This window comes from Marinobacter sp. SS8-8 (assembly GCF_030540945.1).
GTDB lineage: Bacteria > Pseudomonadota > Gammaproteobacteria > Pseudomonadales > Oleiphilaceae > Marinobacter.
Map to the genome: position 1 here is coordinate 1 of NZ_JASSVN010000005.1, position 114566 is coordinate 114566.

The following is a 114566-nucleotide window of genomic DNA, read 5'->3' on the forward strand; positions in this document are numbered from 1 at the left end:
GGGGCGAGTCAGGCAGCCTGCCAGGGTGGCAGCTTTGCCGTGGAATCAGTGGCAGCTTTCGCGTGGAATGGGTGGCAGGCTTCGTCTGGAATCAGTGGCAACCTTGGTCTGGAATACGCAGTCGACACCGGAAGGGGGTTAACAGGGCCTTTTACGGGGAGGCAGCTGAATAGTTAGTTTCGCGTTTGGATTAAAAAATTTACCACGTTCGCCTTTTGAAAAATCATACTCTTCACGCATAGAGATCACCCTTGTTCGTACTGCCGAATCTCGTGTTTCGTGGCTGGCCGCGCTGAGATCAGACGGATGGTCACGGCATCTTCATTGGCGTTGCGGAAAGTCAGGGCTACCAGCCCCAGAAGCAGGGTAAGGACTACGCCATCAAGTGCCTCTTCCACGAGGACGACACGCCAAGCCTGATCATTACCCCGAAAAATAACTGTTTAACTGCTTTGGCTGTGGCGCGGCGGGCACGGTGATTGACTGGGTGATGAAAACCCAGGGTGTCAGCTTCCGTTTTGCCTGCGAGATTTTGCAGAAGGATGCGGGCCTGGTGGCTGAGGTGGGAACGCAAACGGTCAAACTTCGCTGTTGTTGACATCATCTGGCCACGAGCACTTCAACGGTTGCCTGGTGGTGCCGGTGATGGACAAAAATGGCACCCACCGGCTGATTTGATTTTTCAGTCAGTTTGCGACTCCGGCTTCGTTTTAGGTCTGCCCTGAATCGAAACGCCCGGCTATTTGCGCATTCGGGAAACTAGGTCGAGACAACTCGCTGCAAGGATCGCCTGTGCGCGATTTTGAACATTTAGTTTACGTAGGACAGCCGAAACATGAGCCTTAACGGTGGTTTCCGCCAAGTGCAAATTGTACGCGATCTGTTTGTTGGACTCACCAAGTGTCATTCTCTCTAGAACTGTTAGCTGTCGCTTCGTTAAAGATTGAAACTGGCTCGGATCAACCTCTGCTTCTGAGGCGGCCCGGACAGCACCACGGCCATTACCACTTTCGAATTCGTCAGAGCCTGCACAAACGCAAATCTTGCCATCCAAAACCTGTCGAATGGCGTGGACAATTTCATCTCTTGATGCAGTTTTCGCTACGACCCCCATGGCCCCCCGACCGATCACCTGAGACGTGATATACCTATTTACTCTAACCGACATAACTATGATGGGGAGGGAGGGTGCGATCTCATTTAAGCAACCGAGACCGCCAAGCCCCCTCATGTCCGGCATGTCGAAATCGAAGAAGATGAGACCAAGGCTGCCATGCTCATTCACGATTTCCATTGCCTCTTCCAAGCTGAATACCTCGAAGACATGTTTACAATCATGATTTCTTTGAACAATATCCCTTAATGAGTCGCGAAAAAGTGGCTGATAATCAGCAATCATAGCCTTGGATAATGGCGTTATTTCGACGTCTTCCTGCCCAATGTCAGGAACAGGGAGGGAGTGCAGCGTGGTTTGGCTCTTTGCCAAGCTTCTGAAGTTATTGGCTTCTTCTAGCATTTGTTATTCCTCGCCAAACTGTACATATATTGACTTGTGTGCCGCTCGCACTCCTCGCCGCATGGATACCTGACTATCTCGAGCGGCATCGCGCAAGGAGCCATACAGCAGTCCTGCGTCATTCTGTTGATCCCCATATCGATGCTTTGTGGCTCACCTGTGAGGAAGGGGGTATTCGACTCTCGGAAGTTGAATGGTTGACCAATCAATGCTAAACCCCGGCTTCTCAGAGCCGGGGTTTAGCATTCTTCTTAAAGTGCAATGACAACCGACTTTGTTTCAAGATATGAATCGAGCGACTGTTTACCCATATCACGTCCAACCCCTGAGAGTTTATAGCCACCGAATGGAATGTTGGCGTCAAGCATGTTGTGCCCGTTTACCCAAACAGTGCCTGCCTTTAATTTCGGGATTAAGCGTTGTACCTGAGAAAGATCGTTTGACCAGATACTGGCTGCCAGGCCATAGCGACTATCATTGGCCCGGTCTACGACATCCTCGATATCATCAAACGGGATGACCACCAGAACGGGACCAAAGATCTCGTCTTTGGCTATGACAATAGAATCGTCTTCGGTCGCAAATATGGTGGGCTTGACGTAATAACCTTTGCGGTCAGCACGTTCGCCGCCGGTGACCAGATGCGCACCTTCCTGACGGCCCGTTTCAATGTAGCGACAGACTCGGTCTAGCTGAACCCTGGACACGAGTGGTCCCATTTGCGCAGCTGGATCGAGGCCGGGCCCCAACGGGATTGCCTCTGCCAACTCGGCAAGCCGACCCAGGACCTCGTCATAAATGCTGCGGTGAACGTAAAGTCGCGAGCCTGCACTGCAGGTTTGTCCATGGTTGAAAAAAATCGCTGCCGCTGCTCCCTGGGCAGCCTTCTCGGGATCACAGTCAGCAAGGACAATCATTGGAGACTTGCCACCCAGCTCTAAAGTGACACGCGCCATAGTATCCATCGCCGCACGGCCTATGATCTGCCCCACCTCTGTGGATCCCGTGAAACTAATCTTGTTGATGTCGGGATGCGTTATCAGGGCAGATCCAGTACTCTGGCCCTCGCCAGTAATGATATTGACAACCCCGTCAGGAAACTTTGCCTCTCCGATCAGCTCGCCCAGATAAAGGGCAGAAAGGGAGGTTTGTTCCGCAGGCTTCAACACAACCGTGCAGCCCGCTGCAAGTGCCGGAGCCAGCTTCCAGCAGGCCATCAGAAAAGGAAAGTTCCACGGTATGATGGCGGCAACAACACCGACGGGTTCGCGTCGGGTGTATGCAGAAAAGTCAGAGTCAGCTGGGGCAAAGGGAATGGACACATCAAGAGTCGAGCCCTCGATTTTGGTTGCCCACCCTGCCATGTAGCGAAAGAATTCCAGTCCCAGGCTTACGTCAACAGCTTCGGCAACAGCAGCAGACTTGCCGTTGTCGATGGCTTCCAGCTCAGCAATGACTCTGGCGTCTCGCTCGATCAGATCTGCAAGTTTAAGAAGCATGTGCTGACGGGCGGAGGGTCTCATTCGCCCCCAGGCATCACTATTGAACACACTTTTTGCACAGTTAACCGCTTCGTTAACATCATCAGGGTGTGCAAAGGGTATGCTTCCTATAACCGTTTCTTCAGCCGGGTTTTCTACCTCGATGCGTTTGTTTTCCAGAGCATCAACCCATTGACCACCAATCAGCATGCGGTGATTTTGACGGGCCAGGAACGCTTGCGTTTTATTCTCTAAATCTTGCGGTTGTTTCGTGAACATATTCATTGGGTTCCCTCAAATCACTGGTTCTTAGGACGGATGGCATCAGCAGTGCCCTGAATAAACGCTTTTATTTTTTCGGCATCCGTCTCAGTGAGTGTTTTGCTAAAATCAGGCATCCCACTGGAAACGAATGGGCCGTGAAACAGGAAGGCGTCCAGGTTTTCAATGACTGATTTCTTTGAATAACCCAGGTTTGGAATATTACCGCCCTTGTCTACGCCGGGAACGCCATGACAGAACACGCAATTACTGACGTAGAGAGCCGTGCCTTCTCCAATAAAATCGGGATTGTATTCAACGCCCGAAACCAGAGAGTTCAACTGATACTTGGTGAACTCAGGCATCTCGGCATCACCGTTCAGGACAAACGTATAAACAGTGCCGGCGGTCTTGAGATCGGAGGCTCTCTGGGATTGTCCGAAAACACCGCCCCAGCCCGCTGCAATAGAGACATACTGAGTGCCGTCTACTTCATAGGTGATGGGCGCTGCAATGACGCCGGTACCCATTGGGGATTCCCATAGGGGGTCACCCGTTCGCGCGTTGAATGCCATAAAGCGAGCATCTGCGGTTCCCTGAAATACCAGATCGCCGGCCGTTGTCAGGGTTCCGCCGTTCCAGGGAGAGACATGTTCATAACGCCAGGCTTCCTGCTGCGTAACGGGATCCCAGGCTGTAAGTCGCCCGAACGGCTTGCTTGATGGTGGCGCCACATTGAATCGGAAAGCGGTGTTCCAGCCTACTCCACTCATAGGTTGTCCTGGCTCATTGCTTTCTATGTTTTCCCAGGAGGGATCTTCGACCATCGTGATCGGGACGTGCTGAGTGGGGAAGTAAGCTAGGCCGGTTTGGTGGTTAAACGACATTGAGTGCCAATTGTGTCCGCCGAAAGGCCCCGGGATAATATCGAAGGGTTCATCCATGGATCGTGCTTCAGGAACATCAATTGGACGGCCATTGCTGTCGTATCCCGTGGCCCAGTTAACATCGACATAATTTTCGGCGGATATGAATTCACCGTTTGTCCGGTCGAGAACAAAAAAGAAGCCGTTCTTGGGAGCCTGCATGATAACTTTGCGACGCTCTCCATCAATCATGAGCTCGCTGAGAATCATGTCCTGCGTTGAAGTATAGTCCCAGTTATCCCCGGGCGTGGCTTGGTAATGCCACACGTACTTACCAGTGTCGGCATTGAGAGCAACAATTGAGGAGAGATAGAGGTTATCCCCACCTTCCGGGCTACGCTTCTTGTGTGACCATGGAGAGCCGTTACCTGTGCCGATATATAAGAGATTCAGGTCCGGATCAAAAACGATGGAGTCCCATACAGTGCCGCCGCCACCGGCCTCCCAGTATTTTCCACTTGGGTCCCAGGTTTTTGCGGCGTGAGCCATGGCTTCGTTTTCAAACGGTTCGTTCGGATTTCCCGGTACGGTATACCAACGCCATTTCTGTGCTCCGGTTTTGGCGTCGTAAGCTGTTATGTAGCCCCTGACTCCAAATTCGGCCCCACCATTGCCTATGATCACGTTGCCGTTAACAATTCGAGGTGCGCCGGTAATCGTGTAGCTCATGTCGTCGTCGGGCAGAGTATTCGTTTCCCAGACTTTTTCGCCGGTTTTTGCATCAAGGGCGATCAATCGACCATCGTAGGATGCAACATAGACATTTCCGTAGTGCACTGCCACACCGCGGTTTACAACATCACAACAACCCCTTGAGCCCGCCTCACCAGGTACTTCAGGGTCGTAGGTCCAGAGTTTTTTGCCGGTTGTTGCATCAAGTGCATGTACAATGCTCCACGAAGCAGTGACGTACATTACGCCATCTACAACAAGAGGAGTAGCCTCGACACCTCGCTCAGACCCAAGGTTGTAGGACCATGCAAGCCCGAGTTTTTCGACATTATTGGCCGAAATTTGGGAGAGAGGACTAAAGCGCGTTTCTGCATAATCAAAGCCATGGGTTGGCCAGTCTTTGCCGGTTTTGGCATTTTCAATGATATAGTTTTGATTAACCTGATCGGCGGCACTAACTGTGCTTGCTCCGATTACCAAAAATGGAACTAGTGCACTACTTATTGCTTTTTTCGTGAAACGGTTTTTGTGGTAACTTTTGATCAGGTTCATGTTTATGTCCTTTCGTTTTTATTACTGTTTTATAGGATTTTAAAACGCTTTTAGAATACGAAAGTTGAGCCGATGTTGTTCTTTGAATCCATTTTCTACGGACAAGTCTCTTCCATAATTTGCGATTAGTTGCAGTCCCGGATTCGCGAACCATGCTGTACCGATTGTCATCTTTGTGGTCGCAAGGTCATTGTCCTGATTAACATCGTTTATCTGTGTTTCACCACCGAACGTATGAGAAATGCCGGTGCGAAGATCCCATTGAGGCGTTACGTTATATCGCAGGAAGCCCTGGAACTGATACAAGGGGTCCTGTTCCAAAGTGGCCTTGGAGGCACCGAGTTCGTCATTCTTGCCAAAAAAAGTTACATCACCAATGAGGTCTAATGAGATGTTAGAAGTGAGACCGGTTATGTAACCCGCCTGTAATGCATATTTCCAACGGTTTTCGCCAAGGTTTAATGTGTCATTTCGATCATAACTTCCTACTGGAACAAACAGGAAGGGAGTAATGCCGAAATAGGTGTTACTTTCGGGCTCGTTCACAAGCCAAACTGTCGCCGCAAGTATCAGGTCGCCGATGCCACTGGTGTCACCAAGGGAAGAGGTATCGTCTTTTCCTTCTACCTTGCCGAATGGGAGGAGGAATTGAGGGTCTACTGTATAACCGCCAATTTCAGTGAAATGCACCCCCCGCAGGATTCCTACCTGTGAGTCCAATCCAGCATTAATAGGCGCCTTGTCGCCATCCGAGTACAGGGAATCTGCAGTGGCGTATTGATAGTAGACCATTCCAAGGTTGGTTCCGGCGGGCAGTGCCGTGTAATCCCCGGCATCAACCTCAATAGCTACTGCATTTCCAGAAGCTAGCAACATGGTGCCCAGGCCAGCAGAAGCGACACAGAAATTCCCAATTCTGGAACGGAGTGAACTTTTGTGCGTATAGTTTGATACAGATGACATAGTGCAGCCTCTTATTAGTTTTGTTAGTATTGCACTCAATTTTTTGCAATCGATATGCCAGATCGGCAGGGTTTTTGAAAGTCCTTTTTAAACAGTGATCTAAGAGGTTTTCTTGGCTTCAATGTTTCAGGTTTCGGAAAAAAGTGGATCTTTTCAATACACTAAAAGTGTACGATTGAATAAAAACAATACAGAGCCGTGGGTATCGTTATGCATAAAAAGATCGTTGACATTAATGCTCAGGTTCAGCAAGCGCGTGTGTTGTTTGATGAAGGGCGTGTTGTACCGTCCCAGTTGGTGCGGGATGAGGTTTTGCGTTCCTGGCTAAGATGCAGGCAACATAAAGTGTCCCCCACGGATCAGGTGTTACTTGAGGCCGCGCGATTCGACCAGATCTCTCATGTCCGCAATCAGCACCAGCGGCTCCTGACATATGCAGAGCCTGAAATGCAACGGTTGTTCCGTTCAATGAGTTCTGCAGGTTGGGTCTTGGCGTGTGTGGAGAGAGAAGGTCATAGTATTAAATATTTCGGCAATGAAAGGCCCTGCTACGAAGTGCTCGGAGCCGCTTTGAATGCTGGTATGGACCTTTCAGAGGAGATAGCTGGAACCAATGCCCCCGGCTGCGCTTTGATAGAAGGCAGGCCTTCTGTTGTGTGTGGAAGTGAGCATTTCTTGCATTCTCTCCGCGATCTATCCTGCGTGGCAGTGCCCATTTTTGACCCTGCAGGGACGCTGGTCGGGGCTTTGAATGCCTCCAAACCTTATGATGGGCGACCGGTCGGGATTCTTGAGGCAGTTGCGCTCGCAACTCGGTCTGTTGAGAATCGAATGGTCGACGATTTGCGTGGCGCCTTGGTCCTCGCGCTTCACTATCGCCCGGAGCTTACACAGTCACCTATGCGTGGTTTGATACATTTCGGCGAGGATGGTGAAGTTTTAGGTGCAAACCATTCGGCCAGGCAGATGCTGGACATCGATTCTCTCGAGAAGACGAAGAGTCATGTCTGTTTCAAAGACTTATTCTCATGCCGCGCTGCTGAGATTGAGGGGTCACAACACAGCCCTGTAGAAGTTGAATGTCACAATGGAGTAAGGCTTTTTCTTAAGGTTGAAAATCTTCGCAAAGGGCCTTTCAGCGTCAACTCGATGCCACCGCAAAGACGGCCCGACATCGTTCAGTCGTTTTACGTGGGCGAGCCTACAAAACCACTTTTCGACAAGGCGCACCGGGCCTTTCAGTTTGGAGTTCCGGTTCTGGTGACTGGGGAAACCGGAACGGGCAAAGAGGTTTTAGCGCGTTCGTTACATGCCAAGGGGCCTTCTTCAAAAGGCGCATTTGTTGCCGTGAACTGCTCGGCTATCCCGGCCGGGTTGATTGAATCAGAGTTGTTCGGCTATGCAGACGGCGCATTCACTGGTGCCCGACGTGGGGGTGCCAAAGGGAAATTTGAGGAGGCTAGCGGCGGTGCGCTCTTCCTGGATGAAATAGGCGATATGCCAATTGAATTTCAAGCACGTTTGCTACGTGTTTTGCAGGAACGTACTGTCACCAGGCTTGGAGAAGAGAGGCCTCGGCCCGTCTCGTTTTCTCTGGTCTGTGCGACGCATCGGAATCTTGACGAGCTTATGGAAAGTGGAGACTTTCGCAGCGATCTTTATTACCGGATAAACGGCCTCAGGGTGCAGCTCCCTGCTCTGCGAGAGCGTGAAGACCTTGATGCTTTGATTGAGCACTTGCTGGCCTTAATGTCACAGGAAGGATCCCCGCCAATACTGACAGCTGAGGCCCGTAATCTTTTAAGGCACCATTCTTGGAAAGGTAATATCAGAGAGCTCCAACAGGCTCTGAATCTTGGCCAGGCGCTTTCTACTCAGGGAATTATTGATGTTGAACACTTACCCGACGACATTAGGGTCCAAGCTGGCGCTGCGGAGATGTCCGTTGGCGAGGGCGGCACACTCGCCGCTGCAGAGCGCGAGGCGGTGCGATGTGTGCTTGAAAAAAACAATCACAATGTCAGTGCCGCAGCTCGAGAATTAGGAATAACACGAGCCACTCTCTATCGGAAAATAAAACATTTTGGCCTCTGAGGTAATTCGTGGACTAGCCCGAATTTCTCATGAGAGGATAAAACGGGTTAATACGAGCAAAGGACAATCCAAATTCGCCTTTGTGGGAACTAACAGCCAAGGGCAAATAACAACTCTGCACACTAAGAGCGGGAAGGATTTTTGGAAAACCTTAAATGGTAATGCTCAAGATAAAACGATTTATCCGGTTCAATAAATGAATAGACATACTGCACTAGTACAAGCCATAGGGCATGACGTCGAAGAAGAGGTTGCTTTGAACTTGAATGGTCTTGAAGTAACTTGCTTTGCAGGTGTTTGCCCCTATGAGATTCGTGAGGGCGAAAAATATCCGGTTTCGTTTGAATTGATGATCTTTGACGATTACGAAGTTGAAGAATCGGAAGCTGAATCTGCGGGGCTGGAAAGAATCGGAAATGGTTTTTCATACTGGATTAAAGGACGGCTCGAGCGAGGAGTCATTGATTGTGGTATTCAATTTGAAGATGAAGTCTTGCTGTCAGATTACGGGTATTTGGACGGAAAATTTATTTGGTTGAAAGTTGACCGAATTGATGTAGAGTTTTTGGAAGCTTAAATAATCTCCCAAGGCTTTGGTTCCTGTCCGGCAATGTTGCGGCTGCCATGTACCACGGTGACGATCAGTACAAAGTCTTCCGGCTGGTTGACCTGGTACATGATCCGGTAGGCATGAAAAATCAGCTCGCGTATGTTCTCCGCGTCGTCCTCGGCTTCCGGCACCCGCCGCCCGATCTCGGGAAAATCCTTCAGTTTGTCGGTGGCTGACATCAGCTTGTCCATAAATTGGTCGGCGTAAAACGGGGCATCCTTAGCGATGTAATCGCGGATGCCTTCCAAGTCCTCAAAGGCGATCTCCGACCATTCAATCCTCACGGTTACCTCTTCTGTTCAATAAACGCCGTTTAACTTCGTCGTGGGGAATGGTGCGACCTTCTTTAGCAGCCTGCAATCCGGCGTGGATTTTTTGTTTGACGTAAAGTTCGTACATGATGTCATTCAATGTGGCCTGATCAGGTAAATGATCAATCAGGCGTTTGGCTTCTTCTTTAGCGCTCAGCGACATGGGGCGTTCCTCCAGTGTTGACGGCCAGGGACTGGAAGCGGTGTTTTAAAATCACCAAATCCAGAATCTCTTTGGCCAGGCTTTTCTCTTTCTCCGACAGGCTATCAACCGCTTCAAAACGGCGCAAAAGCTCACGATCCTGAATATGCCAGTCTTGCAGGAGGGCTTCACCAGTGGCCAGCGGTTGCCGAACCTGACTGGTGATCGCCATTAAAATCACATCAGGCCGATTCTGCTGATAGCTCTGGCTACTGATGATCACGGCGGGCCGCTTCTTGGTGGTTTGCAGATTGGTGAACGGAAAGCCCACCAACACCACATCGCCGAAGTTATAGGGTGTCGTAGATGGCATCGTCGTCGTTATCCCATACCTTGCTGAAAGTGTCTTCGGCTGCCTGCGCGTAATCCTGCCGCAAACGCTTGTCCTGATCCCGTTGGTTCAGAAAATCAATAAAATCCTCGACCTCGGCCAGCCGCTCCGGTGAGAGGTGTTCCAGTTTCTCCAGCATGTGTTCTGCCTGTGGTTGCATGTTGAGTCTTCCCTATCAGGCGGTCATTCGATAGGCTTGGCGGGCCTTGTCTCGGGGTTAATCTCGTACAAAATCCGGTAGGAGTAAAGTCCCAGCTCATGCACGGCATCTTCATTCAGTTCGGCCACCATACGCCCTTTGCAGGGTAGTTCATCAAGGCCAATGGTTTTTTGTACCAGTTCTTCACTGACACGCCTGGCTGATCTGGCTGTCCACTTCACAGCCAGATCAGCCAGGCGCGCTTCAATCTCTGCGGGTAGTTGAATAGCCAACATGACAACCTCCATTGCTATGCATGTATGACATGTATAGCAATGGAGGAGTTTAAGCACTTGAACCACCAATCGTTGTCTAGGAGTCTGCACGGTGGCAACTGGCAACTGGCAACTGGCAACTGGCAACTGGCAACTGGCAACTGGCAACTGGCAACTGGCAACTGGCAACTGGCAACTGGCAGCAGGCCTGGGCACTCCGTTCATTGATCCACTGAGGCATCCGGTTTTCTGTCATCCGGCGTAAGCCCCCGGATATGGAAGGCAAATGCCAAAATTTCGGCGATAACCCGGTACAGCGCCTCGGGGATTTCCTCGTTAAGAGACAGTCGGGCCAGGATACTTGCCAGTTCGGCATTCTCATACAGCGGAACCTTATGCTCCCGGGCAATGCGGATAATTTCTTCCGCCAGCTCGTGGGTGCCGGTGGCGCTGATGGTGGGGGCTTTGTCGCCATCGTATTTGAGTGCGACGGCGGCCCTGGTGTTTGTGTGCTGTGTTTCTGACGTCATGCCCGGGTGTCCACCAGTCTGTGTTCAAGCCGGGTGACGCTGCTATGGGGTGTTCCGCGGCGGCACTCCAGGTCCGTCACTTCCAGCCCGAAGTCTGCCAGACTCTGCCTCAGCACGGGAAGTTCCTGGTTCACCCGCCGCAGCGTCGTCTGTTTCTCCGCCCAGACCCGGGCGCTGACCGCTTGCTGCCGCAAAGCGACGTCAAAATGAAGCGGGCCAGCTTCGTCCAGATCCATCGCCAGTGCAAGCCGCCATTCGGTGGTGGCCGGCGCCGTGGATTTCCGTTCCGGCTCCTTCTTCTCCGGATATTGTTCAATTCGCAGTTGCGCCAGCCTGGGTTCGTTCTGGGAGGTCAGCCAGGGCAGGTCCAACAGCAGGGTAGAGGCGGGCGCTGCAGCATCACTGCCGCCCCGGGCCGTGAGCACCTGGCTGTGTAGCTGATTCACTGTGATGCGGTTGAGCATCCCTGCCAGCAGACGGAGCATCTGCCCGACACCGGGTGGTTCGCCGTTGCCGGACACCTGGGGCCGGGGCGGCGCCGGAGGTTGCGGAAATTGCAGGGGTGCCTGCATTAATTCCGGTGTTGATATGGGTGTCAAGCGGTTGAACTGTTCCGGAGTGCCGCCCTGCTGCGCCAGCAATGCGGTAATTACCCTGCCAAGAGCCAGTTTGAGATCCGGGAGCTGGGCCGCGGGTGTCTGGGCCAGGCGTGATTCGGCAAACAGGCCACTTTCGGAAAGCCACTGGCGGACCTGCTGCGGTGTTGTGGTCTGGCCGCCGGCGCCTGGTGTCAGGCTGCTCCCCGACGGCAACCTTGAAACCAGTTGTTCGATGGCCTGTCTGGCCGATTCCGGGAGGGGCTGGACCTGCCGGGGTGAAGGCAACTGGCCGGGCAGCGGTTCCTGTCTGAGACCCTGCGTCAGTGTGCCCATCAGTTTTGCCAGGCCGGCGTCCAGGGTTTGCTGCCACGGAAGCCGCTGGGCCAGGGCGCGTGCGATGCTGGCTTCCGGAGCCGGCGCCAGTTTGCCGATCAGTTGCAGTTCGTTTTCGGCCCGCATCACCTTTACCCAGTCACCGGGCGAGAGCTCGGTTTTACCGACAGCCGCCTGGACCAGAAGGGATTTGCCGCGAATATCCAGCAACACATCGGCACTGCTTCCGCTTTGCCGGTTTACGATCTCCGCAACCCGGGCCAGGGTGGTTTCCCGGTTTGCCAGTTGGGCCTGGTCCAGCAGTTGCCTGGCGGACGCGGCGACGGGCTCGCGGCTGACTTCTGCGGTGCCGGTTGGTCGGGCCGCCTGGGATGCCGGCTGGGCAGAAGGAGCAGGAGGCTGTTGTCCGCTGGGTAGTTTCATCGTCGCTGATTTGATGTTGGACAAGAGTAATCCGCAAGCGCTTTCGTTATAATGCGCCGTGCGGGACGGTCGTGCGCAAATAATGGCGCATCCGCCGTCGCTGTCAAGAATGCACCCGATGCCGCGCCTGCGCGCATCGTCCTGGTTACGGGGTCCTGATGTCTGAGCCGTTATTACAGGCTGTCGATCTACAGTGCGAACGGGACGAACGGACCCTTTTCCGTGACCTGTCGTTCTCAATACTGCCCGGTACGGTTACCCGTGTCGAGGGCCCCAATGGCTCCGGCAAGACCACCCTGCTGCGAATGCTGGCCGGCCTGAACGACGCCTGGTCCGGCGAGCTTCTATGGTGTGGCAAGCCAAGATCCGGCCAGCGGGAAGAATTCTCTAGAAATTCCCTGTACCTTGGCCACCGACCGGGCATCAAGCCGTTGCTGACGCCGGTGGAAAATCTTCGGGCACTGACGTCCGGGCGGCGCCCTGTGCCAGACCCTGTGCTGCGCCAGGCGCTCGAGGGCACCGGCCTGGCCGGATTTCAGGACCTGCCCTGCCGGAAGCTTTCAGCCGGCCAGCAGAGGCGGGTTGCCCTTGCCAGGCTGCTGATCGCCGATGAACCCCTTTGGCTCCTGGATGAGGTCTTTACGGCCATTGATGCCGGTGGTGTCAGCGCCATCGAAAATCTCCTGCGGCAGCGTGCCGCCGAAGGTGGTGCTGTGGTCGTGACAACCCACCACGATCTCCGGATGACGGGAATGCAGCGTATTGTTCTGGGGGGAGGGTCCTCTGATGAATGCTGATGTCCGCCCCATCCTGAAGCTGCGGGATGATACGGTAGGAGCCCTGGCGGCAATGCGGGCCGTCTTTGGCCGGGACCTGAAGGTGGCCTTCCGGCAACGACAGGATTTGCTGAATCCGTTGTTGTTCTTTGTCATGGTTGTCACTCTTTTCCCCCTCGGGGTTAGCCCGGAAGTGTCATTTTTGCGGGAGGCTGGTGCCGGTATCCTGTGGGTAGCTGCGCTGCTTTCGGTATTGCTTTCGCTGGATCATCTGTTCCGGCACGATTTTGATGACGGCACGCTGGAGCAACTGGTGCTCCAGCCTCAGCCCCTGTTTCTCCTGGTGTTGGCGAAAACCATGGCGCACTGGGTGTTAACGGGGCTGCCGCTGGTAGTGCTGGCGCCGGTACTTGGCGTAATGGTTCATCTTGACGGGAACTCCATCGGAGTTTTGTGTCTAACGCTGCTAATCGGAACGCCGGTGCTGAGTCTGATTGGTTCAATTGGTGCAGCCCTGACCCTGGGGTTACGTTCGGCAGGGGTGCTCTTGTCCCTGTTGATCATTCCGCTGTACATTCCTGTCCTGATTTTTGGTACCGGGACAGTGGCCGCCGCGGCGGAGGGTGCCCAGGTTGGTGCCTACGTGGCGCTGATGGGGGCATTTCTGGTGCTGGCGCTGACACTGGCGCCCTTTGCATCGGCTGCAGCGCTGCGTATCAGCCTGTCTAACGGCTAAAACAAGGTAACGGTAGGACGGTGAACATCTGATGTGGCAATTTTTTCACAAGCTGGGTTCTCCCAAATGGTTCTTCGGGATTGCAGACCGGCTGATGCCCTGGCTGCTGGCGGGCGGCATACTCCTGTTGATGGCGGGCATTGTCTGGGGGCTGGCATTCGCACCCAAGGATTACCTTCAGGGCAACAGCTACCGGATTATTTTTATCCATGTGCCGACTGCTTTTCTTGCCCAGTCCGTCTACGTCATGATGGCCGTTGCGGCAGTTGTGACCCTGGTCTGGCGCATGAAGCTGGCGGATGTTTTCATTAAGGCGGTGGCGCCGGTAGGACTGGTATTAACGTTCCTTGCGCTGTTTACCGGCGCTGTCTGGGGTAAGCCGACCTGGGGAACCTGGTGGATCTGGGATGCCCGGCTGACGTCCATGCTGATCCTGATGTTTCTTTATGGTGGTGTGATTGCTCTGGACCGGGCCATCAATGATGAAAAGTCGGCGGCCCGGGCGGTGGCGATTCTTGTGCTGGTCGGGGTCGTGAATATCCCTATTATCAAATACTCCGTGGAGTGGTGGAATACCCTGCACCAGCCGGCCACCTTCAAGCTGACTGAAAAGCCCTCAATGCCGGCGGACATGTGGGTTCCGTTGCTGCTTTCCGTTCTTGGCCTGTATCTGCTGTTTGGCTGGCTGGCCTGTTTACGGATGCAGACAGAGATTCTGTTCCGCGAGCAGAGAACCCGCTGGGTCAAAGATTATGTTATGGCCGGGAGGGGCTGAGGTATGGCGTTTGATTCCTTTTCGGCATTTCTGGTGATGGAGGGCCACGGGCCTTATGTCTGGGCCTGTTACGGTGTCTTCTTCATTCTGATGATCGCATTGATGGTCTGGTCTTTACTCCGCCGCAAGGCAGCGATTGAATCCTGCCGACGCGGTTATGAGCTTCAGGCCGGCAGGAGAGAACAACAGGCTGCCCGCGGCTCCGCGGCTTCCTTCACCCGCGTACACGTTCCCCAAGACTGAATGGCAGGTAGCTGATGCATCCGATCCGAAAGAAACGCCTGACTATTGTCCTGTTCCTGCTGGTGGGGCTGGGCGTCGCTGTGGCGTTGACAACCTATGCCCTGCGCCAGAACATCAACCTGTTCTATGACCCCAGCCAGATCTCCGCCGGTGAAGCGCCGGTGGATGTCAGAATCCGGGCGGGCGGAATGGTCGAGGAGGGATCGGTTGTAAGAGCTCCGGACAGCCTCACGGTCGAATTCCGGGTCACCGATTTCAGCGCTTCGGTACCGGTTGAATATACTGGTATCCTGCCGGATCTGTTTGCCGAAGGGCAGGGCGTGGTCGCCATGGGCAGGCTGGATACTAACGGTCGCTTTGTGGCCGATCAGGTTCTGGCCAAGCACGATGAGAATTACATGCCGCCGGAAGTCGCTGATGCGCTTGAGAAGGCATCAAAAGGCCAGAACAAGGCCAGTGCGAATACGAACACGGTATCCTATTAAACTAAATGCTTCACCTAACAGCCTGGTTTCTGGAGGGCTCTGATGTATCCCGAACTCGGACAGCTTGCACTGATACTCGCGCTGTTGCTGGCAGTGCTTCTTTCCGTGGTACCCCTGGCGGGGTCCCTGACTGACAGAGGCAACCTTCAGGCATTTGCCAGGCCTCTGGCGGCCGGAATGTTTGTCTTTATTGGCCTTGCCTTCGCTGTACTGACCCGCGCTTTTGTGACAGACGACTTCTCAGTGGCCTACGTTGCCAATAACAGCAACAGCATGCTGCCCTGGTACTTCAAGTTCAGTGCGGTCTGGGGTGGCCACGAGGGTTCGCTGCTGCTCTGGATACTCATGCTCGCAGGCTGGACGCTGGCCGTGGCAATCTTCAGTCGTCGACTGCCCTCGGTGATGATTTCCCAGGTGCTTTCAGTGCTGGGTATGATCAGCGTCGGATTCCTGCTGTTCATCATAATTACCTCGAATCCGTTTGATCGCCTGCTGCCCAACGTGCCCGCAGACGGGGCGGACCTTAATCCGTTGCTCCAGGATATGGGTCTGATCATTCACCCTCCCTTGCTATACATGGGGTACGTCGGTTTTGCCGTCGCCTTCGCCTTTGCGATTGCGGCGCTGATCAATGGCCGCCTTGATGCTGCCTGGGCACGCTGGTCACGACCCTGGACCACCGTCGCCTGGGCCTTCCTTTCCCTTGGCATCGCCCTGGGCAGTTGGTGGGCCTATTATGAGCTTGGCTGGGGCGGCTGGTGGTTCTGGGATCCGGTGGAAAATGCGTCGCTGTTGCCCTGGTTATCAGGCACCGCGTTGATGCATTCGCTGGCGGTCACTGAAAAACGGGGCGTATTCAAGAGCTGGACCGTGCTGTTGGCAATTGTCACGTTCGCCCTCAGTCTGCTGGGTACCTTCCTGGTCCGTTCCGGAGTGCTGACTTCCGTTCATGCCTTTGCCTCCGACCCTGAGCGGGGCACCTTCCTGCTCGCGCTGCTGGCGATAACCGTAATTGCCAGCCTGGCGCTCTATGCTTTCCGGGCGCCGGTGGTTCATGTTCGTTCCCGGTACGGGCCGCTGTCCCGGGAAATCTTCCTGCTGCTGAACAACGTGCTGCTGGTTTCAGCCACGCTGCTGGTGGCCGTTGGCACGCTTTACCCGTTGGTTCTCGATTTCCTGGAAATGGGGAAGCTGTCGATCGGTGAGCCATTCTTCAATCTTACCTTCAGCCCGCTGGCCGTGGCGACCGGTCTGTTGCTGGGTGCCGGAATATTCTCCCGGTGGAAGAAGACCGACGGTGGCTGGCTGGCACGCAAACTGCTGTGGCCCCTGGCGGTCAGCCTTATCGCCAGCACGGCCGTTGTGATTGGCTATGGTGGCTTCAAGCCCTGGGCATTTCTCGGGGTATTTACAGCAATGTGGGTGGTGGTTGCCACCTTCTGGGATCTCTGGGATAAATCCTCTTCGAGGAAAGGGCGAATCCATGGGCTCCGGCGCCAGTCCCGCAGCTATTACGGCATGGTGCTCGGCCATCTGGGCCTGGCAATTACCATGGCCGGCGCCACGGTGGTCTCGAATTATGGTATCGAGCGGGACGTGCGCATGGTGCCGGGCGATGTGGCGACCGTCGGTGATTATCAGTTTGTGTTCAAGGACATTGGCGAGCGTCGCGGAGCCAATTTCACCGCACAGTACGGCAGTTTTGACGTGATGCTGGACGGTGAGCCCGTCGCCGAGCTGCACCCTGAAAAGCGCCAGTACTCCGTTGGCATGAGCGTTATGACGGAGGCGGACATCGACGCCGGACTGTTCCGGGACATTTTTGTCGCCATTGGTGAACGCATTTCCGACGACGCCTGGGCTATCCGTCTTCAGTACAAGCCGCTGGTGCGCTGGCTCTGGTTGGGCGCGATATTCATGGCTGCCGGAGGTTTCCTGGCCATTTCTGATCGCCGTTACCGGATCCGGGAACGGGCAGAGGAAAAGGCCGGCATCGGCGCACCTGTTACAGACGCTGGGCCGGCACACTCCGCGGGAGCCGTATCATGAAGCGGTTCCTGCTCTTTCTCCCGTTACTCGTTGCCGTGGTGATTGGTGTAGTGCTGTTTGCCGGCATCGGCAAGGACCCCACCAAACTGGAGTCGGCACTGATCGGGAAACCAGTCCCTGAATTCGGCTTGCAGGAACTGCGTAACCCCGACACCATGCTGGATCAGAGCTTGTTTCGCGGTCGGGTTACCCTGTTGAATGTGTGGGGCACCTGGTGTCCGGCCTGCCGGGATGAGCACGATGATCTGATGTGGCTGGCGGAGGAAAAGGGTGTGCCCATCATCGGCCTCAACTACAAGGACAACCGTGAAGATGCCCTGGTCTGGCTCGACCGTCTCGGCGACCCATACCGGGAAATCATCTACGACCCGAGGGGAACACTCGGGTTTGACCTGGGTGTTTACGGTGCCCCCGAGACCTTCATCATTGATGCCGGGGGCGTTGTTCGCTACCGCCACGTTGGTGTGATCAATGAGACGGTCTGGGAACAGGCACTGCAACCGGTGATCAACGAATTGCAGGGGAAGGGCTGATGCCGAGGATTGTTTTTCTTGCCCTGGTGGTTCTGATCTCCGGGGTAGCAACCGGGGACGTGGCGGACGTCTATGATTTCGAGGACCGGGCGCAGGAACAGCGGTATCAGAATCTGATCGCCGAGCTGCGCTGCCCGAAATGCCAGAACCAGAATATCGCCGACTCCAACGCGCCGATCGCCAGGGATATGCGGGACGAGGTCTATCGAATGATGAAGGACGGTGCCGGCAATGAAGAGATTGTCGAGTCGCTGGTCGGACGTTTTGGTGAGTTCGTGCGCTATAAACCGGAATTCGACAGCCGTACGTTCCTGCTCTGGGCAACACCAGTGATCACCGTATTCGGCGGGTTGTTGGCCGTGGCGGTTGTGATTATCCGCTCCCGGCGGGCAGGAGCTGAAGGTTCCGTGCTCAGCGTTGAAGAGAAAGCCCGTGTAGACAGGATGCTGGCCGATAAGGAACAGGACAGAACTTCCTGAAATTTTTGCCTTCTGCCTTTCAAGCCGTTACCCGATTTAATTCTGAACCTGTGACTGGAATTCCATGACTCAAACTTTCTGGATTGCCGCAACAGTACTCATCATTATTGCCCTGGCGTTCGTGCTTTACCCGGTGCTTTCTCACCGGACCGGTGCCAGAAAACAGACGGATCTGAAAAACCAGAACCTGATGGCCTATCGCTCCAGAATGAAGGAGCTGGACCGGGAGTATGAGGCCGGCATCCTGGACAACGAAAACTATCGCCAGCTGAAGGAAGAACTGGCCGGTGCCATGCTGGATGACGTGCCGGAGGGCGAGCACACGGGACTGGTCAAAAGTGGCCGGGGAAGTGCCATGGCCGTCGCGCTTGTGTCTATCCTTCTGGTGCCGGCGGCAACGTTCTACCTGTATCAGCACTGGGGCGCGATGGACCAGGTTGAACAGTTCATCGCCATGCAGGAAATAGGTGCTCCCGACGGCGCGCGGCAGGCTCAGATGTCTGAGCTTTCCGAACAGCTGCGCGAGCGCCTTGAAGCCAGCCCGGATAACCCGGAGGGTTGGGCCATGCTGGGTCGCACCTATATGAGTCTGGAGCGGTACAACGATGCGGCCTGGGCATTCCGGCAACTGGCAGGGAGCGTCTCGGGTGATGACCGCTCCGAATCCGTCGCCTATGGCCTGGCGGCCCAGGCGTTGTTCTTTGACAGCGAGGGTGCCATGACAGAAGAAGTGACTGCCGCCATCGAACAGGCGCGCAAGCTGAACCCGGATGAGGTGAATGTCCTTGGCTTGCTGGGTATCAACGCGTTCAGCCAACAAAATTATCGCCAGGCCATCGAATACTGGGAGCGGATTGAGACCGTGGCTCCGGATCATCCCCAGATTGCTTCCATCCGTGAGGGAATACGTGAAGCCTACACCCGGTTGGGAGAGAAGCCACCCGAACCGGCTGCCGAACCCGAAGCGGCTGGCGCAGGGGTTACCGTGCGGGTAACACTGGTTGAGGCTTTCAGGGACCAGGTGCCTGCGGATACCACGCTGTTCCTGTTTGCACGCCAGGCTGGCGCCCAGCAAGGGCCGCCGCTGGCCGTGGCAAGACTGACGGCAGGTCAGTTGCCAGCAGAAATACGCCTGGACGACAGCTATTCCATGTCACCCCAAGCCAGAATTTCCGATGCTGAAGAAGTGGTGATTACTGCCCGGCTCAGCCGGTCCGGAAGTGTGGGCGCCCAGCCGGGAGACTGGCAGGGCAGCACGGATATGCCGGTCGCGGTGGGCGACGGCCAGGGCGAGCCGGTCGCCATTGTGATCGATCAGCAGCTGACCAACTGACCGGGTCACGCGGCTAGGCTAGGCCCCGGGGATAGAGCGGCGGCAGGTCAGCCCTGGCCTCCGGCTTTGCGGTCGCTTTTCTTATTTGCTCCAGTGCCCCGACCATGGCGCGTCCATCCCAGTCTTCCGTGCCGTGTCCCAGCGCGAAAAGGCGAGCCTGCAGTTTTCTGATCTCCGCGGTTAACGCCTCGTTCCGGAAATGGCTGGCAACGTCTGCCGCGGAATGAAAGCCGTGGCCGGGTGTGTGCAGGTTGGCCCATTCCACCAGCAGTTCCGGCGTTGTCGCGGAACCGTCCCGGGCGGCGATGATGAGTCGGTCAAAGGCGGCCCGATCATTTCCGGTTTCACCGGTAACCGGCAGGTTTGCCGGGTTCCTCCGTAATCGCCACCAAGCCAGCCAAGTGCCCCCCCATAGCACCGCCAACACCAGACTGAGCCATTGCCAGAGGCTGGTCCGGTCCGGAGCCTGATTATCCGGCGAATCGGGTGTCACGCTTTTTCTTTTTGCGGGTGTCTCCCCGCCGGTTTTGGCTGTTTTCCGCGGCGGTACTGCGCCAGCGGCAGTCGGGCCCGTTACCGTCAATGTTTTTTCCGGAATCTCAGCAACACGTTCGCGATCAGCTTCCGTGTCCCACCAGTGAATGCGGATGGCCGGCAGGGTCATTTGCCCGGCCTCAACCGGCACCAGGGCCACTGACTGCGTCAAGGATGAGGAAAGACCGTCGGGCGTTGTCTCGGTGGTTCGCTCGGGTTGCTCCGGATAACTCCTCAAACCCGGTGGCACAGCATCCGGCAGTGGCGGCAGCGTCTCCGAGGGCAGGTCGGCTGCTGTCAGGCGGATTTCCCGGGTGATGTTTTCACCCGTTTCGACTTCAAGAGTTGGCGGCAACCCGGCTTCTGTCAGGCTTAGGTTGCGTGCCGGCAACCAGGTTTTTCCGGTGAACTGCGATGGCACCTCCTTGACCGGTATTTCAAACAGCTCCTCGCTGTCCCTGAGGAATCTGAGCTTGCCCTGGGCGTCCCGGGACTGGCCTTCAAACCGGATTGGCGAGAGCCTGAAACTGCCCGGGCGCTGCGGAAACAGAGCATAGCGGCGTTCCACCACACGATAGCGCACACCGTCACGGTAGCGTGAGAATTCCTGTTGCCTGCCGAGCGGTTCGATAACAACATCGGGGTGCTGGGGTTCCGACAGTTCGCCCCGGATCAGGTTGCCGCGGAAGAACAGGCGAATGGTCAGAATCAACTGCTCCTGCACATAAACCTCGGCCTTATCGGCGGACAGTTCAATAAAGCTGTCACGGTCGGTGTCTGCCTGATCCGGTGGCGTGCCGTCCACAACTTCCACTGTGACAGGCTCGGAAACGGCGCCATTGAAAGTGAGGGCGGGAATGGTCAGTTTACCGGTGGTTGTCGGGGCAAGCTGGTAGGTCCAGGTGATCTCGCCGACCATCTGGCTGTTGATGGTATGGATGCTGTATTGCTGGTTCTGCGCGAGGATCTCGAAATCCGGCTGTACCTTTTCGATATCGGGCTTGGGCAGGCTGGATATGTCGAAATCGAACAGGTTGCCCAGGTTGATATCGATTTCCATACTGCCTTTAACCGTCAGGGTCATCACCTCACCGTCGTAAAGCCGGGTTCTGTCTGGCTCGACTATGAGCTCTTGCGCCTGGACCGGCAGCCAGATTGTTATCAGAAGAAAAAGACAGACAGCCGCTGTGATCAACCGTTTTACCATGGTGTATCGCCCTCATCGGATGGAGTCTGGCGTTGTTGATACTGTTGCAGGAACTTTCGCTGTAACAGGCCGCCCGGGTTGTCGGGAATCCGCCTGAGCGACTGCTCCTGGCTCTGTGTCAGGGGCGTTTCAGAAATCGGCGCAGGCGCCTGGGACTGGTTCGCCGATGACGCCTGTTCTGCCGATGCCTGTTCCGGCGTCTGTCCCTTCGGTTCATTCGCCTGCTTATCCGGCTTGCGATTCGGTTCCCCTGGTTCCTGGCTGTTCCCGGAGTTCTGCTGCTGCTCGTTGCCAGAGTCACCGGGATTTTTACTGTTTCCGGGTTGGCCCTGATTATCCTGCGGCTTGTGGCCATCGCTGCCCGGGGATTCTGATGGGTCTTTCTGATTGTTACTCTGACTGCCGTCTTTGTCCTGATTTTTCTGCTTCAGTAATTCTTCGACAATCTTCAGGTTGTGGCGGGCATCTTCCATATCCGGATTCGCTGCCAGGGCACTAGTATAAGCTGTGACGGCCTCTTCGAGTTTGCCAGCTCTGGCCAGTGCGTTGCCCTGGTTGTAACTGGCACGGGGCCCTTCGGCCCGGGAAAAGACCTGCGCGGCCGCATCAAACTGACCAGACCGATACAGTGCGGAGCCTTTCCATTCGGGATCATCCAGCCGGGCGGCTGCCTGCTTCGGATCGTTCCGGATCAGTTCGGGGGCTCTCTGATCCTGACGCTGCCAAAGGTCGGCCCAGGTCATGGCTGCTGCCGGCTGTGGAAACGCCGGTAAAAGCACCAGGGCCAGGGCGGTAAATGCGCCCCGGCGCCATCCCAGCAGAATCAGGGGGGCGGCCAGCCAGAGCAGCCAGTAACCGTCATCCTGCCAGCGGGTGACGGTCAGCCCTGCACTTGTATCCTGCCAGTCATCGGTGTCTTTCGGACTGAGTTCAAGGGATTCAATATCGGTGTTGTTGAGGGTCAGTTCGTGGCTCTGGCCCCCGGTGCTCCGGGCCAGTTCCGACAGGGCGCCGGGGGTGGCACGGCTGATCACAATTTCGCCGTTTTCACGAATGAATCCGCGGCGGGCCAGGGGAATGGGCCCACCTTCTTCGGTTCCCACAACCAGGGTGTTGAACGCATATCCGGTTTCGGACAGAGTCTCCCGTATTTCAGGCCAATAGTGTTCACCGATCTGGTCGGTGATCACCAGAATCCGGCCGTTACCCGGTGCACCCTGTTTCAGCAGATCGGCCGCCCTGACGATGGCAAGGTCAGCACGATTGCCGGTGGCTGGCATGATCACCGGATCCAGCACGTCCAGCATACCCTCAATGGTTCTGGTGTCATCGGTCAGCGGTGTGACCACATGGGCATCACCGGCGTACACGAGCAGCCCGGTCAGGCTGCCCTGCCGTACCGCGAGAATATCCCGGATTTTCCGTTTGGCCCGGGTCAGACGGTCTGGTTCTACGTCTGTTGCCAGCATGGAGAGTGAGAGATCAAGTGCAATCACAAGGCTGTCCCCCGGCTGTTTAAGCGGGGTGGGCGCCTCCCGCCAGGCCGGTCCGGCAAGGGCAGTGGCCAGGACGACCAGGGCCATGGCAGCTGGCACCATGGGGGATTTCGGGGGTCTGCCTGATGTGCCTTCGTGGCGTATGACAGGTGACAACAGGCGGGCCGGAATGAGCCGGGACCAACCGCTGTCCCCCAGATGTAACTGGCGGAACGCCAGGTACATCAATGGCAGCAGGAGAACCAACAGCAGCCAGAGCGGGCGCAGGAAGTGAAAATCAGCCAACATCCGGTTCCCTCTCACTTTGCCGGCGACGCGTGGCCATTATCTGGCCCATCCGCCGGTACAGAAACAGCATGCCCCACAGGGCCGCCGCAAGGCCGGCGGGCCAGGCGTAGAGTTCAGTGACAGGGCGGTAGTATTTGCCTTCCAGTTCGATGGGCTCCAACTGATCAATGCGTTCATAGATGAGTTCAAGCTCCGGCAGGCTACGGGCCCGGAAATACTCACCGCCGGTCTGCTGGGCCATCCGGGTCAGCAGGCTTTCATCCAGATCGCGGGACGGGTTGACGCGGCGCGACCCCAACAGGCCACGCTGCACGATGGACTCCGCGCCGATGCCGATGGTGTAAATCCGAATGCCGGCGGCAGTGGCAATCTCGGTGGCCTTGTCCGGTGTTATTTCGCCGGCGGTGTTGGCGCCATCCGTTAGTAGCACCATCACTCGCTGGTCTTTGGGTCTGTCCCGGAGCCGTTTGGTGGCAAGGCCAATGGCGTCACCAATGGCCGTGGCACGGCCGGCCATACCGAGGCCGGCTTCCCGCATCAGGGTTCTGACGGTTTCGAGGTCAAAGGTCAGGGGCGCCTGGACGTAGGGTTCGGTACCAAACAGGATCAATCCCAGCCGGTCGCCCTGGCGGCGGGAAATGAAGTCATCAAGGACCCGCTTTACTGCTTGCAGCCGGTTAATGCTCCGGCCCTGAAGCACCATGTCCTGCTCATCCATACTGGGAGAAATATCCACCACGAGCATCAGGTCACGGCCGGACACCGGCATCTGCGTTTGTTCGCCAACGTGCTGCGGCCGGGCCAGGGCAATGACCAGTAATACCCACATCAGGAGCAGCAGCAGTTTCTGCCACAGCGGCACAGCGTTGCCCCGGCGGCTGACGCCGGGCAGGTCTGACAGCCAGTGGCCAACCGGCAGAACCGGCGCATCCACCGACTGTCCCTGAGGTTTGCGCCACTGAAGGAGCAGGGGAATGATGACCAGAGTCAGCACCCAGGGCCAGGCAAGGTTCAGCATTTCTGACCTCCCAGCCACAGCCTGGCAAATGCCAGGGCCTGGGCAGGCTCGGTTGAAACCGAAGGTCGCCAGGCGCTTTCTACCAGGGCTTCAGCCACCGGTCTTGAGGCAATCCGGTGTTCGGGGGCTGTGGCTAACAGGAATTCCACCCAGGCATCACCGGTCAGGGCTTCCGGGTGCGATTGTGGGTATCGCTTGCGGGCGGCCTGTTTCAGGAGCCTGTTCAGTTGCACAAACCACTGGGGATCGGGGGCCGCTGAGCGCTCCAGCATGGCCAGTTCCGACCGTGCCGACCGCAGCCAGCGGTTCCTGCGTCTGCGCCTGAGAATCTGCCAGGTCACTGCGGCGACAAGCGCAATCCCCAGAATGGCCAGAATCCACCACCCGGGCGCCGGTGGCCAGAAACCTCCGGGATCGGGCAGGTGAATGTCTCTGAGCTGACTGAGCGGGTCTTGCGGATTCACCCGATTCGCCCCCCTGGTCCGAGCAGTGATTTCAGGGCCGTCGCCGGATCGTCCCCGGTCGAAACGGCTGCCGCAGTGACACCAGAGGTCTGGAAACAGTCTTCGAGCTGCCGTTCATGGCTGGCCACCTTCTCATGCCAGGCCCTCTGGAAGTGTGGGTTGGCGGCATCAAACCAGACCGGGCCGTCCGGGCCCGCCACCGCGAACTGCCCGGCTTTCGGTAGTTCCCTTTCCAGGGGGTCGACCACTCTCAGTGCACTGACAGTATTGTGGCGGGCCAGGGCGCCGAGCAGTTTACCGGTCTCCGGGGAGATCTCCAGAAAATCGCTGATCACGAAAATCCGGCTGCCGGTATGGGCAACCCGGCGTGCCTCGGTCAGGGCGGTATCCAGCCTGCCCTGGCTGGCACCTTCATTTTGCGCCAGCTCGTGACTCGCCCGGTGTTGCTGCTCCGCCAGGGTATCCAGCAGCCGTAGTACCGATTTCTTGCGCCGGGCCGGGCGCTGAACGCTCAGTGTTTCGCCATTAAAGACAATGCCCCCCACCTGGTCTCCGGACCAGAGAGCCAGCCAGGCGAGGATAGCGGCAAGCTGGGCACAACGCACCTGTTTAAAGGCGCCGGTACTGGCAAAAAAAAGGCTCGGGCCGAGATCGCACAACAGCAGTACCGGCCGTTCCCGCTCTTCCTCGTAGAGTTTGGTATGCGGCGCCTGGCGCCTGGCGGTTACCCGCCAGTCAATACTGCGGATGTCATCGCCGGGCTGGTATAGCCTGACTTCGGCAAAGGCCATGCCCCGGCCCCGCTGGGGTGATCGCTGAAGGCCGGCCTGACGGGAACGCACCGGCCGTGCCGAAGGCAGTTTCAATGCCCGGGCATCCGCCTGCAGGCGGATAAGATCCGCCAGCCCGATGTAGGTTGCTGTGTCGGTGTTCGGCATTGCTGGCGGCTCCCGTGAACTGCGTCCGTCGGCGGTTTCAGGCACTCACCGGAACACGTTCGACCAGCCGCTCGATCACGGTGTCTGCGGTCATGCCTTCGGCCTCCGCCTCGAAGGTCAGCAGAATGCGGTGGCGCAGTACATCAAAGGCCATGGCCCGGACGTCGTCGGGTGTGACATAGTCGCGGCCATCAAGCCACGCCAGGGCTCGGGCGCAGCGATCCAGGGCAATGGTGCCGCGGGGACTGGCGCCGAAGGCGGTCCAGCGGGCGAGTTCCGGGTCCAGGACTGCCGGGTCCCTGGTTGCCAGAACCAGTGCGAGCAGGTACTGCTCGACCGCCTCTGCCATATAGATGTCGGCCACTTCAGTCCGGGCCTCAAAAACCTGTTGGGCTGCGAGGCGGAGGTCTGTCTTTGGCACGCCCTGCCGATAATCGTTCCGGGCGAGCTGGAGAATGGCTTTCTCAGCTTCCGCCGACGGGTAATGGATGACCACATGCATCAGAAATCGGTCCAGTTGCGCTTCGGGCAGCGGATAGGTGCCTTCCTGCTCAATCGGGTTCTGGGTGGCCATCACCATGAACGGCTGGTCCAGAGCGAAGGTGCGCATGCCTACGCTGATCTGCCTCTCGCCCATGGCCTCCAGCAACGCCGATTGCACCTTGGCAGGCGCGCGGTTGATCTCATCGGCAAGCACCAGGTTGTGGAAAATGGGGCCGCGCTGGAATTCGAACTGGCCCGTTTCCGGCCGGTAGATTTCGCTGCCGGTGACGTCTGACGGCAGCAGGTCCGGGGTGAACTGGATTCGATGGAAATCGCCTTCGAGGTGTTCTGCAAGGGCCTTGATGGCAGTGGTTTTAGCCAGGCCCGGCGCCCCTTCCACAAGCAGGTGACCGTCTGCGAGCAGGGCGATCAGCAGGCGATCCACGAGTTTTTCCTGCCCGATTATCCGTTTGGCTAACTGTGCCCGTAACTCACCGAACGTATGCTGTAACGACATTGGAAGTGACTGCTCCCTCTCTGTTTGAGGTTTTTCCGGAGAAACCCGTATCGTGCGTAGGTAGTTGCCGCAGTTTTGGTGTCTGGCCGGCAAAAATCAAGGGCTTGACTATGCTTATGTGACGATACCGTGATTACGTTTATTTCACACTAACTGAGGTCGACCATGAATGCGCTGACAGTGGCCAGCAAGGATCAGTTCTTTGAACAGTTGGCTGACGCCTTCGCAAAGAAGATTACCAAAACCGAAGCCAAAAGAATCAGCGAATTTGCCAAGCAGCATTACGCCCATATTCCCCTGGAAGAGCTGGTCAGCCGACGATTCTCAGATACCTATGGTGCCGTGCTGGCGGCCTGGCAGTTTCTGCAGAAGCGCTCCGCCGAGAAAACTTCAGTGGCGGTTTTCAATCCGGACCTGGAAAGCGACGGCTGGGAGTCGACCCACACTGTCGTTTTTATTCTGCACCCCAATATGCCGTTCCTGATTGACTCCCTGCGCATTGCCATTAATCAGCGCGAAATCGGCACTCACTCGATCCAGCATTCAATTCTTCAGGTCGAGCGGGACAAAGACGGCAAACTGAAGAAGCTGCACAGCACAAAAAAGAGCGCCTCCCGATCCGCCTATGAGGCCTTTATCGTTCTGGAAATTGACCGACACAGTCATCCCGGGGATCTCCGGGATCTGGAAGACACGCTGCAAGACGTGCTTCATGAAGTCCGGATCGCAGTATCCGATTTCCCGGTGGTGACCGAGAAGGTGACTGAGATTATCGGGGAGCTGGACAGTACTACCGCCGGTATCAACGAAGAGCAGAAGGCAGAGGCCCGGGCCTTTCTTGAGTGGCTGGCACGGGATCACTTTACCTTCCTGGGGTATGACGAATACGATTTTGCCAAGGACAAGAGCGGCATGGTGGTCCGGCGGGTCGGGAACTCCGAGCTGGGTATCCTGAAAGTCAACAACGAGCGGCCAGAAAGGGTGCGCCTGAACGAATTGCCCCAGCGCACCCGGCACGAGATGACCCGGACCGACGATATCTTTATCTTCGCCAAGTCGGCCCAGCGCTCAAGGGTTCACCGCCCGGCTTACCCGGACTATATTGCGGTCAAGAAGTTCGACAGCAAGGGGGAGGTTGTTGGCGAGCGTCGCTTCCTGGGGTTGTATACCGCCCGGGTCTATAACGAGCGGCCGGATGAGATTCCGCTGCTCCGCCGTAAATTCCAGAGTGTGATGAAGCGCTCCGGTTTCCTCCGGGATGATTACGCCGGCAAGGAACTGGAGCAGATTCTGACCCTCTATCCCCGGGATGAGCTGTTCCAGATCGAGCCGGACGAGCTGCTGAAGGTGGCCAAAAGCATCCTGTACATTCAGGAACGCCGCCGTATTGAACTGTTCATGCGGGAGGATGTTTATGGCCAGTTTGTGACTTGCCTGGCGTTTTTCCCGAGGGATATCTACAACACCGAACTTCGTCTGAAAGTGGAACAGGTGCTGGTGGACCGGCTCGGCGCCGAGGACGTTGAGTTTGTTACCCACTTCTCGGAATCCGTGCTGGCCCGGGTCCAGTTCACCATCCGCGTGCCCCAGGTTGAAAACCGCCAGCTGCCAACGGCTGAAATCCGAGAGAAAGTCATTGAACTGGCGCAATCCTGGCGTGACGGCCTCGCCGAGGCGCTGAGCGAAGCTTACGGTGAAGAACAGGGCAATGAGCTCTACCGGCTCTGGGCCGGCGGCTTCCCGGCCAGCTATACCGATATGTTCTCGGCCAGGCGTGCGGCGATTGATCTTAAGCATATTTCTGCGTCTGCCATCAAAAGCGACCTTGCCATGAGTTTCTATCGGGCGCTGGAAGAGGATGAGAGCACGCTGCATTTCAAGTTATTCTATCCGGACGAACCGCTGCCCCTTTCAGACGTGATGCCGATTTTCGATAATCTTGGCTTCCGCGTCATTGGCGAGCATCCGTTCGAGGTGACCGACCGCCACAACAAGACAGTCTGGATTCACGATTTCACACTCCATGCTCACACCGGCGATGTGGTAGACATTCATCGCCTCCGGCCGATTTTCGAGGAATTGTTCCGGCGGGTCTGGTACGCGGAGGCCGAAAACGATGCCTTCAACCGGATGCTGCTGTCCTCCTACATGAGCTGGAGGCAGATTGCGCTTCTGCGGACCTACGCCCGTTATATGCGCCAGATCCGTTTTTCCAACAGCCAGACCTTTATCTCCAATACACTGGTGAACCACGTTGAGCTGACGCAGTTGCTGCTGGAGTTCTTCGAAGTTCGTTTCAACCCGGAGCGGTACCAGAGCCCGGGCAAATGCCAGGCGGCCCAGCAAAAGCTGGAGATCGAGTTCAATGCGGGTCTGGACGAGGTGGAGAATCTCAGTGAAGACCGTGTGCTGCGGCTTTTCCTTGAGCTGATCCAGGCCACCCTGCGCACCAACTTTTACCAGCAGGATGAAGCGGGTGGCCCCAAATCCTACATCAGTGTGAAATTCGATCCATCCAGGATTCCGGATGTCCCCCTGCCGCTGCCAATGTTCGAGATTTTCGTCTATTCGCCACGGGTTGAGGGTGTGCACCTCCGGGGTGGCAAGGTCGCCCGTGGCGGCCTGCGCTGGTCTGACCGGTTTGAGGACTACCGTACGGAGATTCTGGGTCTGGTAAAAGCTCAGCAGGTCAAGAACGCGGTGATCGTTCCTGTGGGCGCCAAAGGCGGTTTTGTTGCCAAACGGCTGCCAGACCCCTCGGACCGGGAAGCCTTCCAGGCGGAGGGCATCGAAGCCTATAAAACCTTTATCCGCGGTTTGCTGGATATTACCGACAATCTGGTCGATGCCGGCATTCACCCGCCGGAGCGGGTGATCCGCCACGATGAAGATGACCATTATCTGGTCGTGGCTGCCGACAAGGGCACGGCAACCTTCTCGGATATCGCCAATGGCCTGGCGGCCGAATACGGCTTCTGGATGGGCGATGCCTTCGCCTCCGGTGGCAGCAATGGCTACGACCACAAGAAGATGGGCATTACCGCGCGGGGCGCCTGGGTCTCGGTGGAGCGCCATTTCCGGGAGATGGGCATCAACCCGGCGCTGGATGAATTCACCGCCATCGGCATCGGCGACATGGGCGGCGACGTTTTTGGCAATGGTTTGTTGTCTTCGGAGAAAACAAAGCTGGTTGCTGCCTTTAACCATGTCCATATCTTTATCGACCCGACCCCGAATCCGGAGCGGAGTTATATAGAGCGTAAACGATTGTTTGCGTTGCCCCGCTCCGCATGGACCGACTACGACAGCAAACTCATCTCCAAGGGCGGTGGCATCTTCAGCCGGAATGCCAAGTCCATTCCGGTCAGCCCGGAAATGAAAAAACTGCTGGGCATCAAGTCGGATCGGGTGCCGCCGAACATGCTGATATCCCATATTCTCAAGGCACAGGTGGATCTGCTCTGGGTAGGCGGTATTGGCACCTACGTGAAGGCAAAAAGCGAATCCCACGGCGATGTCGGCGATAAAGCTAACGACGGCCTTCGAATCAATGGTTCGGAACTGCGCTGCAAGGTTGTCGGCGAGGGCGGTAATCTGGGGCTGACCCAGCTCGGGCGTATTGAATATGCCCTCAGGGGCGGGCGCCTGAATACCGACTTTATCGACAACTCCGGCGGGGTTGATTGTTCAGACCATGAGGTCAACATGAAGATCCTGCTCAACCGGGTGGTGGTCATGGGGGATCTCACATACAAGCAGCGCAACATCATGCTTGAGGAAATGACCGACGATGTGGCGGAGCTGGTGCTTAAGAACAACTACCGCCAGACCCAGGCCATCAGTATCGCCAGCGAGGATGCGGCGACGCGCCTGGAGGAATACCGCCGGCTGATGAGCACCTTTGAGAGTCAGGGGAAGCTGAACCGCGCTTTGGAGTTCCTGCCGGACGACGAAACCCTGTCTGAGCGCAAGCTGGACAAAAAAGGGCTGACCCGGCCGGAGTTGTCGGTTCTGATCTCCTATGTGAAAGGCGATCTCAAGCAGACCCTGATAAACAGCACGCTGCCGGACGATTCGATGCTGGCGGGTGAAATGTACAAGGTGTTCCCGCGGGACCTGACCCAGAAATTCTCGAAAGAGCTGGGTGAGCACCAGCTGCGCCGTGAAATCATTGCCACCCAGATTGCCAATGACATGGTTAACCACATGGGTATTACCTTTGTGGAGCGGCTGAACCAGTCCACTGGCGCCGATGCAGCCTCCATAGCACTGGCCTGGATCATTGCCCGGGACGTTTTTCGCATCGATAACTGGTGGGACAGGATTGAGGATCTGGATTTTCATGTGCCGGCCCAGCTTCAGATGCAGTTGATGCAGGACCTGATGCGGCTGATGCGCCGTTCGGTGCGCTGGCTGTTGCGCAACCGTCGCGCGGAACTGAGTATCCAGAATCACATGGAGCGTTTTGCCGACAGCGTCTGGGCCATTACCGCAGGCCTGCCGGAGTACCTGGGAGAGCAGGCCCGGATCACCTGGGAAAAGCGGTATCAGGCGCTGGTGGAAGCCGGATTACCGACAGAGCTGGCTTCCGTGGTTTCCGGTACCGGGCACCTGTACTCGTCCCTCAGTATTATCGAGGCACAGGAAGCGTCAGGAATGCCGTTGAAAACAGTCGCCAATCTTTACTACGAGCTGGGTGACCGCCTTGATCTCAACTGGTTCGCCAATGCCATTGCCGCTCTGACCCCGGCTTCCCACTGGCAGGCCCTTGCCAGGGAGAGTTTCCGCGAGGATCTGGACTGGCAGCAGCGGGCTTTGACCACGGGTGTGCTGAAGCTGGCAGGAAAACCGGCGGACGTGCCTGCCTGTGTGGAGGCCTGGATGGCGCGTCATGACCAGATGATTGATCGCTGGAAAACCATGTTGTCCGAGCTCAAGGGTGTGAGAGAACCGGAGTATGCGATGTTCTCGGTGGCCTTGCGGGAGCTTCTGGATCTGGCCCAGGCGACCATGCATCAGCCTCATGGCGCGGTTGAGGCTGAGGTTGAGGCTCAGATAAACTGAGCCTTGCTTTGAGACCATGATTCCCGTTCAATCGGCGTCCGGGAATCACTAAAACGGAGTAAGGTAATGGGTCAGCTTGACCATCTTCTGGAAAAAAACCGGTCCTGGGCCGATGGCATCAAGGCCCAGGACCCCCAGTTTTTCCACCGCCTGTCCAACCAGCAGGCACCGGAATATCTCTGGATTGGCTGTGCGGACAGCCGTGTGCCGGCCAACCAGATTGTCGATCTGCTGCCCGGTGAGCTGTTTGTTCACCGGAACGTGGCCAACGTGGTTGTGCATACGGACTTTAACTGCCTGTCGGTGCTCCAGTTCGCCATTGATGTGCTTAAGGTCAAACATATTCTGGTGGTCGGGCATTACGGTTGTGGTGGCGTGAGAGCGGCACTGCTCAACGAGGGCTTCGGGTTGATAAGCAACTGGTTGCGACATGTGCAGGATGTGCGTGACCGGCACCAGAAGGTGTTGGATGCCCTGCCGAACGTGCAGGACCGGGTAGACCGGCTGTGCGAACTGAACGTAGTGGAGCAGGTGGGGCATGTGTGCCAGAACAACATCGTCCAGGAAGCCTGGAAGCGTGGCCAGCCGCTGACGGTTCACGGTTTTGTCTATGACGTTGCGGACGGTATTCTCAGGGATATGGGGCTGTCGGTTTCCGGCGAAGAAGATCTTGAGCGTGTCCGGCAAACCAGCCTGGAGGAGCTGGTTCTGAGGCCGGTGCGCTCCGGGCGCCAGAAAACCGTCTAGCAGGAAATGTAAAATTTCGTCAAAAATTCGTGATGAGTGTCACTTCCTGACCCCCGGTGTCATCACAGTTGGTCACCTCCCGCTTTGGTAGAGTAGCGACTGCTGCAAGCGAGGAGGTGAACCATGAAAGAACTGATGCAAAAAGCCCTGACAGCCTTCAGCCATCGTAAAGGCGTCTCCGACGCGTCAGATGAGCGCGCCCGGGGGCGCAAGTCTTCCGATAAAGGCCAGCCCGAGGACTGGGGTATGTCCCCGGAAGACGCTCTCCGTGTGGGCACTGTTGCCCGATACAAGTGACTGCTTGCCGGCGGTTCGTTTCCTTTCGTTCTGATGCCTCCGGGATCCGGCCTGCCATGGGAGACTCGGCGGCGCATTCCGGTTAAAGTATCCCGTGTCCGAGCCACCCAAGCGGGATTGCCTGTTCAATGTCTCTACCCAATTCCCACGAAGCCCTGTTAAGGAATCGCCACCTGCTCACAGGGGAGGTGGCCCTGTTGGGCGTTACTTCCGCCGGCCTGTTGTCTGAGCTGTCTGAGTACAGCGGCATGGCCATGAGTGAGCATGCGGGTGTGTGTGAGACTCTGCGGGGGCGGGACAACTGGAAGGTCACCTTCGGTTACGATGATCCGGCCTTTGGTGCGGATGCCTTCAACACCCTTGTGGTGTTTTTGCCAAAGGCTCGGGCCGAACTGGAGTTGCGGCTGGCACTTGCCCGCTGGCTGGCGGCAAAAGGCGCCCGGCTGGTCGTGGTTGGCGAGAAAAAAGAGGGGATTGCCGGGGCTGCCAAACAGTTAAAAGCGGTGGCGCCACTGGCGGCCAAGGTAGACAGTGCCAGGCACTGCCAGGTGTGGTGTGCCGAAGCCGTTGAATCGCTGCCAGGGTTTGAGCTTCAGGAATGGCTGAGCTGGACGGGCATGGAATGCGCGGGCATTCACCTGGAGGCCGCCGGGCTGCCGGGGATCTTCAGCCAGGGAGAGCTTGACGACGGCACCCGGATGCTGCTCGAAACCCTCAGCGACCATCCCCTGCGCGCCAGTCACATTCTCGATTTTGCCTGTGGTGCCGGGGTGATCGGCGCCTGGCTTGATGCCTGGCAAAAGCAAAGGGGACAGCCGGCAATCACCGTTGACGGGGTGGATGTGCAGTCCCAGGCTGTGACCTGTGCCCGGGCAACCTATCGGCGTAACGGTGTTTCCGGTGAAATATTGGCATCGGACGGCCTGACCAGTGTTGAAGGTATCTGGCCGGCGATACTGAGCAACCCCCCCTTCCACAGTGGCGTGAGAACCGATATGTCCATGACCGAGCGTTTCCTTCGCGAGGTTGTACGCCATCTCAGACCTGGTGGTGAGGTTCGCCTGGTCGCAAACAGCTTCCTGCCCTATGAGCCCCTGATGAAGCGGTGTATCGGCCCGGTTGAGCGGTTACGGGAAGATCACCGGTTTACGGTATACCGGGCTTTTCGCCGGCCCTGAATTAAAAGGGTACCCGGAAGTTCCGGTTGATCGAACAGCCAAGCCACAAAAAACAAAATCTCTGAGTGTGCTGCGGACCATTCCGGAGGGGCGGTCGTATCCTGGCGCTGACCATTCTCTATGAAATCGGCGATATCCTGTCTGGCGTTTTGAGTTCGTGCAGAAACCCATGAACAAACCCAAGACCCTGTCCGCACTTGCCCACAAGTTGAGAAGGGCGGCCTACCGAAGGCCCACAAGTGTTATACCTTTGTTTTATGAAAAAGAATATGAATCCAGTTTGGGTGTGGCCTATTAAAAGGTTTTTGGAGATTTTTAAGATGAAATGCCACTCTCGTAAATATTTTTTGAAACAGAGTCCGCTCAGGTGGGCTCTTTAGTTTTTTTCCACAATGAATACACTTTTCTTCTTGGTTATACGTGCCGTATGGATTGCCGGCTATATCCATAAAAAACACTGACATGAAATTCGTGCGCGCATCTGTTTCACCTACAAACGTTACTTTATTAGTAGTTAATAATGGAAACAGGCTAATTAATTCATTTTCATCAAAACTGTTCACATGGCCCCAAGGAGGGCCCTTTCCCCCACAAGAGGAACATGTTGTACGTCCGATTCGAATATCTTGCTTATATGGAACTCCGATAAGCAAGAATTCTCTTGTTACACGGCTTAATTCGGAAGCTGCTTTTTCAAGTAGATGAGGAGGTATGTGTTCAAGCACTTCAGCACAAAACACCAGGTCAAAGGTATTGTCATCGAAGTCTAAATTTGTGATGTCTCCCTGAACACAGGTGATTCTGCTACTCGATATGTTTGGCTTCAATAGATCCAGCGCAGTTACTTTATCGAAAAATTCAGTCAGCAATATGGAAAAATGACCGTCTCTTGCACCAATATCAAGCGCGCTTTTTCCGTCGCCAGAGATACGCGTAATATGCTGCATTAAATCCTCAGTTCTTTGTTGCTCTGAATCGTTTTTCCTATATTCTGATAGGTCCATTGATATATCCTTGGTTTTACGAGGCACCTGGTCGCTAAGGGCTTTGCGCCCCTTCGCCCCATAAGAACTGTACGTGATAGTTTCCCATCATGCAGCTCAAGCCCTTTGAAAGCCCTGCAGGCGACCCACCTATTCATACCCCCAGACTCAACCGGCCCTGCTGATACATGCGTTCCAGTTTGGATGCATTGGCTTCAGCGTTATGGTAACTGCCCTTCATGATCAGCGATAGTTCGCTGCTGCATTGCTCTTCCGAAATGGCCCTGGCCACGTTGGCCGTGAGGCATTTGTCGACTTGTTGTTGATAGGTCTGGGTGTTGTTGCGGTTATTGCCTGTGCCATCGAAAAAGAGGCCAGCTTCTACCCGGACTTTGGGACGATCCTCTTCTTCGGACGAATCAACCGGTGACTCGTCCTGCAAGCCTTTGTCAATCAATGCGCCTTTCTGGGCGGCTTTGCGAACAAACTCCTGCGGATCTTTGTCCAGCAACTTTTTGGCGGCAGGGGTAAGCTGGCCTTTGTCATCCAATGCTCCGGCCATGGCGAAGTCCACAATCGGTGCGGTGTTGGTGGCGACACCCACAGTAAATCCGTATGCCCAATTAAAAAAGCCCCTGGGGTGAGGGGCAAAAGGTTCGCGTCCAGAACAACGGAGCAAACCGGAAAAGGGATGTTCAGCATGAACTTCTGTAACCTTAGGGTTAATTTCTAGAATAATCAGCCTAAAATGACGACTTTGTGACAAAATGCCCGCAGGGTGCCTGAAATGACAACTGCCGAACTGAATTATGCCGACGGTGAACTGACCCTGAGCCGGCCTGGTACCGACGACCCGACGCTGCGGGCCTGGGACGCGGCAGACGAGCTTCTGCTTGAAGAGGGTCTCAACGCTGCCAGTGGTGTTACTAAGCCCAGAGTCCTGATCGTGGATGATCAATATGGCGCCTTGTCACTCGGGCTTTCCGGCCTGTCACCGGTGATCGTTGCTGACAGCGCGACCCTGTTCGCAGCCCTGGACGAGAATGCTTCACTCAACCCTTCCCTGATCGCACCAAGCCAGGTGCGCAGTTGGATCAACCCGCCTGAAGGACCGTTCGATCTTGTGGTTATGCGAATTCCGCGGCAGGCGGACTATCTTGGCTGGCTGCTGCGCTGGCTCAATGGCGTAGTGGCAGAATCCGGTGTCCTGCTGGCTGGAGGCATGATCAAGCACCTTCCGGCCAGAAGTGTTGATGTCTTTGCTGAAACCGTGAACACCGAGAAGGTACTGTCGGCACGAAAGAAGGCCCGGGTCATTCGTTGCAGGAAGGGGAGTAAGCTTCCTGGAGATTGGCCGGGGACCTGGAGAGGTTATCTGTTAACTGGGCAGAGCGATCATAAGGTTGAGGCGTTACCCGCGGTGTTTGCAAGGGAAAAGCTGGATATCGGTACCCGGCTGCTCCTGCCCTGCGTGGCGGAGGCGGTGAGAAAAGCCGAACCCGGTGCACGGGTTCTCGATCTCGCCTGTGGCAACGGTGTGCTTGGCATGACGGCGCTGGCAGGGCGGCAGGATCTGCAGGTGTGCTTCAGCGACGTATCGAGCCAGGCGGTGCTCAGTGCCAGCCGCAATGTCGAACGGGCGTTCCCGGAAGCGGAGGTGGCCTTTGTGCACGCCGACGGTATTGAATCCGGACAGGGAAGATTTGATCTCATACTCCTGAATCCGCCGTTTCACGAAGGCGGCGTGGTTGGCAATCATATTTCCCTGCGTCTGTTCGGGCAGGCCGCCCGACACCTGTCGCCGGGCGGCAGGTTGTTGATGGTCGGAAATCGCCATCTGGGTTATCACCGTAGCCTGCGCCGGCATTTCTCATCTATACATCAACTGGATGCCAGCCCCAAGTTCGTGGTCTTCCAGGCTGGCAATCGCTGACAGACCAGGCTGGTTAAAGGGCGGGTGCCGGACTGGCATAGCCCAGTCTTGCCAGGGTATCCACGATGGTCTGGGTCTGGCTGTCTATTTCAATATTCACCCGCTGGCCTTCCTGAACCGAGGCAAAGGTGGTCGCCCTGAGGGTTTCCGGAATCAGGTGGACACTGAACCGGTTGCCCCGGACTTCGCCAATGGTCAGGCTGGCGCCGTTAATGGCCATGTAGCCCTTGGGGAAAAGATAGCGGGCCCACTCATCAGGCACTTCAAACCACAGGGTGACATTGTTCTCCGGGCGCAGGATTTCCACGATCTTTGCGGTGGTATGAATGTGGCCGGACAGCAGGTGCCCGCCAATCTCATCCCCGATGCGGGCGGCGCGTTCGAAATTTACCAGGTCCCCGGCTTTCAGGTGCCCGAGTGTGGTCAGCGTCAGGGTTTCCTGCATGGCGTCGAAGCAGAGTGCGCTGCCGTCGTGGCGCGTTACGGTCAGGCAGGTGCCATTGATGGCCACGGAAGCTCCGATAGAGACACCGTCGAGTTTATCCTCCGGGAAACGGACAACGAAGGTGCTAAGACCGGGTTTGGCAGTGACCTCTTCAATGGTTGCGATCCCCTGAACAATGCCTGTGAACATAGCCTGGCCTCATAAAATGGAGTGCGGCTGCCGGTTTGGCAGGAGCGCACAGGATAGCGAGCGGACCGCCCGATGCCAAGGTGGCGGTAAGGGATTCAAGAATCCGGTTTGATGGTCGTTACCTGTTAAAACCGTCTCTAATCCGGACAACCTGTCATGGCCGAAGACCAGAGCAAAGCCACGCAAGCTGATGCGCCCGCCCAGGCTCCTGTGCTGCGGCCTGGACGGGCCGCCGACCCTGTGCCCGCGGATGCCCGGCCTTCGGTCTCGGCGTCTGCCCTGGCCGGAACGGTGGCCATCACAAAGCCCGGGCAGGGTTCAGCCGCAGCCGTTGCATCCGATGCCAGGGCCGGGGCTGGTGAGAGTGAGAGTGAGAGTGATGATAAAACCAATGGACGTGCGGAGCGGGTGACGGCGGAGTCCAGGCAGCGCAAACTGAGGCAGATGCTGCGGCAGTGCGACCGTGTCCTGTTGATGGATTTCGACCTGCTGGCGATGAATGACTGGCCCGACAACTATACTTTGGCCGGGGCGCGCCGAAACCGGGACCTGTGGCTTTTCAGTGCGCTGCTTGCCGCAGTCGTGTTTCTCGGCGGCTTGGCCGGGCTTGTGCCGGCCTGGGTCGCGGGTGGTGGTTTCGGGGTCTTCGTAATGATCCTGCTGCACGGAGTGCCCGCTGTTCGCCGAATCTACACGTCGAAACCTTCCTACCTGGATCTCCTCGTCACCCGACAGCGGATGCTCCGGGAGGCGAAGCGACATGCAGAGCACCTGGAAGGCGCCAGCGGGCTGATATGGCAGTGTGCGCAGATGTCCGACTTTAATCCGGCCCTCAGGAATTCGCGTTTCAGTTATTTGCTGAGGCTGTCTGAAAGCCGCGTTCTCCCCCGTCAGCTTACCCGACGGGAGCATGTGCGCCTGTATCTGATATACCTGCTGGAGGCGGAGAAGGCCTACAGCAGGGTTCAGGAGGCATTTTTTGAGGGCAATCAGAATGCCATTGACCATGGCTGGCAGGATGTTGTGGCGGAGCCTGTGCCCAGAACTTGACATAACTGCGCTTCAAACGTATGTTTCAAACAGACGTTTGCTAGAGGCATTGAAAACAAAATGGCGCAGTCTGATACCGTTGACCGGATTCTCGATGCAGCCGAAGAGCTGTTCGCCGACCGGGGTTTTTCAGAAACCTCGCTTCGCATGATTACCAGCAAGGCTAAAGTAAATCTGGCCGCTGTCAATTATCACTTTGGTTCAAAAAACGCTCTGATCCATGCTGTTTTCGCGCGTTTTCTGACGCCGTTTTCCGCAACTCTTGAAAGCGCGTTCGACGAGCTTGAGGAGCGTTGTGAGGGCAAACCACCAACACTGAACCAGACACTCTGGGCCCTGACGGAAAGCGCGGTGCGGATGCCTCAGCGCAACGAGCAGGGTATTTCCATCTTCATGCGCCTGCTGGGCCTCGCCTACACCCAGTCCCAGGGCCACCTCCGGAAGTTTCTGGAGCAGGAATACAGTGAGCCGTTCGGCCGTTTCATGCGTCTTCTGAAGGAAGCAACGCCGCAGTTGTCTTCGGTTGATCGGTACTGGCGCATTCAGTTCATGCTCGGAGCAACCGCGTTCACCATGTCCAGCAGTGACGCCCTGCGCGATATCCTGAAGAACAAGCTGGGTGTCGAAACCACCGTTCAGGAAATTGCCGCCCGGCTGGTGCCCTTCCTGGCCGCCGGAATGCAGGCAGAAGACGCGATGCTGATTCCCTCGCCTGGCAGCAAGGTCTCGGTTGCCTGAGCTCCTGCCTCTCGGTTAGGCTTTTCTTCTGAACCCGCAAGGAGCCTGGCCAGTGCGGATTAATTCCACTGCAGCGCAAATCGATATTGATCTGACCCTCCAGTTCCTCAGGCTTGTCACCGTAGATGGGCGGGTTCTTGCCTCCTATCCGGTATCCACGGCACTGAACGGCCCGGGGGAGCAGGACGGCAGCGGCTGCACCCCGCGGGGTAAGCACTATATCCGTGCCCGTATTGGTGCCGGGCTTCCAGCCGGGACGGTGTTCCGTGGCCGGCGCCCGACCGGCGAGATCTACAGTCCCGGGCTTACCCGGGAACATCCCGGTCGCGACTGGATTCTGACCCGGATTCTCTGGCTGTGTGGCTGTGAATGGGGAAAAAACCGGGGCCCGGGTGTCGATACTTTTCGTCGCTTCATATACATTCACGGCACACCGGACAGCGAGCCCATGGGCGTGCCGCTGTCCCATGGCTGTGTCCGGATGCGGAACGCTCATATTCTTGAACTGTTCGAACGTGTTGACCCAGGTGCAGTCGTTTACATCCATTAAACCTTTTTTGTCAGAGAGAATCGATGATCGGGGATTTCAAGGCCATCGTGAACGGCTGGATCGAGAATTTCGGGCTGCTCTCGGAAAGCTGGCGTGTTGGTATTGTTGTGTTCGCGCTGGTATTCGGGACAGCGGCGGTGGCCTATGCCGCCAGCCATATTGTCGGTGCGCTGGAGCGAAAATTCAGTAAAACCAGTAACCTTTGGGACGACGCGCTGCTTCATGCCGCGCGCAAGCCTGTCGTCGCGTTTGTCTGGATACAGGGCGTATACTGGGCAGCCGAAGTGGCTCACCGGTATTCGCAGGCCGAAATCTTCACCGCCAACGACTCATTGCTCCAGTTGGGTTTTGTGTTCGTGCTGGTCTGGGCGGTGTTGCGGCTGATCAAGCAAGGCGAAGGGATTCTCGCGTCTCCCCTGAAAATGAAGCAGCCCATGGACTACACCACCGTGAATGCGGTGAGCAAGTTATCCAGGGCTGTGGTCATAATTACCGCCGTGCTGATTGCTATGCAGTCTCTGGGGTACAGTATTTCCGGGGTGCTGGCGTTCGGCGGCGTTGGCGGTATTGCCGTTGGTTTCGCCGCCAAGGATTTGCTGGCCAATTTCTTCGGCGGTTTCATCATTCACCTGGACCGCCCGTTCAAGGTGGGGGACTGGGTGCGTTCGCCGGACCGCAACATTGAAGGTACGGTTGAGCATATTGGCTGGCGGCTGACGACCATCCGGACCTTCGACAAACGTCCGTTGTATGTGCCGAACGCAACCTTTACCACCATTGCGGTCGAGAACCCCTCGCGGATGACCAACCGCAGGATATCGGAAACCATTGGTATCCGGTACGCCGATGTCAGCCTGATGCCCACCATCGTTGCCGATATCAGGGCCATGCTGGAGCAGCATGACGATATTGACAGCAAGCAGACATTGATCGTCAATTTCCTCGCGTTCAATGCATCATCCCTGGATATCATGGTTTATACCTTCACCAAGACAACCCAGTGGGTTCGTTTTCAGGAAGTGAAGCAGGATGTGTTGCTGAAAATCAGCGACATCATTGAGGGCCATGGTGCCGAGGTGGCGTTCCCGACAAGGACACTGCATCTTCCGGACGGTGTTCGGCTAACCGGGTCGCAGACCGATGAGTCCCGCGACCAGGGCTCCCGTTCATCGTCCGTAAAAAGTGCGGAGAAATCACAGCAGCGCCAGGCAGCGGGTGATGCAGGGGATTCAGGAGATTCAGAATGACGTCACCGGAGACTGTTCATCCCGTCGGCATTATCGGTGGCACCGGGCTGACCACCTTGTCGGGCCTGGAAATTACCGGAGAGAAGGAGGTCGGGACACCCTGGGGTACGCCATCCGCGCCACTGGTTGAAGGGCGACTGGGCGACCAGCCGGTCATATTCCTGTCCCGCCATGGCAATCCGCGCCGCATTTCGCCTCATCAGGTGAATTACCGGGCCAATCTGCGGGCCTTGTACGATGCCGGTGCCAGAACGGTGATCGGTGTCAACGCCGTGGGTGGGATTCACAAGGACATGGGGCCTGCTCAGGTGGTCATTCCCGATCAGATTATTGACTATACCTGGGGTCGTGCCAGTACCTTTTTCGAGGGCGATCTGGCGTCAGTGACCCACATTGATTTCACCTGGCCCTACGATGAGCGTGCCCGTCAGGTCCTGATTGATGTCGCCGGTGCTGAAGAGGTGCCGTTCTCGGGTTTCGGGGTTTACGGTGCAACCCAGGGTCCGAGGCTGGAAACGGCGGCGGAGATCATCCGCATGGAGCGGGACGGCTGCGATCTGGTGGGTATGACAGGCATGCCGGAAGCGGTGCTGGCAGCCGAACTGGGGATGCGCTATGTCTGTCTCGGGCTGGTGGTGAACTGGGCCGCTGGCAAATCCGACCACATCATTACCATGGCGGAGATTGAAGAGGCCATTGAGCGGGGGATGTCCGGGGTCAGGCGGATCCTCGAGAGCTCAGTGGCCGGTCTCGGTGCGCTTACTCCGTTGCCTCAACCTTCTTGAAGAACACCAGGACGCCGATGGTGGGGGAGTCCAGGAAGTGGACTTCCTCGCTCCGCATCCGGCGGGTTTCCCGAATCCAGGTGAGCAGTTCCAGGGGCGCAGGCTCAGTCCTCAGGGCTTGCGGTTGAACGGCCGGATCGCCGGCTGAGGGCACGCCCGGGTGCTCGCCTCCGGGCGAGGGCGCCTCTGCCGTGGATGCATCCGGGGTTTCTCCGGCTGCGGGTCCATCAATCGCCAGCCGGGTATCTTCCGCAGGCTGCCAGTGGTTCAGGTGAACACCCACATGAAGGTAGCGCCGGCGGTCGATGGTGATGTGGCCTTCCACCTCCCGGGTTCCCGCGCCTTCAATCCAGTCTCCTGCCTCAACCCTCAGAGGGGTGCCTTCATAATCCGGCGGAAAGGCTTCGTACCAGCCGGCGCTGACCAGTACCCGATATCTGCCGCTGCGCTCCAGCCGTTGGGCTGCGTTTGCAAGATACAGCTCATTCCCGGGTACCAGGTTCAGGGTGGTTTCCGTTGATCCGTCCTGAAGCATCGACCATAATACCTGGTCGGTTTCGACGGGGGGCTCCACGGCACGGCCCGACATTTTTTCATTCACCGCTTCAGGCTCGACAATCCGCTCAAGAATCACGAATTCTGCACGGTAATAGTCCTCCGGAATCGGTTTGCCCGGTTCCAGTGGCAAACCGGTGCGCTCGGGTTGCTGGGCCGTTCCCGTGACTGGAACAGTCAGCAGGAGCGCTGCCAGAATGGCCCGTGTTGCGTATCGGCACCGGCGAATTCCATCAATCTCCAAGGGTCGTACTCCACATGTTGGTCGGGCGTTCATGAGCCGGATGCGTTGCGTTTTGTTGGCCCCAGTTCGCCAAGCATCCGGGAAATGCCGTCGAGTTTACCACCGGTTGTGGCATCCTTCAGCCGGAAACGGAAGCTGTTGGCCCCTTCAAGCCGGTACTGGTCCGGCCCGGATTGCACTTTTTTAACCAGAACCAGGGGGTCTACCGGTGTCGAGCTGCCGAATTCCAGGCGCGCCCATTCCTTGCCGGCATCGACTTTCACGATCCCCAGGGCCTCTGCCTCGAGCCGAAGCCCGGTCTGGCGGATCAGGTTTTTGGCCGGTTCCGGTAATAATCCGAACCGGTCAATCATCTCAACCTGAAGTTCTTTTAATGCTTCGTTGTTATCCACGCTGGCAATTCGCTTGTACAGCATCAGCCGGTTATGGACGTCCGGCAGGTAATCCTCCGGAATCAGGGCAGGAATACGCAGGTTCATTTCGGTGCCGTGGCTCAAGGGCAGATCGGCATTTGGCGTCCGGCCCTCGCGGATGGCCTTGACGGCCTCATCCAGCAGTTGCATGTACAGCGTAAAGCCGATGCTTTCGATCTGGCCGCTCTGTTCCTCACCGAGCAACTCGCCAGCGCCCCGGATTTCCAGGTCGTGGGTTGCCAGCATGAAACCGGCACCCAGATCCTGTGCTTCCGAGATGGCCTCCAGGCGCTTTTTGGCGTCCGCCGTGATGGATTTCGGTGGCGGCGTCAGCAGGTAGGCATAGGCCTGGTGGTGCGAGCGACCCACGCGGCCACGCAACTGATGCAGCTGCGCCAGGCCGAACTTGTCGGCCCGCTCAATGATAATGGTGTTGGCGCTGGGAATGTCGATGCCGGTTTCGACAATGGTGGTGCACACCAGCACATTGAAGCGCTTATGGTAGAAATCCGACATGATCTGTTCCAGGTCCCGTTCCCGCATCTGGCCATGGGCCACACCCACACGGGCCTCGGGAATCAGCGACCGGAGGTCCTGAGCGGTTTTTTCTATGGTCGCCACATCGTTATGGAGGAAGTACACCTGACCGCCCCGGAGAATTTCCCGGAGGATGGCTTCCTTGACCATGGGGTTGTCCCGCTGGCGTACAAAGGTCTTCACTGACAGACGCCGGGCCGGCGGTGTGGCGATGATCGACAGATCCCTCAGGTGTCCCATGGCCATGTTCAGTGTACGCGGAATCGGCGTCGCAGTAAGGGTGAGCATGTCGACTTCCGCGCGCAGGGCCTTGAGTTTTTCCTTTTGCTGCACGCCAAAACGATGTTCTTCGTCGATGATCACCAGCCCGAGGTTTTTGAACCGGATATCGCCCTGAAGGAGTTTGTGGGTTCCAATCACGATGTCGGCCTTGCCATTTTCAATGGCTTCCATGGCCTTGCTGGTCTGGCCGGCCGAGCGGAAACGGCTGAGCAACTCCACCTGTACGGCGGTGTCTGAGAACCGGTCCCGGAACGACTCGTAGTGTTGCTGTGCCAGCAGGGTGGTCGGCACCAGGACAGCCACCTGTTTGCCGGACCAGGTCGCCATAAAAGCGGCCCGCATGGCCACTTCGGTTTTGCCAAAGCCGACGTCACCACAGACGAGGCGGTCCATGGGGCGCTCGCTGGTCATGTCTTCAATAACAGACTGAATGGCGGCCTGCTGGTCCGGGGTCTCCTCGAAGGGGAAGCCGGCGGCAAAGGCCCGGTAGGCCTCCTTTGGATCCTCAAAACTGAAGCCCTTGCGGGCCTCCCGGCGGGCATAGACATCCAGGAGTTCCGCCGCGGTGTCGCGGATTTTCTCCAGCGCTTTCTGTTTGGTTGTGCTCCAGCGATCCGTGCCGAGTTTGTGCAGCGGGGCATGCTCGGTGTCGTTACCGGCATAGCGGGAAATCAGGTGAAGGCTGGATACCGGCACATAGAGCTTTGATCCGCCAGCATATTCCAGTTTCAGAAATTCGCTGGCTTCGCCTTCAACGGTAATGGTTTCCAGGCCCCGGTAGCGACCGACACCATGGTCGATGTGGACCACCGGAGCGCCGATGCGCAGCTCTGACAAGTCCCGGAAACCGGTATCATCGGCCTGTGTCGGTTTTTCCCGGCGCCGTCTTTGCAGCACCCGCTCCCCGAAGAGCGCGGTTTCGGTGATCAGCGCGAGAGAGTGCTTCGGGAGCAGGAGCCCTTGCTCCATCGGGGCAACGGTAATGCCCAGCGGGCATCCGCTGTTCTCCAGAAACGCCTGCCAACCGGGAAGGGTTTCAAGCTCAAGGCCCTGGTCTCCAAGGTGTTCAATCAGGGCCTCACGCCGGCCGGATGATTCAGCGCAGATCAGCACCCGGCCACTGAATTCCCGGAGAAACCGCCTCAGGCGGCCGGCAGGATCAGCGGCGCGACCGTCCATGGCAATGTCCGGCAGGGTTTCACTGGGGCAGTTGAACGATCCGGCGGCGCCCGAGGTTTCAGACGAAATCGATACCCTTGGGAACGCCTTCAGGTGACCAAACAGTTCATCCTGCTGCAGGAACAGGAGGCCGGGCGGCAGGATTGGTCGTAAGCGGTCGTGGCGGCGGTCCTCGTACCGGCTCCGGGTTTCGGAGTCGAAGTGGCTGACGGCTTCGTTCAGTTCGGCGGCGGTAAAGACATGGGTTGTGCCCGGCAGATAATCGAACAGGGTCGCTGTTTTGTCGAAGAACAGGGGCAGGTAGTACTCGATCCCTGGCGGTGTAATGCCGTGGGTCACATCCTGGTAAATGGGCGTGTCCTTGCCCGAATTGGGGAACTGCTCGAACCAGCGGCTGCGGAATCCGGAGCGGGCTTCCTTGTGCCAGGGGAACTCGTACGCGGGCAGCAGTTCGATGTGGCCGACACGATTGATCGAGCGCTGGGTCTCCGGGTCGAAGGTCCTGAGCGTTTCAATCTCGTCATCGAACAGGTCGATCCGGTAGGGCTGGCCGGCCCCCATGGGAAAGATGTCGAGGATCGAGCCACGAACAGCATATTCCCCATGCTCATAGACGTTTTCCGCGTGCCGGTATCCGGCGGCTTCCAGTTGCAGTCGCCAGCTGTCGATGTCCAGCGACTGACCCACTTCCAGCACAAGTGTGTTGCCCTGGAGATAGCTGACCGGGGGCAGCCTGTGCATGAGCGTTCGCGCCGGTATCACGAGCACGCCGTGCTTGGTTGACGGCAGCCGGTGCAGGGTACGGATGCGCCTTGAGGTAATATCCTGGTGCGGCGAAAACAGGTCGTAGGGCAGGGTTTCCCAGTCTGGCAATGACAGCAGTTCCAGTCCGTCCTCGCTGACGGCCGGGTCATCCTCCCCGGTGGCCAGACCGAGGAAAAAGCGCATGGCCTGCTCCAGGCGAATGGCATCGTCGGTGCTGCGGGTGATGACCAGCGTCAGGCCCTTGTGGGCGCGGGCACTTTCACAGATGGCCAGAGCGTCGCTGCTGCCATGCAATTGACCCCATAGGCGATGATCGGCCGGCCGGGTTGGAAACGCCGGGGCAATATTGATCCGGGCTGACGGGCGGGTGGTTACACCTTGGCTCATGGGCAGTCTGGTTCTCCTGCTATGGATGTCCGGGAGGTGGCGAGCGGCGTATTCTAACGCCCGCGGATGACGCTGTCATGGCGGTTGCGGCATGCGAGCGTCAGGGTTCCGAGCGCAAAGGGGATGCCTGCAAAGGTCTGGGGCGTTCGTATTTGCGGTCGGCGGGATTAAGTTGGATAATGTGCGCGCCAAATTCCAAGTGCCAATTGCAGAGGTCCAAGCGTGAGTCACGAACAGATCAACCAGCACCTGTCCAACTGGACAGAAAGAGAATCCACCGCGGAAGCCATGATTCCGCTGATCGGCCGCCTCTACCGCAAGAACAACGTGGTTACTTCTGTCTATGGCCGCGCAATCATTAACCAGTCTGTAATCGGCATCATTCGTGCCCACCGGTTTGTACGTCAGGTTGAAGACAGCGAGCTGTCTGTTCACGATACCCTGCCGATCCTCCAGGCCATGGACAAGCTCGAGCTTGGCCGTGCCCATGTTGATATTGGCAAGCTTGCGGTCAAGTTCAAGGAAGAGGGGGGCGACCTTGCTGAATTCCTGAAGCGTGAAATCGGACCGGTGATTGGTCAATATGCCGCCCAGTCGGAGGAGGATGCCTGCAACGACACCAAGGACGTGGTTCTGTACGGTTTTGGCCGTATCGGTCGCCTCCTGGCACGCATCCTGATCGAAAAGGCCGGCGGTGGTAACAACCTGCGCCTGCGTGCGATTGTGGTTCGCCAGGGTGGTGCCGAGAATGATCTTGAGAAGCGTGCCAGCCTGCTGCGCCGTGACTCGGTCCATGGTCCGTTTGATGGCACCATCACTGTGGACGAGAAAGAATCCGCCCTGATTGCCAATGGCAACTACATCAAGGTGATCTACTCCGATGGCCCCGATAAGGTGGATTACACTCAGTATGGTATCAATAACGCCATTGTGATCGACAATACCGGTAAATGGCGTGACGAGGCTGGCCTGGGGCTGCACCTGAAATCCAAAGGTGTCAGCCGGGTGATGCTGACGGCGCCGGGCAAGGGTGACATCAAGAACATCGTCTATGGCATCAACAACGACTGGATCACTGATGAAGACAGGATTCTGTCAGCAGCCTCCTGTACCACCAATGCCATTACGCCGGTCCTGAAAGCCATTGAGGACGAGTACGGAATTGAGGACGGACACGTTGAGACCGTTCACTCCTACACCAACGACCAGAATCTGATCGATAACTACCACAAGGGCAGTCGTCGCGGTCGCAGTGCGGCCCTGAATATGGTGATCACTGAAACCGGCGCGGCCAAGGCGGTAGCCAAGGCGCTGCCGGTCCTGAAAGGCAAGCTGACCGGTAACGCCATCCGGGTGCCGACACCCAACGTCTCCATGGCGATCCTGAATCTCAACCTCAAGAAGGAGGTTGATGTGGGGGGTGTCAACGAGTACCTCCGGGAAATGGCGTTGCATTCCGAACTGCAGAAGCAGATCGATTTCGTGAATTCTCCGGAAGTGGTTTCCACGGACTTCGTGGGTTCCCGCCATGCCGGTATCGTTGACGCCCAGGCGACCATCGCCAGTGGCAAGCGCCTGATCCTTTACGTCTGGTATGACAACGAATTCGGTTACAGTGCCCAGGTGATCCGCGTGGTGAATCAGATGGCCGGCGTAAGCTACCCGATCTTCCCCAAGCGTGCGAGAGACTGATCAAACCGCACTGACCTGGTTGAGTGAAAGTTATAAAAACCCCGACCGTGAATGCTGTCGGGGTTTTTTGTTTTATCGGTCTGTGAGCCAGGCGGTTTACGTTCAGGCACAAACCTGTTCCGGTTTCTGGTGGAAATAGGATTCCTTAATCTCTATAATTGGCGCGATTTTGGGTATGCCCGGCACCCCGTTTCTCATTGTTTCCTGGGCCGCAGGTGTCGGGCGTTACAAATCCATTGAATAGTTTCTGATGATTGGACGAGGCTAATGATTAAGATCAAAAAAGGCCTGGATCTTCCTATCAGCGGCGCACCTGAACAGACCATTACAGACGGAAAACCCGTTCGCCACGTGGCGTTGATCGGCTTTGACTACAACGGCATGAAGCCGACAATGGCTGTGAAAGAGGGGGACCGCGTCAAGCGCGGTACGCTGCTGTTCACTGATAAGAAGACCGAAGGCGTTCGTTATACGTCACCCGCCGCCGGCGTCGTGAAAGAGATTAACCGTGGTGAGCGTCGGGTGCTCCAGTCGGTCGTTATCGAAATTGATGGCGATGAGGCTGAAACCTTTGCCCGCTACAGCGACGCGGATCTTGCTGGCCTGGAACGCCAGCAGGTGGTTGATAATCTGGTGGAGTCCGGGTTGTGGACGGCGTTCAGGACGCGCCCATACAGCAAGGTTCCCGAGATTGATTCGGCTCCTCACTCCATTTTCGTGTCGGTCATGGACACCAATCCGCTGGCAGCGGATCCGACGGTCATCATAGGCGAGCATGGCCAGGCGTTCGAAAAAGGCCTGACGCTCCTCACCAAACTGACCTCCGGCAAGGTATTTGTCACTGGCAGGCCTGGGTCCAATGTTGCGGTTCCCAAGTCCGACGCCGTTGAAGTGCACCAGTTTGACGGTGTGCACCCGGCCGGTAACGTGGGCACTCATATCCACCACCTGGATCCGGTTTCCGGCAGCAAGACTGTCTGGAGTATCAGTTACCAGGACGTCATCGACATCGCCAGGCTGTTCGAATCCGGCGAAGTGCAGGTCGAGCGTATCGTGGCGATCGGTGGCCCCAAGGCCCTGAAACCCCGCCTGGTACGCACCCGCCTGGGTGCCAGCCTTCCGGAACTTCTGGACGGTGAGATTGCGACCGACTGTGAAGTGCGGGCAATCTCCGGCTCCGTGTTCGGTGGTCGTCGCGGCGATGGCCCCTGCGCGTACCTTGGCCGTTTTGCCAACCAGGTTTCCGTGCTGGAAGAAGGCTACAAGCGTGAGTTTCTGGGCTGGCTATCTCCCGGGTCGAACAAATTCTCGGTTCTGAACATCTATCTGTCCAGACTGGCCGGTGGCAAGCGGTTCAACTTCACCACCGCCACCAACGGCAGTGAGCGGGCAATGGTTCCGGTGGGTGCCTATGAGCAGGTCATGCCCCTGGACATCCTTCCAACCCAGTTGTTGCGTTCGCTGATTGTCGGCGACACAGAGATGGCGCAGAAGCTTGGCGCGCTCGAGCTGGATGAAGAAGATCTGGCGCTGTGCACCTTCGTGTGCCCAGGTAAATATGAATACGGTCCGATTCTCCGCGAGAACCTGACCCGAATCGAGATCGAGGGCTAAGACGATGGCGATCAGACAGTTTCTCGATGGAATCGAGCATCATTTTGAAAAGGGTGGCAGGTACGAGCGCTGGTACGCGCTGTACGAAGCCGTAGACACTATTTTCTACACCCCCGGCAAAGTAACCTCAACCACCTCCCATGTGCGTGACGGCGTAGACCTCAAGCGCATCATGATCACCGTGTGGCTGTGCACTTTCCCGGCGATGTTCTTCGGCATGTGGAACATCGGCTATCAGGCCAACAGTTTCCTGGCTTCCAATCCGGGTGCCATGGTCGCTGACGGCGGCCTGCGGACCGCCTTTATTCAGGCGCTTGCCACCACCGGTGCCGGTGCCGGCGTCTGGGACAACTTTGTCTATGGTATTGCCTACTTTGTACCTATCTACTTCGTGACCTTCGTGGTTGGTGGCTTCTGGGAAGTGTTGTTTGCCACCGTGCGTCGCCACGAGGTGAACGAGGGCTTCTTTGTCACCTCGGTTCTGTTTGCACTGATCTGCCCGCCGACCATCCCGCTCTGGCAGGTGGCTCTGGGCATCACCTTCGGTGTGGTCATTGGCAAGGAAGTGTTTGGCGGTACCGGCAAGAACTTCCTGAACCCGGCACTGACTGGCCGTGCTTTCCTCTACTTTGCCTACCCGGCGCAGCTTTCCGGCGACACGGTATGGACCGCCGTCGATGGCTTCAGTGGTGCCACGGCCCTGAGCTGGGCGGCCAGCGGTGGTCTGGAGGCCCTGCAAACCCAGATAGGCTGGATGAACGCCTTTGTCGGTACCATTCAGGGTTCCATTGGTGAGACCTCAGCCCTTGCAGTGCTTGCCGGCGGCCTGATTCTCCTGGTCATGAAGATCGCCAGCTACCGGATTGTGGGGGGCGTTCTGATCGGCATGATTGGTATGGCCCTGGTACTGAACATTGTGGGTTCGGAAACCAATCCCATGTTTGATGTGCCCGCGCACTGGCACCTGGTGATGGGTGGGTTTGCCTTCGGGATGATGTTCATGGCGACGGATCCGGTGTCCGCGGCGATGACCAACACGGGCCGCTGGTGCTTCGGTATCCTGGTGGGCGTGATGACGGTTCTGATCCGTGTGATCAACCCCGCCTTCCCGGAGGGCATCATGCTGGCGATCCTGTTCGCTAACCTGTTTGCGCCGCTGATGGACCATTACGTGGTTCAGGCCAACATCAAACGGAGGCTTGCTCGTGGCTAAAGCTAAAGAAACCGTCTCCCGCACGCTGATTGTTGCGCTGGTGCTGAGTGTTGTGTTCTCGGTGGTCGTTTCCGTTGCGGCGGTCTCGCTCCGTCCGGCCCAGATTCAGAACCAGAAGCTGGATATCGTAACCAATATCCTCTCCGCTGCCGGCATGCTGGAGCCTGGCTCCAGTACCGAGCAGATCAAGGAAGCGTTTGAGCGCTTTGATGTCCGCCTGGTGGATCTTGATACCGGACAATTCGTGGAGCCGTCGACAGTGGGTGTCGAGGACCCCATGAAGTACAACATGTACAAGGCCGCTTCCGATCAGAAAATGTCCGAAATGATTCCACCTTCGGAGGATAAGGCGGGTATCAAGCATCGTCCGAATATTGCCAAGGTTTACACCCTGACCGAGAATGGCAAACTGGTTCGTGTGGTGTTGCCCGTTCACGGCTACGGCCTGTGGTCCACCCTTTATGGATTTATTTCACTCGAAGGTGACCTGAACACCATTGAAGGTCTTGGTTTCTATTCCCATGCGGAAACACCGGGGCTTGGTGGTGAAGTCGACAACCCTCGCTGGAAGAAGCAGTGGGTCGGTAAGAAGGTCTATGAGGACGATACCTACGAGCCCCGGATTCAGCTGGTCAAGGGTGGTGTCAGCGCCGATGCACGTAACAGGGAGTACAAGGTTGATGCCCTGTCTGGTGCGACACTCACCAGCAGGGGTGTTGAAAACCTGGTCAATTACTGGATGGGCGAGAATGGATTCGCCACATTCCTGCAAAAACTTCGTGAAGGGGAGGTCTGATCATGGCAGCCGGATCGGTCAAGCAGGTTCTTTTCGAACCAATTTTAAACAATAACCCCATCGCCCTTCAGATTCTGGGTATCTGCTCGGCACTGGCGGTAACCACCAGCATGAACGTGAGTCTCGTCATGTCGCTGGCGGTTATTGCGGTCACTGCGTTCTCAAACCTGGCGGTATCGCTGATACGCACTCAGATCCCGGGCAGTATCCGGATCATTGTGCAGATGACCATCATTGCTTCCCTGGTCATCGTGGTTGATCAGATTCTCAAGGCCTACGCCTACGAGATCTCCAAGCAACTGTCGGTTTTCGTGGGTTTGATTATCACCAACTGTATCGTTATGGGCCGCGCGGAAGGCTATGCCATGAACAATCCGCCGCTCATGAGCTTCCTGGATGGTATTGGTAACGGTCTGGGATACTCCGTCATGCTGATGTTCGTGGCTTTCTTCCGCGAGCTGATTGGTGCCGGCTCCCTGTTTGGTTTCACCCTGTTACCTACCGTGAACGAGGGCGGCTGGTATGTGCCCAATGGCCTTTTGCTTCTGCCGCCCAGTGCTTTCTTCATCATTGGCCTGGCCATCTGGGGGTTGCGTATCTGGAAGCCGGAGCAGGTTGAAGAGCCGGACTACAAGCTGTCCCGCCACACCGCCAAGGAGGCTTTTTGATGGAACATTATATCAACCTGATCGTAAAGGCTGTTTTCGTTGAGAATATGGCGCTGGCGTTCTTCCTGGGGATGTGCACCTTTCTCGCCATATCCAAGAAGATTGAAGCTGCGATAGGCCTGGGTATTGCTGTTGTGGTGGTGCTGACGGTTACCGTTCCGGTTAACAACCTTCTGTACAACAGCGTTCTTCGTGAGGGCGCCCTGGGCTGGGCCGGCCTGCCGAATGTTGATCTGAGCTTTCTCGGATACCTGAGTTACATTGGTGTAATCGCAGCGATTGTCCAGATCATGGAAATGGTCATGGACAAGTACATACCGGCACTTTACGCCGCCCTGGGCGTATTCCTGCCTCTGATAACAGTGAACTGCGCCATTCTCGGTGCCTCGCTGTTTATGGTGGAGCGTGACTATGCCTTCGGCGAGAGTGTGGTGTATGGCTTTGGTGTTGGCCTTGGCTGGGCATTGGCAATTATCGCCCTGGCGGCTATCCGCGAAAAGCTCAAATACAGCGATGTTCCGGAAGGTTTGCGCGGGCTGGGCATTACCTTCATTACCGTTGGTCTGATGTCTCTGGGCTTTATGTCCTTTTCCGGCATTTCCCTGTAACTCATCCGGTGATACGGTTTAACAAAAAGGCGAGACCATGAATACAGAAATTATTCTCGGCGTGGTCATGTTCACCGTTATCGTTCTGGCCCTTGTCGCGGTGATTCTTGCGGCAAGGTCCAGGCTGGTAAGTACCGGTGACGTGACCATTGAGATTAACGATGATCCTGAGCACACGTTGAGGACCGCAGCTGGCGGAAAGCTGCTCGGTACCCTGGCGAACAATGGCATTTTCCTGTCTTCCGCCTGCGGCGGCGGCGGCACCTGCGCGCAGTGCAAGTGCAAGGTGTTTGAAGGCGGCGGCGCCATGCTGCCGACGGAAAAGACCCACTTCACCAACCGTGAAGAGAAAGAGGGCTGGCGCCTGTCCTGCCAGGTTCCCGTCAAGCACAATATGAAGGTGGAAGTGCCGGAAGAGTTCTTCGGCGTCAAGAAGTGGGAATGTGAGGTTGTCTCAAACCACAACGTGGCTACCTTCATCAAGGAGCTGGTGCTGAAGCTGCCCGAAGGGGAAGAAGTAGACTTCCGTGCCGGCGGTTACGTTCAGCTTGAGTGTCCTCCCTTTGAGATCGACTTCAAGGATTTCGATATCGAGGAAGAGTTTCGGGAAGACTGGGACAAGCACAATATCTGGCGTTACAAGGCGGTGAACAAGGAAGAAACCATCCGGGCGTACTCCATGGCGAACTACCCGGAAGAGAGGGGCGTTCTCAAGTTCAATATCCGTATTGCCACGCCACCTCCCGGTACGGATCATAACCCGGGCATCATGTCCAGCTTCGTGTTTAACCTGAAGCCGGGTGACAAGGTGACCGTTATGGGGCCGTTTGGTGAGTTTTTCGCCAAGAAGACCAATGCCGAAATGGTCTTCATCGGTGGTGGCGCAGGTATGGCGCCCATGCGCTCCCACATTTTCGACCAGCTCAAGCGATTGAACTCGAAGCGAAAGATCAGCTTCTGGTACGGTGCGCGAAGCGTTCGCGAGATGTTCTACGTGGAAGACTTCGACGGCCTGGCCGAGGAAAATGATAATTTCGAGTGGCATGTTGCACTGTCAGACGCGCTGCCGGAAGACAACTGGGAAGGGCCAACCGGCTTTATCCATAACGTGTTGTACGAAAACTACCTGAAGGACCACCCGGCTCCGGAAGATTGTGAGTTCTACATGTGTGGGCCCCCAATTATGAACGCATCTGTTATCAAGATGCTCAAGGACCTGGGCGTTGAGGACGAAAACATCATGCTGGATGACTTCGGAGGTTAAGCAATCCTGATGACATTCCGCATGCTTCGACCCGCCAGGGCGGCGATGGCCAGCGCTTTTGCAGCGCTGGCCATCGCCGCCCTGGCGGGTTGCTCGTTTCAGCCTGAAGAACAAATCTGGGAAATATCAGGCCCCGTTTTTGGCACCAGCTACCACATCAGTGTGGTATTGACGGACGATCAGCAAAGGCTTGAGGCGCTGGCAGACGGTATCGAAAGGGTGCTCGAAGGCGTAGATGCCTCTATGTCCACCTGGCGTGAAGATTCGGAATTGTCCCGGTTTAATCAGCAGTCGGACCAGTCGGACTGGACGCCGGTTTCCGAGGGGCTGTTCGAGGTGCTCCAAAAGGCCGATGAAATCTCGAAACTGACCGGCGGAGCCTTTGATGTAACAATTGGCCCGGTGGTGAATCTCTGGGGGTTCGGGCCGCAGGCCCAACCGGAAACGATACCCTCAGGTGAGGAACTTGCAGAGATTTTGTCTGCGACCGGTTTTGAAAAGCTTGAGCTGAGAGCCAGTCCCCCGTCAGTGCGGGCATCCACGCCGCAATACGTGGATCTTTCTGCCATCGCCAAGGGCTATGGCGTGGATGCGGTGGCCCGCTTTCTCGACATTCAGCGCGTGCAGGCCTACCTCGTGGAGATCGGCGGGGAAGTCCGGGTCAATGGGCGAAAACCGGACGGCAGCACCTGGCGCCTGGCGATAGAGCAACCGGTATCTGAAGGGCGGCAGGTTAACAGGGTGGTGTCACTGGAATCCCGAGCCATGGCGACATCCGGCGACTATCGGAACTATTACGAATCGGAAGGACGTCGATACTCCCATACAATAGACCCTGAGACCGGGGAGCCGATCACACACAATCTGGCGTCGGTGACGGTGATTGCAGATGACGGTATGACGGCGGATGCTCTGGCAACCGGTTTTAATGTGATGGGCTACGAACGAGCCAATGCGCTCGCGGTGAGGGAAAATATACCGGCCTATTTTATTGTCAGGACGGATGAAGGTTTCGAGACGCACCAGACGCCGGCCTTTTCGTCCTACGTGACTCAGTGAGGGGAGGGCAACATGGGTACCTTTCTATTGGTTTTGTTTATTGTGGTGCTGCTGGTTGCAGCCATGTCCATTGGCGTTATTTTCGGGCGCAAGCCGATCAGCGGAACCTGTGGTGGCATTAGCGCTTTGGGTATCAGCCAGTCCTGTGATATCTGCGGTGGTAATACCCAAAAATGCGAGGAAGAAAACGAGCGACTGGCCAATGAAGGAAAAGCGCCCGAGGCCCTGGCTTACGACGCCACCAGGACCCGCAAGCATTGATCTGATTCTGCTTTCAACAATTACCTCCATCTTTTCACGACGTAGATAAGGAGTCACTGCGCGCATGGCAGAACATCATTACGACGTCGTCGTTATCGGCGCTGGTCCGTCCGGCGAAGGCGCGGCGATGAATGCGACCAAACACGGCAAACGTGTCGCGATCATCGAGGACAAGCCCACGGTTGGCGGCAACTGCATCCACTGGGGCACTATTCCGTCCAAGGCCCTGCGTCATTCCGTAAAGCAGATCATCACCTTTAACACCAACCAGATGTTTCGGGATATCGGGGAGCCTCGCTGGTTCTCCTTCCCGAGGGTTTTGCAGAACGCCCAGAAGGTGATAGGCAAGCAGGTCAAGCTCCGGACCCAGTTCTACGCACGTAACCGGGTGGATCTGATCAATGGCCGTGCGTTTTTCATTGACCGGAACCGGCTTGAAATCCGCGGCAGCAAGTCGTTGGAAACCCTTCACTTCAGGCAGGCTGTCATTGCTACCGGTTCCCGGCCCTATCTGCCACCGGACATAGATTTCCGCCATCACCGGATCTATAACTCCGACACCATTCTGAACCTGTCCCACACGCCGCGGACGTTGGTTATCTACGGAGCCGGTGTTATTGGCTCGGAGTACGCCTCAATTTTCGCCGGGCTGGGTGTGAAAGTGGATCTGATCAACCCGGGCAGCAGGCTGTTGTCGTTTCTCGATGACGAAATTTCCGATGCCCTGAGTTATCACCTGCGCAATAACGGTGTCCTGGTGCGTCACAATGAGCGGTACGAGTCGGTTGTGGGTGACGACCATGGCATTGTGCTGTCTCTGCAGTCCGGTAAAAAGATCCGTGCAGACGCTTTCCTGTGGTGCAACGGCCGTAGCGGCAATACCGAGAAGCTTGGCCTTGAAAATATTGGTCTGGTGCCGAATGGTCGTGGTCAGTTGGCCGTTGATGAGCATTACCGTACCGAGGTTGAAACTATTTACGCCGCGGGGGATGTGATTGGCTGGCCAAGTCTGGCCAGTGCCGCCTACGATCAGGGCCGTTCGGCCGCCTCGGACATCGTTCAGGACGAATACTTCCGGTTTGTTTCAGACGTGCCAACCGGGATCTATACCATTCCGGAAATCAGCTCCGTTGGTAAAACGGAACGTGAGTTGACCGAAGCCAAAGTGCCCTATGAGGTTGGACAGGCCTTCTTTAAGGATCTGGCCCGGGCCCAGATCACCAGAGAGGCTGTTGGTATGTTGAAGATCCTGTTCCACCGGGAAACGCGCCAGATTCTGGGCATTCACTGTTTCGGGGACCAGGCAGCGGAAATTGTCCACATCGGCCAGGCGATCATGAATCAGGAAGGGGAGGCGAACTCCCTGAACTACTTCATCAATACCACCTTCAATTACCCGACCATGGCCGAGGCTTACCGGGTTGCTGCTCTTAATGGCCTGAACCGGATCTTCTGATTCGGCTTCAGTGCGAACCAGGGGTCAGATGAAGGCTTTCATCTGACCCCACGTTCATCTCGGGCTCCACATTTAGCGCTTCCCTCGCAGGCAAGCTCAACAATGCCTTGGCCCGGTTATCGAAAAACATCCGGGTGCTGGTGGGGTAGTCGGTAATAATGCTGTCCACCCCCATTTTTTCCAACTGCAGCATGTCGTGAATGCGGTTCACTGTCCAGGTGGAGACGTGCATGCCACGGCGATGTGCTTGTTCAACAAGCTCCTTTGAGCACAGCTTCCAGTTAATGCAGAGGTATTCGCATTCCAGGCGGCTGGCCATGCTCAGGGGGCGCGGGAACTTTCTTTCTGTTACCAGCCCGATGCGGATGTTTTTGTTGCGCCGCCGGATTTCCTTCAGAAACCAGGTGTCCGACGAGGTGATCGCAGCGGTCTGATACAGGCTCCGGCGCTGGATCACCTCCGTCAGCCGGTTACAGAGGATATTGAGCCTGGCGCGATTGTCCTTCTTGACCTCCAGTTGCAAATGTTCCAGGTCGTCAAACTGATCCAGAAGGTCTTCCAGTGCTGGTATGCCGGTAGGCTTGGGCCATGAATGGGTATTGCGCCTTGCATCCATGGCCCCCAGTTCGGCAGCGGTGTATTGACTGATACTGCCTTTCCGGTCAGTGGTGCGGTCAACCGACAGGTCGTGCACCAGCACCGGCTTTCCGTCCTTCGACAGTACCAGATCCAGTTCGAAGTGCCGGATGCCGTGGCGGTAGGCATGCACAAAGCCCGGCAGGGTATTCTCCGGGGCCTCTCCTTTGGCACCTCTGTGTCCGTAAACGATCATGCGGGTGCTTCGTCCTTCAGGCGTTGATAGATGGCCTGGCGTTTCTTCCAGGTGTCATGGCAGAGGCGGATATCTTCGAGGTAAGCCGGTAATTCGTGCATCAGCAGGGCCTGGGGGCCATCCACCAGGGCTTTTTCCGGTTTCGGGTGAAAATCCACGAGCACCATGTTGGCGCCCGCGATAACGCCCTGGGCTGTCGCGTGCATAACATCGAGAATGCCATCCGGCGACTGCTCCCGGGTCCCGACCGAGTGGGATGGGTCCACGCACACCGGCATGCGGGTCAGGCGTTTAACGGCCGGAACATGGGCAAAATCCACCATGTTGCGATGGGGCTGGCCGGCCTCTGTTTTCATGCCCCTCAGGCAGAAGATGACGTTGGCGTTGCCTTCGCTGGCGAGGTATTCAGCGGCGTTCAGGGACTCATTCAGGGTGATGCCAAAACCACGCTTTAGCAGCACGGGGTAGGTGCTCTGACGGCCAATGGCCTTCAGCAGCTCGAAGTTCTGGGTGTTCCGGGTGCCCACCTGCAGCATGACACCGGTGGGCCGGCCGAGTTTTTCCAGGCAGGTATCGATTTCCTCAATATGGCTTTCGTGAGTGATCTCCATGGCGATCACCCTGATGCCATGTTTACCGGCTTTCTCAAACACCCAGGGCAGGCAGTCCTTGCCATGGCCCTGGAACGAATAGGGATTGGTGCGCGGTTTGTAGGCGCCCATCCGGGTGCAGATTTCGCCACTTTCCTCCAGAGCCTTCATCATCATGTCGACATGTTCGGGTACATCGACAGCGCACAAACCGGCGAAGATGTTCAGGTTGGTCTGATTGAATTCCACGCCATTATAGGTGAACCCGCTTTGCCGCCGGTCGTCCCGGTGACGGCCGAGAATGCGGTAATCCTCCGATATGCGAATGGCCCGCTCAACCGCCGGAAGTGCCTCGATTTCTTCCTTGTTCAGGGGCTTGGTGTCGCCCAGCAGATAGATCTCGGTCAGCCGCTGGGTGGCGCCCTGAACCTCGTGAACCCGCACGGTAACACCTGGCAGATTCTCAAGGTAATGCATTGTCTGGCGGTATTCTTCACTATCCAGAGCGGTGTTGGGGTGAAGGATGGCTAACATGCTGTCTCCTTTTTATGAACCGGCGCCTTCCGCGCGGTGCCTTGCCTGCACGTATTCCCGATGGTTAAGGTGAAGCAGGTCTGCCATGCGGCGAATAAGGTGTTCTTCGTATTTGTCGATGCGCCCGTCCGCAAAGGCCACGCGCCAGATGCTCTCAAGCAGCGCCTGTTTGCCTTCCTGATCCAGGTGTTCGTTGATCTGACCGGTAAATTCATAAAGCGAGGTGGCATCGTCGGCGTGGCTGAGGGCGTCCTGCAGGATTTCCACGGCTTCCGCCCGGGAGACCTGGTGCGCTTTAACCGCGCCATCGACAATGGCTTGCAGTTCCCGCTCATCTTCATTCTGGTCAACCCGGGACAGCTGCACCATCAGCGCCGTGGCTGCCACAGCCAACTGACGGTTGTCAGGCTTTTTGTGTTCATCTTCCGGCCCCGCAAACAGTTTTTTCAGGTGCTCGATCATGGTCGGACAGTCGTACTCCTGTGTTCGGTGTCTGGCCCGGAGTCAGGCGGCTTTCGCGTGCTGCCGGACCCGGTTTTCAAGTTCAATCTGGTCCGCCGCAAAGCGCCGAATGCCATCGGCCAGCTTTTCCGTGGCCATGGCATCTTCGTTGGATTCCCAGCGGAACAGCTTTTCATCGATAGCACCAAAGCGATCCGGCGAGCTGGCCGAATCAGCCGACAGTTGTTGCGGCAGATCGCCCTGGTCGTCTTTCAGTTCCTGCAAAAGGGCAGGGCTGATTGTCAGTCGGTCGCAGCCGGCGAGCATCTCGATTTCACCGCTGTTGCGGAAGCTGGCCCCCATCACCACGGTGTTGAAGCCGTTGGCCTTGAAGTAATTATAGATCCGGGTCACCGAAAGCACGCCTGGATCTTCGGCGGCCGGGTAGCTGTCGCGGCCACTGTTGGCCAGGTGCCAGTCCAGAATTCGCCCAACGAAGGGTGAGATCAGGAATGCCCCGGCCTGGGCGCAGGCGGCAGCCTGGATAAAGGAGAACAGCAGCGTAAGGTTGCAATGTATGCCTTCCTTCTCCAGTTGCTCGGCGGCCCGGATGCCTTCCCAGGTAGACGCAATCTTGATCAGCACACGGTTGGTATCCACCCCCTGCCTGTCGTAAAGCTCAACCAGGCCGCGGGCCCGCTCCAGCGTCCCCGTGGTGTCAAACGAAAGCCGTGCATCGACTTCGGTGGAAACAACCCCTGGAATCAGATTCAGGATTTCCCGGCCGGCAAGCACGGCCAGCATATCTGTTGCCATGGTCAACTGCTCGGCGTCCGAGCCGCCGTGGCGGCGGGCTTCAGCTATTGCCTTGTCCAGCATCGGGCGATACACCTCGGAGGCGGCCGCCTTAAGCAGAAGCGACGGGTTTGTGGTGGCATCTTCCGGCCGCCATTTGGCAATGGCGTCGATGTCGCCGGTGTCTGCCACCACGGTGGTCATGGATTTCAGTTGGTCGAGCTTGCTGGTCATTCGTCCTGTCGTCCCCGTTGATTGGTTTTTGGCGCGCCTGAATCCCGGGCGCTGATCATACCCCTACAATAGCGGGCCGCTCTGACAGGAACAAGACAACAAAAGGTATGGTATGCCTCAGGGGCGATTAAGCTTCGGCAATCTCCGGCGTTGCCGGTTCACGCACCTTTTCCAGTGCGTCCAGCGCGCTCTCGATAACTTCCAGGCCAGCGCCGGATTTTTGGGCATTCTCGCTGATGTAGCGCCGGAATTGTCGCCCACCCGGCTGGCCGTGGAACAGGCCCAGCAGGTGCCTGGACATGTGGGTGAGGAACACGCCGCGCTCAAGCTCGCTCTGGATAAACGGAAGCATGGCCCGAAGCGCCTGATGCCGGGTTTCCACCGGAGCGGCCTGCCCGAAAAACTGCGGATCAACGCCTGCCAGCAGCCAGGGATTGTGATAAGCCTCCCGGCCGAGCATCACGCCGTCGGTGTGCCGAAGATGCTCGTGGCACTCGTCGAAGGTCTTGATGCCGCCGTTAATGATCATTTCCAGGTGCGGGTATTTGGCCTTCAGGCGGTATACCCAGTCGTATTTGAGTGGCGGAATATCGCGGTTCTCCTTGGGGCTCAGACCCTCCAGAACGGCAATGCGGGCATGCACGATGAAAGTCCGGCAACCGGAAGCGGCCACTTTTTCCACGAACTCGCACAGATCGTCCCAGGACGCCCGGCCATCGATCCCGATCCGGTGTTTTACGGTAACGGGCAGATCTGTTGCCTCAATCATTGCCTTTACACCTTCGGCCACCTTGTCCGGGTTCGCCATCAGGCAGGCACCCATCATGTTATTCTGAACCCGGTCGCTGGGACAGCCAACATTCAGGTTAACCTCATCAAATCCATACTGTTGTGCAAGCCTCGCACAGTGCGCCAGTTCACCGGCATCACTGCCGCCCAACTGCAACGCCAGCGGGTATTCGGCCTCGTCGTGGCGCAGGAAGCGGGCGGTATCACCGTGGATAAGAGCGCCCGTGGTGACCATCTCGGTGTAGAGCAGCGTATGTCGGCTCAGTTGCCTCGCCAGGAAGCGGTAGTGACTGGTGGTCCAGTCCATCATCGGGGCGATGCAAAACCTCCGGGATGGCTCGCCACCAGTGTTAGCGCTGCTTGCCGCTGAATTTCCTGCCCTTTTTGCGTCACTGACATACACCATTTATTACCCGTTTTCACCATTTTTGCCGTAATCACTGCTCCAGAAGTGCTCCAAAACTCGGTTTGGAGCACCATAAACCATAATAAGGAGCGTGGAGAGCGCCGTGCCTGCCATTATTGTCAGAGCGCGTGCCGATGGTACCAGATCATACCGGGCGACCTGATCGAACGTCTAGGCTTGGGGATCTGGAGAAAACACTCGAGTACGGGAAAAGTACGGAAAGAGCACGGAGTCCAGGCGCACCCTGCGCACGGGTGATGTGATACTATTTGTTCTTTCACTCAAAGCCGCTCCGGAAGAGCGGCTCGTGTTGGCAGCTATCCGTCAACCATCTACCACCCTACCCGAACTGCGGGTGGTTATTGGCTGGTGGAATCTTGCTGAATACGAAGACTCGAGCGGCCTGAACCATCGGGTTTGTCATTTAGCAGTAAAATAGCGACGCGGGCGTTATTGGGGCCCTTCATTACTGTAAAGTCGAGGATAAAGTTCCCCACGGCGGCAAATGGCTCTGACACCTGTCCTGATCGACTATCGATTGCCACTATCCGATCCGCCCCTTCCGCTTTGGTTCCGAACAGAGACGTTTTTCGGCCCCGCACCTGGGTATAAGCGATATCACCCTTGATTTGCACTCGCCGTGCCAGCGGGACCGCCCGCTCCAGGACGCGATCACTCTCAGCAAACCCCAGTGGATACTCCGGCTGCTCCAGTTTCACGTAGACCACAGGAAATGTGATCTCTCCCAGCGAGTCTGAATAGGGTGCGCTCGTTACCTCCGTTTGCGGCTGTCCAAAACCGCTCCGATATAATAACCGGTCATTATCATCGAATGAGAATGCGGATGCGTCGTCAATGGGGGTGTCCCGATAAATATTACTTAACCCCAGGAATGCCGGTGTTTTGGCAATGCTGAATGCGCCGTCATTGCCTTCCAATTGGTACACCTTGCCGGCAAAAGCCTCATAAACCCCGCGCCGTTGCAGATAGACGGTGTTGTTGTTAATGCGCAGATAGGCCTGCAAATCATCGCTGACCGGCCTAAGCGCGTCGTCGTCCAGAGCCAATATCCAGGCATGCAGCCTGGTATCGATGCCATCAAAGGCAGCCAGATTATTCTCGCCCCATACCGCGACGATCTCCGGGTTGCCGTCCGCGTCAATATCACCGGCATCCAGGTACAAAGCGTCCAGGTTCGCATCAGGCGGTCTGAATTCAGCGACCGACTTTAAAACCTCTCCGTTATCAATGTCATAGACCGATAATCCCTTCGAATCTAACAGCGCCACCCGCAAAATATCGGGGTTAGGCTGATTTAATGAGATAATGCGCAGCGGCTGTTGATTCAGGTCAATACGACGGTCAGGGACAAAGTTGCCAACTGACGGCCGGCTAGCCGGCCGCACCGTCTTATTGGCGTAGTTCGTAGCCGTCGCCCCAGCAAGCTGCCGCTGTTCGGCGCCGATGGTCATGCCGTCCCGCGTACGGTTAAGCACCAGTGTTGCCATCCCGTTTGTCACGGTTAAGCGTAACTCCAGTGCACTGTCCGGTGAGTCGGCATGCCGCCCCAGGGTTATCTGGTAGCCGAGGCTAACGAGCCGTCGCAGCAGTTCCAGTGACTCCAGGGCGAGCCTGCGATCATCACCGGTCATGATAAAATCGATGGTTTTGTTACCGTCCCACGCGGCTAATGATTTCTCTGTCTGAGCCCATTCCGCATGGGCTGTTGGCAACCAGGCGACAGACAGCAGCCAAATGAGCAGGACGGGGAGCCTGGAATTGATCTGAGCGATGCCGATCATATTGCCTCCAAAAAAAGGCAAACGATACAAAAGTATCGTTTGCCTTGCTACTTGATCACTGTTCGGATGGTCGGTTTAGTACGTCCAGTTCATGCTCAGCGTATTAACGTAGGCACTATCATTGGAGTTGGTCTGATCTTGAATGCCGTCACCCGGAACGAACGTCGAGAGGATATAATCCATCGAAAAGTTCAGGTTGAAGGCGTACTTCAGTTGCAGGTCCACGGTAGTGCCGGCATAATCATCAACCTTTTGGCCGGGGTTTTTGGCATTGACCAGGTTGCCGGTCTCATCAAACCAGATCATGAACAACTGAGCCTTGTAAGACAGGTTCGGTGCCACACTGGCTAGTGCGCCCTTGGTGCCGAACGCGAGGATCTGCGACCCCGGGTTGATACCCGATGCACCGTTACCGATGCCGCCGTAACCCTGTACGCCCGCGCCGCCAGTACGCTCCGGCGAGTAGGCATACAGTGTTGCGCCATAACCGGTGCTCAGGTTTTCGCCGAGGATGTTGCCGTCCATGCCCATCAGGCCACTGAAGCGGCCGATATCGGTGATACCGTTAAAGCCTTCGACCTTGTTGTCGGTTGCGTCACTGTCGCCCTGGGTATATCTGACCGCCACATAGGGGCTGAAGCTGTCGTTGACAGGGAGTTCGATACCGGCGTAGGCAGCTGCGGAGCTCAGGTCACGCTCACCGACAGTGCCATCGGCGCCGATCACTTCAAACGACAGGTTGGCACCGCCAATCTTGCCGAAGCCTTCCAGGCCGAAATAGGTCACATCGGCATATCTATCAACGTTGTCGCTGTACGCCAGGATCGGGCTGAGCGTCCAGTCCGCTATCTTCTGGCTTACCTTGGCGCTGTAGACGCGCCAGTCTCCTGCTTCACTGGAGCCGGTTTTTACCGCATTGTTGATCGGAATATAGAGCACTTCGTAGCTGGTGTTGTTGCTCTTGCCCCGCAAGCCGACAAACGGATGATCGTCACCGTATAGCAGGCCGCCGGACTGCAGATCGAGATAGCGTAGGTCCCAGCCCGCCTGCAGCTGCACAGCCGGCGCAAGCGAGTAGAGGAGTTCGGCGCGCTCGATACCGAATTCGCCACCCGCGTTGGGCAGGCCGTTCTTTTCCGCTGTAGTATAAAAACTACGGTCAACGTTGTCTTTGGTCAGAATCTGATCGGACTCGGTGATCATCTTGACCGACCAGTCATCGCCGACGGCTTTCCAGCCCAGACGCGTTTCGGCACGGGTATGAGCGCCGTTACCGCTGACAACGCCGCCTTCATTGAGCGTTATGCCATCTTCTTTTTGGTTATCAAAGTCAAAGTTAGAATAGTAGGTGGGTTTGACCTTGGCGGTACCAAAGAACTCGATCTCTGCGGCGTTACTCTGGGCCGCTCCGAGGCCGAGTGATGCCAGGATCGCAGTGGAAAGTGTCAGTTTCTTGAACGACATGGGCTTAGCAGACATATTTATGCTCCTGTGTGCGTTTTTAGCACTTTGTTATTGGCCCGAATAGAAAAACATGTCTTTCAGAGCGTGTCAAATAATTAATGGGCTTTAGACGAAAAGGTGATCGAGTCGCTTGTGTGATGCCGATAATGTCGGCAACGGATGACTGAGTCAGGAAGATGTAGCGGGCTTTTGCTATCCTACCTGGAATTTCTGCCGCGCAGACGCCTGGCCCGCCCTTTTCAGATTCCGGAGTTCACATATATGCCCCTGATGGCGCAGGCCCTGCTGCCGGTATTTGTCCTGATCATGCTCGGGCATCTGTTCCGGCGTGTTGACTTCCCGGGCGGCGATTTCTGGCCCCAGGCGGAGCGCTTTACCTATTATGTACTGTTCCCGGCGATGCTGGTCTTCAAGCTGGGGCAGGCCCGCTTGCCTGCCTCGGCATACGGCGATATTGTCTTGCTTGTCGGGTCCATGCTGCTGGCGATGACCCTGTTCCTGGCGCTGGCGCAATGGTTCTGGCGCTGGAGTGGTCCGGTGTTTTCATCCGTTTACCAGGGCGCCATCCGGTTCAACTCCTACGTTGGCCTGGCTGCCGGGGGCATGTTGCTGGGCGATGAGGGACTGTCGTTGACGGCAATAGCGGTTGCCGTCATGGTGCCGCTGCTCAACCTCCTGTGTATCCTGATGTTTTCGCTGGTGGCGACGGACGAGCCGGTACGGCTTGGGCCGGTGTTCAGGGCCATTGGCACCAATCCGTTGATTGTTGGCTCGGTGATCGGTGTTGTCTGGAGCTTTTTCGAAATTGGTTTCCATCCCCTGATTGGCGGCATACTTGAGCCACTCAGTAATCTGGCTTTGCCCATGGGATTGATGACGGTGGGTGCGGGTCTTCAATTGAAGGCGCTGCGAGGGGCGTCCCTGCCTTTCATCGTTTCTTCCGTTCTGAAACTGGTCGCTTTCCCCCTGATGACCGCGGGGCTGGCGCTATTGCTGGGTCTCGATGGGCTGATGGTCCAGGTTGCCGTCCTGCTGGCGTCCCTGCCGACCGCCACATCTGCTTACATACTGGCTCGCCAGTTGGGGGGCGATGCCCCACTGATGGCGGGTATCATCAGTGGCCAGACTCTGCTGGCCATCGCGTCCATTCCGCTAATGCTGAGTATTCTCTGGTAGGCATTTGAGTACGGCATCGGCAATGCTGTGCTGAAAATCGCTATAGCTATTCGCAGTTGCCTTGATCTCCGACGCCAGGGGGTCCCAGGTGCTGAATGTGACGTCCAGGTTTTGCGTGATCGATTTCCACCATTGCTGATTAAACTGGGGCTCGGTCAGCAGGCAGGGATGGTGGCCTTTGCGCAGTTTGCCCTGAACCTCGGCAATATGATGTGCGCCCGGTGAGAGTTCCGGGTTCAGTGTCAGAACACCCTCCAGTTTCAGATCGTAATAATCAGCAAATCGGGTGAAGGCACTGTGGTAGGAGAACAGGCTGATGTCGTGCGCTGGAGCCAACCGGGCACGAATGGCGCTCTCAGTTTCCCGAACGCTGGCCTGGAACTGCTCGAAGTTCTGATCCATGGCCGGAAGGTTGACGCTGTCCAGCCGCGCTAGTGCATCGCGAATGGTTTCGGCCATTTCGATGGCCAGCTCGGGGTCAAGCCAGATGTGCGGGTCTTCACCATTGCCATGATTGTGGCCTTGAGCATCCTGATCACTTTGCCCGGCGTTGTCGGACTCGTGCTCACCTGTCATCAGCTTTACGGTGCGGCTGCTGAATTCTTGTCCCGACAGAAGCCGGTACAGAAAGTTTTCCATCTCCGGTCCCACCCAGAAAATTACATCGGCATTTTCCAGGGCGCGCCGCTGGGAAGGTTTCATGGTGTAGTTGTGCGGGCTTGAGCCCGCTGGAACCAGGCTGGTTGTCTGCATGTCTTCCGTGGCAATGGCGCGGACGATCAGCTCGACAGGCTTAATGGAGGTAACAATGCGGGTTTCGGCATGCAGGATGTTGCTTACAAGGAGAATGCTGGCACCGAGTGCCAGTGAAAGTGCGTTTCCGGGAGCGCGCATGGGTATTTGGGGTCCTGCGATTGAGTATGTAACGTTATAATGTAACTGATCTTTGGTGGTTGTCGCAAAAGTGGTGATTGCCGCGAAATCGCAAAATAAAGTGCCGATGCCGGGATTTATCTGGCCTCGGAAACGCCTTGATCATGCCAAACCGGTTGAGGGCCGGTATAATGCCGGATTTATCAAACGGCCAGAGACTTTTCAGGAAGGTTTCATGACAGTACGTACCCGAATTGCTCCGTCACCCACCGGTGATCCACACGTTGGTACCGCCTACGTGGCCCTGTTCAACCTGTGTTTCGCCCGCCAGCACGGTGGCCAGTTCATCCTCCGTATTGAAGATACCGACCAGGCCAGAAGCACGGCGGAGTCGGAGCAGGACATCCTCAAGGCCTTGCGCTGGCTGGGGCTTAACTGGGACGAAGGTCCCGATGTGGGTGGCCCCCACGGTCCTTACCGGCAGTCCGAACGCAAGCATTCGTACCGCCAGTACGCCGAGGACCTGGTCACCGCCGGCCATGCCTTTTACTGCTTCCGTACCCCGGAACAGCTGGATGCCATCCGGGAAGAACGCAAGGCCCAGGGCCTGAACCCCGGAATCAAGGGTAACCTGGAGCTGTCGGAAGAAGAGGTAAAGCGCCGCCTGGATGCCGGCGAGCCTTACGTGATCCGCATGAAAGTGCCCGACGAGGGTATCTGCGAGATCGACGACATGCTCCGCGGCATCATTGAGATCGACTGGGCCCAGGTGGATTGCCAGATCCTGCTCAAATCCGATGGCATGCCAACCTACCACCTGGCCAACGTGGTTGATGATCACCTGATGGAAATCACCCACGTGCTGCGGGGCGAGGAGTGGATCAACTCGGCACCCAAGCACAAACTGCTGTACCAGTATTTTGGCTGGGACATGCCGGTGCTTTGCCACCTGCCGCTGCTGCGCAACCCGGACAAGAGCAAACTCTCCAAGCGCAAGAATCCGACCAGTATCAATTTCTATGAGCGTATGGGCTTCCTGCCGGAAGCGGTTACCAACTATCTGGGACGCATGGGCTGGTCCATGCCGGACGAACGGGAAAAGTTCACCCTGGACGAGATGATCGAGAACTTCGACATCCAGCGCGTTTCCCTGGGTGGTCCGGTCTTCGATGTGGAAAAACTTCGCTGGCTCAGCGGCCAATGGCTGCGGGAGGATCTGACTGAAGAGCAGTTCATGGAGCGCATGCGTCAGTGGTGGTTCAACGAAGACGCCCTGGGCGCCCTGGTGCCTCACATCAAGGGCAGGGCGGACGTGTTCTCCGATGTGGCGCCCATGGCCCAGTTCATGTTCTCCGGCATGCTCAACCTGAAGCCGGAAGACTTCGCACACAACAAGCTCGAAGAGGCGCAGGTCAAGCGGGTTCTGCAATTCACCCTCTGGAAGCTTGAAGCCCAGCGCCACTGGAGCAAAGACACCATCTTTGCTGACATAAAGGCGCTGACCAAAGCCATGGATTTGAAAATGGGTGACTTCATGTTCTCCATCTTCGTGGCCATTGCCGGCACCCCCAACTCCTGGTCAGTGATGGACTCCATGGCCCTACTGGGACCGGACATGACCCGCTCCCGGCTGCGTCATGCGCTGGAAGTGCTCGGCGGCTTCTCCAGGAAGGAAACCAAGAAAGTGGAAAAAGAATACGCCGCACTGGGTATTTGACAACCGCTTTGGTGAATTAATAAACGGCCTGAACAGGAGTGTCCAGAAAACTGAAAAAAGTGCGTTCAAAAGGTTGACGCCCATAGGGCGGATCCTTAATATACGCAGCCGTTGAGGGGCCATAGCTCAGCTGGGAGAGCGCAACACTGGCAGTGTTGAGGTCAGCGGTTCGATCCCGCTTGGCTCCACCAATTTCTAGTCCCCTTCGTCTAGTGGCCTAGGACTCCGCCCTTTCACGGCGGCAACAGGGGTTCGAACCCCCTAGGGGACGCCAATGCGGCTTGACGGTTTAGTCCACCGGAAAGCCATCAAAAAAACCGCCTTTGGGCGGTTTTTTTGTGTCTGAAGATGGGGTCAGATGAAAGTTTCATCTGACCCCGTTTTCATCTGACCCCATCTTCACTCAACGTTCCGCGATAGCGCCTTTGCCCACACCTTCATAAGCCTTGACCCGAATAGTGTCAGTGGGAAACTCCACCTTCAGTTTATCGGCCATGTGCGCCGCAATCAGCTCCACTGTGGTGTCGGTATCGAGCATGTAAACCCGCTCCTCAGGCAGTGTCAGCGCAAACTCCCCCTGATTGGCCTCATACTCGAAGGTCACGTACCGAACGCCGGCTTCGCCGACATGGCGCCGTACCACGTCTTCCTCGGAGCCCACGTAAATATCCCGCCAGAGCTTCGCCCAGCGACGCTCCAGGTCATGATCCCGGTGCCCGTTGCGATCAATGCGAATCGGGGAGCGGTGGCCATGAGCGATGCGCTGGCAGTTACCGAGATGCTTCTTCAGGCCATGCACGTAGTGATAGTAAGCACCGTCGATTTCCTCTTCCCGAAGATTGACCTCCACGGAGGTTACGTTCGCCGGAAGCACTGCCTTGATCTCTTGTTCCAGCAGGGCAGCCACCGCAGAAGGTACGACCCGTTCTGCCGACAACCAGACGATGGCTTCGTCCGGCGAGCGGTGAATGATCTCGGCGCCATCGGTCAGCGCCCAGGTAAAGGTGTCCGGCTGTTCCTCGTTCCAGGACAAGCCCTGGTAGCCACGCGCAATCACCAGCCGGTGGTCGACGCGCTCGTCGATCACCCGTTTGATGGTGCGCTTTACCTTGCTGAAGTCGAACACCATTCCCTGTTCGTCCAGCTCCCCGCCAAGCACCACATCCGCAACCCAGCTCTCACCCACCAGTCCCCTCGCCGGGTCCAGATACGCGAAATCAATAACGGTCAGGTTGTCTATAAACAGATGGTTCATCAAATTTCCGGGCGGGTATGGTTGATTGATGGACGAATTCTAGCAAAAATCCCAGGGTGCAGCAGTCGGGCTGAGTGCCGGGGACCATTGCTTATTGCTATCGGGCGCAACATCATAAACTTCCGCAGACAGATCAACGATCAGGAATTTCCGGCACTGATACTGGCCGCCGGTGCTTCGAGCCGGATTGGGCGGCCCAAGGCGCTTCTGCCCCTTGGCGCCGGTGGGAGTGAGGGCAGGCAAATCCTGCTGGACGCGGCCATTGACCAGGGCCGGTTATTGAGCCGTGATGTCCGGGTAGTTTGCGGCGCCTGGTACCCTTTGATCCGTTTTCGTTGCCGCAGGCAACCTTCGCTATGGTTGCAAGCGCCAGACTGGCATGAGGGGATGTCGGCGTCACTGGCTGCCGGAATCCGCAGCCTGGGGCCGACGGCGAAAGGAGTCTTTGTGCTGCTGGCGGATCAGCCGCTGCTGGATCTAAATGCCCTGGAGGCGTTTGGGAATGCCGCGCGTTATGTTTCTGGGCAACCAATCGCGGCGGATTACGGCAGCCGGCCCGGTGTTCCGGCCTATCTGCCTCGCTGGCTGTGGCCCCTGGTGCTGGATCTGGAAGGGGACCGTGGAGCCGGACGGCTGCTGGCGGAGGTGAGGGCAACCCGGGTGGACATACCAGGGGTCCACGACGATGTGGACACCCCGGCCGACTGGCAAAGAATCAGAGCCCTGCTCAACCAAACAGGCCCGACAACCATGCGATTCCGACACTGAAGACGCCAAGACTGACGGCCAGGCCAATGGTGTAGGCCCGGGACGCCGCTGTTCGCTGCTGGGCGACGAACAAATCGATGGTGCGCTGGGCAATGTCTTCCGCGGTTTCCCGGGAAATCTCGTGGGCCTGCTGAATCGCCTCGGATTGCAGGGTTTGCCAGAACTCCGTATCAATGGTCTGGACGCTGGTGATGTGGTCCTTCAGTTCGGCCATGTGCTCGCTGGTGAATCCGGAGTTCTTTTTGAGCTCCTTCTTCAGTACTGCAAGCTCACTACCCAGGCTCAGGTTGACCTCGGCGGCAACGTCATCCCGCAGGTTTTTCGTGCGCTCTTCGACCATGTCAGAAATGGTATTGAGGCGTTCCTCAATGACCGCCTCCTGTTTACCGCGGGATTCGTCCAGAGCGCGCTTGAGGTGGTCAAACTGCTCATCAAACAGGGAGCTGAGCAGTTCATGCAGCCGGTTGTTGATATGGGTTTTAACAGCGGAGCGGGCAATCTGCTCAATAAGATCGCTGGTCAGCGGGACAACGTTGGCCTGGGTGCTGCCCCGGCTTGCGGAACCTCCGTTTTTGGGAGAGAGCTCGACCGAGGCATCTGCAGGTACGTTCAACAGGTCGTCGTCCCGGGCCAGGGTGGCCTCTTCGGTGGGTGGCTTGGGCAGCGTTCCCTTGGTGACATCGTTGGCCAGTTGATCCAGGACATGGCTAAGGCCATCGGTCTGGGGCGGCTTGGTCAGGATGTTGTAAACGCCGAAGTTCTTCGCCTCTTCCATGAAGGACGAGGATTTCTTGGACGTGCACATGATGATCGGAATGCCCGCTGTCTGGGGGTTGCACTTGATCACCTTGGTGGCTTCGACGCCGTTCATGCCTGGCATCAAATGATCCATGAAGATCACATCCGGCCGGTCATGACTGCTCAGGAAATCCAGGGCCTCCTCGGCCGAACCCGCCATGTTGACTTCCATGTCACGATCCTCCAGCAGTTTGCTCAGGGCAAACCGGGCCACCTTGGAGTCGTCCACGAGCAGAGCGTTCTTGATCGCCATGTCACTACCTCAATCGTTTACTGCAAACGCGTTTGTTATCGGGCCGGCGTGATTACCAGCCTTCCAGTTTCGGGCACTCGGTAGCCCGGTAGCTTTTGTCCCGATAACAGACACCGGGCTCCGTTGTGCGGGCTGTGAAGGTTTCCCCCGCCGCCGTGGTCAGGCGAACCTGTCCATAGGGCTCGCCATGACGGAAGGTGGCTTCAATGGAGCTGCCATTCGGGTTCCTTAACAGGCCGTTGCCATGGAACTTGCCTTCGATGTACTGGCCCTCGTACTTCTTGCCATTGGCGAAGACCTCGGAGCCGGTACCGTGGAAGGCTCCGTTGGAAAATTCACCCTCATAGTGGCGTCCGTCCGGGTAAGTCAGTGTGCCGGTGCCGTGGAATTCATCGTTACGGAACCCGCCGACGTAGAGCACGCCGTCAGCGGTGGTCAGTGAGCCGTGGCCATTGAGTTGCCCCTGCTGCCAGTGGCCGGTAAGGATATCCCCGTTCGCCAGAGTCAGTGTGCCTTTACCGTTGAACTGGTCCGCCCGGAAGTCGCCGGAGTAGCGGGCGCCGTCCGCACTGCGCCATTCACCTTCGCCCTCGCGCTTGTCGGCAGACCAGCCTCCCTCGTAGCGGCTGCCGTCGGGGTACCAGGCGGTGCCCTGTCCGTGGAATTGGCCATCCACGAAATGGCCCTCGTAGCGCAGGCCATCGGCATCCTGGTAGGTGCCATCCCCTGTCTTCACGCCGCCGATCCAGATGCCGTCCTGGAAATTCACCGTGGTTAAGGCTTCCAGCTCGCCCACCAGCGTCATTTCTTTACCGGCTTCCAGGGCAACGTACTGGCTCCAGGGTTTAAAGCCGGTCTTGCTGATGGTGACATCGTACCGGCCCGGTTCCAGTTCCAGTTCCAGGCGGGTTGCGCCGTAATCCTTACCGTTGATGGTGACCTGATCGCCCACAACGTTTGAGCGAAGCACCAGGGTGCCGGTGGTTGGTGGTTGCTTCCCGGGTTTGTTGCGAGCCTGCTTTTGCACCGCCGGAGCGGCGTCCGTGCGGGTTGCCATTGCCGAGGGCGGTTCGGCGACCGCCAGAACCGTGGACGCCTCGGGCAGGGGCGGTACGGTGAACGGGGTGGCATCGACAATGGGCTGACGGGCGTCGGTACGGGCTTGCACTGTATTTGCGGGTTCCGGTTCAGCCGGTGCGGGTGCTGGCGGCTTGCCGGTTGCATTAGTTTCAGCGGCAACGGCCTGGGCCATGATGGGTGGTTCGAAGACTTCCGTCATCCGAAGCTCGTCCCGGACCGACGCGAACCCGGCGGTGACCAGCAACATGAGCGCCAGGGCGTTGATGAACAGAAGTGGTCTGAGATCGACCATGGCGGAACCTCTTAATCCTGCATTCTCGAAATTCTGTCTACCGCTTCATCTTAACCAGTGAGTACAACGTTATGTAACAGAAAGTGTCTGGAGTTAACGAGAATGCAGGCCAAATCACACTTTATCCGGAAGCTGGTCATGGTTGAGCTGTTCCCATGATTTCATGTACACATCGGCTTCGTATTCATAAGGCGACTTAAAAGGGGTAAGCACAAAATCAAACACCAGGAAGAAGAATCCGATCGAGGCCCAGGCAATCAACAGGGTGCTGATAGTGGTGGCCTGTACCTCCGGGTTGGAATTGACGAACGCCTCCAGCAGCGGAATCAGATCGGATGCCATGACAACAGGGTTGAAGCTGGCCATCACGAACGGAATCCAGAAGGCCAGGAATACCGGGAAAAATCCGAATGACCAGAGCACACGGCGGAGCAGGTAGATGGCAACTTCCTGCCAGAAACGCTGCCTGGTTTCCGGAATCTTTCGTATGCGCTCGAGATATCGGCGTCGTTCTGCCCAGTAGGCAGCGACCTCGGGGGCATCAACAGCCTTGGTGTGAGGTGCAGGTGTTGTCATGGATTGGTGGGGTGCCTTATCGCTACGGGAGTAATGCATGATAATCGATACTACGTGTTACCCTACAATTCTCCAATTGTTTAAAGACAGGATAGTTTGAATGGCTGCAGTGATCGACAACGCAACCCATCCGGCCTTTGAAAAGCTTCGCGGTCACCGGATTGGCACGCTCAATCTTGAGGTTGAGGAGTATCGCCACAAGAAAACCGGGGCCCGGCACCTGCATCTGGCGGCGGATAACGACGAGAACGTGTTCTTCGTGGCCCTGCGTACCTTCCCGATGGATTCAACCGGCGTTGCCCATATTCTCGAGCATACCGCACTCTGCGGCAGCGAACGTTATCCGGTTCGCGATCCGTTCTTCATGATGATCCGGCGGTCACTGAATACGTTTATGAACGCCTTTACCAGCAGCGACTGGACCGCGTACCCCTTCGCCAGCATGAACCGGAAGGATTTTGACAACCTGCTGGCGGTGTACCTGGACTGTGTGTTTTTCTCCAGGCTGGATCCGCTGGATTTCGCCCAGGAAGGCCATCGCCTGGAATTCGACAAGCCGGAAGATCCTTCCACCGATCTGGTCTACCGGGGGGTTGTCTATAACGAAATGAAGGGCGCCATGAGTTCGCCCACCTCCCGGTTATGGCAGGATCTGAGCGGTCATCTGTTCCCTACCACCACCTATCACTACAACAGTGGTGGCGAACCGGATCATATTGTCGACCTCACCTACGATGACCTGGTGAAGTTCTATCGCCATCACTATCACCCCAGCAACGCGATTTTTGCCACCTATGGCGATATTCCGGCTCGCGAGCACCACGAAAAGTTCGAGGAATTGGCGCTGAAGCGCTTTGACCGGCTGGACATTGACCTGCCGGTCCGGGACGAAAAGCGCATGTATGCTCCGGTTCGGGTGGAACAGGGCTATGCGGTCAACGAAGGTGAGGGTACAGACAACAAGACCCATATCGTTGTTGGCTGGCTCCTGGGCCACAGCTTTGACCTTCAGGAAAACCTGGAAGGGCAACTGCTTTCCGCAGTACTTCTTGAAAACAGTGCCTCGCCCCTGATGCGGGCGCTGGAAACCACCGGGCTCGGCCACTCGCCATCGCCCATGTGCGGCCTGGAGGACTCCAATCGAGAGATGGCCTTCGTCTGCGGTATTGAAGGCAGCGAGCCCGGCAGACATCATGATCTGGAGGCGCTGGTGGAGGCAACGCTGCGCAAGGTAGTGGAGGAGGGTGTCAGTGAGGAACGGCTGGAAGCCATACTGCACCAGTTGGAGCTGCATCAGCGTGAAATTGCCGGTGACCAGTTCCCCTATGGTCTGCAACTGATCATGAGCGCGATTGGACCGATGGTTCACGGCGGCGATCCTGTTGAGTTGCTCGATCTGGAGCCGGTGCTGGCGACGCTCCGCGAGAAGATCCGGGACCCCGGCTATGTGCCCGGCCTGATCCGCAAAAAGCTGCTGGAAAACCCCCACCGGGTGACACTCACATTGCGCCCGGACGAAAAGCTGGAGAGTCATCGCCAGGAAGCTGTCCGGGAAGCGCTGGCCCGTCGTAAGGCGGAGCTTACCGAGGATGAGGCACGGATGATTGTCCAGCGCGCCGGCGCGCTGGAAGAACGCCAGATGCGCAAGGACGACGACTCCATTCTGCCGAAGGTCGATCTGTCGGATGTGCCACTGCAAATGCCGGAACCGCTAGGCCATTACGACGGTGATATCTCGGCAACGGCCTATGCCCGCGGAACCAATGGGCTGGTGTATGAGCAGGTGGTTGTACCGGCGCCGGCGCTCACTGAAGAAGAGCTTTTGCTGGTTCCGTATTACACTACTCTGATTTCCGAGGTGGGTTGCGGAGAGCTGGATTACCTGCAGATGCAGGACCGTATTTCCGCGGAATCCGGCGGCATTGGTGCCGCGTTCAGTGCCAAGGGGCGTATCGACGATGTTCAGGAGGTGTCCGGTTACATCATCTTTAATGGCAAGGCTCTGGCCCGCAACCGCGGCGCATTGGCCCGGTTGCTCCGTGATGTCTATACCAGTGCCCGCTTTGACGAGAAAGAACGGGTTCGGGAAATCATTGCCCAGATCCGCGCCCGCCGCGAGCAGGCCGTCACAGGCAGTGGTCATGCCCTGGCCATGGGCGCGGCTTCCCAGGGTATGAGTCCGGGCGCCTGGCTGTCCTTCCGCCTTGGCGGTCTGGCTGGCATCCGGGGCACCAAGCAGCTGGATCAGGCCCTGAAAGATCCGGATGAGCTGGCGGCCCTGTGCGAGAAACTGTCAGCCCTGCATAAGAAAATCAGTAACCAGGGGCGGGAATTCCTGGTGATTGGCGAGGAAGAGCAGCTTCCGGCCATGGTTGACGATCTCAGATCCTGCTGGCAGGAAGTATCGGCATCTGTCAGCTCCAACTGGAAGATAGAGCCGGTCAGTTATACCGCTCAAGAGGCCTGGCTGACGTCCACGCAGGTGAATTTCTGCGCCAGGGCTTATAGCACTGTGCCGGTCGACCACCCGGATGCAGCGGCGCTGACCGTGCTTGGTGGTTTTCTGCGTAACGGTTACCTGCACCGTGCCATCCGTGAAAAGGGTGGCGCCTACGGTGGTGGTGCCGGGCAGGACAGCGTGAACGGAACCTTCCGTTTCTTCTCCTACCGGGATCCCCGCCTGGAAGAGACTCTGGAGGACTTCGACAGGGCGCTGATCTGGCTGCAGGAAACGGACCACGAATACCAGGAACTGGAAGAGTCGATTCTCGGGGTTATCGGCCAGCTCGACAGGCCCCGCTCTCCGGCCGGTGCGGCCCGCCATGCGTTCCACAACAGGCTGTTCGGCCGCACTCCGGAGCAGAGGGCCCGGTTCCGGGAGCGTGTTCTGGCCGTTACCCTGGATGATCTCAAAAGGGTCTCCAGTACCTGGCTGATGCCAGAGAAGGCGAGTACCGCGGTTGTTACCAGTCCTGAGAACCGGGCCAGGGTGGAGAAACTCGGCCTGGCTATTCAGGAACTGTAAACCAGAGGTGCAATGCAGGACATACCGGGGTCAGATGAAAGCTTTCATCTGACCCCTTTTCCAACCCCTTTTCACTCTTCCCGCCCCTTCAGCGATTCCGCTTCAGCCCGGTGGCCACCATAATCCGTGTCGAAATTTCTTCCACTGAATAGGCCGTGGTATCCAGGTAGGGAATGCGCTCACGCCGGTACATCAGCTCGATTTCCTCGATTTCATGCATGCACTGCCTGACTGAGGAGTACCTTGAGTTGGGGCGGCGCTCGTTGCGTATGGTGGCGAGACGCTCGGGATCGATGGTCAGCCCGAAGACTTTCTCCTTGTGGGGCTTCAGGGCGGCCGGGATCTGCTGATCCTGCAGGTCTTCCTCGGTAATCGGATAATTGGCGGCCTTGACGCCGTATTGCAGTGCAAGGTAAAGGCAGGTCGGGGTTTTTCCGCTTCGCGACGCCCCCACCAGGATCAGGTCCGCTTCATCGTAATACCGGGTCCGGGCGCCATCGTCGTTATCCAGCGCAAAATTGACGGCCTTGATCCGCCGCTCGTAACTGCCCTCGTTGTTGATTGAGTGCGATTTTCCCACGGTATAGGAGGAGGAAGATTGCAACTCCTGCTCCAGGGGATTGAGAAAGGTTCCGAAAATATCCACCATGAAACCCCCGGCTGTCGAGATGATATCCCGGATATCACTGTTCACGATGGTGTCGAAAACCAATGGTCTCGCGCCGTCTGTTTCGGCGGCCTTATTGATGCGCTTAACCATCTCCCGGGCCTTTTCCTCGTCCGCAATGTAGGGGACGGTCACCCGCTCAAACTCGATTTTTTCAAACTGGGCCAGAAGACTGTGCCCCAGCGCCTCGGCAGTCAGGCCGGTGCCATCGGAAATGAAAAAAGCAGTGCGTTTCATGATGTATTGTCCGGTTCCGTATTCAGCGGGTGGTTCCCTAGGTAATTTTCGCGGGTTACAGTATCATACACGCCAAATTCGAGACCCCGCAGTGGATATTGCTTTTACCGCTTGATATCGCTGGCCCGGTTTTGCTCTTTGCTTCACAGACTCAAGGGAGACATGCTTTGGAAGATTACATTATCTGGTTTGACCACCTGGGAATGTCCGATGTCGACCGGGTGGGCGGGAAGAACGCCTCCCTCGGCGAAATGATCAGTAATCTCGCCAACGCAGGTGTTACCGTTCCAGGTGGTTTTGCCACAACAGCACACGCCTACCGCGAATTTCTGGCCAAAGACGGCCTGAAAGAGCGGATCGATAATGTTCTGGATGCTCTGGACATCAATGATGTCAACGAACTGGCCCGTGTAGGCGCCCAGATTCGTGAGTGGATTATTGATACACCCTTCCCGGATGCCCTGGAAAAGGCCCTGGAAGAGGCGTTCTCGGCACTTCAGGATGGCAACGATCACATGGCCGTTGCGGTGCGTTCCTCGGCCACCGCCGAGGACTTGCCAGACGCCTCGTTCGCCGGCCAGCAGGAAACTTTCCTGAACGTGGTAGGGCTTCAGCAGGTGCGCACCTCGGTTAAAGAAGTGTTTGCTTCACTGTTCAACGACCGGGCCATCTCTTACCGTGTCCACCATGGTTTTGATCACAAGATGGTCGCTCTTTCTGCTGGCATTCAGAAAATGGTGCGCAGTGAAACAGCGGCCAGTGGCGTTATGTTCACCCTCGACACCGAATCCGGGTTCCGGGACGTGGTTTTTGTAACGGCCTCTTATGGCCTCGGCGAAACCGTCGTTCAGGGTGCCGTGAACCCGGATGAATTCTATGTCCACAAGCCGACATTGGAGGCTGGCCGCCCGGCGGTATTGCGCCGCAATCTGGGCAGCAAGGCCATCAAGATGATTTACCATTCAAGCCCCGGTGAAGGCGAGTTCGTGGAAACAGTCAAGGTTGAGCCGGATGAGCGTAATCGCTTCTGTATTACCGATGCCGAGGTGGAAGATCTGGCACGCCAGGCAATGATTATCGAGAAGCACTACCAGCGCCCGATGGATATCGAATGGGCGAAGGATGGCGACGACGGCAAGATCTACATCGTCCAGGCCCGCCCTGAAACCGTCAAGAGCCGCGTCTCCGCCAACGTGATGGAGCGGTACCTGTTGAACGAAACCGGCAAGGTGCTGGTGGAAGGTCGCAGTATCGGCCACAAGATTGGCAGCGGCCCGGTGAAGGTTATTACCAGTATCAAGGAAATGGACCGCGTTCAGGCCGGTGACGTGCTGGTGACAGACATGACCGATCCGGACTGGGAACCGGTAATGAAGCGGGCCTCCGCCATCGTGACGGATCGAGGCGGTCGTACCTGCCACGCAGCCATAATTGCCCGTGAGCTGGGTATTCCGGCGGTGGTGGGTTGTGGTGACGCGACCGAGGTTTTGAAAGATGGTCAGGAAGTGACGGTTTCCTGTGCCGAAGGCGATACCGGTCTGATTTACGAAGGTGCCCTGGAATTCGAGCTGCGGGAAAATACCGTTGACTCCATGCCCGATATTCCATTCAAGATCATGATGAACGTTGGCAACCCGGACCGTGCCTTTGATTTCCAGGCGTTGCCCAATGAAGGCGTCGGTCTGGCCCGCCTCGAGTTCATCATCAACCGGATGATTGGCGTGCATCCAAAGGCCCTGCTGAACTTTGACGGGTTGCCCCGGGACATCAGGCAGACCGTTGAAAAGCGCATTTCGGGTTATTCGTCTCCGGTCGATTTCTACGTGGACAAACTGGTGGAAGGTATTTCCACCCTGGCAGCCGCATTTGCGCCGAAAAAGGTCATTGTGCGGCTGTCGGACTTCAAGTCCAACGAGTACGCCAACCTGATTGGCGGCACCCTGTACGAGCCGGATGAAGAAAATCCGATGCTGGGTTTCCGTGGCGCATCCCGCTACATTTCCGAAACGTTCCGCGATTGCTTTGAACTGGAATGCCGCGCCCTGAAAAAAGTGCGCAACGAGATGGGGCTGACCAATGTGGAAGTGATGGTGCCGTTTGTTCGCACCGTTGGTGAGGCGGAACAGGTGGTTAGCCTGCTGGCGGAGAATGGTCTGAAGCGGGGTGAAAACGGCCTTCGTGTCATCATGATGTGTGAGCTGCCGGCCAACGCGATTCTCGCCGAACAGTTCCTTGAGCACTTTGACGGCTTCTCCATTGGCTCCAATGATCTGACTCAACTTACCCTGGGGCTGGACCGGGATTCCGGCATCATCGCCCACCTGTTCGATGAGCGTAACGACGCCGTCAAGGCATTGCTGGCCAGCGCCATTCAGGCCTGCAAGAATGCGGATAAGTACATTGGCATCTGCGGGCAGGGGCCATCGGATCATCCGGATCTTGCCAAGTGGCTGATGGATCAGGGCATTGATTCCGTTTCCCTGAATCCGGATTCGGTGCTGGATACCTGGTTTTTCCTGGCCGACGAAACGATCGACTGACTACCTTTTGCAGGATAAGGAGAGCGGCAAAGTGACACGGATTATTACTCCGGACCTGTGCGACGAGTTTCCGGAAGTGCAGGTTGTGGCGCCCGGCTTTAACAACTACGGTGGTAACAAGGCGTTTGGCGGCGAGATCGTTACCGTGAAATGCTTTGAAGACAATTCCGTGGTGAAGGAGCAGGTTGGCCAGCCCGGCAATGGTCGGGTTATGGTGGTGGATGGTGGTGCCTCAAGGCGCCATGCACTGCTGGGCGACATGTTGGCGGAGAAAGCCGCCAGCAACGGTTGGGCCGGCCTGATTATCTATGGCTGTGTTCGGGACGTAGACGAGATTGGCAGCACCCCACTGGGCGTTCAGGCCCTGGGGACTCATCCCCGGAAAAGTGAAAAACGCGGACTTGGCGACCTGAATGTGCCGGTTGCCTTCCACGGCGTAACCTTCCACCCGGGTCATTATGTCTATGCCGACAACAACGGCATTGTTGTTTCGGAGAAGCCCCTGGTCTGATCCAGAAGCTATCTTGCAGGAACAATCAACGGCGGCTACTGGCCGCCGTTGATTGTTCAGCGAGTCACTTCGCTGATGTTCGTTCCGAGCAGGTAGCCGTCACCCTCCGGTTCGCACCGAATGACTTCGCATGCCGTTTCCAGTGGCGGAAACTGATCGCTGGTCGGGTGGAGGATCGTTTGCAGTTCTTCGCCAACGGCTATCTCACGCCCGACATAGAGCTGCATACCGGCTGCACTCAGGTTGCGGCAGACGCCGGTGAACCTGTTGCCCTGACTGTCGGTAATGTCGATTTCAGAGTTCACCTGCATGCGGTGAAAGTCGCGCTTTTCCGAGTAATCCTTCATGGCGTCAGGCCCAGTTGTCTGTTTTTCTTGTTGGTTTGAGCATCGGAATAATCAGTGCCAGCAACACACCGCCGAGGACCAGGCCGGCACCGAGTAGCATGAAGTCGTACTCCTTGCTGGCTTCGAGACGTTCGTTTTCCGCGGTAAGGACCTCAAGGTCGTTGCGGATCTTCTGGTTTTCCTCAAGGAGTTCGCGGTTACGGCGCGCCAGGTTGATAGAGTCGGATGCGATACTCTTGATGCGCTGAAGCTCTTCCTGGAGTTCCTGGGAGCGGTTCGAAAGCGACGATTCAGAGTTTTCCAGAGCGTCCCGTTCGCTGGTTACCTGGGTCAGTTGCTCTTTTACCCGGGCGAGTTCCGCACGGGTATTTTCCAACTGCTTGTTGGCTGTCCGGAGGCGGTCGGCGGCGATGGGTGTTTCACTCAGGTATTGGCTGGAGACCCAGCCCTCTGTACCCTTGGGGGTGCGAACCAGGGTATAAGCCGGATCGGAGGCATCAAGCACTTCCAGGGGCGTCCCGCTGGGCACGGCATTCTCGATAATCCGGTACTGGGTACCTGCGCCAGACCTCACCGGAAGGTACAACTGATCGTCCACCCAGACTGTTTTCGCCTGGGCAACGGCAATTGACAACACTGCAAACAACACGCTGATGGCGAGGCGAAAAAGCATCACTGGTTACGTTCCCTGAAATTCTCTGAATGAAGTCTGGGCATGATTAAAAGCGCAATTTTGTCACAGATGTGTGGCTGTGCAAGCGAGCCATCATTACAATAAACTCATGCTGCAGCGCAAGCGATCATGGTAAAACAGCCTTGAATGGTTTCACGGTAACCCTCTCGTATACGCCGGCCTCAATGTAGGGGTCAGAATCCGCCCATGCCTGTGCTGCCTCCAGCGAGTCGAACTCGGCAATCACCAGGCTGCCGGTAAAGCCGGCATCACCCGGTTCCGGTGTGTCCAGGGCGGGGTGCGGGCCGGCAACAAGCAATCTGCCCTCGGCTTTCAGTGCCTGCAGGCGCTCGGTGTGAGCGGGTCGCGCAGTCTGGCGCAGCGGCAGGCTGTTTTCGACATCTTCACTGATAATGGCGTAATACATTCAGCTCTCCGGATTGAAGTTCCTGACGTTACTGGCTGATAAATAATCAGCAGTCGTGCAGCGCCAGCGATGACTGGTACAATCTCCAACCATGGCATATCGCCCGTTACCCGCTGATTCAGGATGTTTCGTGACTATACCGCAAGACCCGGTTTTGTGCATTGATCTGCATTGCCACAGTACCGCCTCGGATGGCGCGCTATCACCGTCGGCGCTGCTTGAGCGCGCAGCCGAGCGCGGTGTCAGCCACCTTGCATTGACCGATCATGACACCATTGCCGGATTCGCCGAAGCCTGGGATGCGGCGGGGAAGCATGGTGTCACCCTGATTCCCGGGGTGGAACTGTCCTGCCTCTGGAAAAGCCGTACCATTCATGTTGTTGGGCTGGATTTCGATCCGGACAATGCTGGATTCCAGAGCGCCCTGGCGCAGCAAAACGAGAATCGCCGGGCCCGGGCAAGGATGATTGCCGAACGGCTGAGCAAGCTTGGCATCGATGATCTGCTGGAGCAGGCAACCGCTGCTGCGGGCGGCGATGTCCCGGGCCGTCCGCATTTTGCCGCGGTCCTGACTGGCGAGGGTGTCGTGCGTAACCCCGCGCAGGCGTTCAAGCGTTATCTGGGCAACGGCAAGGCCGGTGACGTAAAAGCCTACTGGCCCGAACTGCCGGAGGTGGTTCGCTGGATTAATGAGGCGGGCGGAATTGCTGTTCTCGCCCACCCACGTAAGTACCAGCTCACTGCCACCAAACTCCGGGCGCTGACGGCCGATTTCCGGAGGGCAGAAGGGCAGGCGATTGAAGTTTCCACTTCGGGGCAGTCCAGCGGGGATCTGGGATTTCTGGCGGCGCTGTGCCGAAGGGAAGGGTTGTTGGCATCTCAGGGCAGTGATTTTCACTTTCCCGGAGCACCCTGGTGTGAGCTTGGTCGCATCACGAAAATGCCAGACGGGCTTGAGCCGGTCTGGCATTCATTCAGGCAGCCAATTCTGAGTCCTGCGCCGGTTTAATCCGGCGCGTGAAACAGGAGATACAGATCGGTCAGTGAATCGGGAATGGCATCGGCCATGTGCCGGGACAGCTTGTCGCTGTTGCGAACCTTCTGAAAATCCTCGTCATCGAACAGCCCCGACAGCGCAAGCATGGGCACCATCAGGTCGGCGGTTTCCTCTTCGCTGGCAGCGTCCAGCCACTGTTCCTCGTGCGCAAGGAAAGTATCCACGAACCCGGCACACCAATTCTCCAGCGCGTTCATGGGGTCGCCGTCTTCCGGTTCCGGCAATTCCAGGGCCTGGCCCATATCCAGAGCGTGAGCCATGGCTCCGGCCAGCTGCTCGGCACAGCGCCTGAACACCTCAGGAACCCCGCCATCGGGCGCCTCATCGATACCTGTGGCGAGACGGAAGACTTCTTCCGCACCCAGGTCAGCAGGGCCAACGACGCTGGCGCAGACAACCCCGTGGAAGCCGAAGAAATCCAGGGCGTCATCGCCCCAGGGTTCGGCAAAGAGAATGTCTTCCAGCGCCTCTATGTCGGAGTTCGATAGCATCAGTTAGTTACTCCCGGTCTTTTTGGCCTCTTCCGCAGCCCTCTGGCGCTTGCGGACCTCTCGTGGGTCATTGTAGGCACGTCCCGGTGTAACCGGAATATTGACGGCCGGTGTTTCGGCAGATGCGTCCGTTTTGGTGGTCTCAGCCTCAGGCTTGTCAGTCTTTTCAGGCTGCGCATCCGGGGCCAGAGACGGCTCTGGCCCGGGCTGCCCTTTCGGGGCCGCCTTTTTCGGAGCGGTGGGCTTCGGCGCTGCGGCCGCTTGTGGCTTTTCGGCAGGGGCTGGCGCTTCAGAGCCGCCGGTCGGCTGCCCGGAAGCGGTCTCAGGCGCTTTTTGGGTCTTGGCAGGTTGCTTTGGTTCAGCTTCTGCTCTCTTTTCCGATTCGGCTTTCGGTGCCTCTTTCGCCTGCTCTGGCGCCTGGCTGCCAGAAGACGCTTCCGAAACAGCAGGCTGGTCGGCCTGGCCCTGTTTCGGATCTTGCTTCGGCGCGTCCTTCTGAATCGGCGCGGCTGCCTTGTTTTCAGGTTTTTCAGAAGCCTTTTCACGGCTATCCCGTGGCTGCCCGGCTTTCGTCACAGGCTTGTCGCCTTCGGAACTAAGCTCAGGCTGGGTGTCTTTTTGGTGCTTTTCGCTTCGGACTGCCTTGCGATCCGCTGGCGTGGAGGCCGGGTTTTCCGCCGGAGAGCCATCGCGATTACGCTGACGGCGGGGCTTGCGGCGCTTTTCGTCAGACGCGGTTTTTTCGCCACCGGCTGGCTTGGCGGCGCTTTCCTGCGGGCTGTTGTCCTTCTGGTCCCGCTGAGGTTTGTTGCGCCCACGGCCCTGGCTGTCCCGGCGGTTGTCAGTGCCCTTGCTGTCGCTTTTGTTGTCGCCTTTAGTGTCGCTGTCCCTGGTATCCGGGCCCTGGCGATTCTGGTTACCGCGGTTCGGGTCATCTTTGCGATTGCGATTGCGGCCACGGTTGTCCTCGTCACGGCCTTGCGGGCCGCCCTGGCGGCGTTCATTGCCGCTGCGGTTGCCGCCGGAACGCTGGTCGTCACCACGGGCTACGCGGGATTTTCGACGATCCTGGCGGCCCTGATTGCGGCGATCCTCACGCTGGCTTCTGCTCTTTTCGCTGGTCTCGGTTTGCGGTTCTTCCTCACCGCTGAAGAAGCCGGCAATCTTGCGGCCAAGGCGGCGGAACAGGCCTTCTTCCTGATCAACGGCTTCGGCAGCCCTGGGTGCCGGAGCGGGCGCGGGCGCACTGGGACGAACCGCCCGTACGGCTGCCTGTTCACGAACCGGTTTTTCCGCGACCGGGGCTTCGAAGATTTCCTCTTCACGCTCGCTGTATTCCTGGGCCACCTGGTGGCTGGAGATATGCTCGGGCGTTGTTTCGTCGTCGCGCATCCGGACGATTTCGAAGTGCGGTGTTTCCATGTGCGGCACGGGCACCACGACGACACTCACTTCCTGGCGCGCCTCGATATCTGCCAGTTGCTTGCGCTTTTCGTTCAAAAGGAAAGTGGCAACAGACACGGGAACAATAGCCCGCACTTCGCCGGTCTTGTCTTTCGAGGACTCTTCGTAGATCAGGCGCATGATGCTCAGGGCGAGGGATTCAATGCCCCGGATGGTGCCCTGGCCTTCGCAACGCGGGCAAACCTCGCTGCGGGTTTCTCCGAGGGAGGGGCGCAGGCGCTGACGGGACATCTCAAGCAGGCCAAATCGCGAAATCTTCCCGACCTGAACCCGCGCCCGGTCAATTTCCAGGGCCTCACGGATCTTCTGTTCAACTTCCCGCTGGTGCCTGGCGGGAGTCATGTCGATGAAATCGATGACAATCAGGCCGCCCATGTCACGCAGGCGCAGCTGGCGGGCGATTTCCTCGGCCGCTTCCAGGTTGGTCTGGAGGGCGGTTTCCTCGATGTCATGGCCCTTGGTGGCACGGGAGGAGTTGATGTCGATGGAAACCAGCGCTTCGGTTGGATCGATAACAATTGAACCGCCGGACGGCAACTTCACTTCCCGCTGGAATGCGGTCTCGATCTGGCCTTCGATCTGATAACGGCTGAACAGCGGGATTTCGTCCTTGTAAAGCTTGATCTTGTTCTCGAACGTCGGCATGACCGCGCGGACGAAATTCAGTACGTCCTCATATACGCCATCAGAATCGATCAGAACCTCGCCAATATCCTGGCGAAGGTAGTCACGTACGGCACGGATAATAACGTTGCTTTCCTGGTGAATCAGGAACGGCGCCTTGCGCTCGCCCGCGGCCTGGGAAATGGCTTCCCAGAACTGAACCAGGTAATCCAGATCCCACTGCAGCTCTTCGGTGGTCCGGCCAATGCCGGCGGTACGAACGATGATGCCCATGGATTTCGGTACCTGGACATTGTTCATGGCATCTTTGAGCTGGGCCCGCTCGTCGCCCTCAATGCGGCGGGAAATACCACCGGCACGGGGGTTGTTGGGCATGAGGACCAGATAGCGGCCGGCCAGGGAAATAAAGGTCGTCAGGGCGGCGCCCTTGTTACCACGTTCTTCCTTGTCGACCTGGACGATGACTTCCTGGCCTTCGGAGACCACATCCTTGATGTTGACCTTGCCCTCAATCTGACCTGGGGATTTCCTGAAGTATTCCTTGGAGATTTCCTTCAGGGGCAAAAAGCCGTGGCGATCAGCGCCGAAATCGACGAACGCAGCTTCGAGGCTGGGCTCAACGCGGGTAATGCGACCCTTATATACGTTGGCTTTCTTCTGCTCGCGGGAGCTGGATTCGATATCGAGATCAAACAGACGCTGGCCGTCAACGAGGGCGACGCGCAACTCTTCAGGATGAGTTGCATTGATAAGCATTCTTTTCATGGAAAGAAAGAGTTCCTGTCGTTTGGTTTGACAGAAAACCGGAGGGGATCGCATCAGCGAAGCAGGATGTGCGTACCGTGGGCCCTGTTACCTCAAGGGCGGACCGGCGGCCAGACGAATCAGACCCTTCGGGGGGTTGATCCTTTCGGTCTGAGACCAACGCCGACGATCCGGCTGCCTGTAGGCAGGGGGCGGTCGTGTAAGGTTCGTGTCTGTTGACGCATGTTATCCGTTTTCAGGTTCACTCAGGTGCCTGGGTCTCACGTCGTATTCGTAAGCTGGACGGCCCGGCCCTGCGTGGCAATGATTCTTCGCGATGTCGCCCGCGGTTTTCTGCGCGGTTTTTCTTCTCCCGGGGGAGCAGGGTTCAGTCTTTCCAAGATCTGGCCTGGTGCTCCGGGAGCATTTACTTCGCCGTTCCCGGTAATGATTGGGTGCACGGCGTTCAAACTCTCGAATAGTGTCGGTATACTTCTGCCGCTCCGGCTTCTGACTTGAGCTGATCAGGCCGTAGACAAACGGCAGAGCACGCCGAAATATAACAGTATTCAGGTTGCCGTTCAATCCTGTATTCAGTCACTACCATAGGAATTCCATGTCCCGCAAGCGTGCGAACAAGAAGCCAGCCAGAGTCAGGTCCGACAAGGCGGCACCAACGCCCATGGAAAGGGGGGGAGGTGATGTGGCGTCACACCGCGGCGACGCTCGCCAGGGCGTGCTTTGGGTTACTGTGGATGAGGACAACGAAGGTCAGAGGGTGGATAATTTTCTTTTGGCGCAGCTGCGTGGCGTGCCAAAGAGTATTATCTATCGGATGGTCAGAAAGGGCGAGGTTCGGGTCAACAAGGGGCGGGTGAGGCCAGACACCCGGCTGAAAGCCGGCGATCAGGTGCGGATTCCTCCCGTAATTCGCAAGGAAAAACCGGAGCAGGTCGCGCCCGGCTCCCGGGTGCAGGGGGTCGTTGAGGCCGCGATCCTTTTCGAGAATGAACAGATGCTTGTGGTCAACAAGCCCTCAGGCATTGCCGTTCATGGCGGCAGTGGCCTGAGTTTCGGTCTGATTGAGGTCCTGCGTTCGGCCCGGCCATCGGCCAGGTTTCTGGAGCTTGTGCATCGGCTGGATCGTGACACGTCCGGCTTGGTCATGGTGGCCAAGAAGCGCTCAGCATTGCGCTATCTGCAGGACGAGCTTCGCCAGAACCGGATAAGAAAGCACTACCATGCGTTGGTGGCGGGCGACTGGCCGGCCAGTGTTGACCGGGTTGATGCTCCCCTTCTGCGTTACGAGATGCCCAATGGCGAGCGTCGGGTGAAGGTTGACCAATCGGGGAAAGTTTCATTGACTGCCTTCCGTTGCCTTTATCGTTATCAGGGCTACAGCCTGGTGGAGGCCTCACCTATAACCGGGCGAACACACCAGATCAGGGTCCACAGTGCCTGGGCGGGTCATCCGGTTGCAGGTGACGACAAGTATATGGATGATGTCAGCCTCAAGGCATTTCGGGCGATTGGTGGTCAGCGCCTTATGCTGCACGCCCGGACGCTTGAATTTACCCTGCCGGCCTCTGATGAATCCATGCGCCTGGAGGCACCCTACGACGATGCATTTAGCGACATGCTCGGGAAGCTTTCCGGGCGCCTCAAAGGAACAGTTCGATGAATGTCAGAGTGGTTATTTTTGACTGGGACGGGACCCTGGTGGACTCGGTTGAGCACATCGCAGGCAGTCTGCATCAGGCTGCAACCGATCTGGGCTACCCGGCCCTGGAACCTGAGGCCTACCGCGATATTATCGGTCTTGGCATGGTCGAGGCGCTGGAGAAGCTTTACCCGGGTATCGGCCGGGAAGAGATGAGCGCTATCCGGGAAGGTTACGCCCGCTACTTCTTCAGCAAGGTCACCACGCCTCAGAACGTGTTTGAGGGCATGGCGGATGTGGTTGCTGACCTTCGCGGTTCTGGCCGAAGCTGTTCCGTTGCCACTGGCAAGAGTCGTCGCGGGTTGGATTTCGCCCTGGATTCCAGTGGCCTTGGCGGTTACTTCGAAATCACCCGCTGCGCGGATGAGACCCGCTCAAAACCTGACCCTGCCATGCTTGAGGAGATTCTGAGTTTCTATGGAATCGAACCGGGTGATGCGGTAATGATTGGTGACACCCGCTACGACCTCGAAATGGCCCGGCGTATCGGAATGCCTTCCATCGGTGTCGAGTGGGGTGTACACAAGCGCGATGTTCTGGGTGACTATTCGCCCCATGCTATTGTTGATACCGTGCCCGGCCTGCGCCGGGTACTTGGGCTCTGAGAGAGCCGGATTGGCCAATTTAATTAATGTTGCCGACAGGGTGAATAAATGAGCGACTGGGATTCCGATAAGTCCCCTGGTTGGGGAGATGAGCCGGTAGAGCCGGAAAAGGACACTAAGCCGTTGTTCGGCCGCAAGTCGCCAAAATTACCGCCGGAGTCGGGCCGGGACTGGAAACTCATTGAAAAACTGGTGATGTCGCTCCAGGCCGAGCAGCGCAGAAGCCGCCGGTGGGGAATTTTTTTCAAACTCCTTACCTTCGGTTATCTGATTGCGTTGCTTTTCATGCTGAAGGTTCCGTTCGGAGACACGTTGAGCAGTGTCTCTGGTAAGCATGCCGCCCTGGTTGAGATTAGCGGCCCGATAGCGGCAGATGAGCTGGCGAGCGCTGATAATATTGTCGGTTCGCTTCGTTCTGCTTTTGAGGCGCCAAATTCGGTGGCGGTGATTCTTCGCATCAATAGCCCCGGCGGAAGCCCGGTTCAGTCGGGGTACGTATACGATGAAATAAAGCGGCTGCGTGAAGAATATCCGGAAAAGAAAGTGTATGCCGTGATTTCCGACATCGGCGCTTCCGGGGCTTATTATATCGCCGCGGCTGCCGATGAGATTTACGCCAATCGTGCCAGTCTTGTGGGGTCCATTGGCGTCGTCGCCGGTGGCTTCGGCTTTACCGGTGTGATGGAAAAGATTGGGGTTGATCGACGCCTGTACACGGCGGGTGAGAATAAGGCCTTCCTTGATCCTTTCTCGCCAGAGCAGGAAGAAGAAGTGATGTTCTGGCAGGGCGTGCTCGAAAACACCCATCAACAGTTCATTGAGGCGGTAAAGCAGGGTCGGGGTGATCGGCTGGCCAATGATGAGCGTCTGTTCAGCGGTCTGGTCTGGAGTGGCGACCAGGCGGTGGAGCTCGGCCTGGTGGATGGGCTGGGCAGCGCTTCGCACGTCGCCCGGCAGATTATCGGCCAGGAAGAGCTGGTGGATTACAGTCGCCGCAAATCGCCGCTCCAGGACATTGTTGACCAGCTTGGCGTTGCCTTCGGAGCGGGCTTTGCCAGTCAGTTGGTGGAGTCCCGTCTGGAGCTTCGCTAAACCTGGGCCGCATCAGGCCGGTTTTCCAGCAGCGGATTCCGGCCCCAGCGTCGCAGCATGTCATTCAGGGCAATCAGTGGCAGGCCCACGAGGCTGTTCGGGTCCCGGCCTTCCAGTGCTTCAAAAAGAGTGATGCCAAGGCCTTCCATCTTGAAGCTGCCTGCGCAGTCATAGGGCAGTTCTCGCCGCAGGTAAGCCTCAATTTCCTCGGCTGTCAGTACCCGGAACCGGGCATTGTAGGGCTCGCAAAGACTCTCCAGTTTCCCGGAATCGGAGTCCAGCAGGGCAAGGCCTGTGAGAAACAGCACCCTGTGACCGCTGCTCTGATGCAACTGGCTCGTTGCCTGTTCATGGTTGCCGGGTTTGCTGAGCACCGAACCATCCGGGAGGCAGGCGACCTGGTCCGAGCCAATGATCCAGTGGCCGGGGAACCGCTCTGCCAGGGCGCGGGCCTTGCTTTCGGCCAGCCGCGTGACCAGCGACTCTCCGGATTCGCCCCGCTGCGGCGTCTCGTCGATATCGGGACTGGCGCAGGTGAACGGCAGGCCCAGCCGGTCCAGGAGTGTCTTTCGATAAGGCGATGAGGACGCCAGCAAAAGCGGTTTTCGGGACATCTTTAGAATCCTTTGAGTGCCCGGGCAGTGTATCCGGAGTGCGCCTATCGTAAATTACACCCTTCTGCACGGGAACCCCTGCCCAAAAAGCAACGAAGTCTTTGACAGCAGAGGGCTGCGCCCCTAAAATTGCGCGCCTATGCCAAAAGCGCCGAACGCCGAGTTACCCAAATCTGTTGATCCTTACCGGTTGGCGGAACAAAACAGCACTCTGGAGGGAACCATTCCCCTCAGCGGGCTTGGCCGTTTCCGGGAAGCTGTGCTGGGGTTTTCAGAGAATGCTGCGTGTCGGGTGACCTTGTCCTTTTATATGGACAGTGAGCGTCGCCGTGTTGTCTCGGGTGAGCTGGAGGCTCCGGTGGAGCTGGAGTGTCAGCGCTGCATGGGTTCCATGGCCGTGACACTGTTTTCCCGGTTCAGCCTGGGGTTGGTAACCAGTGATGAACAGGCGAGACAGCTGCCGAACGAGCTTGAGCCTTACCTGACCGATGATTTCAGCGCCGATCTTTGGTCAATGGCAGAAGATGAGCTGTTGCTGGTACTGCCACCGTTCCCGCTTCATGATCGGAATGAATGTCCGGCCCGGGAAGATCTTGAGGCTTACGAGCCTGGCGGCTCTGCTGCAGCGCCGCTGAGGAAGTCGGGCGAGAACCCGTTCGGCGTGCTGGCGGATCTCAGGAAGACAAAGCATTAACCGGGCGTGGGTTTCCTCAGGGAAAGGAAAGCCGGCACCCATCAAACGAGCACAGGTTACTTTCCGAGTAATACAAAGTTTACGTTAACAGGTCAGGAGCATAATCATGGCTGTACAGCAAAACCGCAAAACCCGTTCCAAGCGTGGCATGCGCCGTTCACACGACGCTCTGAGCACAGCCGCTCTGAGCACCGATGCGACAACCGGCGAAGTTCATCGTCGTCACCACGTGTCTGCAGACGGTTTCTACCGTGGTAAGCAGGTAATCGAAGCGCGCGACGAGTAATCTCGTTGTCGCCAAGCACCGCACGGAATCGGATGGCGGAACGGTGAAGCCGGTCACCATTGCGATTGACGCCATGGGTGGCGACCGCGGAGCCACGGTTGTGGTTGCTGCGTCGCTAAGGGCGGTGCGTGAAAATGAAGCCTTGAGCATCGTTCTGGTGGGAGTCCGGAGCGAGCTTGAGGCTTTGTTGCGTGAGGGGCATGCAAGAATCCGCATTGTTGAGGCGGCGGATGTGGTGCGCATGAATGAGCGCCCGTCCCATGCCCTTCGCCACAAGAAAAACTCATCCATGGCCATTGCCCTGAGCCTGGTCCGTGATGACGAAGCCCAGGGCTGTGTCAGTGCCGGCAACACCGGTGCCCTGATGGCGTTTGGCCGTACCATCATCCGCATGTATCCGGGCATTGAGAGGCCGGCTATCGCCAAGCTGATTCCCTCTCTCCGGGGGCGTTGTCATGTCCTTGATCTTGGCGCCAATGTCGATTCAACCGCGGAAAATCTCTACCAGTATGCCCTGATGGGCTCCCTGATGGCCTCGGCTATCTGCCAGCAGGCGGAACCCCGGGTGGCCTTGCTGAATGTCGGAGAAGAAGAGATCAAGGGCAATGAGCAGGTCCGCCTGGCCTCTCACATGCTGGCCCAGTGCGACACTGTCAATTATATCGGTTATGTGGAGGGAAGTGATCTTTTCCGGGATGTGGCCGACGTGGTTGTGTGTGACGGGTTTGTTGGGAATATCGCCCTGAAAACCGGTGAAGGCGTTGCCGGACTCCTGATTGAGTTGATGGAGCAGGCGTTCACCCGAAATCTCTACGGCAGGCTGGTTGGTCTGCTGGCCAGGCCGATTATTGGCCGGCTGCTTCGATTGATGGACCCCTCCCGTCACAATGGCGCCAGTCTTCTCGGGTTGCAGGGCGTGGTTATCAAGAGTCATGGCAACGCCAACGAGCGGGCCATGCTTTCAGCCATTCGTCAGGCTGTCCGGGAAGTCGAGCTGGAAGTGCCCCGCCGGATCAATGAGCGCCTCGACGACCTCATGCTTTGAACGCCTGAGACTAAAGTTTGCCCCGATCTGACCACGCATTCGCGGATAATGGGCTTACCTTGTACTATTGGCTAATCTCCCGTAACCCCTTAATGACGATAAGATCCCCCTTATGAAATCAGCTTTTATTTTCCCCGGACAAGGGTCACAATCCGTTGGCATGCTCTCGGCGGCCGCTGAAGCCTGGCCCATGATCAACAGAACCTTTGCTGAAGCCTCTAACGTGTTGGGCTATGATCTCTGGCAGCTTTGCCAGAAGGGCCCGGCCGAGGAGCTGAATAGAACCATGGTCACCCAGCCTGCATTGCTGACGGCCAGTGTCGCCCTGTGGCGCCAGTGGTTTGTTGCAGGCGGCCGCAAGCCGGACTTCCTCGCCGGCCATAGCCTGGGCGAGTACAGTGCTTTGGTTGCCTCAGAGAGCCTTGACTTCATTGAAGCGGTGAGGCTGGTTCGCCTTCGTGGTGAGCTCATGCAGGATGCCGTGCCGGCAGGGGAAGGCAAAATGGCGGCTATCCTGGGTCTTGGGGATGATGATGTCGTCGCTGCCTGTGAAAGCGCTGCTCAGGGCGAGGTTGTCTCCGCCGTGAACTTCAATGCGCCGGGGCAAGTCGTGATCGCCGGTTCGGCGGCTGCCGTTGAACGGGCCATTGAAGCCTGTAGGGAGAAGGGCGCGCGTAAGGCCATGCCTTTGCCGGTCAGCGTTCCGTCCCATTGCGCCCTGATGAAAGGCGCGTCGGAAGAACTGGCAAAAGCCCTGGATGATGTACGCTTTAATGATGCTGTCATCCCGGTTATACAAAATGTTAACGCCGCGGCCGAGACGGAATCCGCTACACTGAAAGCCAATCTTCTGAGGCAGCTCTATTCGCCGGTCCTGTGGACAGATTCTGTTCGTACCCTCGTGGGCAACGGTGTGGAAGTGGCTGTTGAGTGTGGTACCGGCAAGGTCCTGGCTGGACTTGCAAAGCGTATTGACCGGACACTGGCGGTTCACAGCATCGAAGATCCGGACTCGCTGGCGAAGGCGCTCGACGCATTCAGCCAGTCCTGAAACGAAAGGGAGTGATTCATGTCTCTGGAAGGTAAGATTGCGCTGGTCACCGGTGCAACTCGCGGAATTGGCCAGGCGATTGCCCGTACACTGGCCGAGCAGGGCGCTGAGGTCATCGGTACGGCCACCAGCGCCAGCGGTGCCGAATCCATCACCAACGATCTGCAGTCAGCCGGACTCAAGGGCTACGGCATGGTTATGAATGTGGCGGATCCCGCCAGTATCGAGGCAGGTCTGAAGGAGCTGACCGGGAGATCCGGTGCGCCGCTGATTCTCGTCAATAATGCCGGCATTACCCGCGATAACCTGCTGATGCGCTTGAAAGACGAGGACTGGGCGTTGGTTCTGGAAACCAACCTGTCCAGCGTTTATCGCACCAGCAAAGCTGTGCTTCGCGGAATGGCCAAGGCGAGATGGGGTCGGATTGTCAATATCAGTTCCGTGGTTGCCGGTATGGGTAATCCCGGGCAGGGTAACTACTGCGCCGCCAAGGCCGGGGTGGAGGGCTTTACCCGAAGCCTTGCCAAGGAAATGTCGAACCGGGGCATTACCGCGAATTGTGTGGCGCCGGGATTTATTGACACGGATATGACAAAAAAACTGGACGACAAGCAGCGCGAGGCTATGCTGGAAATCATACCCGCGGGTCGGCTGGGTGAGCCGGAAGAAGTGGCAGCTGTGGTTGCCTTCCTGGCATCAGATGCCGCCGGATACGTGACGGGTGAAACCATCAACGTAAACGGTGGAATGTACATGGGATGAGCTTCGTTCCGGAGCCTGTGCGCAACTCCTTGTCGCGCAACATGTTTGACAGAATCCCTGCTTGTTTGCAGGTAGGGTTTAAACTAAACTGGCAGCACTTGAGTTGCTTGGTTGACACACAAAGTGAGGACATTATGAGTACAGTTGAAGAGCGCGTTAAGAAGATCGTTTGTGAACAGTTGGGCGTTAAAGAGTCCGAGGTTCAGAACTCATCTTCTTTTGTAGAGGATCTTGGCGCTGACTCACTGGACACCGTTGAGCTGGTTATGGCCCTGGAAGAGGAATTTGAAACCGAGATTCCTGACGAGGAAGCCGAGAAGCTGGCAAGTGTTCAGGACGCGATCGACTACATCGTCGCGCACACCTGATACTCTGCATTCAAGAAAGCCAGGCAAAAAGCCGTCCTTGTGAAACATCGGGGGACGGCTTTTTTGTTGGCTGAAAATCCGGTTCAGTCCGGGTTCAGGTTTATACGGACAAGATCAGGTGCAAGGGGTTATGAGTAAACGGCGAGTTGTTATCACAGGCGTGGGCATGCTGTCTCCTCTGGGAAATGACGTGGAGTCATCCTGGGAAGGTATCCGGGCAGGACGCAGCGGGATAGGAATGATCGACCGCTTTGACACGTCGGGTTACAATACCCGGATTGGGGGTGCCATCCGTGAGCTGGATATGGAGCCATACCTCTCGGCCAAAGACGCCAGAAAGCTTGATGCATTTATTCATTATGGCCTTATTGCCGCCCAGCAGGCAGTGGATGACAGTGGTCTTGAAGTTTTTGAGGCGCTTGACCGGGAAAGAGTGGGGATTGCAATCGGCTCCGGGATCGGTGGTCTCGAGTACATCGAGAAAAGCGTTCTGACCATGGACAAGTCCGGTCCTCGCAAAGTCTCGCCTTTTTTCGTGCCGGCCTCTGTGATCAACATGATTTCCGGCAATGCGGCGATCCGTTTCGGCTACCGTGGTCCCAACATCGCAATTGTTACTGCCTGCACCACCGGCACTCACAATATCGGCTACGCTGCCCGCACCATTGCTTACGGGGATGCCGAGGTGATGCTGGCCGGCGGCTCGGAAATGGCAACAACGCGTACCGGAATGGCGGCCTTCTCGGCCGCCCGGGCACTTTCAACCCGCAACGACGAACCCGCCAGGGCAAGCCGGCCGTGGGACAAAGACCGGGACGGATTTGTGCTGAGCGACGGTGCGGGTGTCGTTGTTCTTGAAGAGCTGGAACACGCGAAGCAACGAGGTGCGACTATTTATGGTGAGGTTGTCGGCTTCGGCATGAGCGACGACGCCCACCACATTACCGCGCCTCCGGAGGGTGGCGAGGGAGCGGCCCGGTCCATGGCGAATGCGATCCGGGATGCCGGCCTGAAGCCGGATGAAATCGATTATATCAATGCCCACGGCACGTCAACCCAGGTGGGGGATGTGGCGGAAGTGGCTGCGGTCCGGCGTATATTCGAAGGCCATGCCGACAAACTCGCCATGAGCAGTACGAAATCCATGACCGGACACCTGCTTGGTGCTGCCGGTGCGGTCGAGGCGATCTTTTCGGTGTTGTCGATCCGCGATGGGGTGTTGCCCCCGACCATCAATCTGGACAATCCCGATGACGGCTGCGATCTGGATTTCGTTGCCCACCAAAGCCGTAAGGCGGATGTGCGGGTGGCGTTGTCTAACTCCTTCGGATTCGGTGGCACCAATGGAACCCTGATTTTCCGGCGCTTCGAAGGCTGACCATGGCCGTTTTTCACCTGTTTTGGGCAGAGGAGGGCGGTCTGCCGGCGGATGACCGGGGGCTGGCCTATGGTGATGGCCTGTTCGAGACCATCCGTATGGTTGGTCAAAAAGGTGTTCTTCTTTCCCGACATCTTGAACGTATGGTGCGGGATGCCAGCAGACTTGGGATCAATGTTTCGCGCCGGGAACTCGCGGCTGTCTGTACCCAGGCTGGCCAGCGTTTTTCTGGGCGATTCAGCGATGATGGCTGGATTCTCAAACTGACCCTGACCCGTGGCGGAGGCGTTCGTGGTTACCGCCCGGACCCAGGCATGGTGCCAAACCTGCTTGTGTCTGCGTCTCCCCTGGCTTCCACGCCCGATGCCTCAGGGGTTGTGGTCGATTTCTCCAGGGTTCCGTTGACGGTCAACCCTTTGCTTGCCGGCATCAAATCCCTGAACCGGCTTGAGCAGGTGATGGCGGCAGCCGATCTTGGCCGGTCTCTGTTTGAAGTCATAATGTCTGACAGCGACGGCAATCTCGTGGAAGGTACCCGGACCAATCTTCTGTTGCGGGTGGATGAGGCCTGGGTGGCGCCGCCTGCCGCCTGCCTGGCCGTTGCTGGAGTCTTGCGCCAGTGGCTGCTGGAGCGCCTGAGACAAAGGGGGGAGGTGGTGACCGAGCGACCGCTGACGGTCGAAGACGTACTGGGCCCGGAATGCCGGGGCCTGTTTCTCCTGAACAGCGTTCTGGGGATTGTTCCGGTTCGCACCATTGCCGGTCATGATTTGCCTGTCGATAGCGGACTTGCGACAATCTTCAATCCTCTGGAATTACTGGAATAAATCGTTTGCTCAAGAAGTTGTTGCTTGCGTGTGTGAGTGTCGCCGTGCTGGCCTCGGCCGGAACCGGACTGTGGCTCTGGCAAGGCCTTCAGGGTCTTGAAAAACCAGTGACTCTGGACGAGCCGGTGCTTTTTAACGTTCCCCAGGGGGCCACGTTCACGGAAGTGGCTCAGAGACTGGAGGCGCAAGGACTGGTCGGGCAAAGCCTGTGGCTCAGGCTCTATGGCCGCCTGAATCCGGAGCAGTCCCGTATCAAGGCAGGTGACTATGAGTTTCTCGATGGCATGAGCCCGAAAGCCATGATCAGCCTCATGGTGTCCGGGGATATCAAACATTGGTACGTTCAGTTCATTGAGGGCTGGACGTTTCGGGACATGCGTGAAGCCCTGGCACGCGCTGAGCGGTTGCGGCGGGTAACGGGTGAGTGGAGTGATGAGCGGATCATGTCCGCCGTCGGAGCTGAAGGAGAACATCCTGAGGGGCGGTTCTTCCCTGACACCTATGCCTTTACCAGCAATGAAACCGATCTTGATGTTCTGCAGCGGGCCTTCAGCAGGATGGAGGCGGTTCTGGCGGAGGAATGGGAGGCCCGGGAGGAGGGCTTGCCCTACGATAACCCCTATGAAGCCCTGATCATGGCCTCCATCGTGGAGCGGGAGACCGGCGTCCCTGGCGAACGGGATCAGGTGGCCGGAGTGTTTGTTCGCCGTCTGCAAAAGGGAATGCGGCTCCAGACCGATCCAACCGTTATTTATGGCATGGGTGACCGCTACCAGGGCCGGATTGGCCGGAAAGACCTGCGTACCCAAACGCCCTATAACACCTATCGGATTGATGGCCTCCCTCCCACGCCGATTGCCTTGCCGGGGCGCGATTCGATTCGCGCGGCCCTGCATCCGGATGACGGGGATGCGCTCTATTTTGTCGCCCGTGGCGATGGCTCCCACGAGTTTTCCCGTACCCTCGCCGAGCATCAGAAGGCCGTGCGGGAGTTTCAGCTCAACCGTCGCCAGGATTACCGGTCTTCTCCGGCGCCGGAAGACGGCTCCCCGGATAATGATGGGGGCGCCGGATGAGCGCTCGGGGAAAGTTCATCACATTTGAAGGCACCGAAGGTGTTGGTAAATCGACACAGCTCGCCAATGCCGCGAGAACCCTGAAGGGTCTTGGTGTAGACTTTATCGTGACCCGGGAACCTGGCGGGACGCCCGTGGCAGAGGCCATTCGTGAGCTGTTACTGTCTCCCAGGGATGAACCGGTGAACGAAACCACGGAGCTTCTCCTGATGTTCGCGGCGAGAGCGCAACATCTGTACAACCGCATACTGCCGGCTCTGGATCAAGGTAAATGGGTCCTGTGTGACCGCTTTACAGATGCGACATTTGCCTATCAGGGCGGCGGGAGAGGCGTGCCGGTTGAACGCATCACCCTTCTGGAAACCCTGGTCCAGGGTGAAATACGGCCGGATTACGTCGTGCTTCTGGATGCCCCGGTTGAAACCGGAATGGCCAGGGCTCGGAAACGAGGTGAGCTGGACCGTTTTGAACAGGAGGACCTGGAATTCTTCCAGAGAATCCGGGATGCCTATCTGGAGAGGGCTATGGCAATGCCCTCCAGGTATCATGTGGTTGATGCGGCGCTTCCGCTGGAAGTGGTGTCTGAAAGTGTTTCCAGAGTACTGGCAAGGCTGGCCAGGGGGTCCGGCAGTTCCTGAAAAGGGCTGGAGTTTGCCAATGCGTTCCGCGGCATTCGTGCACTTTTTGTAATGATCTGCTTTAATTGATGCACATTCTCAATTAAAGCCGGCAGTTTTAATGCTCAATACGAAACTTCTGAAACTTCCATTAGCCGCTCACCAGCACAAACATGAACACCATCAGATTGTTGCCGGGGTGCGGGGAGAAGCTGAACTGAGCGTCGATGGGGCCGGGTCCCATCTCGACACATGGAAGGCCTGCTTCGTTCCAACTCAAGCCAGACACGATTATTGTGGTGATGATAAAAATCACGTTCTGGTCATTAATCTTGACCCGCTGACCCCGGCCATCAATACACCGGCTCATGCCGACTATGAGCGGATGATGCGGGTGTTTGAAAAGCCTCGGACCCTGCAAATGGATAGTCGTCTGCAGGCGCTGGTCCAGTTTGCTGCCGGCGAGTTTGATCGCGCACCGGATAACAAAACCCTCCAGCAGCATCTGGCCGCAAGTATTCTTTACTGTATGGCTGACCGGGTCAGTGACCGGTATGCCAGATTCCCGAATCGTTACAGCATCAGCCCTGAAGCCGTTCGACGTTATATCCTCAAAAATCTCCATCGCAAGATTACGGTTGAAGACATGGCCGGCGAGGCCTGTCTGAGTGTCAGCCGGTTCCACGAGGTTTTCAGGGAAGTGGCTGGCATTACACCTCACCAGTTTCTGTTATTCATCCGCCTTGATCAGGCAATCGAATTGCTTGTGTCCACCTCTCTCTCGGTGTCCGAAATCAGTTACCGAACGGGTTTTTCTTCCCAGAGCGCACTGACGAATGCATTGCGAAAGTATAAGGGTACAACACCGTCCCGATTGCAATTCCGTGAGGAAGTGGCCTGATATGGTCCGTGATTGGAGTAGTACCGTAGGATTCTGCAAAAGAATCGTAGGATTTTGTAAGCCTGGTATCGGTAGTAATACTACCTTATAGCAGCTGGGGGCCCGTCTGGCGCAATTGTTCAAGGAAGCTGTCGCAATCCCTGGATGGTTGACTATATTCCATGGAGTGCGCTTGCAGGGTATCGCCTTGCTCTAATCAGGATGGGATTCGGGTATACAAGAAGAATGGTACAGCATGCCGGCGTTGGGTCGGCACTGTGCCTCGCGAGCGGATCTAATCCGACTCATTTAACCGGAGGAGCCTTATGGCTATTGGTGTTTGGATCAGTCTATTTGCATATTTTGCGCTCATGATTGCCATCGGCATTTATGCAATGCGCAGATCTACTTCTTCGTCTGAAGATTATATGCTGGGCGGGCGAGCACTCAGTCCTAAAGTAGCGGCCCTTTCAGCGGGTGCTTCGGATATGAGTGGATGGTTGCTTCTGGGCCTTCCGGGGGCGTTGTATGTAACCGGCCTGGAGTCCGCCTGGATCGGCATCGGCTTGTTTGTGGGTGCCTTTTTTAACTGGGTGTTGGTTGCGCCCCGGCTCCGGGAACAAACGGTGCATTACGGCAATGCCATTACCATCCCGTCCTTCCTGGCAAACCGGTTCCCGACCCAGGCATTGTCTTTGAGAACGGTGTCAGCGGTTGTCATCGTTATTTTCTTCGCGGTTTACACGGCGTCCGGCCTCGTTGCCGGCGGCAAGCTGTTTGAAAGTGCGTTTTCCGGGATTTTCAATTTTGGTGGCCTGAGCGATTACGCTGTGGGTATCGTGATCACCCTGGGGGTCGTGCTGGCCTATACGGTTGTGGGTGGTTTCCTTGCGGTGAGCATGACGGACTTTGTTCAGGGCTGCATCATGATGCTGGCGCTGGTGATCATGCCAGCCGTTGTGCTCTTTGGCGAAGGCGGTGGTGGCTACGCCCAGGCGTCCCAGACCCTGAATGAAGTCGATCCCACGCTGTTGTCCTGGACCGAAGGGCTTACCTTTGTCGGCTGGCTTTCAGCAGTAACCTGGGGGCTTGGTTATTTCGGTCAGCCGCACATTATCGTGCGCTTCATGGCCATTCGCACTCTAAAAGATGTTCCGATTGCCCGCAACATCGGCATGGGCTGGATGGGGATTTCACTCTTCGGTGCTATCTCTCTGGGCGTGTTCGGCCGCGCATACGCAGTGCGCAACGGCCTGGATATTGCGGACCCGGAAACCATCTTTATCATCCTGTCTGACCTGCTGTTCCACCCGCTGATCACGGGTTTCCTCTATGCGGCTCTTCTGGCTGCGGTCATGAGTACCATCTCCAGCCAGCTTCTGGTGTCGTCTTCTTCACTGACCGAGGACTTCTACCGTCTGTTCCTGCGTAAAGAAGCAACGGATAAGGAGTGCGTGGGTGTAGGCCGGATTTGTGTGGTGCTGGTGGGCCTGGTTGCCGCCATTATTGCGTCTGACCCGAACTCCCAGGTTCTGGCCCTGGTCAGTAACGCCTGGGCGGGCTTCGGTGCGGCATTTGGCCCGTTGATTATCCTGTCGCTGATGTGGCCGCGTTCCAACGGCGCCGGTGCCATCGCAGGCATGGTTGTGGGTGCCGCCACCGTCATAATCTGGATTTCGCTGGGCTGGAACGGAGAGTTCATGGGTGGTCCTGGCGTATACGAAATTATTCCGGGCTTTATTGCTTCCTGGATTGCCATCATGGTGGTGAGTCTTGCCACTTCGGACGCTGGTGAGTATCAGCACATCACCCGTTAAGGCAAGGGGCGCATAAGCGCCGGGAGAGGCTCTGCTTCTGCTGATAAGCCCTCTGCCCGCCCCGGCGGAGTGCGGCAGAAGGCTCTACATTGTGCCACTATGCATTCTCATCAAAAAACGCCAGCCTCCCGGCTGGCGTTTTCATGGAGCTAGACCTTGCAGGTCAGGCCTTAAGCGACGTTCGCTTCAGACGCCTTGCTGGTGTAGTTTTCCATCTGGTCGAAGTTGAGATACTTGTAGATCTCTTTCGACATGCTGTTCAGGTCCTTGGCGTACTCCATGTACTCTTCGGCGGAGGGGAGTTTGCCAAGCACCGCACCAACCGCTGCCAGTTCCGCAGAGGTCAGGTACACGTTGGCACCATCACCCAGGCGGTTCGGGAAGTTACGGGTGGAGGTGGACAGCACGGTGCTCTTGGCAGCCACGCGGGCCTGGTTGCCCATGCACAGGGAGCAGCCCGGCATCTCGGTGCGAACACCGGCGGTGCCGTAGATGTTGAAGTAGCCTTCTTCCATCAATTGAGCCTGGTCCATCTTGGTGGGAGGAGACATCCACAGACGGGTCTTCAGGGGCTCCTTATTTTGTGCCAGCAGCTTACCAGCGGCACGGAAATGACCAATGTTGGTCATGCAGGAACCGATGAATACTTCGTCTACCTTGTCGCCAGCCACTTCGGACAGGAACCTGGCGTCGTCCGGGTCGTTCGGGCAACACACGATCGGCTCCTTGACCTCGGCCAGATCGATTTCGATGACGTGAGCGTACTCGGCGTCTTTGTCGGCACGCATCAGCTTCGGATCGGCCAGCCACGCTTCCATCTGTTGGGCGCGACGCTCCAGGGTACGCGGATCGCCGTAGCCTTCGGCAATCATCCAGCGCAGCATGGTGATGTTGGAGCGCAGGTACTCGGCCACGGACTCTTCCGACAGGTTGATGGTGCAACCGGCCGCAGAGCGCTCAGCCGACGCATCAGACAGCTCGAACGCCTGCTCAACAGTCAGGTGCTCAAGGCCCTCGATTTCCAGGATACGACCGGAGAATTCGTTGATCTTGCCCTTTTTCTCAACGGTCAGCATGCCCTGCTTGATGCCGTAAAGCGGGATGGCGTGTACCAGGTCGCGCAGGGTGATGCCCGGCTGCATTTCGCCCTTGAAGCGAACCAGGACCGACTCTGGCATATCCAGCGGCATAACGCCGGTAGCGGCGGCAAACGCCACCAGGCCCGAACCGGCCGGGAAGGAGATGCCCATCGGGAAGCGGGTGTGGGAGTCACCCCCGGTGCCCACGGTGTCCGGCAGCAGCATGCGGTTCAGCCAGGAGTGGATGATGCCGTCGCCCGGACGCAGTGAAACACCGCCGCGGGTACGGATAAAGTCTGGCATGGTGTGCTGCATTTCCACGTCCACCGGCTTCGGGTAGGCCGCGGTGTGACAGAAGGACTGCATCACAAGGTCGGCCTGGAAGCCCAGGCAGGCCAGGTCTTTCAGCTCGTCCCGGGTCATCGGGCCGGTGGTATCCTGGGAGCCCACGGTGGTCATGTGCGGCTCGCAGTAGGTGTTCGGACGAACGCCCTTGCCTTCTTCCAGGCCGCAGGCCTTACCCACCATCTTCTGGGCCAGGGTGAAGCCTTTAGTGCCAGCTTCCGGATCTTTCGGCAGGCGGAACAGGTCGGTGGCGCCCATGCCCAGCGCTGCACGTGCCTTGGCGGTCAGGCCACGACCGATGATCAGTGGGATACGGCCGCCGGCCTGAACTTCGTCCAGGATTACGTCGGACTTGAACCTGAACTCAGAGATGGTTTCGCCGGCCTCGTTCAGGATCTTGCCTTCGTAAGGGCGGATCTCGATCACGTCGCCCATGTTCATGTCGTCAACCGGAGCTTCGAAGACCAAAGCGCCAGCGTCTTCCATGGTGTTGAAGAAGATCGGGGCAACCTTGTTGCCGATACAGACACCGCCGGCACGCTTGTTCGGCACGCCTGGGATGTCTTCACCGAAGAACCACAGAACCGAGTTGGTGGCGGACTTACGGGAAGAGCCGGTGCCGACCACGTCACCTACGAAGGCGACCGGCAGACCCTTGGATTTGATGTCGTCGATCTGGCTCATCGGGCCGGTTACGCCGGGCTCTTCCGGCTTCAGGCCGTCGCGTTCCATTTTATAGGCGGCGCGGGCGTGCAGCGGGATATCCGGGCGGGACCAGGCATCCGGAGCCGGAGACAGGTCGTCAGTGTTGGTTTCACCAGTGACCTTGAACACCACCATTTTGGTGCTTTCGGGAACCTTTTTCTTGTTGGTGAACCATTCGGCATTGGCCCAGGATTCAACCACGGACCTGGCGACGGCGTTGCCAGCGTCCATCTTTTGCTTAACGTCGTTGAACGCGTCAAACATGAGCAGCGTGTGCTTGAGTTCTTCGCCTGCCAGTTCGCCCAGTTCGGAATCGTCCAGAAGGTTAACCAGGGTCGCGATGTTGTAGCCACCCTGCATCATGCCCAGCAACTGGACCGCCTTCTTTTTGTCGATCAGCGGAGAAGCAGCTTCACCTTTGACAATGGCAGACAGGAAGGCGGCTTTTACGTAAGCGGCTTCGTCCACACCCGGCGGAACGCGGTTTTCCAGGAGGTCAACCAGGGTTTCTTCCTCACCCGCTGGCGGGTTTTTCAGCAGTTCAACCAGCGCGGCAGTCTGCTCGGCGTTCAGGGGCTTGGGAGGAATACCCAGGGCTTCACGTTCGGCAACGTGTTCACGGTAGGCTTCTAACACGATATGGACCCTCATCAGTTGGAATGTCCCGCGCCGGCTTCTTGCCTGGCGGGAGGTTTTTGGCGGAAAGGCCGCAGGAGCCTCTGAATAATGCCTCAAATCACCGATGGGGTTTCAGGGTTTATTCAGAGACTCCTTAATCTGGCGCTGCATTCTATAGGAAACCCCTTATAAAGTTAAGTTGGACAGAGGTCGGAGAAATCTGCTAGGTGCGTTATACTCGCGGGCCGCAAATCAACCACCGTAATGACGCCATGAACGACGCCCTGCAAGAGATTCACGACTTTCTGCCGTGCCGGACACCACAACAATGGATCGACAACGCCCTGGCCAACCAGGACCTGATGCTCATCGACCATGCCCATTGTGAGAAAAAGGCGGCCTCAACCGCGCTGAGCCTGATGCACCGGTACGTGAATAACACCGGGTTGCTGAACAGGATGTCGCGGCTGGCCCGTGAAGAGCTCCGGCATTTTGAGCAGGTACTTGCGATCATGAACAAACGAGGCGTGGAGTACTGCCATCTGACACCGGCTCGCTACGCTGCCGGGCTGAGGCAGGAAGTCCGCTCGGAAGATCCCGGCCGGCTGGTGGATGTTCTCATCGTGGGTGCCATTATTGAAGCACGTTCCTGCGAGCGGTTCGCGGCCTTGGCGCCTTTTCTGGATGAAAAGCTGGAAGATTTCTATACCGGCCTGCTGAAATCCGAGGCGCGGCACTACCAGGATTACCTGAAGCTGGCGCGGCAGGCCGCCGCAGGCCCGGTGGATGATCGCGTGGCAGAGTTTCTGGTGATCGAGAAGACACTGATCGAGGAGCCGGACAGCGAGTTCCGCTTTCACAGCGGTCCGGTAAGCTGAAACCGGGGTCAGATGAACGCCTTCATCTGACCCCAAGTTCACGCTTTTTATCGAAGCTTCCGACAAAGCTCAATCCAGGCATCAATCCCGGCACTGCGGTATTTCTGTTTGTGCAGGATGAAGTAGAACTGCCGGTCAAAGCGCCGGTGCTCCGGCACCGCCAGGGGAACCAGGCTGCCACGTTTGAAGGCGTCGGCCAGAACCACGTCGGACAGGCAGCCAATACCGAGGTTCGCTTCGACCGCGCGCTTAATGGCTTCCGTATGCTCCAGTTCCAGCAGCACGTTCAGATCCGGCAGCAGACCGTGCATGCCTCGCTCAAAACTCTGCCGTGTTCCGGAACCTTGTTCCCTCATAATCCAGGTGGCCTTGCGCAGATCCTCGTCCGTGAGCGAGCCTATGCTGGCCAGAGGGTGGCTGGGCGAGCAGAAAACCACCAGTTCATCGCCCCGCCAGGGAATGACATCCAGTTCTGACGACTGCAGCTCCCCCTCAATCAGCCCGATATCCAGTTCAAAATCCTTGACCCTTCTGGCGATCATGCTCGTGTTGGCCACCTCCAGGGCGACTCGTGGCCGGGTAGGGGTATTCATGTATTGGGCCATGACACCGACTGCCAGATAGTTGCCGATGGTGAGCGTGGCGCCGACTTTTAAGGCCCCCACTTCCGTGTGTTTGCTGAATGCCTGCTCCAGTTCGTTTGCCTGGGCGAGGATGGCCTCAACTTTTGGCCGGTAGAGTCGACCGAGCTCGTTAAGCTGAAGGCGTTTGCCAACGCGGTCAAACAATTGGATATCAAACTGGTTTTCCAGTTCTTTGAGCGCACTGCTGGCTGCGGACTGCGACATGGCGAGCGACTCGGCGGCGCGAGTGATGTTCTGGAAATGGGCTGCGGCCAGGAAGACTTCCAGTTGTCGAAAACTGTATTTCATAACATTTCGCTCTAAATCGACTCTCTCGAATAAGGTTATGAGAATATCCCATTTTCCCGATAGGTTAGTGCTGGGTTACACTTAACGCAATCCAAAGTTGAAACATTCGCCGTAAAAAGCGTAACGAACAGGCAAGAGGTTTACATGAGCAACCTGATCAAAGAGAAAGTTACCAGCGTCCACCACTGGAACGATACCCTGTTCAGCTTCACCACAAGCCGGGACCCGGGATTTCGTTTCAAGAACGGGCATTTTGTCATGATCGGTCTGGAAACCGACGGCAAGCCCCTCATGCGCGCGTACAGTATTGCCAGTGCCAATTATGAGGAAGAGCTGGAGTTCTTTTCGATCAAGGTTCAGGATGGCCCGCTGACGTCCCGCCTTCAGAAGATTCAGGTAGGGGACGAGATCCTGGTGAGCCGCAAGCCGACCGGTACCTTGATACTGGATAACCTGCTGCCGGGCAAGAATCTCTGGTTGATCAGCACCGGTACCGGGCTCGCGCCGTTCATGAGCATCATCAAGGATCCTGAAGTCTACGAGGCGTTCGACAAGGTGATCCTGACTCACGGCGTGCGCTATGTGTCAGAACTTGCCTACCAGAAGGAAATCGAAGAGCTGCCGGAAAACGAGTTCTTCGGTGAAATGGTCGAAGGCAAGCTTGTGTATTACCCGACTGTCACCCGTGAGGAATTCCGTAACCGGGGCCGCCTGACGGATGCCATGAAAACCGGAAAGATCACCCGTGATCTGGGCCTGCCGGAGTTCGACCTGGAGAATGACCGGTTCATGATCTGCGGCAGCCCGAGCATGCTCAAGGACACCTGCGCTATCCTTAACAACATGGGCTTCAAGGAAGCTCGGGGTGGCGACATGGGGCATTACGTTATCGAGCGGGCGTTTGTGGAGCAGTAAAGGGGCATCACACAAGCCCTGATAAAACCGGAGCATCACGCTCCGGTTTTTTTGTGCTGAAATCGGGGTCAGATGAAAGCTTTCATCTGACCCCAGGTTCACAAGGGCCGGCCCTTTTTTCGTGGATCTGGCGGAATCCTCCGTGTAAACGGGAAGCGGCGTGCAGTGTATCTCCTGGCTAGCAACTCCAACGGCCGCTTACTGCCCATTGTGCCTTCGTCGTGCAACCGGGGCCTTTCTTTGTGGCCAGTATGCCAGTGTATAGTAGGTGGTTTTGGAGATAGGAAAGACACGATGTTTCATCTTGAACTGGAACCACGTTTCAGCGATACCGATGCCCTGGGGCACATCAGTAATACCTCCTTGCCAGTCTGGTTTGAACAGGCCAGGACGCCGGTTTTCCGGATTTTTCATCCCACGCTGGAAGTGGAGACCTGGCCGCTGATCATCGCCCGGCTGGAGGTTGATCTGATGGCACAGAGTTACTGGCATATGCCGGTGAAGATCCGCACCGGCATTGGAAAAATCGGCAACAGCTCCTTCCACGTGGTTCAGGAGGCATGGCAGAATGGCAAACAGATTGCCCGTGGCGTGGCAGTTCTGATTCATTTTGATTACAAGGCAGAAAAAGCCCTGCCGATTCCGGACGAGATCAGGTCGGAACTGTCCGCGCATCGGATGGACTGAGGCAGGCAACGGTGACTATGCCCTTGGGTCCGGACCCTACTCATCAGGAGTGAGCCATTGGTTTTTAAACCCCTCTTAGTGATCTTCCTGGCCAGCCTGCTGGGGCTGGCTGGTTGCGATTCGGATGAAAAGGAGCCTAAAAGCGGTTCCAAGAGCGCCGTTGGAGAGAATTCTGAGCTGCGCGCCAGGGATATATCCCTGGCCCTGACCCCGGCTCAGCTCGATTGGGTCGGTCAGCAGATTTTCCGGAACGAGTGCGGGGGGCGTTTCGAGTGCCTGGTTCACTGGAATGAGGGGGAAGCCTTTCCGTCCCTGGGTATCGGGCACTTTATCTGGTATCCGGAGGGTGTGGATGGAAGATTCGTGGAAAGTTTTCCTGCTCTTATCGAGTACTTGAAGCAGCGCCAGGTCAGTATTCCCGAGTGGCTGAGAGATCTCGCCCCCTTTGACGCCCCCTGGGGTGACAGGCAGTCCTTTCTGGCTGTCGTTGATTCGCCGGAAATGGCAGAGCTCAGGGAGTTTCTGGCGGGCAGTCAGGGTATGCAGGCGGAGTTTATATTTCGTCGGGCCAGAACCTCTCTGGAGAAGGTGATTGATGCGGCTCCCGAAGCACAGAAAGACGACATCACCGAGCGCCTCGAAGCCTTGAGCCAGACGCCCGGCGGCGTTTACGCAATCATGGATTACGTTAACTTCAAAGGGGAGGGGGTGTCGCAGACGGAGCGTTATAACGGTGAAGGCTGGGGCCTGTTGCAGGTGCTGATGGCCATGTCCGGCGATCCGGAAGATGCGGCCGTTCAGCAATTTCAGGAGGCGGCCCGCAAAGTGCTGACCCGCAGGGCAGAGAATGCTGAAAATCCGGTTGAGCGGGAGCGCTGGCTGCCGGGCTGGCTGAAGCGGCTGGACACCTACTCTGAACCTCCTGAAATGACAATCCCCTCGGAAAATTCCTGAAAATCAGTTCAAACCCTGATCTATGTTCTATCAGTGTAACCGAGCGTTCAGGAAAACACCTTTCCACCGACGAGCCTGACCGTGAAGCAGGGTGGGCGGATCCTTATCTGTGGTCCGTCCGGCTCCGGAAAATCCAACCAGGCCAACAGTACCCGGGTCAGTTGTCCGGTGGCCAGCAGCGGCGGGTGGCCATTGCCTGGGTGATCTTTATGGATGGCGTTACAGCGGGTGTTTGCCGAGAATGGGTGACGCGCCGGGTGTCACTTCCAGCCACCAGACGTTCTCGGCCCAGTCGCCCAGGACAATCCGCTTCGCTGGCTGCCCATTCGCAGTCAGCGCATGCTCCGCCGGACGGTGGGTGTGGCCATGGATCATCCGTTGCACGCCGTGGGCTTCCATTTCCCGGACCACCTCACCGGGCGTTACATCCATGATGAACTCCTCCTTGTCCTGGTTTTTGGCCATGCTGATCTCCCTCAGTTGGCGGGCCATCTGCTGGCGGTCTTTCAGGGGCCGCTGGAGGATCATCTTTTGCCATTGCGGGTTGCGCATGTTGACGCGTAACTTCTGGTACTCCTCATCGGCTGTGCACAGGCTGTCACCATGCATCAGCAGGGTCGGCGTGCCATACAGATCGATCACGCTGGGATCTTCCAGCAACGCCGCACCGGCACGATCACAGAAATTCGCTCCGATGAGGAAATCCCGGTTGCCATGCATCAGAAAGATCTCGGTGCCCCCGCCGCTCACGTTGCGAAGGGCGGCCGCAACCTTTTCCTGCAGTGGTGTTCGCTCATCGTCCCCAATCCAGGCCTCAAAAAAGTCGCCAAGGATGTAGAGCCGTTCAGCCCCGGCCGCTTTTTGCTCAAGAAAGGCCAGGAACGCCCTGGTGATGTCCGGGCGTGATTCCTCGAGGTGAAGGTCTGAAATAAACAGCGTGGTCACGCGTCCTCCAGAACCTCGGCTTTCTCGATAACCACGTCATCCGAGGGTACGTCCTGATGGCCGGCGCGCATGATGGTGCGCACGGCCCGAATGGCGTTGACCGTTTCCATGCCTTCAACCACCTTGCCGAAAACACAGTAGCCCCAGCCTTCTGCATTCTTGGCGGTGTGGTCAAGAAAACCGTTGTTCTCAACGTTGATGAAGAACTGGGCGGTGGCGGAATGCGGGTCCATGGTGCGGGCCATGGCAATGGTTCCCTGCATATTGCTCAGGCCGTTATCTGCCTCGTTCTGGATGGAATCCCGGGTTTTGCGCGGCGTCATGTCCGGCTCGAATCCGCCGCCCTGAATCATGAAGTTGCTGATCACACGGTGAAAAATCAGGCCATCGTAAAAGCCTTCGCGAACATACTGTTCAAAGTTTTTGGCGGTTTCCGGAGCCTTGTCGTAATCCAGTTCCAGCTTGATGTCACCATGGTTGGTTGTCAGCAGAATCATCAGGGTTTCCTGTTCATAATGGTTGAATGCGTTCAAAGCCCCATTGTACTCAAGAGTTTCCCGCTGTGCATGAGTCCGGCAAGGATTTGTGAGTATAATACGCGGTTTGAGATTCACTCCCTTTAAACAGAGATTGTATGAGCGCCGAGTCGAAAAAAGCCCACAACTTTATCCAGAGCCTGATCGAAGACGCCATCGCCAGGGGCGAGCACACCGGCAAGGTGGTTACCCGTTTCCCGCCTGAGCCCAATGGCTACCTGCACATTGGCCACGCCAAGTCGATCTGCCTGAACTTTGGTATCGCCGAAACCTTTTCCGGCGAATGCAACCTGCGGTTTGACGACACCAACCCGGAGAAGGAAAACCAGGAGTACATCGACGCCATCAAGCAGGACGTGGAATGGCTTGGCTATGAGTGGGCCGGTGAGGTGCGCTACGCTTCGGACTATTTTGACGCTCTGTATGAGTTTGCCGAAGAGCTCATTACCCGGGACAAGGCCTACGTGTGCGCCCTGACCGCCGACGAAATGGCCGAGTACCGCGGCAGCCTGAAAAAACCGGGCAGAAACAGCCCCTATCGGGATCGGCCGGTTGAAGAAAGCCTGCAACTGTTCCGCGACATGCGCGATGGCAAATTCGAGAATGGTGAACTGGTGCTTCGGGCCAAGATCGATATGGCGTCCCCGAACATCAACCTGCGCGACCCGATTCTTTACCGTATCCGGTACGCTGACCATCACCAGACCGGCAACAAGTGGTGCATCTACCCGATGTACGATTTCACCCATCCGATTTCGGACGCCATGGAGGGAATCACCCATTCCTTGTGCACTCTGGAATTCGAGGATCACCGGCCGCTGTATGACTGGGTCTTGGATAATATCTCGGCCCCCTGTCACCCGCGCCAGATCGAGTTTGCCCGGCTGAACCTGAACTACACCATCACGTCGAAGCGCAAGCTCAGGCGGCTGGTGGATGAGGGGGTTGTAGAGGGCTGGAATGATCCGCGCATGCCCACCATTTCCGGGATGCGCCGGCGCGGCTACACGCCCGAATCCATTCGCACCTTCTGCGACATGATTGGCGTGAACAAGGCTGGCGGTACCGTGGATGTGGGCATGCTGGAGCACGCCATCCGGGAAGATCTCAACAGTCGTGCGCCGCGGGCCATGTGTGTGATGCGCCCGCTGAAAGTGACGCTGACCAACTACCCGGCCGACAAGAGCGAAACCCTGACTCTGCCGGTCCACCCGCAAAACCCGGATATGGGCGAACGGGAAGTGCCCTGGACCCAGACCCTGTATATCGATCAGGCAGACTTCGAGATGGAGCCGCCGCGCAAATGGAAGCGGCTGGCCCCGGATCAGGCGGTACGCCTGCGGGGCGGCTATGTGGTGACCTGCCGGGAAGTGATCCGGGATGACAGCGGCAAGATCATGGAGCTCAGGTGCGAATACGACCCGGATACCCTGGGCGTCAATCCCGACGGCTATAAGCCCAATGGCGTTATCCACTGGGTTTCGGGCACCGATAGCGTGGAAGCGGACATTAACCTGTATGACCGTCTGTTCAGTCATGAATCGCCGGACAGTGATAAGGACGGCGACCTGATGGATCATCTGAATCCGGAATCTCTGGTCGTTCTCAAGGGTGCCAGGGTCGAGAAGAGCCTGGCGCAGCCTCGTGCCGATCTGCCCTACCAGTTTGAGCGGGAAGGCTATTTCTTCTGCGATCAGGAGCACACCGCCAGTGCTGGCCGACCGGTTTTCAACCGCACCGTAACGCTCAGGGATTCCTCGGGTAAGGGGGGCAAGTGATCCGCATCTACAACACGCTGACCCAGCAGAAGGAAGAACTGCGGCCGATTGAACCGGGCAGGGTCCGGATGTATGTCTGCGGCATGACGGTGTACGACTACTGCCATCTTGGCCATGCCCGGGTTCTGGTGGCGTTTGATGTGGTCACCCGTTACCTTCGCCACTGCGGTTACGACGTAAACTATGTTCGCAACATTACCGATATTGACGATAAGATCCTGCGTCGTGCCGACGAGAACGGCGAGCCCTACACGGAGCTCACTGACCGTATGATCAAGGCCATGCACGAAGACGAAGCCCGCCTGGGCGTGCTGTCTCCGGACGACGAGCCCCGGGCCACGGCATTCATTGACGAAATCATCGCGATGATCCGCAAACTTATCGCCAGTGGCCATGCTTACGCGGCGGATAACGGCGACGTTTATTTTGCCGTCGATTCCTTCGATGACTACGGCAAACTCAGCAAGAAGAAGCTGGAAGATCTGCTGGCGGGCGCGCGGGTGGATGTTCAGGAAGCCAAGCGCAGTCCGGCGGATTTTGCATTGTGGAAAGCGGCAAAAGCAGGGGAGGTCAGCTGGCCTTCGCCCTGGGGTGATGGTCGACCCGGTTGGCACATAGAGTGTTCGGCCATGTCCACCGCCTGCCTGGGCGACACCTTTGACATTCATGGCGGCGGCCCCGATCTGTTGTTCCCGCACCATGAAAACGAGATTGCCCAGTCCCAATGCGCCACCGGCCACACCTTCGTGAACACCTGGATGCACGCCGGCGCCATTCGGGTAAACAAGGAGAAAATGTCCAAATCCCTGGGCAATTTCTTCACTATCCGCGAGATTATGGAAAAGTACCCTGCGGAAGTGGTTCGCTATTTCCTGGTTTCCAGTCATTACCGGAGCCAGGTGGACTATTCCGAGGAAAACCTGGCGGAGGCCGGTCGCACGCTCACCCGGCTCTACCATGCGCTGAGGGGGATTGTGCCCGCCAAGGCTGCCGACGTGCCGGAATCCGAGCATGATGAGCGGTTCGCCGAGGCGATGGACGATGACTTCAACACCGCAGGCGCCATTGCTGTGTTGCACGCCGTCGCTAACGAGATCAATCAGCATCGCCGCGATGGTCGTGAAGACGATGCCAAGTACAGTGCAGCGATTCTTGTAAGGCTCGGCGGTATCCTGGGGCTGCTGCAGCAGGACCCCGAGGCATTCTTCCAGGCAGGCACGGGAAGTGAGCTCAGCGCCGAGGATATTGAAGCACTGATCCAGGCCCGGGCCGATGCCCGCAAGGCCAAGAATTTTGCCGAGGCCGACCGGATCCGCGACGATCTTCTTGAAAAAGGTATCATTCTGGATGATTCCCGCGAGGGGACAACCTGGCGTAAAGCCTGAATTTCGGGGAAATGGTGGTTGGTCAGACCAGTTTTGCGCGTGCAGGAATGATCTTGTACGGATTTTCCCTTACAATGCGGCGCTCAAATTAGAATGCCCCCTCAAGATGAAGGGGGAGTCGGGAAACGTAACCCACTGAGGCAGACAACGATGACAGAACGCGTACAAGTCGGCGGCATTCAGGTCGCAAAGAATCTGTATGATTTCGTAAACAACGAAGCGATCCCGGGTACCGGAATCGATGCCGACAAATTCTGGGCAGAATTCGACAAAATCGTGAACGAGCTGGCACCGCGCAACCGCGAGCTGTTGGCCAAGCGTGATGCGATCCAGGAAAAAATGGACAGCTGGAACCGGGACCACAAGGGCCAGAAGCTGGACATGGCCGAGTACAAGTCCTTCCTGAAAGACATCGGTTACCTGGTTGACGAGCCTTCGGAGTTCAAGATCTCCACCTCCAATGTTGATCCGGAAGTGGCCACCCTGGCCGGCCCGCAGCTAGTGGTTCCGATCATGAATGCCCGTTTTGCTCTCAACGCGGCGAACGCGCGCTGGGGTAGCCTCTACGATGCCCTGTACGGTACCGATGCGATTTCCGAGGAGGACGGCGCTGAAAAAGGCCGTGGTTACAATCCGGTGCGCGGCGCCAAAGTTATCGAATGGGCCCGCAATCTCCTCGACAGCTCAGCGCCATTGGCCTCTGGCAGCCACAAGGACGCCGCCAAGTACCTGGTTGAAGGCGGCAAGCTGGCCGTCAAGCTCCAGAACGGTGAAACCACCGGCCTGAAAGACGAAGCCGGCTTTGTTGGCTATACCGGCGCCGCTGATGCCCCCACCGGCGTGCTGCTGGTCAGGAACGGAATGCACTTCGAGATTCAGATTGACGCCAGCCACCCGATTGGCAAAGACGACGACGCCAATGTGAAAGACGTACTGATGGAGTCTGCACTGACCACCATCATGGATTGCGAAGACTCGGTTGCCGCCGTGGACGCCGACGACAAGGCGCTGGCCTACCGCAACTGGCTGGGCCTGATGAAGGGCGATCTGCAGGAGACGTTTGAGAAGGGTGGCAAGCAGCTGACCCGTAAAATGAACACCGACCGCACCTACACCGCGGCAGACGGCAGCGAGCTCAGCCTGAAAGGGCGCAGCCTGATGTTCATCCGTAATGTCGGCCACCTGATGACCAACCCGGCGATTCTGCTGAAAGACGGCAGCGAAGTTCCGGAAGGTCTGATGGATGGCCTGATCACGTCGCTGATTGCCATTCACGACATGAAAGGCAACGGCAAGTTCCAGAACAGCACCAAAGGCTCCATGTACATTGTGAAGCCCAAGATGCATGGCCCGGAAGAGGTGGCGTTCACCAACGAATTCTTCGGTCGCGTTGAAGACGCTCTCGGCCTGCCTCACTTTACCCTGAAAGTGGGCATCATGGACGAGGAACGCCGCACCACGGTTAACCTGAAGGCCTGTATCCACGCCGCCAAGGAGCGCGCTGTGTTCATCAACACCGGCTTCCTGGACCGCACTGGTGACGAGATTCACGCCTCCATGGAACTGGGTCCGTTCATTCGCAAAGGCGCGATGAAGCAGGCAACCTGGATCAACGCCTACGAGCAGTGGAACGTGGACATCGGTCTGGAGACCGGTTTCCGTGGCGTTGCCCAGATTGGTAAAGGTATGTGGGCCATGCCGGACCTGATGGCGGGCATGCTGGA

The 114566-nt window shown here is 57.2% G+C and carries 107 protein-coding genes and 2 tRNA genes (1 of these 109 running past the window's edge); 63 read left to right on the forward strand and 46 right to left on the reverse strand.

Annotation, left to right across the window (positions count from 1 at the left end; all coding sequences use genetic code 11):
* Positions 1–245 precede the first annotated feature (245 nt).
* Positions 246–398, reverse strand: coding sequence for a hypothetical protein (locus QPL96_RS06710; RefSeq protein ID WP_303286483.1), 153 nt, complete (start codon positions 396–398; stop codon positions 246–248).
* Positions 399–439: 41 nt separating this feature from the next.
* On the opposite strand from QPL96_RS06710, the gene QPL96_RS19445 reads away from it, so the two are divergent.
* The gene (locus tag QPL96_RS19445; RefSeq protein WP_368388907.1) at positions 440–598 is read left to right on the forward strand and encodes a CHC2 zinc finger domain-containing protein; all 159 of its coding nucleotides are present in this window, start codon (positions 440–442) and stop codon (positions 596–598) included.
* A 141-nt stretch (positions 599–739) separates the two neighbouring features.
* Here QPL96_RS19445 and QPL96_RS06715 read toward each other — a convergent pair whose 3' ends face one another.
* From QPL96_RS06715 to QPL96_RS06730, 4 genes are all read right to left on the reverse strand, one after another.
* Positions 740–1516 carry a response regulator transcription factor gene (locus QPL96_RS06715; RefSeq protein ID WP_303286484.1) on the reverse strand — a complete coding sequence of 259 codons (777 nt, stop codon included), beginning with the start codon at positions 1514–1516 and terminating at the stop codon, positions 740–742.
* A gap of 251 nt (positions 1517–1767) precedes the next feature.
* The gene (locus QPL96_RS06720; protein ID WP_303286826.1) at positions 1768–3276 is read right to left on the reverse strand and encodes an aldehyde dehydrogenase family protein; all 1509 of its coding nucleotides are present in this window, start codon (positions 3274–3276) and stop codon (positions 1768–1770) included.
* A gap of 20 nt (positions 3277–3296) precedes the next feature.
* A complete protein-coding gene (locus tag QPL96_RS06725) occupies positions 3297–5408 on the reverse strand; it encodes a PQQ-dependent dehydrogenase, methanol/ethanol family (protein ID WP_303286485.1) in 2112 nt (703 codons plus the stop codon).
* 39 nt (positions 5409–5447) lie between these two features.
* Positions 5448–6371, reverse strand: coding sequence for a transporter (locus QPL96_RS06730; protein WP_303286486.1), 924 nt, complete (start codon positions 6369–6371; stop codon positions 5448–5450).
* A 210-nt stretch (positions 6372–6581) separates the two neighbouring features.
* Between QPL96_RS06730 and QPL96_RS06735 the strand changes: the two genes are divergently transcribed.
* The gene (locus QPL96_RS06735) at positions 6582–8465 is read left to right on the forward strand and encodes a sigma-54-dependent Fis family transcriptional regulator (protein ID WP_303286487.1); all 1884 of its coding nucleotides are present in this window, start codon (positions 6582–6584) and stop codon (positions 8463–8465) included.
* A 196-nt stretch (positions 8466–8661) separates the two neighbouring features.
* Positions 8662–9042, forward strand: coding sequence for a hypothetical protein (locus QPL96_RS06740; protein ID WP_303286488.1), 381 nt, complete (start codon positions 8662–8664; stop codon positions 9040–9042).
* On the opposite strand, the gene QPL96_RS06745 is transcribed toward QPL96_RS06740, so the two are convergent.
* The 7 genes from QPL96_RS06745 to QPL96_RS06775 form a co-directional block, all read right to left on the reverse strand.
* Positions 9039–9359 (reverse strand): type II toxin-antitoxin system RelE/ParE family toxin, encoded by a 321-nt coding sequence (locus tag QPL96_RS06745; RefSeq protein ID WP_303286491.1) that lies wholly within the window; start codon positions 9357–9359, stop codon positions 9039–9041. The two genes, QPL96_RS06740 and QPL96_RS06745, sit on opposite strands and share 4 nt — an antisense overlap.
* Entirely contained in the window at positions 9349–9549 is a 201-nt protein-coding gene (locus QPL96_RS06750) for a hypothetical protein (RefSeq protein ID WP_303286493.1), read from the reverse strand. The genes QPL96_RS06745 and QPL96_RS06750 overlap by 11 nt, the downstream gene beginning before the upstream one ends.
* The gene (locus QPL96_RS06755; protein ID WP_303286495.1) at positions 9533–9901 is read right to left on the reverse strand and encodes a type II toxin-antitoxin system PemK/MazF family toxin; all 369 of its coding nucleotides are present in this window, start codon (positions 9899–9901) and stop codon (positions 9533–9535) included. Before QPL96_RS06755 ends, QPL96_RS06750 begins: the two co-directional genes overlap by 17 nt.
* Positions 9879–10079 carry a hypothetical protein gene (locus QPL96_RS06760; RefSeq protein WP_303286497.1) on the reverse strand — a complete coding sequence of 67 codons (201 nt, stop codon included), beginning with the start codon at positions 10077–10079 and terminating at the stop codon, positions 9879–9881. Before QPL96_RS06760 ends, QPL96_RS06755 begins: the two co-directional genes overlap by 23 nt.
* A gap of 23 nt (positions 10080–10102) precedes the next feature.
* A complete protein-coding gene (locus tag QPL96_RS06765; protein ID WP_303286499.1) occupies positions 10103–10354 on the reverse strand; it encodes a type II toxin-antitoxin system RelE/ParE family toxin in 252 nt (83 codons plus the stop codon).
* Between the two features lie 200 nt (positions 10355–10554).
* Positions 10555–10863, reverse strand: a complete 309-nt coding sequence (locus QPL96_RS06770) for an EscU/YscU/HrcU family type III secretion system export apparatus switch protein (RefSeq protein WP_303286501.1) — start codon at positions 10861–10863, stop codon at positions 10555–10557.
* Entirely contained in the window at positions 10860–12242 is a 1383-nt protein-coding gene (locus tag QPL96_RS06775; protein ID WP_303286503.1) for a flagellar hook-length control protein FliK, read from the reverse strand. Before QPL96_RS06775 ends, QPL96_RS06770 begins: the two co-directional genes overlap by 4 nt.
* 134 nt (positions 12243–12376) lie before the next feature.
* Between QPL96_RS06775 and ccmA the strand changes: the two genes are divergently transcribed.
* The 9 genes from ccmA (at position 12377) to ccmI (ending at position 19627) form a co-directional block, all read left to right on the forward strand.
* Positions 12377–13015, forward strand: a complete 639-nt coding sequence (gene ccmA, locus QPL96_RS06780) for a cytochrome c biogenesis heme-transporting ATPase CcmA (protein ID WP_303286505.1) — start codon at positions 12377–12379, stop codon at positions 13013–13015.
* Positions 13005–13730, forward strand: a complete 726-nt coding sequence (ccmB, locus tag QPL96_RS06785) for a heme exporter protein CcmB (protein WP_303286507.1) — start codon at positions 13005–13007, stop codon at positions 13728–13730. Before ccmA ends, ccmB begins: the two co-directional genes overlap by 11 nt.
* Positions 13731–13761: 31 nt before the next feature.
* Complete coding sequence (locus tag QPL96_RS06790) at positions 13762–14505, forward strand: heme ABC transporter permease (protein WP_303286508.1); 744 nt, start codon at positions 13762–13764, stop codon at positions 14503–14505.
* Between the two features lie 3 nt (positions 14506–14508).
* Positions 14509–14748, forward strand: a complete 240-nt coding sequence (gene ccmD / locus QPL96_RS06795) for a heme exporter protein CcmD (protein ID WP_303286510.1) — start codon at positions 14509–14511, stop codon at positions 14746–14748.
* Between the two features lie 14 nt (positions 14749–14762).
* Positions 14763–15233 (forward strand): cytochrome c maturation protein CcmE, encoded by a 471-nt coding sequence (ccmE, locus tag QPL96_RS06800; RefSeq protein ID WP_303286511.1) that lies wholly within the window; start codon positions 14763–14765, stop codon positions 15231–15233.
* Positions 15234–15275: 42 nt separating this feature from the next.
* Positions 15276–17282, forward strand: a complete 2007-nt coding sequence (locus QPL96_RS06805) for a heme lyase CcmF/NrfE family subunit (protein WP_303286512.1) — start codon at positions 15276–15278, stop codon at positions 17280–17282.
* Positions 17279–17815 (forward strand): DsbE family thiol:disulfide interchange protein, encoded by a 537-nt coding sequence (locus QPL96_RS06810; protein ID WP_303286514.1) that lies wholly within the window; start codon positions 17279–17281, stop codon positions 17813–17815. The genes QPL96_RS06805 and QPL96_RS06810 overlap by 4 nt, the downstream gene beginning before the upstream one ends.
* Complete coding sequence (locus QPL96_RS06815; protein ID WP_303286516.1) at positions 17815–18294, forward strand: cytochrome c-type biogenesis protein; 480 nt, start codon at positions 17815–17817, stop codon at positions 18292–18294. Before QPL96_RS06810 ends, QPL96_RS06815 begins: the two co-directional genes overlap by 1 nt.
* A gap of 64 nt (positions 18295–18358) precedes the next feature.
* Positions 18359–19627 carry a c-type cytochrome biogenesis protein CcmI gene (ccmI, locus tag QPL96_RS06820; protein ID WP_303286518.1) on the forward strand — a complete coding sequence of 423 codons (1269 nt, stop codon included), beginning with the start codon at positions 18359–18361 and terminating at the stop codon, positions 19625–19627.
* 13 nt (positions 19628–19640) lie between these two features.
* Here the strand turns inward: ccmI and QPL96_RS06825 are convergent, their stop codons facing one another.
* From QPL96_RS06825 to QPL96_RS06850, 6 genes are read right to left on the reverse strand one after another with little or no spacing between them, the layout of a single operon-like run.
* The gene (locus tag QPL96_RS06825; protein WP_303286520.1) at positions 19641–21368 is read right to left on the reverse strand and encodes a BatD family protein; all 1728 of its coding nucleotides are present in this window, start codon (positions 21366–21368) and stop codon (positions 19641–19643) included.
* Entirely contained in the window at positions 21362–23152 is a 1791-nt protein-coding gene (locus QPL96_RS06830) for a VWA domain-containing protein (protein ID WP_303286522.1), read from the reverse strand. Before QPL96_RS06830 ends, QPL96_RS06825 begins: the two co-directional genes overlap by 7 nt.
* A complete protein-coding gene (locus QPL96_RS06835) occupies positions 23142–24170 on the reverse strand; it encodes a VWA domain-containing protein (RefSeq protein WP_303286524.1) in 1029 nt (342 codons plus the stop codon). Before QPL96_RS06835 ends, QPL96_RS06830 begins: the two co-directional genes overlap by 11 nt.
* Positions 24164–24634 (reverse strand): DUF4381 domain-containing protein, encoded by a 471-nt coding sequence (locus QPL96_RS06840; RefSeq protein ID WP_303286526.1) that lies wholly within the window; start codon positions 24632–24634, stop codon positions 24164–24166. Before QPL96_RS06840 ends, QPL96_RS06835 begins: the two co-directional genes overlap by 7 nt.
* Positions 24631–25572 carry a DUF58 domain-containing protein gene (locus tag QPL96_RS06845; protein WP_303286529.1) on the reverse strand — a complete coding sequence of 314 codons (942 nt, stop codon included), beginning with the start codon at positions 25570–25572 and terminating at the stop codon, positions 24631–24633. The genes QPL96_RS06840 and QPL96_RS06845 overlap by 4 nt, the downstream gene beginning before the upstream one ends.
* A gap of 37 nt (positions 25573–25609) precedes the next feature.
* Positions 25610–26572, reverse strand: coding sequence for a MoxR family ATPase (locus QPL96_RS06850; RefSeq protein ID WP_303286531.1), 963 nt, complete (start codon positions 26570–26572; stop codon positions 25610–25612).
* Between the two features lie 165 nt (positions 26573–26737).
* Between QPL96_RS06850 and QPL96_RS06855 the strand changes: the two genes are divergently transcribed.
* The 4 genes from QPL96_RS06855 (at position 26738) to QPL96_RS06870 (ending at position 33858) form a co-directional block, all read left to right on the forward strand.
* Positions 26738–31636, forward strand: a complete 4899-nt coding sequence (locus QPL96_RS06855; RefSeq protein WP_303286533.1) for an NAD-glutamate dehydrogenase — start codon at positions 26738–26740, stop codon at positions 31634–31636.
* Between the two features lie 66 nt (positions 31637–31702).
* Positions 31703–32383, forward strand: coding sequence for a carbonate dehydratase (gene can, locus QPL96_RS06860; protein ID WP_303286534.1), 681 nt, complete (start codon positions 31703–31705; stop codon positions 32381–32383).
* 123 nt (positions 32384–32506) lie between these two features.
* Positions 32507–32680: a hypothetical protein gene (locus tag QPL96_RS06865; protein WP_303286535.1), complete on the forward strand. Its 174-nt coding sequence runs from the start codon at positions 32507–32509 to the stop codon at positions 32678–32680.
* A gap of 128 nt (positions 32681–32808) precedes the next feature.
* A complete protein-coding gene (locus QPL96_RS06870) occupies positions 32809–33858 on the forward strand; it encodes a class I SAM-dependent methyltransferase (RefSeq protein WP_303286536.1) in 1050 nt (349 codons plus the stop codon).
* A gap of 242 nt (positions 33859–34100) precedes the next feature.
* On the opposite strand, the gene QPL96_RS06875 is transcribed toward QPL96_RS06870, so the two are convergent.
* Together QPL96_RS06875 and QPL96_RS06880 are read right to left on the reverse strand one after the other, a co-directional pair.
* On the reverse strand, positions 34101–34862 hold the full coding sequence (locus QPL96_RS06875; RefSeq protein WP_303286538.1) for a bifunctional 2-polyprenyl-6-hydroxyphenol methylase/3-demethylubiquinol 3-O-methyltransferase UbiG: 762 nt from the start codon (positions 34860–34862) through the stop codon (positions 34101–34103).
* Between the two features lie 133 nt (positions 34863–34995).
* Entirely contained in the window at positions 34996–35445 is a 450-nt protein-coding gene (locus tag QPL96_RS06880) for a hypothetical protein (RefSeq protein ID WP_303286540.1), read from the reverse strand.
* Positions 35446–35628: 183 nt separating this feature from the next.
* Here QPL96_RS06880 and QPL96_RS06885 point away from each other — a divergent pair, with 183 nt between their 5' ends.
* Entirely contained in the window at positions 35629–36774 is a 1146-nt protein-coding gene (locus tag QPL96_RS06885; protein WP_303286542.1) for a class I SAM-dependent methyltransferase, read from the forward strand.
* Between the two features lie 13 nt (positions 36775–36787).
* Here QPL96_RS06885 and QPL96_RS06890 read toward each other — a convergent pair whose 3' ends face one another.
* Entirely contained in the window at positions 36788–37408 is a 621-nt protein-coding gene (locus tag QPL96_RS06890; RefSeq protein ID WP_303286544.1) for a riboflavin synthase subunit alpha, read from the reverse strand.
* A gap of 156 nt (positions 37409–37564) precedes the next feature.
* On the opposite strand from QPL96_RS06890, the gene QPL96_RS06895 reads away from it, so the two are divergent.
* The 5 genes from QPL96_RS06895 (at position 37565) to QPL96_RS06915 (ending at position 41778) form a co-directional block, all read left to right on the forward strand.
* Positions 37565–38458, forward strand: a complete 894-nt coding sequence (locus QPL96_RS06895) for a hypothetical protein (RefSeq protein ID WP_303286546.1) — start codon at positions 37565–37567, stop codon at positions 38456–38458.
* 60 nt (positions 38459–38518) lie between these two features.
* Positions 38519–39196 (forward strand): TetR/AcrR family transcriptional regulator, encoded by a 678-nt coding sequence (locus QPL96_RS06900; RefSeq protein WP_303286547.1) that lies wholly within the window; start codon positions 38519–38521, stop codon positions 39194–39196.
* A gap of 85 nt (positions 39197–39281) precedes the next feature.
* Positions 39282–39746 carry a L,D-transpeptidase gene (locus QPL96_RS06905; RefSeq protein ID WP_303286827.1) on the forward strand — a complete coding sequence of 155 codons (465 nt, stop codon included), beginning with the start codon at positions 39282–39284 and terminating at the stop codon, positions 39744–39746.
* 23 nt (positions 39747–39769) lie between these two features.
* Positions 39770–40993 (forward strand): mechanosensitive ion channel family protein, encoded by a 1224-nt coding sequence (locus tag QPL96_RS06910; RefSeq protein ID WP_303286548.1) that lies wholly within the window; start codon positions 39770–39772, stop codon positions 40991–40993.
* Complete coding sequence (locus QPL96_RS06915; protein ID WP_303286550.1) at positions 40990–41778, forward strand: S-methyl-5'-thioinosine phosphorylase; 789 nt, start codon at positions 40990–40992, stop codon at positions 41776–41778. The genes QPL96_RS06910 and QPL96_RS06915 overlap by 4 nt, the downstream gene beginning before the upstream one ends.
* Here QPL96_RS06915 and QPL96_RS06920 read toward each other — a convergent pair.
* Together QPL96_RS06920 and mfd are read right to left on the reverse strand one after the other, a co-directional pair.
* Positions 41753–42577, reverse strand: coding sequence for a CsiV family protein (locus QPL96_RS06920; protein WP_303286552.1), 825 nt, complete (start codon positions 42575–42577; stop codon positions 41753–41755). The genes QPL96_RS06915 and QPL96_RS06920 overlap by 26 nt on opposite strands.
* Positions 42578–42606: 29 nt before the next feature.
* Positions 42607–46140 carry a transcription-repair coupling factor gene (gene mfd, locus QPL96_RS06925; protein ID WP_303286554.1) on the reverse strand — a complete coding sequence of 1178 codons (3534 nt, stop codon included), beginning with the start codon at positions 46138–46140 and terminating at the stop codon, positions 42607–42609.
* Between the two features lie 222 nt (positions 46141–46362).
* Here mfd and QPL96_RS06930 point away from each other — a divergent pair, with 222 nt between their 5' ends.
* The 10 genes from QPL96_RS06930 (at position 46363) to sthA (ending at position 56771) form a co-directional block, all read left to right on the forward strand.
* Positions 46363–47832 carry a glyceraldehyde-3-phosphate dehydrogenase gene (locus tag QPL96_RS06930; protein ID WP_303286556.1) on the forward strand — a complete coding sequence of 490 codons (1470 nt, stop codon included), beginning with the start codon at positions 46363–46365 and terminating at the stop codon, positions 47830–47832.
* A gap of 267 nt (positions 47833–48099) precedes the next feature.
* The gene (locus QPL96_RS06935) at positions 48100–49446 is read left to right on the forward strand and encodes a Na(+)-translocating NADH-quinone reductase subunit A (RefSeq protein WP_303286557.1); all 1347 of its coding nucleotides are present in this window, start codon (positions 48100–48102) and stop codon (positions 49444–49446) included.
* Between the two features lie 4 nt (positions 49447–49450).
* Positions 49451–50659, forward strand: coding sequence for an NADH:ubiquinone reductase (Na(+)-transporting) subunit B (locus tag QPL96_RS06940; RefSeq protein WP_303286558.1), 1209 nt, complete (start codon positions 49451–49453; stop codon positions 50657–50659).
* Positions 50652–51455, forward strand: coding sequence for a Na(+)-translocating NADH-quinone reductase subunit C (locus QPL96_RS06945; protein ID WP_303286560.1), 804 nt, complete (start codon positions 50652–50654; stop codon positions 51453–51455). The genes QPL96_RS06940 and QPL96_RS06945 overlap by 8 nt, the downstream gene beginning before the upstream one ends.
* Positions 51456–51457: 2 nt before the next feature.
* Complete coding sequence (locus tag QPL96_RS06950) at positions 51458–52123, forward strand: NADH:ubiquinone reductase (Na(+)-transporting) subunit D (protein ID WP_117617548.1); 666 nt, start codon at positions 51458–51460, stop codon at positions 52121–52123.
* Positions 52123–52731, forward strand: coding sequence for an NADH:ubiquinone reductase (Na(+)-transporting) subunit E (gene nqrE / locus QPL96_RS06955; RefSeq protein ID WP_303286561.1), 609 nt, complete (start codon positions 52123–52125; stop codon positions 52729–52731). The genes QPL96_RS06950 and nqrE overlap by 1 nt, the downstream gene beginning before the upstream one ends.
* Before the next feature lie 37 nt (positions 52732–52768).
* Positions 52769–53995 (forward strand): NADH:ubiquinone reductase (Na(+)-transporting) subunit F, encoded by a 1227-nt coding sequence (nqrF, locus tag QPL96_RS06960; RefSeq protein WP_303286562.1) that lies wholly within the window; start codon positions 52769–52771, stop codon positions 53993–53995.
* Positions 53996–54004: 9 nt separating this feature from the next.
* Positions 54005–55054 carry an FAD:protein FMN transferase gene (locus QPL96_RS06965; protein WP_303286563.1) on the forward strand — a complete coding sequence of 350 codons (1050 nt, stop codon included), beginning with the start codon at positions 54005–54007 and terminating at the stop codon, positions 55052–55054.
* A 12-nt stretch (positions 55055–55066) separates the two neighbouring features.
* Positions 55067–55315: a (Na+)-NQR maturation NqrM gene (gene nqrM / locus QPL96_RS06970; RefSeq protein ID WP_303286565.1), complete on the forward strand. Its 249-nt coding sequence runs from the start codon at positions 55067–55069 to the stop codon at positions 55313–55315.
* 64 nt (positions 55316–55379) lie between these two features.
* Positions 55380–56771, forward strand: coding sequence for a Si-specific NAD(P)(+) transhydrogenase (gene sthA / locus QPL96_RS06975; RefSeq protein ID WP_303286566.1), 1392 nt, complete (start codon positions 55380–55382; stop codon positions 56769–56771).
* A 7-nt stretch (positions 56772–56778) separates the two neighbouring features.
* Here the strand turns inward: sthA and QPL96_RS06980 are convergent, their stop codons facing one another.
* The 7 genes from QPL96_RS06980 to QPL96_RS07010 form a co-directional block, all read right to left on the reverse strand.
* Positions 56779–57603 (reverse strand): glycerophosphodiester phosphodiesterase, encoded by an 825-nt coding sequence (locus tag QPL96_RS06980; protein WP_303286567.1) that lies wholly within the window; start codon positions 57601–57603, stop codon positions 56779–56781.
* Positions 57600–58727: a 3-deoxy-7-phosphoheptulonate synthase gene (locus tag QPL96_RS06985; protein WP_303286568.1), complete on the reverse strand. Its 1128-nt coding sequence runs from the start codon at positions 58725–58727 to the stop codon at positions 57600–57602. The genes QPL96_RS06980 and QPL96_RS06985 overlap by 4 nt, the downstream gene beginning before the upstream one ends.
* A gap of 12 nt (positions 58728–58739) precedes the next feature.
* The gene (locus tag QPL96_RS06990) at positions 58740–59189 is read right to left on the reverse strand and encodes a TerB family tellurite resistance protein (protein WP_303286570.1); all 450 of its coding nucleotides are present in this window, start codon (positions 59187–59189) and stop codon (positions 58740–58742) included.
* Positions 59190–59231: 42 nt separating this feature from the next.
* Entirely contained in the window at positions 59232–60197 is a 966-nt protein-coding gene (gene tal / locus QPL96_RS06995; protein WP_303286572.1) for a transaldolase, read from the reverse strand.
* 127 nt (positions 60198–60324) lie between these two features.
* Entirely contained in the window at positions 60325–61392 is a 1068-nt protein-coding gene (dusA, locus tag QPL96_RS07000; protein WP_303286574.1) for a tRNA dihydrouridine(20/20a) synthase DusA, read from the reverse strand.
* A 359-nt stretch (positions 61393–61751) separates the two neighbouring features.
* Entirely contained in the window at positions 61752–63194 is a 1443-nt protein-coding gene (locus QPL96_RS07005; protein WP_303286576.1) for a hypothetical protein, read from the reverse strand.
* Positions 63195–63269: 75 nt separating this feature from the next.
* Positions 63270–64673, reverse strand: coding sequence for a hypothetical protein (locus tag QPL96_RS07010; RefSeq protein ID WP_303286578.1), 1404 nt, complete (start codon positions 64671–64673; stop codon positions 63270–63272).
* 246 nt (positions 64674–64919) lie between these two features.
* On the opposite strand from QPL96_RS07010, the gene QPL96_RS07015 reads away from it, so the two are divergent.
* The gene (locus tag QPL96_RS07015) at positions 64920–65834 is read left to right on the forward strand and encodes an AEC family transporter (protein WP_303286580.1); all 915 of its coding nucleotides are present in this window, start codon (positions 64920–64922) and stop codon (positions 65832–65834) included.
* Here QPL96_RS07015 and QPL96_RS07020 read toward each other — a convergent pair.
* Positions 65811–66728 carry a zinc ABC transporter substrate-binding protein gene (locus QPL96_RS07020; RefSeq protein WP_303286581.1) on the reverse strand — a complete coding sequence of 306 codons (918 nt, stop codon included), beginning with the start codon at positions 66726–66728 and terminating at the stop codon, positions 65811–65813. The two genes, QPL96_RS07015 and QPL96_RS07020, sit on opposite strands and share 24 nt — an antisense overlap.
* Positions 66729–66942: 214 nt before the next feature.
* Here QPL96_RS07020 and gltX point away from each other — a divergent pair, with 214 nt between their 5' ends.
* The 3 genes from gltX (at position 66943) to QPL96_RS07035 (ending at position 68698) form a co-directional block, all read left to right on the forward strand.
* Positions 66943–68424, forward strand: a complete 1482-nt coding sequence (gene gltX, locus QPL96_RS07025) for a glutamate--tRNA ligase (RefSeq protein WP_303286582.1) — start codon at positions 66943–66945, stop codon at positions 68422–68424.
* A 115-nt stretch (positions 68425–68539) separates the two neighbouring features.
* A tRNA-Ala gene (locus tag QPL96_RS07030) sits at positions 68540–68615 on the forward strand.
* Positions 68616–68622: 7 nt separating this feature from the next.
* Positions 68623–68698, forward strand: a tRNA-Glu gene (locus QPL96_RS07035).
* A gap of 129 nt (positions 68699–68827) precedes the next feature.
* Here the strand turns inward: QPL96_RS07035 and QPL96_RS07040 are convergent.
* Entirely contained in the window at positions 68828–69679 is an 852-nt protein-coding gene (locus QPL96_RS07040; protein WP_303286584.1) for a 6-carboxytetrahydropterin synthase, read from the reverse strand.
* Positions 69680–69766: 87 nt separating this feature from the next.
* On the opposite strand from QPL96_RS07040, the gene QPL96_RS07045 reads away from it, so the two are divergent.
* The gene (locus QPL96_RS07045; protein ID WP_303286586.1) at positions 69767–70447 is read left to right on the forward strand and encodes a nucleotidyltransferase family protein; all 681 of its coding nucleotides are present in this window, start codon (positions 69767–69769) and stop codon (positions 70445–70447) included.
* Here the strand turns inward: QPL96_RS07045 and QPL96_RS07050 are convergent.
* The 3 genes from QPL96_RS07050 to QPL96_RS07060 form a co-directional block, all read right to left on the reverse strand.
* A complete protein-coding gene (locus QPL96_RS07050; RefSeq protein WP_303286588.1) occupies positions 70407–71498 on the reverse strand; it encodes a response regulator in 1092 nt (363 codons plus the stop codon). The genes QPL96_RS07045 and QPL96_RS07050 overlap by 41 nt on opposite strands.
* A gap of 52 nt (positions 71499–71550) precedes the next feature.
* Positions 71551–72870 (reverse strand): PEGA domain-containing protein, encoded by a 1320-nt coding sequence (locus QPL96_RS07055; protein ID WP_303286590.1) that lies wholly within the window; start codon positions 72868–72870, stop codon positions 71551–71553.
* 114 nt (positions 72871–72984) lie between these two features.
* On the reverse strand, positions 72985–73446 hold the full coding sequence (locus tag QPL96_RS07060) for a hypothetical protein (protein WP_303286592.1): 462 nt from the start codon (positions 73444–73446) through the stop codon (positions 72985–72987).
* A gap of 100 nt (positions 73447–73546) precedes the next feature.
* Here QPL96_RS07060 and QPL96_RS07065 point away from each other — a divergent pair, with 100 nt between their 5' ends.
* The gene (locus tag QPL96_RS07065; RefSeq protein WP_303286594.1) at positions 73547–76471 is read left to right on the forward strand and encodes an insulinase family protein; all 2925 of its coding nucleotides are present in this window, start codon (positions 73547–73549) and stop codon (positions 76469–76471) included.
* A gap of 88 nt (positions 76472–76559) precedes the next feature.
* Here QPL96_RS07065 and QPL96_RS07070 read toward each other — a convergent pair whose 3' ends face one another.
* A complete protein-coding gene (locus tag QPL96_RS07070; RefSeq protein ID WP_303286596.1) occupies positions 76560–77375 on the reverse strand; it encodes a pyruvate, water dikinase regulatory protein in 816 nt (271 codons plus the stop codon).
* A gap of 167 nt (positions 77376–77542) precedes the next feature.
* Between QPL96_RS07070 and ppsA the strand changes: the two genes are divergently transcribed.
* Positions 77543–79915 carry a phosphoenolpyruvate synthase gene (ppsA, locus tag QPL96_RS07075; RefSeq protein ID WP_303286597.1) on the forward strand — a complete coding sequence of 791 codons (2373 nt, stop codon included), beginning with the start codon at positions 77543–77545 and terminating at the stop codon, positions 79913–79915.
* Positions 79916–79946: 31 nt separating this feature from the next.
* On the forward strand, positions 79947–80426 hold the full coding sequence (gene rraA / locus QPL96_RS07080) for a ribonuclease E activity regulator RraA (RefSeq protein ID WP_303286598.1): 480 nt from the start codon (positions 79947–79949) through the stop codon (positions 80424–80426).
* 56 nt (positions 80427–80482) lie between these two features.
* Here rraA and QPL96_RS07085 read toward each other — a convergent pair whose 3' ends face one another.
* From QPL96_RS07085 to QPL96_RS07095, 3 genes are all read right to left on the reverse strand, one after another.
* Positions 80483–80773: a PilZ domain-containing protein gene (locus tag QPL96_RS07085; protein WP_303286599.1), complete on the reverse strand. Its 291-nt coding sequence runs from the start codon at positions 80771–80773 to the stop codon at positions 80483–80485.
* Between the two features lie 4 nt (positions 80774–80777).
* A complete protein-coding gene (locus tag QPL96_RS07090; protein WP_303286828.1) occupies positions 80778–81446 on the reverse strand; it encodes a TIGR04211 family SH3 domain-containing protein in 669 nt (222 codons plus the stop codon).
* A gap of 127 nt (positions 81447–81573) precedes the next feature.
* Positions 81574–81873: a YciI family protein gene (locus tag QPL96_RS07095; protein ID WP_303286601.1), complete on the reverse strand. Its 300-nt coding sequence runs from the start codon at positions 81871–81873 to the stop codon at positions 81574–81576.
* Between the two features lie 130 nt (positions 81874–82003).
* Here QPL96_RS07095 and QPL96_RS07100 point away from each other — a divergent pair, with 130 nt between their 5' ends.
* Positions 82004–82882 (forward strand): PHP domain-containing protein, encoded by an 879-nt coding sequence (locus QPL96_RS07100; protein WP_303286603.1) that lies wholly within the window; start codon positions 82004–82006, stop codon positions 82880–82882.
* Here the strand turns inward: QPL96_RS07100 and QPL96_RS07105 are convergent.
* Together QPL96_RS07105 and rne are read right to left on the reverse strand one after the other, a co-directional pair.
* Positions 82879–83421 (reverse strand): YecA family protein, encoded by a 543-nt coding sequence (locus QPL96_RS07105; protein ID WP_303286605.1) that lies wholly within the window; start codon positions 83419–83421, stop codon positions 82879–82881. The two genes, QPL96_RS07100 and QPL96_RS07105, sit on opposite strands and share 4 nt — an antisense overlap.
* 3 nt (positions 83422–83424) lie before the next feature.
* Entirely contained in the window at positions 83425–86274 is a 2850-nt protein-coding gene (gene rne, locus QPL96_RS07110; protein WP_303286607.1) for a ribonuclease E, read from the reverse strand.
* Between the two features lie 595 nt (positions 86275–86869).
* On the opposite strand from rne, the gene rluC reads away from it, so the two are divergent.
* Genes rluC through QPL96_RS07125 form a run of 3 tightly spaced genes read left to right on the forward strand, consistent with a single transcriptional unit; the run spans position 86870 to position 89670 of the window.
* Positions 86870–87934, forward strand: a complete 1065-nt coding sequence (gene rluC / locus QPL96_RS07115; RefSeq protein ID WP_303286609.1) for a 23S rRNA pseudouridine(955/2504/2580) synthase RluC — start codon at positions 86870–86872, stop codon at positions 87932–87934.
* Positions 87931–88578 carry an HAD family hydrolase gene (locus QPL96_RS07120; protein ID WP_303286611.1) on the forward strand — a complete coding sequence of 216 codons (648 nt, stop codon included), beginning with the start codon at positions 87931–87933 and terminating at the stop codon, positions 88576–88578. The genes rluC and QPL96_RS07120 overlap by 4 nt, the downstream gene beginning before the upstream one ends.
* Before the next feature lie 48 nt (positions 88579–88626).
* Entirely contained in the window at positions 88627–89670 is a 1044-nt protein-coding gene (locus tag QPL96_RS07125; protein ID WP_303286614.1) for a S49 family peptidase, read from the forward strand.
* Here the strand turns inward: QPL96_RS07125 and QPL96_RS07130 are convergent.
* Entirely contained in the window at positions 89667–90284 is a 618-nt protein-coding gene (locus tag QPL96_RS07130) for a nucleoside triphosphate pyrophosphatase (protein WP_303286616.1), read from the reverse strand. The genes QPL96_RS07125 and QPL96_RS07130 overlap by 4 nt on opposite strands.
* 139 nt (positions 90285–90423) lie before the next feature.
* Here QPL96_RS07130 and QPL96_RS07135 point away from each other — a divergent pair, with 139 nt between their 5' ends.
* The 12 genes from QPL96_RS07135 (at position 90424) to putP (ending at position 101085) form a co-directional block, all read left to right on the forward strand.
* Positions 90424–90978, forward strand: coding sequence for a YceD family protein (locus QPL96_RS07135; RefSeq protein WP_303286618.1), 555 nt, complete (start codon positions 90424–90426; stop codon positions 90976–90978).
* Positions 90979–91084: 106 nt separating this feature from the next.
* On the forward strand, positions 91085–91264 hold the full coding sequence (rpmF, locus tag QPL96_RS07140; protein WP_303286620.1) for a 50S ribosomal protein L32: 180 nt from the start codon (positions 91085–91087) through the stop codon (positions 91262–91264).
* 43 nt (positions 91265–91307) lie between these two features.
* Positions 91308–92309, forward strand: a complete 1002-nt coding sequence (plsX, locus tag QPL96_RS07145; RefSeq protein WP_303286623.1) for a phosphate acyltransferase PlsX — start codon at positions 91308–91310, stop codon at positions 92307–92309.
* A gap of 112 nt (positions 92310–92421) precedes the next feature.
* Entirely contained in the window at positions 92422–93360 is a 939-nt protein-coding gene (fabD, locus tag QPL96_RS07150) for an ACP S-malonyltransferase (RefSeq protein WP_303286626.1), read from the forward strand.
* Positions 93361–93378: 18 nt separating this feature from the next.
* The gene (gene fabG, locus QPL96_RS07155; RefSeq protein WP_303286627.1) at positions 93379–94122 is read left to right on the forward strand and encodes a 3-oxoacyl-ACP reductase FabG; all 744 of its coding nucleotides are present in this window, start codon (positions 93379–93381) and stop codon (positions 94120–94122) included.
* A 134-nt stretch (positions 94123–94256) separates the two neighbouring features.
* Positions 94257–94490, forward strand: coding sequence for an acyl carrier protein (gene acpP / locus QPL96_RS07160; RefSeq protein WP_012136033.1), 234 nt, complete (start codon positions 94257–94259; stop codon positions 94488–94490).
* Between the two features lie 130 nt (positions 94491–94620).
* On the forward strand, positions 94621–95868 hold the full coding sequence (fabF, locus tag QPL96_RS07165) for a beta-ketoacyl-ACP synthase II (protein ID WP_303286631.1): 1248 nt from the start codon (positions 94621–94623) through the stop codon (positions 95866–95868).
* Positions 95869–95870: 2 nt separating this feature from the next.
* Positions 95871–96695: an aminotransferase class IV gene (locus tag QPL96_RS07170; protein ID WP_303286633.1), complete on the forward strand. Its 825-nt coding sequence runs from the start codon at positions 95871–95873 to the stop codon at positions 96693–96695.
* Between the two features lie 5 nt (positions 96696–96700).
* Positions 96701–97771, forward strand: coding sequence for an endolytic transglycosylase MltG (mltG, locus tag QPL96_RS07175; protein WP_303286635.1), 1071 nt, complete (start codon positions 96701–96703; stop codon positions 97769–97771).
* Positions 97768–98409 carry a dTMP kinase gene (gene tmk / locus QPL96_RS07180; RefSeq protein ID WP_303286637.1) on the forward strand — a complete coding sequence of 214 codons (642 nt, stop codon included), beginning with the start codon at positions 97768–97770 and terminating at the stop codon, positions 98407–98409. The genes mltG and tmk overlap by 4 nt, the downstream gene beginning before the upstream one ends.
* 100 nt (positions 98410–98509) lie before the next feature.
* Positions 98510–99289 carry an AraC family transcriptional regulator gene (locus QPL96_RS07185; protein ID WP_303286639.1) on the forward strand — a complete coding sequence of 260 codons (780 nt, stop codon included), beginning with the start codon at positions 98510–98512 and terminating at the stop codon, positions 99287–99289.
* Positions 99290–99594: 305 nt separating this feature from the next.
* Positions 99595–101085: a sodium/proline symporter PutP gene (putP, locus tag QPL96_RS07190; RefSeq protein ID WP_303286640.1), complete on the forward strand. Its 1491-nt coding sequence runs from the start codon at positions 99595–99597 to the stop codon at positions 101083–101085.
* A 170-nt stretch (positions 101086–101255) separates the two neighbouring features.
* On the opposite strand, the gene QPL96_RS07195 is transcribed toward putP, so the two are convergent.
* Positions 101256–103850, reverse strand: coding sequence for a bifunctional aconitate hydratase 2/2-methylisocitrate dehydratase (locus QPL96_RS07195; protein WP_303286642.1), 2595 nt, complete (start codon positions 103848–103850; stop codon positions 101256–101258).
* 254 nt (positions 103851–104104) lie between these two features.
* Here QPL96_RS07195 and QPL96_RS07200 point away from each other — a divergent pair, with 254 nt between their 5' ends.
* Positions 104105–104710: a tRNA-(ms[2]io[6]A)-hydroxylase gene (locus tag QPL96_RS07200; RefSeq protein WP_303286829.1), complete on the forward strand. Its 606-nt coding sequence runs from the start codon at positions 104105–104107 to the stop codon at positions 104708–104710.
* Positions 104711–104757: 47 nt separating this feature from the next.
* Here QPL96_RS07200 and QPL96_RS07205 read toward each other — a convergent pair whose 3' ends face one another.
* Positions 104758–105642, reverse strand: a complete 885-nt coding sequence (locus QPL96_RS07205) for a LysR substrate-binding domain-containing protein (RefSeq protein ID WP_303286645.1) — start codon at positions 105640–105642, stop codon at positions 104758–104760.
* Between the two features lie 144 nt (positions 105643–105786).
* Here QPL96_RS07205 and QPL96_RS07210 point away from each other — a divergent pair, with 144 nt between their 5' ends.
* From QPL96_RS07210 to QPL96_RS07220, 3 genes are all read left to right on the forward strand, one after another.
* Positions 105787–106557, forward strand: coding sequence for a ferredoxin--NADP reductase (locus QPL96_RS07210; protein ID WP_303286647.1), 771 nt, complete (start codon positions 105787–105789; stop codon positions 106555–106557).
* Between the two features lie 294 nt (positions 106558–106851).
* The gene (locus QPL96_RS07215; protein ID WP_303286648.1) at positions 106852–107244 is read left to right on the forward strand and encodes a thioesterase family protein; all 393 of its coding nucleotides are present in this window, start codon (positions 106852–106854) and stop codon (positions 107242–107244) included.
* Between the two features lie 57 nt (positions 107245–107301).
* A complete protein-coding gene (locus QPL96_RS07220; RefSeq protein WP_303286649.1) occupies positions 107302–108198 on the forward strand; it encodes a hypothetical protein in 897 nt (298 codons plus the stop codon).
* 219 nt (positions 108199–108417) lie between these two features.
* On the opposite strand, the gene lpxH is transcribed toward QPL96_RS07220, so the two are convergent.
* Together lpxH and QPL96_RS07230 are read right to left on the reverse strand one after the other, a co-directional pair.
* Positions 108418–109143: a UDP-2,3-diacylglucosamine diphosphatase gene (gene lpxH, locus QPL96_RS07225; protein ID WP_303286651.1), complete on the reverse strand. Its 726-nt coding sequence runs from the start codon at positions 109141–109143 to the stop codon at positions 108418–108420.
* Positions 109140–109640 carry a peptidylprolyl isomerase gene (locus QPL96_RS07230; RefSeq protein ID WP_303286653.1) on the reverse strand — a complete coding sequence of 167 codons (501 nt, stop codon included), beginning with the start codon at positions 109638–109640 and terminating at the stop codon, positions 109140–109142. The genes lpxH and QPL96_RS07230 overlap by 4 nt, the downstream gene beginning before the upstream one ends.
* A 137-nt stretch (positions 109641–109777) precedes the next feature.
* On the opposite strand from QPL96_RS07230, the gene QPL96_RS07235 reads away from it, so the two are divergent.
* From QPL96_RS07235 to QPL96_RS07245, 3 genes are all read left to right on the forward strand, one after another.
* A complete protein-coding gene (locus QPL96_RS07235) occupies positions 109778–111457 on the forward strand; it encodes a glutamine--tRNA ligase/YqeY domain fusion protein (RefSeq protein ID WP_303286654.1) in 1680 nt (559 codons plus the stop codon).
* Positions 111454–112842: a cysteine--tRNA ligase gene (gene cysS, locus QPL96_RS07240; protein ID WP_303286656.1), complete on the forward strand. Its 1389-nt coding sequence runs from the start codon at positions 111454–111456 to the stop codon at positions 112840–112842. The genes QPL96_RS07235 and cysS overlap by 4 nt, the downstream gene beginning before the upstream one ends.
* A 150-nt stretch (positions 112843–112992) precedes the next feature.
* Positions 112993–114566, forward strand: partial view of a malate synthase G gene (locus tag QPL96_RS07245; protein WP_303286658.1) — the 5' portion only. Its footprint extends 607 nt past the window's final position; only the first 1574 of its 2181 coding nucleotides appear in the window; its start codon is at positions 112993–112995; the stop codon falls past the right edge of the window.

Coding starts and splice junctions, on each gene's coding strand:
- QPL96_RS06715 (WP_303286484.1), bottom strand. CDS start 1,516: ATGCTAGAAGAAGCCAATAACTTCAGAAGCTTGGCAAAGAGCCAAACC.
- QPL96_RS06720 (WP_303286826.1), bottom strand. CDS start 3,276: ATGTTCACGAAACAACCGCAAGATTTAGAGAATAAAACGCAAGCGTTC.
- QPL96_RS06725 (WP_303286485.1), bottom strand. CDS start 5,408: ATGAACCTGATCAAAAGTTACCACAAAAACCGTTTCACGAAAAAAGCA.
- QPL96_RS06730 (WP_303286486.1), bottom strand. CDS start 6,371: ATGTCATCTGTATCAAACTATACGCACAAAAGTTCACTCCGTTCCAGA.
- QPL96_RS06735 (WP_303286487.1), top strand. CDS start 6,582: ATGCATAAAAAGATCGTTGACATTAATGCTCAGGTTCAGCAAGCGCGT.
- QPL96_RS06740 (WP_303286488.1), top strand. CDS start 8,662: ATGAATAGACATACTGCACTAGTACAAGCCATAGGGCATGACGTCGAA.
- QPL96_RS06750 (WP_303286493.1), bottom strand. CDS start 9,549: ATGTCGCTGAGCGCTAAAGAAGAAGCCAAACGCCTGATTGATCATTTA.
- QPL96_RS06755 (WP_303286495.1), bottom strand. CDS start 9,901: ATGCCATCTACGACACCCTATAACTTCGGCGATGTGGTGTTGGTGGGC.
- QPL96_RS06760 (WP_303286497.1), bottom strand. CDS start 10,079: ATGCAACCACAGGCAGAACACATGCTGGAGAAACTGGAACACCTCTCA.
- QPL96_RS06765 (WP_303286499.1), bottom strand. CDS start 10,354: ATGTTGGCTATTCAACTACCCGCAGAGATTGAAGCGCGCCTGGCTGAT.
- QPL96_RS06770 (WP_303286501.1), bottom strand. CDS start 10,863: ATGACGTCAGAAACACAGCACACAAACACCAGGGCCGCCGTCGCACTC.
- ccmA (WP_303286505.1), top strand. CDS start 12,377: ATGTCTGAGCCGTTATTACAGGCTGTCGATCTACAGTGCGAACGGGAC.
- ccmB (WP_303286507.1), top strand. CDS start 13,005: ATGAATGCTGATGTCCGCCCCATCCTGAAGCTGCGGGATGATACGGTA.
- QPL96_RS06790 (WP_303286508.1), top strand. CDS start 13,762: ATGTGGCAATTTTTTCACAAGCTGGGTTCTCCCAAATGGTTCTTCGGG.
- ccmD (WP_303286510.1), top strand. CDS start 14,509: ATGGCGTTTGATTCCTTTTCGGCATTTCTGGTGATGGAGGGCCACGGG.
- ccmE (WP_303286511.1), top strand. CDS start 14,763: ATGCATCCGATCCGAAAGAAACGCCTGACTATTGTCCTGTTCCTGCTG.
- QPL96_RS06805 (WP_303286512.1), top strand. CDS start 15,276: ATGTATCCCGAACTCGGACAGCTTGCACTGATACTCGCGCTGTTGCTG.
- QPL96_RS06810 (WP_303286514.1), top strand. CDS start 17,279: ATGAAGCGGTTCCTGCTCTTTCTCCCGTTACTCGTTGCCGTGGTGATT.
- QPL96_RS06815 (WP_303286516.1), top strand. CDS start 17,815: ATGCCGAGGATTGTTTTTCTTGCCCTGGTGGTTCTGATCTCCGGGGTA.
- ccmI (WP_303286518.1), top strand. CDS start 18,359: ATGACTCAAACTTTCTGGATTGCCGCAACAGTACTCATCATTATTGCC.
- QPL96_RS06825 (WP_303286520.1), bottom strand. CDS start 21,368: ATGGTAAAACGGTTGATCACAGCGGCTGTCTGTCTTTTTCTTCTGATA.
- QPL96_RS06830 (WP_303286522.1), bottom strand. CDS start 23,152: ATGTTGGCTGATTTTCACTTCCTGCGCCCGCTCTGGCTGCTGTTGGTT.
- QPL96_RS06835 (WP_303286524.1), bottom strand. CDS start 24,170: ATGCTGAACCTTGCCTGGCCCTGGGTGCTGACTCTGGTCATCATTCCC.
- QPL96_RS06845 (WP_303286529.1), bottom strand. CDS start 25,572: ATGCCGAACACCGACACAGCAACCTACATCGGGCTGGCGGATCTTATC.
- QPL96_RS06850 (WP_303286531.1), bottom strand. CDS start 26,572: ATGTCGTTACAGCATACGTTCGGTGAGTTACGGGCACAGTTAGCCAAA.
- QPL96_RS06855 (WP_303286533.1), top strand. CDS start 26,738: ATGAATGCGCTGACAGTGGCCAGCAAGGATCAGTTCTTTGAACAGTTG.
- can (WP_303286534.1), top strand. CDS start 31,703: ATGGGTCAGCTTGACCATCTTCTGGAAAAAAACCGGTCCTGGGCCGAT.
- QPL96_RS06865 (WP_303286535.1), top strand. CDS start 32,507: ATGAAAGAACTGATGCAAAAAGCCCTGACAGCCTTCAGCCATCGTAAA.
- QPL96_RS06870 (WP_303286536.1), top strand. CDS start 32,809: ATGTCTCTACCCAATTCCCACGAAGCCCTGTTAAGGAATCGCCACCTG.
- QPL96_RS06875 (WP_303286538.1), bottom strand. CDS start 34,862: ATGGACCTATCAGAATATAGGAAAAACGATTCAGAGCAACAAAGAACT.
- QPL96_RS06885 (WP_303286542.1), top strand. CDS start 35,629: ATGACAACTGCCGAACTGAATTATGCCGACGGTGAACTGACCCTGAGC.
- QPL96_RS06890 (WP_303286544.1), bottom strand. CDS start 37,408: ATGTTCACAGGCATTGTTCAGGGGATCGCAACCATTGAAGAGGTCACT.
- QPL96_RS06895 (WP_303286546.1), top strand. CDS start 37,565: ATGGCCGAAGACCAGAGCAAAGCCACGCAAGCTGATGCGCCCGCCCAG.
- QPL96_RS06900 (WP_303286547.1), top strand. CDS start 38,519: ATGGCGCAGTCTGATACCGTTGACCGGATTCTCGATGCAGCCGAAGAG.
- QPL96_RS06910 (WP_303286548.1), top strand. CDS start 39,770: ATGATCGGGGATTTCAAGGCCATCGTGAACGGCTGGATCGAGAATTTC.
- QPL96_RS06915 (WP_303286550.1), top strand. CDS start 40,990: ATGACGTCACCGGAGACTGTTCATCCCGTCGGCATTATCGGTGGCACC.
- mfd (WP_303286554.1), bottom strand. CDS start 46,140: ATGAGCCAAGGTGTAACCACCCGCCCGTCAGCCCGGATCAATATTGCC.
- QPL96_RS06935 (WP_303286557.1), top strand. CDS start 48,100: ATGATTAAGATCAAAAAAGGCCTGGATCTTCCTATCAGCGGCGCACCT.
- QPL96_RS06940 (WP_303286558.1), top strand. CDS start 49,451: ATGGCGATCAGACAGTTTCTCGATGGAATCGAGCATCATTTTGAAAAG.
- QPL96_RS06950 (WP_117617548.1), top strand. CDS start 51,458: ATGGCAGCCGGATCGGTCAAGCAGGTTCTTTTCGAACCAATTTTAAAC.
- nqrE (WP_303286561.1), top strand. CDS start 52,123: ATGGAACATTATATCAACCTGATCGTAAAGGCTGTTTTCGTTGAGAAT.
- nqrF (WP_303286562.1), top strand. CDS start 52,769: ATGAATACAGAAATTATTCTCGGCGTGGTCATGTTCACCGTTATCGTT.
- QPL96_RS06965 (WP_303286563.1), top strand. CDS start 54,005: ATGACATTCCGCATGCTTCGACCCGCCAGGGCGGCGATGGCCAGCGCT.
- nqrM (WP_303286565.1), top strand. CDS start 55,067: ATGGGTACCTTTCTATTGGTTTTGTTTATTGTGGTGCTGCTGGTTGCA.
- sthA (WP_303286566.1), top strand. CDS start 55,380: ATGGCAGAACATCATTACGACGTCGTCGTTATCGGCGCTGGTCCGTCC.
- QPL96_RS06980 (WP_303286567.1), bottom strand. CDS start 57,603: ATGATCGTTTACGGACACAGAGGTGCCAAAGGAGAGGCCCCGGAGAAT.
- QPL96_RS06985 (WP_303286568.1), bottom strand. CDS start 58,727: ATGTTAGCCATCCTTCACCCCAACACCGCTCTGGATAGTGAAGAATAC.
- QPL96_RS06990 (WP_303286570.1), bottom strand. CDS start 59,189: ATGATCGAGCACCTGAAAAAACTGTTTGCGGGGCCGGAAGATGAACAC.
- tal (WP_303286572.1), bottom strand. CDS start 60,197: ATGACCAGCAAGCTCGACCAACTGAAATCCATGACCACCGTGGTGGCA.
- dusA (WP_303286574.1), bottom strand. CDS start 61,392: ATGGTGTATGTCAGTGACGCAAAAAGGGCAGGAAATTCAGCGGCAAGC.
- QPL96_RS07005 (WP_303286576.1), bottom strand. CDS start 63,194: ATGATCGGCATCGCTCAGATCAATTCCAGGCTCCCCGTCCTGCTCATT.
- QPL96_RS07010 (WP_303286578.1), bottom strand. CDS start 64,673: ATGTCTGCTAAGCCCATGTCGTTCAAGAAACTGACACTTTCCACTGCG.
- QPL96_RS07015 (WP_303286580.1), top strand. CDS start 64,920: ATGCCCCTGATGGCGCAGGCCCTGCTGCCGGTATTTGTCCTGATCATG.
- QPL96_RS07020 (WP_303286581.1), bottom strand. CDS start 66,728: ATGCGCGCTCCCGGAAACGCACTTTCACTGGCACTCGGTGCCAGCATT.
- gltX (WP_303286582.1), top strand. CDS start 66,943: ATGACAGTACGTACCCGAATTGCTCCGTCACCCACCGGTGATCCACAC.
- QPL96_RS07040 (WP_303286584.1), bottom strand. CDS start 69,679: ATGAACCATCTGTTTATAGACAACCTGACCGTTATTGATTTCGCGTAT.
- QPL96_RS07050 (WP_303286588.1), bottom strand. CDS start 71,498: ATGGCGATCAAGAACGCTCTGCTCGTGGACGACTCCAAGGTGGCCCGG.
- QPL96_RS07055 (WP_303286590.1), bottom strand. CDS start 72,870: ATGGTCGATCTCAGACCACTTCTGTTCATCAACGCCCTGGCGCTCATG.
- QPL96_RS07060 (WP_303286592.1), bottom strand. CDS start 73,446: ATGACAACACCTGCACCTCACACCAAGGCTGTTGATGCCCCCGAGGTC.
- QPL96_RS07065 (WP_303286594.1), top strand. CDS start 73,547: ATGGCTGCAGTGATCGACAACGCAACCCATCCGGCCTTTGAAAAGCTT.
- QPL96_RS07070 (WP_303286596.1), bottom strand. CDS start 77,375: ATGAAACGCACTGCTTTTTTCATTTCCGATGGCACCGGCCTGACTGCC.
- QPL96_RS07085 (WP_303286599.1), bottom strand. CDS start 80,773: ATGAAGGATTACTCGGAAAAGCGCGACTTTCACCGCATGCAGGTGAAC.
- QPL96_RS07090 (WP_303286828.1), bottom strand. CDS start 81,446: ATGCTTTTTCGCCTCGCCATCAGCGTGTTGTTTGCAGTGTTGTCAATT.
- QPL96_RS07095 (WP_303286601.1), bottom strand. CDS start 81,873: ATGTATTACGCCATTATCAGTGAAGATGTCGAAAACAGCCTGCCGCTG.
- QPL96_RS07105 (WP_303286605.1), bottom strand. CDS start 83,421: ATGCTATCGAACTCCGACATAGAGGCGCTGGAAGACATTCTCTTTGCC.
- rne (WP_303286607.1), bottom strand. CDS start 86,274: ATGAAAAGAATGCTTATCAATGCAACTCATCCTGAAGAGTTGCGCGTC.
- rluC (WP_303286609.1), top strand. CDS start 86,870: ATGTCCCGCAAGCGTGCGAACAAGAAGCCAGCCAGAGTCAGGTCCGAC.
- QPL96_RS07120 (WP_303286611.1), top strand. CDS start 87,931: ATGAATGTCAGAGTGGTTATTTTTGACTGGGACGGGACCCTGGTGGAC.
- QPL96_RS07125 (WP_303286614.1), top strand. CDS start 88,627: ATGAGCGACTGGGATTCCGATAAGTCCCCTGGTTGGGGAGATGAGCCG.
- QPL96_RS07130 (WP_303286616.1), bottom strand. CDS start 90,284: ATGTCCCGAAAACCGCTTTTGCTGGCGTCCTCATCGCCTTATCGAAAG.
- QPL96_RS07135 (WP_303286618.1), top strand. CDS start 90,424: ATGCCAAAAGCGCCGAACGCCGAGTTACCCAAATCTGTTGATCCTTAC.
- rpmF (WP_303286620.1), top strand. CDS start 91,085: ATGGCTGTACAGCAAAACCGCAAAACCCGTTCCAAGCGTGGCATGCGC.
- fabD (WP_303286626.1), top strand. CDS start 92,422: ATGAAATCAGCTTTTATTTTCCCCGGACAAGGGTCACAATCCGTTGGC.
- fabG (WP_303286627.1), top strand. CDS start 93,379: ATGTCTCTGGAAGGTAAGATTGCGCTGGTCACCGGTGCAACTCGCGGA.
- acpP (WP_012136033.1), top strand. CDS start 94,257: ATGAGTACAGTTGAAGAGCGCGTTAAGAAGATCGTTTGTGAACAGTTG.
- fabF (WP_303286631.1), top strand. CDS start 94,621: ATGAGTAAACGGCGAGTTGTTATCACAGGCGTGGGCATGCTGTCTCCT.
- QPL96_RS07170 (WP_303286633.1), top strand. CDS start 95,871: ATGGCCGTTTTTCACCTGTTTTGGGCAGAGGAGGGCGGTCTGCCGGCG.
- tmk (WP_303286637.1), top strand. CDS start 97,768: ATGAGCGCTCGGGGAAAGTTCATCACATTTGAAGGCACCGAAGGTGTT.
- QPL96_RS07185 (WP_303286639.1), top strand. CDS start 98,510: ATGCTCAATACGAAACTTCTGAAACTTCCATTAGCCGCTCACCAGCAC.
- putP (WP_303286640.1), top strand. CDS start 99,595: ATGGCTATTGGTGTTTGGATCAGTCTATTTGCATATTTTGCGCTCATG.
- QPL96_RS07200 (WP_303286829.1), top strand. CDS start 104,105: ATGAACGACGCCCTGCAAGAGATTCACGACTTTCTGCCGTGCCGGACA.
- QPL96_RS07205 (WP_303286645.1), bottom strand. CDS start 105,642: ATGAAATACAGTTTTCGACAACTGGAAGTCTTCCTGGCCGCAGCCCAT.
- QPL96_RS07210 (WP_303286647.1), top strand. CDS start 105,787: ATGAGCAACCTGATCAAAGAGAAAGTTACCAGCGTCCACCACTGGAAC.
- QPL96_RS07215 (WP_303286648.1), top strand. CDS start 106,852: ATGTTTCATCTTGAACTGGAACCACGTTTCAGCGATACCGATGCCCTG.
- QPL96_RS07230 (WP_303286653.1), bottom strand. CDS start 109,640: ATGATTCTGCTGACAACCAACCATGGTGACATCAAGCTGGAACTGGAT.
- QPL96_RS07235 (WP_303286654.1), top strand. CDS start 109,778: ATGAGCGCCGAGTCGAAAAAAGCCCACAACTTTATCCAGAGCCTGATC.